Raw genomic sequence first — 102859 nt, forward strand, 5'->3', positions numbered from 1 at the left:
AGAGGCATCACACACCTCCCGCTTCAACAAACATTCATCAACTGTAGAGCCGGACTCCCAATAACCCCAAACAACGATGGGTGTCCATGTTAATTGCCGGTGTCCATGTTAATTCCTCCATCAACTGTAGAGCCGGACGCCCAATAACCCCAAGCAACGATGGGTGTCCATGTTAATTAGATACGCTCGCCTGACACAGCGCGCGACACAGTGGTAGTAAGGCGTATCCGCCAGGCTCACCTGGCTACGACTAGGCAGAGGCATCACACACCTCCCGCTTCAACAAACATTCATCAACTGTAGAGCCGGACTCCCAATAACCCCAAACAACGATGGGTGTCCATGTTAATTTTTCGAGGAATGTTTTTCAACTCTTTCAGAAATAATTCCTGAGATTAGTAATGAAAACGTTTTAAAGCTGCAAAAACCGCACAGCGAAATCACCATAAAAACACCTCTAGTTAATAATGAACATGCTATTGTAATTACATCAGTAATACCAAGAAAAGGCATATGGAAGCTTAAAGGACAGTTACTATCCCTAGACAATGCTGAAGAGTTCACGATTGATTTACCAGACGACAACGTTTTCTCTAATGACGATTTCAGACAGAAGAGTCAATATTCGCTAGCTAACATAATATCACACAATAAAGAACATTCATTTTTTCACAACATTCCAATTAGACAAACAGACACTTTTGAAGGTAGAAAGGACGAAATAAATAAGCTAATAGAGTGGTTTGACGATCGGGATTCAAGATTTTGTCTCGTATATGGTGATGGTGGGTATGGAAAGACAACCTTAGTGTTAGAGTTTCTTAATCAGTATCTCGATAGCCAATTTGATTTTAACGAACCACTCCCCACCCTAGTTATTTACTATACCGCCAAAATGACCAAGTGGTCTGAGAAAGGTCTAGTTCATCTAACTGGCGTTAATCCAATGATGGATGAATGTATAAGAGAGCTTGTTAGGTTTTTCATACCAATATTAAATTCAGAATGGTATACAGCATCAGGGAGAGCTTTAATAGATAAAGCCGTTGGAATAATTAAAGACAATGGTTTGACTAGAGATGACATATTATTAATTCTAGATAACACAGAAACACTGGCTACAACCTCCCAAGAAGTAAAAGAGCTTGGTGATTTCTTTAAATCTGTCGGTAAATTAATAGGAAGAATAATTATAACCTCTCGGAGACGAGAGTTCATTGGCGCCAGCCCGATATTAGTAGAAGGCTTATCTGAAAGTGAAGCTGTAAACTTAATGAAAGCTCTAGCTCATGAGTACCATGCGAAGCCAGTTTCTCAAGCAGGAGATAAAACATTAAGAAAAATCGCAAACTCCCTAAATAACAAACCAATACTACTCGAAGCTTTGGTTAAGTTTATATCAAGATCCAAAATCGGCATCGATGACGCGGTTAACAGTGTTTTCAAAAAAACCAATGAAGATTTACTTAATTTTTTATATGAAGATGCTTGGGCTAGAATTAGCAAACAACAAAGAGAAGTATTCCTAATATCAATAAATCTATCATCCCCTCTTGACCAAATAAGCATAAGCAAAATATGCCAAGAGGTCGAGCTCCCACACACTGAGTTCCATTCAAGTCTAGCTGAAACACACTTCGCCGTATTAACTGACTATGGGAAGGACTATAATATAGAGCTTGTTGAGCTTGCAAAAAGATTCTTCTTTCATCAATTTTCCAAACTTGATAGCAGTGAACAATCTCGTATAAAATCGATTGCATCCTCGACGGATGTTTATTTTACACAAAGAATGGAAATAGAGAATCAATATAGAGCAGATCGAGTCGCTGAAGCATTTAGAACAGAATATGCTAAAGCAGCAAAAGTATATGCGGACAAAGGCGATGTAAACAATGCGGTATCCATGTACGAATTAGCCTTAGAGGATGACCCACTTAACTCTGCCCTTCATGACAGGTATTCTTGGTTTCTACTCAATAAAAACAAAGATCTTCCATATGCGAAAAAGCTTTCTGAAAAAGCAATCGAACTGGACGAGAACAACTGTGATGCTATTGTTGTTCTCGCCATAATTCATTACAGACTGAATGATTTAATCTCAGGTGACAAATTCATTGACCTTGCAAACAAAAAAGGGAGGAGCTTTTCATTTTGTCTTTTAAGAAAAGCCATTGCTAGATATCATAAAGCTCGCGATGACATGGACTTTGACTCTCGGATTGACACCCTAGAAGTAGCCTTAGCTTTACTGGATAAGGCTGAAAAAAACCTCCCATTGAAAGGAGGGTATGATGCAAAGAACAGAAGTGACATAACCGACTACATTGCGAAATGTAAAAAACTTCTAATCACGACAAAAGGACAAAGAACTAAGTTTTTACTTAGCACTTCAAAACAATCTCTATAAACCGATTAAAAATAGTCTTGCATTTACAGTTTTAGTTATAACCAGATTGTACAGATCTAGCTATCACCTGACACCGGCCTCAAACCGGTGTCTTGTTTACGCTACTTTAGAGAACACTTCCTTCGGTATCAATTTCAGACCCTTTTTGAACATGCTGTAGGGACTAGCCCCCCGTCGATGCTCGTCCAACTTTAAAAACAAAAATCCCCCGCCTTTGCAAAAGACGGGGGATTTTTTTATTGGCTTAGTCCACCAAAAACGCCCTTAACCGCTCAAACTCCGCCGGCAGAGTGACCGACAACAGCGGCAGCTCGGCATGCTTGGCCAGCGGCCCCGGCAGGGGCACATCGAGACCCAGGATCTCGTCCACGCTCTCTTTGAACTTGGCCGGGTGGGCGGTGCAGAGGAACACCCCCACTTCGTCCTCTTTCAGCTCGCTTTGCAGGGCGTCCCAGGCGATGGCGCCGTGCGGCTCGCACAGATACCCCTCGGCGTGCAGGCGCTTGAGGGCATCGACCGTCTGCTCGTCGCTGCGCATGGCAGAGCTGAGGGTCTCCAGGGCCCAACCCGTGCGGCGACACAGCTCTTCGACCCGCGGCCAGTTGTTGGGGCGGCTCACGTCCATGGCATTCGACAGGGTCGCCACCGTCTGGTGCGGCTCCCACACGCCGGTCTTGAGATAACGGGGCACGGTATCGTTGGCGTTGGTGGCGGCGATAAAGCGCTTCACCGGCAGCCCCAGCGCCTTGGCAATCAGGCCAGCGGTGAGGTTGCCGAAGTTGCCCGACGGCACGCTCACCACGGCGTTGGCGCGCTCGGCTTTGGGCAGCTGGGCGATGGCCTCGAAGTAGTAGCAGACCTGGGCCAGCAGGCGGCTGATGTTGATGGAGTTGGCCGAGTTGAGGCCAATGGCTTTTTTCAGCGCCTCGTCATCGAAGGATTGCTTGACCAGGGCCTGGCAGGCGTCGAAGTCGCCCTCGATGGCGATGGTGCGGATATTGCCGCCCAGGGTGCAGAAGAGCTTCTCTTGCAGCGGGCTTATCTTGCCCTTGGGATAGAGGATCACCACCTCGATCCCCGCCAGCCCATAGAAGGCGTGGGCCACGGCGGCGCCGGTGTCGCCCGAGGTGGCGGTGAGTATGGTTATCTTATCATCGGTGCGAAACGCAGCCAGACACTGGGCCATGAAGCGGCCGCCGAAGTCCTTGAAGGCCAGGGTCGGGCCGTGGAACAGCTCCAGGGCGTGGATGCGATCGCTGACCTTGGCGAGTGGCGCCGGGAAGGTGAAGGCGGATTCGACCATCTGGCGCAGGGTCGCCTCGCTCACCTCGTCACCAAGCAGATGGCCGAGCAGGCGGATCGAGCGCTCGCGCAGGGGCAGGTCGAGCAGGGCGTCGACGTCCTCCAGGGGCGAGATCACCTCGGGGAAGAAGAGCCCCTGACCGCGTCCCAGCCCCTGGCGCACGGCCTGGGCAAAACTCACCTGTTCGCTGTTGTCCTTGATGTTGTACAGATTCATAGCTCGCTTCCTGTGATCCGTGCCCCTTGCAGGTCGAGTTTGCAGACACGGGCAAAACCATCTTCATTTTTGACGAAATTGAGTTCCAGCCAGCGCTTGAGGCGCTCGGCCTGGGCGGCATCCTTCATGACCGAGAACAGGGTCGGGCCCGAGCCCGAGATGCCGGTCGCCAGGGCTCCGTTCTGGGCGGCGTGATCGCGCACCTCGTTAAAGCCTTCGATCAGTGCCGCGCGGTAGGGCTCGGCAATCACATCCTTGAGCACGCTGGCGGCCAGGGGCTCCTGGCCGGTGTAGCTGGCGTGCACGAAGGCGGCCAGGCGGCGGCCGAAGGTGAGGCAGTCCTGGCGGCGATACTGGGCCGGCAGGATGGCGCGCGCCGCGGCGGTCGACACCACAGTGCCCGGGTAGCAGACCACCCAGTACCACTCGTCGAAGGCCGGAATGCCCTGGCTGATGATGCCCGCCTCCTCGACGATAAGCTGCATGCCACCGAGATAACAGGGGGCGACGTTGTCGTAGTGGACCGAGCCCGAGATGCGCCCCTCCATCTCCCCCATCAGCAGTAGCAGTGCCTCTTCGCCGAGGGGATGGCCGTGAAAGGCGTTGAGCCCTTCCAGCGCCGCCACCACGCTGCAGGCGCTCGAGCCGAGCCCCGAGCCCACCGGCAGGTTTTTCTCCAGCACCATGTGCAGGGGCTTGAGGGCGAGCCCCTGTTTTTGCAGCGCCTCCCCATAGCCGACCCAGCAGTCGTAGAGGATGTTCTTTTTCGGATCATCGGGGAGCTTGTGGGCAAAGCGCCCGACGGCGGCGAGGGAGAAGGGGGCGTCCCCCGCCTCGACCAGCACCCGATCGCCGAGCAGGGAGCCATCGATGGGGGCCAGGGCTGCCCCCAGCACGTCGAAGCCGACGCTCAGGTTGGCGCTCGATGCCGGCGCATAGGCCACCACGCTGTCGCGCATGTCTGCACTCATCATCAGATCTCCTGCTGCCAGTTTTGGGTGCGCAGTATGTCGGCAAACACCCCGGCGGCGGTCACGTCCGCCCCCGCGCCATAGCCGCGCAGCACCAGGGGGATGGGCTGGTAGTAGCTCGAGAAGAAGGCGAGCGCGTTCTCACCGTCCTTGACCTTGAAGAGCGGCTCGTCCGGGCCGACCGCCTTGATGGCGACCTTGCACTTGCCCCCCTCGATGGAGCCCACGTAGCGCAGCACCTTGCCCTCGGTCTGGGCCGCGGCGAACTGGTCGCGGAACCAGCCGTCGGCCTCGGGCAGGCGGGCCATGAAGGAGTCCACATCGCCGCTCACATCGAAGCCGGGCGGCAGGGCCTGCTCGACCTGCACATCGGCAAGCTCGAGGGGCATGCCGGCCTCGCGGGCCAGAATGAGCAGCTTGCGCGCCACGTCCATGCCGTTCAAGTCATCGCGCGGATCCGGCTCGGTGAAGCCGTTGCCACGGGCGATCTTGGTCGCCTCGGAGAAAGCCATGCCCTCGTCGAGCTTGCCGAAGATAAAGGAGAGCGAGCCGGACAGTATGCCGTCGAAGGCACGCAGGCGATCGCCCGCCTTGATGAGGTTTTGCAGGTTCTCGATGACCGGCAGGCCGGCGCCCACGTTGGTCTCGTAGAGGAACTTGCGGCGGGTCTGCTGGGCGGTGCGGCGCAGGGCCTTGTAGTAATCCATGGAGCCGGTGTTGGCCTTCTTGTTCGGGGTCACCACGTGGAACCCGGCGGCCAGGAAGTCGGCGTATTGGGCGGCCACGGCTTCGCTCGAGGTGCAGTCGACGATCACCGGGTTGATGATGTGGCTCTCTTCCACCAGACGCTTGACCTCTTCCAGGGTGAAGCTGCCACGCCCCTCGGCGAGCTGGGCCTTCCAGTTGTCGAGCTTGAGGCCATCGGGGCAGCTCACCATCTGGCGGCTGTTGGCCAGCGCCACGACGCGCAGGCCTATGCCCTGCTCGGCCAGCACCGGCTGCTGGCGGCGGATCTGCTCGACCAGGGCCTCGCCGACGCCGCCCACGCCAACCATGAAGAGATCGATAAACTGCTGGCTGCCGAAGAAGTTCTGGTGGCAAGCCTTGATGGCCTCGGCCACCTTGCCGGCGCGCACCACGGCGGAGATGGAGCGCTCGCTCGAGCCCTGGGCGATCGCGACGATGTTGATGGAGGCCTGGGCCAGGGAGGTAAAGAAGCGCGCCGCCATGCCTTTGCTGGTGCGCATGCCGTCACCGATCAGCGAGATGATGGCCAGGTTGCTCACCACCTCGAGGGGCTCGAGCAGCTGGTTTTTGAACTCCAGCGCGAATTCGCGCTCGAGCACCTTGCGGGTCTTCTCCTCGTCGTAGCTGTGGATACAGAAGCTGACGCTGTACTCGGAGGATGACTGGGTGATGAGCACTATGCTGACCCCGGCGCGCGAGACGGCAGCGAAGATGCGACCGGCCATGCCGACCATGCCCTTCATGCCGGGGCCGGAGACGTTGAACATGCTCATGCCCGAGAGATCCGAGATGGCTTTGACCTTGAGGCCATCGTCACCACTGTCGGGGCCGATCAGGGTGCCGGGGCCCTGGGGGTTGAAGCTGTTTTTAATCAGACACGGGATCTGGAACTGGGCCACCGGGGCGACGGTTTTCGGGTGCAGCACCTTGGCGCCGAAGTAAGAGAGCTCCATCGCCTCCTTGTAGGAGAGGGTTTTCAGCAGGTAGGCGTCCGGCACCAGGCGCGGGTCACAGCTGTAGCAGCCCTCCACGTCGGTCCAGATCTCGCAGCACTCGGCGTCGACACAGGCGGCCAGCACGGCGGCCGAGTAGTCGGAGCCGTTGCGACCGAGCAGCACAGTCTCGCCCTTGTCGTTGCCGCCGGTGAAGCCCGGCATCAGGTAGAAGCGCTGGTTATCGAGCCCGGCCGCGGCAAAGCGCTGGCGGGAGGCCTCGATGTTGACGTGGGCCTCGAGGAAGTTGCCGTCGGTCACCAGCAGCTGCTCGGGGCAGATGAAGCCGGTCTCGATGCCGCGCGCCTGCAAGAGGCCGGTCATGAAGGCGATGGAGAGGTTCTCGCCACGGCTCAGGATGCGGGCCTGGACGTTGTCCGGGCACTGACCGAGCAGGGCGATGCCGCGCATCATGCGCTCGACACTGCCGAGCTCCTCGTCCAGACGGGCCTTGAGGCTGGCGTCATCCAGCGCCGGGCAGGCGCTCTTGAGGCCGGCCAGTACCCGCTCGAAGATGGCGCGGATATCGCTCAGGGTTTGGCTCGCGTCCATGCCGCGGCTGGTCTGCTCGACCAGGGCCACCAGGTGGTTGGTCACCTTGGCCGGGGCCGACAGTACCAGGGCCACCTGGGACTGGCTATGGGTGTTAATGGCGATTTCGGCGGCCCGCAGGAAACGCTCGGGATCCGCCAGACTGGACCCACCAAACTTCAACACTCGCATCTCTTCTCTCCCTGTAATTTGCCTAACAAAAAGGCCCGTACTGGGTGGTACGGGCCTTTTGGTGATGTTTGAACCTGTTTCGTTCGCGTATCAGCCGACCCCAGCGCCACCCATGGTGGTACCGGTAGTAATAATGGTGGTGGTGATACGTTGACGCTGAGCCATGAACGACATCTCTGAATCGAAAGTGCTTTTAGCAATACCCCGAGGGGCCTTGGGCTGTCAACTCAATCTTTCAGACCGAGGCGACGGGCGAGGTCTTTGCACAAGAGGTGGAGCATGTTGAGATCCCGCTGGGGCAGCATGGGAATCCGGTCCATCGCCCATTGATGCAGTTTTTCATCCTGCGAAACACCCAGTTCACCGAGTAACCCGGAGGTGGTCCCCTTGAGCACCCTGACCTGGGCCTCGCTCACCGCCTCGTCGGCGGGCGCCTCGGGGGCGTCGAGCAGGGGGCTGAGCTCCCAGGCATACAGCATGATCGCCTGGCCGAGGTTGAGCGAGGGGTAGCTGACCCTAAGCGGCAGATAGCTGATGAGATCGCAGTGGCCGAGCTGCTCGTTGGAGAGCCCCGACTCCTCACAACCGAACACGATGGCGACTTTTTCCAGCTTTTTCGCGGCAATTTGTTCGCGAATTTGCGCCGGGGTCAGGTAGTGCTGGTAGCGGCCACGCTGGCGGGCCGTGGTGGCAATGGCGAGATCCACGTCGGAGAGGGCCGCCTCCAGGGTGTCGAACGACTCGGCCGAGGCGAGCACCTCCTGGGCGCCGTGGGCCACCCAGCTCGCCTGCTCGGCCTCGTGGGCCTGGCTTGCGACGATGCGCATGGCGTCGAAGCCCATGGTCTTGATGGCGCGGGCGGCGGCGCCGACATTCTCGGGACGGGCCGGCGACACCAGCACAAAATAGAGCTTCATGGGGGATTCCTCTCGGGCAAACAGGGGGCGAAATCTACCGTTTCCGCCACAAAAATGCCACTTGAACAGCCGTTTGAACCTTGCCATAGTGGCCAAAAAAGCCACAAGGAAGGTGATGAATGAAACCGACTCTGGAGCAGGAGGTCGCAAGGACCATACTGCAGCGCTTCGAGGCCTTCTACAGCCGCTTTCTCGAGATCACCCGCGGCGCCAAGAGCCGCTTCGAGCACTGCGACTGGCTCGGGGTGCAGCTCGCCGGGCGTGAGCGGATCCGCCTCTACGACTACCACGTGGGGGCCACCGCCGCCTCTATCCGCCAGATGATGGGGGAGCACCACGTCAATCAGGAGCTGCTCAAGCGGGTCAAGGGGGCCTTTAGCGATCTGCTGCCAGGCTGCGAGAACTTCGAGGTGGCCGAGTCGTTTTTCAACTCCGTCTACCGGCGCATCTTCCGCCATCGCAACATCAAGGACGAGAACCTCTACATTCACCGCTTCCTCTCCCGGGGCGACAATCCGGATCTCTCCCGCCTGCTGCGTCGCTACCAGAGCGATGCCACCGCCCTGCCGGCCACCCTGGACCAGATCTTGAGCGACTTTCGCTTCACCCTCCCCTATGAGGACAGCCGGCGCGACATCATGGATATCTGCCGCCACCTGGCCGAGAGCGGACCGGCCCTGCTGCAGGAGCGCCCCTTCACCCTGGAGTTGCTGCGCGAGCCCTTCTTTCGCAACAAGGCGGCCTATCTGGTGGGACTGGTGCGCTGCGACGGCCAGGTGCTCCCCTTCCTGCTGCCCCTGCTCAACAGCGGCGAGGCGATCAGCGTCGACACCGTCATCTTCGAGCCCGATATCGCCTCCATCGTGTTTGGCTTCGCCCGCGCCTACTTCATGGTCTATGCCCCGGCGCCGGCCCTCTATGTGGCCTTCTTGCGCCAGATCCTCCCCAACAAGGCGGACTACGAGATCTACAACGCCATCGGCTGCCAGAAGCACGGCAAGACCGAGCTCTATCGCCACTACCTGCAACACCTGGCCCAGAGCCGGGAGCAGTTCATCATCGCCCCCGGCATCAAGGGGATGGTGATGAGCGTGTTTACCCTCCCCTCCTACGACGTGGTGTTCAAGGTGATCAAGGATGAGTTCACCCCCCCCAAGGAGGTGAGCCACGAGCAGGTCAAAGAGAAGTACCGGCTGGTCAAGCAGCACGACCGGGTCGGGCGCATGGCCGACACCCAGGAGTTCACCAACTTCGAGTTTCCCCTCGAGCGCATTCACCCGGATCTTCTGGCCGAGCTGCAGAAGGTGGCGCCCTCGGCGCTGACCCTCACCCGCGACAAGCTGGTGATCCGCCACCTCTACACTGAGCGCAAGATGATCCCGCTCAACCTCTACCTGGATCAGGCCGACGAGCAGCAGACCCGGCTGGCCCTGGAGGAGTACGGCAACGCCATCAAGCAGTTGGCGGCGGCCAACATCTTCCCCGGCGACATGCTGTTTAAAAACTTCGGGGTAACCCGTCACGGCCGGGTGGTCTTCTATGACTACGACGAGATCTGCTACATGACCGAGTGCAACTTCCGTCAGATCCCGCCGCCTCGCTACCCCGAGGATGAGCTGTGCGCCGAGCCCTGGTATTCGGTGGGGCCGAGCGACATCTTCCCCGAGGAGTTCGCCACCTTCCTGCTGCAAAAACCCCAGGTGCGCGAGATCATGCTGGCCCTGCACAAGGAGATGTTCGAGGCGAGCTTCTGGCAGGAGCAGCAGCGACGCATCCGCGACGGCCACATCGAGGACGTCTTTCCCTATCGGCGCAAGAAACGCTTCAAGTATCAAAGGGGTGGTTAAAGAGAGTCTCTTTCGATACCCTCGATAACCGATGAGGGGGTGGCCCCTCCCACGCTTGCGAGGGCACCATGGGGATCACCAAAGAGGGGCGTCAACACGCCCCCGTCTCCTTCTCTCTTTTCATCACCCTGACCTTTGCCCTGTTACTGGGCATCCTCATCACCCTGCTCGCCTTTCAGGCCTATCAGGAGGCGATCAGGATGGCCCTCTCCCAGCAGAAGCAGGAGCTGCGCCACGTGCGTGACCGGGTGCAGGGCGCCATGGATGAGGAGAGGGCCAACTCGGCCGCCCTGCTGCGGATGATCGGCAACGACCCGCTGCAGGACAAGCAGAGCTGGGCACAGCGACGCAGCTTTCTGCCCCTGTGGCGCAAGATCCTGATCCTGCGACCCTCCATCGAGGGGCTTTTCATGCAGTGGCAAGACGGGGATCTCTTCACCCTAAGCCGGATAGACAGGCCCGCGCAGCCCCCTCACTGGTTGTTGACCGAGGTCGAGAGCGATGGCGCCACCCAGACCCGCATCCTGTTCGACGATGATCTCAATGAGCTGAGCCGCGAGCAGGGGCCCATCACGACCCCCCGCCTGGGTGCGCGCCTGTTTGCCCGGCTGCAACAGAGCCAGCAGCCCCTCTCCCTGCCCCTCAACAAGCAAAACGACAAGATAGATGCCACCCTGGCCACCCTGATGGCGACCCGAAACGGTGAGGCTGTCATGGGGTTGGGATCCGGCCTGGCCGTGATGCGCCGCGCCCTGGAGCAGGCCTATGGGGATCTCGATGGCAACCTGCTGGTGATAGATACCCGCCAGCTGCGGCTCATCTATGGCAACCACTTGCCTGCAGGGACCCTCAAGGAGGGGGAGGCCCCGCCACTGGCCAGCATCCCCTCGCCGCTGCTGCAGCAACTGGCCCGGGAGCTGGCCAGACCCGGCGCCCTGGGCCACCCGCTCAACCGGGTGACCCTGCCCGACGGCCAGGAGTGGCGTCTTCACGACATCAACACCGAGGATAACGAGGTGAGTGTGCTGCTGGCCTACCCCATGGACAGGCTGGAGCAAAAGGCCAACCGGGTCGCCCTCACCTTCACCCTGCCCCTGCTGCTCTACTTCCTGCTGGCCCTGCCCTGCATCTGGTGGTGCGCCCGCCGCATCAGTCGTCCCCTGCAAGGGCTCACCGCCGAGCTGGGAGCGCTCGGCCAGTTCCGTCTCGATGCCGCCCCCCTGGCGCGCTATCCCATCACAGAGCTCGATGCCCTGAGCGTCACCATCACCCGTCTCAAGGATGCCCTGCGTCACTTCATCAACATCGGCGAGGCGATGGCCAGCCGGCCCAGCTTCGAGGCGCTGTTGCAGCAACTGCTGGACGAGTCGTGCCAGGTGCTGCAGGCCAGAGGAGGCGCCATCGCCCTCCAGGAAGAGAGCGGCTTTCGTATCCTGACCGGACGCTGGGAGGCGCAGATCATCACGGCGCCTGACGAGACCTTCACACTGACCCAGGAGGAGATCCTCTCCTCCAGCGAGGGGCGCCTCCTTCCCCCAAGCGAGGCCCAGTGGCAACGGCTGCGCTTTCTGGTCCCGGATCCGGGTCCCTGCCTGCTGGCCATGGAGCCCCTCAAGGACCACCTGGGCAACTGGGCGGGCGTGATGATCTTCGTCCTGCCCGATACCGACACGGAGCGGTTGCATGCGGGACTCAACTTGCTGCGAGCCCTGGCCGGCAACACCGGCTCGGCCCTCCTGACCCAGCGCCTGATCCACGAGCAGAAGGCCCTGCTCGATGCCCTGGTGCAACTGGTGGCCGGCGCTGTCGACGCCAAGAGCCCCCACACGGGAGGCCACTGTCGCCGCGTCCCCGAGCTGGCCATGGCCCTGGCCCGGGCCGCCAGCGAGAGCCGGCAAGGGGAGCTGGCCACCTTCCGCCCCGGCCCTAGGGAGTGGGAGGCCATCGAGCTGGCCAGCTGGCTGCACGACTGCGGCAAGATAACGACCCCGGAGTATGTGATGGACAAGTCCACCAAGCTCGAGACCCTGCACAACCGGATCCACGAGGTGCGTACCCGCTTCGAGGTGCTCAAGCGCGATGCCCTGATCACCGCCCTGGAGGGGGGGCTCGACGCCTCCCGGACGGCGGCGGCCCGCCGGGAAGTGGCGCAGCAGTGGCGGCAGCTGGATGAGGAGTTTGCCTTCGTCGCCCGCTGCAACCTGGGACAGGAGCGGATGGATGAGACCGCCATCGCCCGCCTCGGGGAGATCGCCGGGCGCAGCTGGCTGCGCACCCTGGACGACCGGCTGGGGCTGTCGGATGAGGAGCTCTCGCGCCATTCCCCGCCCCACCCCCTGCCGGTGCGCGAGCCCCTGCTGGCGGACCGGCCCGAACAGCGCATCCCCTATGAGGTGCCTGCGGTGCGCGATCCTCGCTTCGCCCTGCAGCCACCGCCCTGGCTCTATGACAGGGGGGAGCTGCACAACCTCACCATAGGCGCCGGGACCCTGACCCGGGAGGAGCGCTACAAGATTAACGAGCACATCATCCAGACCATTCGGATGCTCGAGGCCCTCCCCTTCCCGCACCACCTCAAGGGTGTACCCGCCATGGCGGGCGGGCATCACGAACGGATGGATGGCCGCGGTTACCCCTGCGCCGTGCCGGCGGGCGAGCTGGACCTGTGTACCCGTATCATCGCCCTGGCCGATGTGTTCGAGGCGCTCACCGCCAGCGATCGTCCCTACAAGCAACCCAAGAGCCTGAGCCAGGCCCTCACTATCATGCAGGGCATGGTGAAGGGGGGACATTTAGACCCGACCCTGTTTGCCCTCTTCGTGCGAAGCGGCCTGTGGCGGGAATATGGCAGGCGCTACCTCTCTGCGGCGCAGCAGGATGAGGTGGATACGCGGGCCCTGTTGGAGGAGGAGAGTGCGACAGCCAGCGTCGCGTGAGGGGAAAAACGAAGGGCCGCGACGGCGGCCCTTGAGGGTGGCTTACTTGGCTGCGCCCCGGCTTTCGAAGGTGAGCAGCACGGCGCCGTCGGCACTCTTGAGCTCAAGACGATCACCGGCGACGGCATAGCCCTTCACCTGACCCAGCTTGCCGAAGAACTCCCCTTCCCGGGCCGAGAGATCGCCTTCGACGCACATCATGCGAGTCGCCCCGACCGGGCCCAGGGTGAGGGTGCTGGCATCGATCTGCTCGATGGCCCCGAAGTAGCGGTTACAACCGCCACGCCCGGCCAGGCGGTCACCGGCCACCTGCAGGGTGAAGGTATCGCCCTTGGCGCCAGCCAGTTGCCACTGCTGGCTCTTGAACTGCTCCATGCTGTTGCCACTGTTCACGCTGCATCCCCCCAGGACCAGGGCGGCCATCAGAACCAAACGGTTTGTCATCGTCTTCTCTCTCGCTGTGGATGGTGGCCCATTTGAAGCGAAGCTGACTGCCTTGTCAAATTGGCCGAACTGAACAAAAAAGAGACTGATGTAGAGATTAGACCAGTAAAATGCTGTGATTTTTCACGAAATCAATATAATTGCCGAATCTGTGTGCCAGGGCACACTCGATTGAACGAAAAATGGCTAGATTGCTCTCTTGGGATGAGAATCCTGCAAGATCGCAGCAACTTCGCCGAGGATAAGCGAATATGGCCCAAAAACACCGCATTCTCGTGCTCAACGGTCCGAACCTGAATCTGCTGGGCAAGCGGGAGCCGGGTATCTACGGTAGCCAAACCCTGGCCGACATCGTCGCCGATCTGCAGCAGCAGGCCGACACCCTGGGGGTCGAGCTCGAACACCTGCAGTCCAACGCCGAGAGCGAGCTGATCGGGGCCATTCATCAGGCCATGGGCCGGGTCGACTTTATCGTCATCAATCCCGCCGCCTTCACCCACACCAGCGTCGCCCTGCGCGATGCCCTGCTGGGGGTGGCCATCCCCTTTATCGAGGTGCACCTGTCCAATGTCCATGCACGGGAGCCCTTTCGCCACCACTCCTACCTCTCCGATGTCGCCAAGGGCGTCATCTGTGGGCTGGGAGCGGCCGGCTACGAATTTGCCTTAACCGCGGCCGTGCGTCATCTGCGCGCCGCATAATCTTTCACGCACAGACAAAAGAAGAAAGAGAATGCTAATGGATATCCGCAAGATCAAGAAACTGATTGAACTGGTTGAAGAGTCCGGCATCGCTGAGCTGGAGATCTCCGAAGGTGAAGAGTCCGTGCGCATCAGCCGCAACTTCGGCGGCCAGGTGACTGCCGCCCCGCAGATGATGATGCCGCAGATGGCCGCCCCGGTCGCTCAGGTTGCCGCCGCTCCGGTGGCTGCCGCCCCGGCTGCCGACGCCACCCCGAGTGGCCACCTGGTTCGCTCCCCCATGGTCGGCACCTTCTACCGCTCCTCCAGCCCGGAGGCCAAGGCCTTCGTGGAAGTGGGTCAGCAGGTCAATGCCGGCGATACCCTGTGCATCGTCGAAGCCATGAAGATGATGAACCAGATCGAGTCTGACAAGAGCGGCGTGATCAAGGCCATCCTGATCGAGAACGGCCAGCCCGTGGAGTTTGACGAACCGCTGTTCATCATCGAATAAGGGACGTCACATGCTCGATAAAGTCGTCATCGCCAACCGGGGCGAAATCGCCCTGCGCATCCTGCGCGCCTGCAAGGAGCTCGGGATCAAGACGGTCGCCGTGCACTCCACCGCCGACCGCGAGCTCAAGCACGTGCTGCTGGCCGATGAGTCCATCTGCATCGGCAAGCCGGCCAGTACCGACTCCTACCTCAATATCCCGGCCATCATAGCCGCGGCCGAGGTGACCGGTGCCGTCGCCATTCACCCGGGCTACGGCTTTCTCTCCGAGAACGCCGACTTTGCCGAGATGGTGGAAAAATCCGGCTTCATCTTCATCGGTCCGCGCGCCGACACCATCCGTCTGATGGGGGACAAGGTCTCCGCCATCGATGCGATGAAGAAGGCGGGCGTCCCCTGCGTGCCGGGCTCCGACGGCCCGGTCGAGAACGACGCCAAGCGTAACGCCGCCATCGCCAAGCGCATCGGTTACCCGGTGATCATCAAGGCCGCCGGTGGCGGCGGTGGTCGCGGCATGCGTGTGGTACGCAGCGAGGCCGAGCTGGCGGGCGCCATCGCCCTGACCAAGTCCGAGGCCGGTCAGTTCTTCAAGAACGACATGGTCTACATGGAGAAGTTCCTCGAGAACCCGCGCCACATCGAGATCCAGGTGCTGGCCGACGGCCAGGGCAACGCCATCTACCTGGGTGAGCGCGACTGCTCCATGCAGCGCCGTCACCAGAAGGTGGTGGAAGAGGCGCCGGCACCGGGCATCACCGAAGAGATGCGTCGCAACATCGGCGAACGCTGTGTGCGCGCCTGTATCGAGATCGGTTACCGCGGCGCGGGCACCTTCGAGTTCCTCTACGAGAACGGCGAGTTCTACTTCATCGAGATGAACACCCGTATCCAGGTAGAGCACCCGGTCACCGAGCAGATCACCGGTGTGGATCTCATCAAGGAGCAGCTGCGCATCGCCGCCGGCCAGCCCCTGTCGATCACCCAGCAGGACATCCGTATCCGTGGCCACGCCATCGAGTGCCGGATCAATGCCGAGGATCCGGCCACCTTCCTGCCCTCCCCGGGCCTGATCCAGCGCTTCCACGCGCCGGGTGGTCTGGGCGTGCGTTGGGACTCCCACATCTATGCGGGATACAAGGTGCCCCCCTACTACGATTCGATGATCGGCAAGCTTATCTGCTTTGGCGAGAACCGTGACGTCGCCATCTCCCGCATGCGCCAGGCCCTCGACGAGCTGGTGGTGGAGGGGATCAAGACCAACGTCCCGCTGCAAAAAGAGATCATGAAGGACGAGAACTTCCAGCACGGTGGCACCAATATCCACTACCTGCACAAGAAGTTGGGTCTGTAAGGACCCCCTGCAAAAAGGGCCGTGGCGACACGGCCCTTTTTTGTTATCCTCTGCGCCCCCCGTTTTGATGGAGGCCAAGGTGAATCGCTTTGCCCTTGCCCGCCGGGAAGCCCTGCTCTGCCTCGGACTGGCCCTGCTCTATTTCGTCGCCTGGTACGCCAGCGCCTACGCCGTGCCCGAAGCCATCGAGCTGTGGGGCATCCCGCTCTGGTTTCTGCTCAGCTGCATCCTGATGCCCCTGCTGTTTATCGCCCTGTGCGCGCTCATGGTCGATCGCCTCTTCGTCGAGGTGGAACTCAACGACGAGGAGTCCGGTCATGAACCCTGAGTTGCTGCTGCCCCTGCTGGTCTATCTGCTGCTGGTGCTGGCGGTGGGCTTCTGGGCCAGTCGCCACCGCAGCGGTGGCAACTTCATGAGCGAGTACTTCATCGGCAACCGCAGCATGGGGGGGCTGGTGCTCGCCATGACCCTGGTGGCCACCTATACCTCGGCCTCGTCGTTTATCGGGGGGCCGGGGGCTGCCTACAAGGTGGGGCTCGGCTGGGTGCTGCTGGCGATGATCCAGCTGCCCACCGTCTGGCTCACCCTGGGGGTGCTTGGCAAGAAGTTCGCCATCATCGCCCGCCGGGTCAATGCGGTGACCATCAACGACATGCTGTGGGCCCGCTACCACTCCCGCGCCGTGGTGATCGTCGGCTCGCTCACCATCGTGCTCGCCTTTATCGCCACCATGGTGGTGCAGTTTATCGGCGGGGCGCGCCTGCTGGAGACCGCCACCGGCCTCTCCTACCAGCAGGGGCTGCTGCTGTTTGCCGGCTGTGTGCTGCTCTATACGGTGATCGGCGGCTTTCGGGCCGTGGTGATGACCGACGCCCTGCAGGGGCTCATCATGGTGATCGGCACCGCCGCCCTGCTCGGGGGCATCCTGGTGGCGGGGGACGGCCTGCCCAATCTGGTGCACCGACTGAAGGAGATCGATCCCAAGCTGGTGAGCCCCTCCGGGGCCGGCGATCTGCTGACCCAGCCCTTCATGCTGAGCTTCTGGGTGCTGGTCTGCCTCGGGGTGATCGGCCTGCCCCACTCGGCCCTGCGCTGCTTTGGCTATCGGGACAGCAAGGCGCTGCACCGGGGCATCCTCATCGGCACCCTGGTGAGCGCGTTTCTGATGTTCGGCATGCACCTGGCCGGCGCCCTGGGGCGCGCCATCCTGCCGGGCATGGAGAGCCCCGACAAGATCATGCCCTCGCTGATGATGGAGGTGCTCCCTCCCTGGCTCGCCGGGGTCTTCCTCGCCGCCCCCATGGCGGCCATCATGTCGACCATCGACTCCCAGCTCATTCAGGCCTCGGCCACCCTGGTCAAGGATCTCTGGGTCAACTATGTGCGCCCGAGCGAGGAGCGGATGAGGGTCCAGGTGCCGCGCCTCTCCCTGCTGTGCACCCTGATCCTCGGTGCCCTGGTGCTGGTGGCCGCGCTCGAGCCCCCCGAGATGATCATCTGGCTCAACCTGCTCGCCTTCGGCGGCCTGCAGGCGGTCTTCCTCTGGCCCCTGGTGCTCGGCCTCTACTGGTCACGCGCCAACGGCGCCGGGGCGCTTGCCAGCATGCTGACCGGCGCCACCGGTTATGGTCTGCTCACCCAGTTGGCCATCAAGCCCTGGGGGCTACACCCCATAGTGCCGAGTCTGCTGCTGGCCCTGGCCGCCTTCCTGGTAGCCACCTGGCTGACCCCGCCGCCGAAGGCGGAGGTGCGGGCGCTGTTCGAGGCATCCTGACACCCGAGCCGAAAACGCTATCCCCAAATGGGGATGATTAGGGTAAACTGTGCGCCGTATCACATTTCAGATCCTCGGCATGCACCTGACTCGTCCCCTGACCAAGACCCTGCAGCGACTCGGCTACGCCCTGATGCTGCCGGTCTCTCTGCTGCCCCTGGCGGCCCTGCTGATCCGCCTCGGTGATCTGCAGCTCCCCGCCTTGAGCCTCACCGGCCAGGCCCTCTTTAGCCAGATGCCCCTCATCTACGCCATCGCCATCGCCTTTGGTCTGAGCGAGCGGGGCCACGGAGGACAGGCGCTGACCGGAGCCGTAGGCTATCTGCTGCTCTCCAGCGCCATGGACAGCCTGCTCCCCCATCTGCACGCGGACATGATGTGTGGCCTGCTGGCGGGCCTGACGGTGGCCCTCTGCTGGCCCTGGGCCATGACGGTGCGACTCCCCAGGGCCCTGCACCCTCTGCAGGGAGAGCCCCTGGCCATGCTGCTCTCGGCCCTCGCCTGCCTGCTGCTGGTGCTGCCGCTGGCCGGTCTCTGGCCGGCCTTCGAGCAGGGGGTGGTGCTGCTCGCCCAGCGCCTGCTCGACACACCGCTCGGGGCCTTCTGCTACGGGGTGCTCAACCGGTTGCTGATCCCCTTCGGCCTGCATCAGGTGCTGGGTAGCCTGGTTGGGATCGGCACCGGCGATCTGGATGCCCTGGCCCAGGCCCTGCCTCCCCACTCCGAGTTTGTGGCCGGCCTCTATCCCATCATCATGTTTGGCCTGCCGGGGGCGACCCTGGCCATCTGGCTACACCGGCTGCGCCAGCGCAAGGAGGCCCAGGGCGGCATGCTGCTGACCCTGGCCCTCACCTCGGCCCTGCTCGGCATCACTGAGCCCATCGAGTTTCTGTTTGCCTTCACGGCACCGCGCCTGTTTCTGGCCCACGCCCTGCTCACCGGCCTCTCCCTGGCCCTGTGCAAGATGATCGGCATCGAGGTGGGCAGCTACTTCTCGGCCGGACTGCTCGATCTGCTGCTGTGTGCCCCGAGCGGGGTAAACGCCTTCTGGCTCATCCCCATCGGCATCCTCTTCTTCGTGATCTACGCCCTCACCTTCTGGCTGCTGCTGGACGGCGAGAAGCTCAGTCGCCTCACTCCCCTGGGCCACGCCACCGCGGCCTGCGCCCCCTCGGGGGATCCCCAGATGCTGGCGATCCAGTATCTCAAGGCCCTGGGCGGGCTCGATAACCTGCAAGCCATCAGCGTCTGCCTGACCCGTCTCAGCCTGAGGGTCGAGAGCATGGGGCGGGTGGATCAGAGCCGGCTCCCCCAGCTCGGCTGCCTCTCCTGGATGATCATCAACGACCATCAGCTGGTGCTGGTGCTGGGCCCCAATGCCGGGCCCGTCGAGTCCCAGATCCGCATGCTGGCCGAACGACAATCGGTTCCCCTCGGCAACCACCCGGTTCACCCCGCTCAGGAGTAGGCGGGGGCAAAGGGGAGTCGCTGCTGCACCCACTCCATCAGGACGATCAGGGCGGGAGCCAGATACTCCCGGCTCGGGTAGACGAAGTAGAAGGGGTTATCGGGGATCGCCAGATCGGGCAACACCCGGCACAACCGCCCTTCACCCAAGGCGTCGCCACAGAGATGGAGGGGGAGCAGGGCGATGCCGGCCCCCCCCAACGCCATCTGGTGCAAGGCCAGCAGGCTGTTGCTCTGGGTGCGGGAGGGTGGCGTGAAGGGGCGCTCCCCCAGAGGCCACAGGGGCAGGGAGTGGTGCACCAGGCACTCGTGCTGACTGAGCTCGGCCAGGGTATGGGGCTCCCCTCGCCGCGCCAGATAGGCGGGTGAGGCCACCAGGTGGCGGGGCACCGCCCCCACCTTGCGACAGATGAGGCTCGAATCCTTGAGGGGCGCCGCCCGCATCGCCAGATCGAATCCCTCCCCTATCAGATCCCGCTGCTCGTCGGAGAGCACCAGCTCGATGCTGACCCCGGGATAGGCCTGCTGAAACCCGGCCAGCCAACCACCGAGCAAGAGGATACCGGTCGCCTCCGGCGCCGTGATCCGCAGCCGTCCGCTCGCCGTCTCCTGCAACAGACTCATCTCTCTGGCGGCCTGACTCGCCCGCTCCCGTATTGCCCGGCAGTGCTGATAGTAGGCCTCTCCCTGGGGAGTGAGGTGCAAACGCCGGGTGGTACGCTGCAGCAGCCGCACCCCGAGATGCGCCTCCAGACGGGCCAGCTTCTGGCTCACCGAAGACTTGGGCATGCCGAGCAGCTCGGCGGCGGCGGTAAAACTCCCCTGCTCCACCAATACGGCAAACAGACCCATGAGGTCGAGTGGCTGATTGTTCATTTATACGAACACTCTTTCTTAATTACCCACCTTAATCTGGATAATAGCAGGCGCTAGAGTGGCGACCAATCCTGATACATGCCACGGAGCCAACACATGAAAGCCATTGCCCTGACCCACTATCTGCCAAGCGATCATCCGGAGTGCTTCCTCGAGGTCGATCTGCAAGCCCCCGAGCCCGGCCCCCGTGATCTGCTGGTGCGGGTCAATGCCGTCTCGGTCAACCCGGTCGACGTCAAGGTGCGCGCCCCCAAGGCCAAGGTCGAGCCGGCCCCGCGAGTGCTGGGCTGGGATGCGGTGGGTGAGGTGATCGCCATCGGCAGCGACGTGACCGGCTTCAAGCCCGGCGATCGGGTCTGGTACGCCGGCGACATCAGCCGCCCCGGCAGCAATGCCGCACTGCAGACCGTGGATGAGCGCCTCGTCGCCCTCGCCCCCCGCAGCCTCAGCGATGTAGAGGCGGCCGCCCTGCCCCTGACCACCATCACCGCCTGGGAGACCCTGTTCGAGCGTCTGGGCCTCAGTGGCGAGAGCCGGGGCCGCCTGCTCATCATCGGCGGCGCCGGTGGGGTCGCCTCTATCACCATCCAGCTGGCGCGCCGCCTGCTGCCTAACGTGGAGGTGATCGCCACCGCCTCGCGCCCCGAAAGCCACGACTGGGTCTCTGGCCTGGGCGCACACAAGGTGGTCAACCATCACAACCTCACCGCCGCACTGGCCGACGAGGGGATCGACCGGGTCGACTATATCTTCTGCACCAACGCGACCGAGCAACACTGGCAGAGCATGGCGGATCTCATCGCGCCTCTGGGCCAGATCTGCACCATCGCCGAGTCGGACGAGCCCTGGGATCTCTCCCTGCTCAAGGCCAAGAGCGTCACCTTCAGCCAGGAGTTCATGTTCACCCGCTCCCTGTTCAAGACCGCAGATATGCAGCGCCAGGGGGATCTGCTCGCCGACGTGGCCCGCATGGTGGACGAGGGCTCGGTGCGCACCACCCTGACACGGGCCCTGGACCGACTCACCCCGGCCACCCTGGCCGAGGCCCATCGCATCGTGGAGGGGGGCAAGATGATAGGTAAATTGGCCATCGACAGCCGTAACCTGCACAACTAGGACGCAAAGGCGCCCCATCTTGGGGCGCCAGCGAACACACCCTCACACGCATATAAAAAAAACGGACTGGCCGACCGGCCAGTCCAATACCTGAAATGAACACACACATCCTGCGGGCAGGACCCTGAAGGGTTAGCAGCTCCCGTGCCAATATCGCCATACTCACCTGCCACCGGAAAAAATGGCCGCCCGAGGGCAGCCAAACCATGACGGAAGGCGAATCGAGTCGCCAAGAGCAAGGGGGAGTGCCCCCACAGCCCAGAACCACATCAAAATACGTGCCATGACATCGCGACGGCGTCGCCACACACTTGAGTTTTTCTGTCAGGGGCGCAGAATGCTTAGTCCAACCGAGCGACTTCTGCCTTGATACCATGACACCAGCCTATGTCGGGCGCTTTGCCCCCTCCCCCTCCGGCCCTCTTCACTTCGGCTCCCTGGTCGCGGCCCTTGGCAGCTATCTGCAGGCGCGGGCCCAGGGGGGACGCTGGCTGGTGCGCATCGAGGACATAGACCCGCCACGGGAGATGGCGGGCGCGAGCGATCTGATCCTGCGCACCCTGGAGCGCTACGGCCTGACCTGGGATGGGGAGGTGATGTTTCAGAGCCGGCGTCATGGGCGTTACGACGAGATCATCGAGCGCCTCTACCAGAGCGGCGATCTCTACTGGTGTCGCTGCACCCGGCGCGAGATAGCCGCGGCCGGCGGCCTCTATCCCGGCAGCTGCCGGGAGCTGGGGCTCCATCCGGCGGGTTGCGCCGCCCGGCTGCGCCAACGCCACCCGGTTTATCACTTCGACGATGCCCTGCAGGGACGCATCGCAGTGGCGCCGGCCCTGGCCGAAGAGGATTTCATCGTGCGCCGGCGCGACGGCCTCTATGCCTACAACCTGGCCGTGGTGGTCGATGACATGGACAGCGGCATCACCGAGGTGGTGCGCGGGGCCGACTTGCTCGAGCCCACGGTGCGCCAGATAGCCCTCTACCAGCGCCTGGGGGCGACCATCCCCGCCTGGGTTCATCTGCCGCTGGCGGTGCAGCCCGATGGCAGCAAGCTCTCCAAGCAGAACCATGCCCGCGCCCTGCCGGAGGACCCCGCCGCCCCCCTGCTGGCGGCCCTGGCCTTTCTCGGTCATCCGGCCCCCGGCGATCTGCACGGCGCCCCCCCGGAGCCACTGCTCGAATGGGCCATTGCCCACTGGCAACCGGCACGGGTGCCGCATCAGATCAGCCTGCCCTCGCCCGTGGCGGGCTAGATGGTTTTTCATTTGGTCGGGCCTGAGCTATCATAGGCCGCTATTTTTTGGCCTCCCGTCAAACAGAGTTATCGAGGTGTACCATTTTTTCCCAGATCGCAAACTTTTGCCGCAAGGTGCTAGGCAAGGAAGAGGACGGCATGCAGATGGAATCCGAACAGCACGCCCCCGTCATCCATGAACGCCGCATCCTCTCCCGCGACGAGCATTCCATCTCGCGCAAGGAGATCAGCGAGAATGCGCTCAAGGTGCTCTACCGCCTGAACAAGGCCGGCTACGAGGCCTATCTGGTGGGGGGTGGTGTCCGTGACCTGCTGCTCGGGAAGACCCCCAAGGACTTCGACATCGCCACCGAGGCAACCCCGGAGCAGATCAAGGCCCTGTTCGGCAACTGCCGGCTCATCGGCCGTCGCTTCCGCCTGGCGCATATCGTCTTCGGTCGCGACGTGATCGAGGTGGCCACCTTCCGCGGTCACCACCATCAGGTCAACAACAGCCGCCACATCTCGGCCCAGAGCGAAGAGGGGATGCTGCTGCGCGACAACGTCTACGGCACCATCGAAGAGGATGCCGAGCGCCGCGACTTCACCGTTAACGCCCTCTACTACAGCGCCAGAGACTTCACCCTGCACGACTTCGCCGGTGGTCTGGAGGATCTGCAGGCCCGTCGCCTCGAGCTCATCGGTGACCCCGAGACCCGCTACCGGGAAGACCCGGTACGGATGCTGCGCGCCGTGCGCTTCGCCGCCAAGCTCGACATGCAGATTAGCCCGCGCACCGCGGCCCCGATCCGCGAGCTGGCCCCCCTGCTGCAAGATATTCCGGCGGCCCGCCTGTTCGAGGAGACCCTCAAGCTGTTCCTGGCCGGTCACGCCCTGGAGACCTATCGCCAGCTGCGCGACTACAACCTGTTCCAGCAGCTCTTCCCGCAGCTGACCCCGCTGCTGACCCCGAACGGGGACTCGGTCTGCGAGCGCTTCATCGAGTTGGCGCTGATCGATACCGACAAGCGGGTGCAGGATGACAAGCGCGTCACCCCCGCCTTCCTCTATGCCGCCCTGTTGTGGGGTGCGGTCGAGAGTCGTGCCCGGGTACTGGAGAACGAGAGCGGCCTGCCCTGGCACGACGCCTTCATGATGGCGGTCAACGAGGTGCTGGATAGCCAGACCCGGGTCATCGCCGTGCCACGCCGCTTCACCACCGACATCCGCGACATCTGGGCCCTGCAGACCCGTCTGACCCGCCGTCAGGGACGCCACCCGGAGCGCGCCATGGAGCATCCCAAGTTCCGCGCCGCCTACGACTTCCTGCTGCTGCGCAACCGGGTCGAGCGGGGCATCGGCGAGCTGGCCAGCTGGTGGGAGCGCTATGTGGAGTCGGCCCCCGAGTCCCGTCAACAGCTGCAGCGAGATGCCAGCCGTGACGAGCCGCGCGGTGAGAAGAAGCGCAACAACCGTCGGCGCCGTCCGCGCCGCCGCAAGCCGGCCGCCGAGTAATGACCCTCGCCTTCGTCGCCATCGGCTCCAACCTGGACGCCCCCCTCGAGCAGGCGCAGCGCGCCGTCGATGCCCTGCGCGGGGTGCCACAGAGCCGACTGGTGCTGGCGTCATCTTTCTATGCCAGCCGCCCCATGGGGCCCCGGGATCAACCCGACTACGTCAACGCCGTGGTCGGTCTGGAGACTGACCTCGCCCCCCTGGCGCTGCTGGATGCATTGCAACGTATCGAACTGGAACAGGGACGTGTTCGCAAGGAAGAGCGCTGGGGACCTCGCACCCTGGATCTCGATCTGCTGCTCTATGGTGACGCCACCCTGGAGCACGAGCGTCTCACCGTGCCCCACTACGGCATGAAGGTGCGGGAGTTTGTGCTACTCCCCCTGCACGAGATCGCCCCTCACCTGCACCTGCCCTGTGGCTCGCCCCTGTCCGACCTGGTTGCCCAGTGCCCGCGTAACGGCCTGATGGCCGTGGCGCCGGCCCCTGCCGTGTAGGAGCCTTTAATGAGCAAGATCACCACCGCCTCCCTGCTGAAGATGAAGCAGGAGGGGCAGAAGTTCACCGCCATCACCGCCTATGACGCTACCTTCGCCAGACTGTTCGACGACGAAGGTGCCCATGTGCTGCTCATCGGCGACTCCCTCGGCATGGTGCTGCAGGGGGGGAGCGACACCCTCGCCGTCACCATGGACGAGATGGCCTACCACACCCGCTGCGTGGCCAAGGGGGCTGACCAGGCCCTGGTCATCGCCGACATGCCGTTCATGAGCTATGCCACCCCCGAGCAGACCTACCAGAACGCCGCCCGCCTGATGGCCGCCGGTGCGCGCATGGTCAAGATGGAGGGGGGGGAGTGGCTGTGTGACGCCATTCGCCACCTGACCCGTAACGGGGTGCCGGTGTGCGGCCATTTGGGGCTGACCCCCCAGTCGGTGCACGTCTTCGGCGGCTTCAAGGTGCAGGGGCGCGACGAGTTCCAGGCCCAGGAGATCTACCGTCAGGCCCTGGCCCTGCAGGAGGCCGGCATCCAGCTGCTGGTGCTCGAGTGCGTGCCGGTGGCGCTGGCCGAGCGCATCACCAAGGCCCTGCGCATCCCGGTGATCGGCATCGGTGCCGGCCCGGTCACCGATGGCCAGATCCTGGTGATGCACGACGCCTTCGGCGTCACCTCCGGCTATGTGCCCAAATTTACCAAGAACTTCCTGGCCGAGACCGGCGACCTGCGGGGCGCGGTTCGCCTCTATATCAAGGAAGTGGCCGAGGGAACCTTCCCCGGGCCGGAGCACTGCTTCAACTGATGTCAGGGGGCCACAGGCCCCCTTAGCTTAGGAGTTCATCTCATGCTGGTTGTCTCACAGATCGCCGATCTTCGTTCCACCCTGAGCGCCTGGCGCCGCGCCGGCGAGCGCATCGCCTTCGTGCCCACCATGGGCAACCTGCACCAGGGGCACCTGACCCTGGTGGCCGAGGCCCGCGCCCGCGCCGAGCGCGTGGTGGTGAGCATCTTCGTCAACCCGATGCAGTTCGACCGGGCCGAGGATCTGGCCAACTACCCGCGTACCCTGGAGCAGGACTGCGACGCCCTGCGCGCCGCCGGCGCCGATCTGGTGTTCACCCCGACCCCGGAAGTCATGTATCCCAAGGGGCTGGCCAACCAGACCTTCGTCGAGGTACCGGGTCTGTCTGCCCTGCTGGAAGGCGCCCTGCGCCCGGGCCATTTCCGCGGGGTCAGCACGGTCGTCACCAAGCTCTTCAATCTGGTACAGCCCGATGTGGCCTGCTTCGGTCAGAAAGACTTCCAGCAGCTGGCGCTCATTCGCCAGATGGTCGAGGACATGGCCATGCCCATCGAGATCGTCGGCGTGCCCACGGTGCGGGCCGACGATGGCCTGGCCCTGTCGTCACGCAACGGCTACCTCACTGCCGCCGAACGCGCCATCGCCCCCACCCTGGCCCGGGTGATGCACACCCTGGCCGATCGCCTGGCCGGTGGCGAGCGCGACCTCGAGGCCCTGGTTCGCGACGGGGCCCGCGCCCTGGACGAGGCCGGCTTCAAGACCGATGCCATCGACATCGTCGACGCCCACACCCTGCTCCCGCTGAACGAGCAGAGCCGGGAGGCGGTGATCCTGATGGCCGCCTTCCTCGGCAAGGCGCGTCTCATCGACAATCGGAGCCTTGCCCTCTGACTCCCCCGGGCCCGGCACTCGCCGGGCCTCACTCATGCCCCCTTGATTAACATCACAAAAGTGCACTTTATTGACACTTTTGCCATTGCTCACACCTGTTACTTTGATATCGGTCAATAAGCCTCGGTCTCACATGAGGAAAATCACTCATCCATAAATTAGTGATTTTTCAGCATAAAAAACCAAGGAAACCGAATGTCATCTCAGGAAACCACCAAAGAGAGGCGCAGCATAGGGAGCTACCTCGCCCTGGCCTTTGCCGTCGTCTTCTTCTCGGGCCTGCTGCAGTCCAAGCAGTGGTTCGGCGTCTTCGACTTCACCACCCTCAACGGCTCCTTTGGTACCGTCGTCCAGTCGGTCAGCCAGGGCAGCGAGGGGGTCACCACCGCCATGAGCGATCTGCGTGGCAAGGGGGGCAGCGGTGCCCGTGACGGCTTTCTGTTTGCCCTCACCCTGATCCCCACCGTCATGTTTGCCCTCGGCATGATCAATGTGCTCGAGCACTACGGTGCCCTGCGCGCCGCCCGCCAACTGCTGAGCCCGCTGCTCAAGCCCCTGATGGGGATCCCGGGCAGCTCGGGGCTCGCCCTCATCGCCTCTTTGCAGAGCACGGATGCAGGGGCCGCCATGACCCGCCAGCTCAAGGATGAAGGACACCTGACCCAGCGCGAGACCGATGTGTTCACCATGTTCCAGTTCTCCGCCGGGGCCACCATAGTGAACTTCTTCTCCTCCGGAGCCGTCCTCTTCACCCTGACCCTGGCCGACGGCTCTCTGGCCGTGGGCTCCTCCATCGGTCTCGCGGTGGCGGTGATGTTCATCTTCAAGATTGTCGGGGCCAACCTGTTTCGCCTCTACCTCAACCTGACCGATGGCCGGGAAGAGACCTCGCAACCCCAGAAGGAGGCCGCATAAATGAGCCAGAGCCAGATCAAGAAGCCCATGGTGACCGACATCTTCGTCGAGGGGGCCCGCAAGGGATGGACCATCGCCACCACCTCCACCGTACCCAACGTGCTGATGGCCTTTGTCATCATCAAGGTGCTGCAACTCACCGGCGCCCTGGATGCCATGGGCACGATCTTCTCTCCGGTGATGGGGTTGTTCGGCCTGCCCGGTGAGGCCGCTGCCGTACTGATCGGCGCCTGGATGTCCATGGGCGGCGCGGTCGGAGTGGTCATCTCCCTGTTCGATCAGGGGATCCTGACCGGTGGACAGATCGCCATCCTGGCCCCGGCCATCTACCTGATGGGCTCCCAGATCCAGTATCTGGGCCGCATCCTGGGCCCTATCGGCACCGAAGGTCGCCACATCCCGGTGATGATCGCCATCTCTGTCATCAACGCCTTCGGCGCCATGGCGCTGATGAACCTGCTCGTCTGAGGTCCCTATGCACTTCTCATTGAATGACTACCTGGCCGCTCTGCGCTCCCTGGTCAATGTCGATTGCGGCACCCTGAATCGGGAGGGGAACCGCACCGTGGTCGAGCTGATGAAGGGCCACTTCGCCCCCCTGACCGGCTGGCAACTGACCGAAGTGGATTGCGGCGCGGCCGGCGTCGGCCTCGAGATCCGCAACCGACCGGCCGGCGAGCCCATCGATGTGCTGATGATCGGCCATCTCGATACCGTCTTCCCGGTCGGCACCGCCGCCGCACGCCCCCTGCGAGTGGAGGGGAGCCGAGCCTTCGGCCCCGGTGTCTCCGACATGAAGTCGGGACTGCTCAACATCCTCTGGGCAGTACGGGGGCTCGACCCGGCCCTGCTCGCGCGCCTCTCCCTGTGCATCTGCATGAACCCGGACGAGGAGATAGGCTCGCTCCACTCCGAGGACTGGCTCAAGTCGGTCGCCAAAGATGCCCGCCATGTGCTGGTGGCCGAGGCGGCCCGGGCCGATGGCTCACTCGTGAAGGCCCGCAAGGGGATGGCCCGCTATCGCATCGAGGCCCATGGCAAGGCGGCCCACGCGGGTAACGATCCCCGCGCCGGGCGCAGCGCCATCCGCGAGCTGGCCCACTGGACCCTGGCCCTGGACGCGCTCAATGACATCGAGAACGGCACCACCCTCAACCTGGGCGTCATCCAGGGAGGGGCCGTCGCCAACATAGTCCCCGATCAGGCCTGCGCCTGGGTGGATGTGCGCTTCTGGAGCAACCAGGCGTTTCAGACCCTGGAGGATAGCCTGCACACCATGGCCGAGCGCCCCTTCGGTGACGGGATCCGGATCACCCTGACCCGGGAGGCCTACAAGCCCTCCATGACCCCCTCCCCCGAGACCGAGCGACTGATGGCGCTGGTGGAGCGCTGCGGCGAGCAGATCGGACTCCCCATCACCTGGCAGGCGGTGGGCGGAGGCTCGGATGCCAACCTGACCGCGGTCATGGGGATCCCGACCCTGGACGGGCTGGGCCCCGTCGGTGCCGGCTTTCACAGCGATGAGGAGTATCTGGATCTGGACTCCGTCGAGCCACGGATCCGCCTGTTGCAGAGGGTGCTCGCCGAGCTGGCGCCTTGATAACGAAGAGACCCGCCACATGGCGGGTCTCTTGTCTCAGTCGGAGGCGAGGGGATAACCGGCCCCCTTCCACGCGAAGATGCCGCCCGGCACCCGGTAGACCTGGCGATATCCCTGCTGCACCGCCCAGGCGGCGGCGTTATGGCTGCGACCGCACTGCACGAAGCCGCAGTAGATCACCAGGGGGCGCTCCTTGTCCTCACCCAGCAAGGCCAGCAGCTGCGCCTCGCTCCCCTCCCCTTCCACGATGTCGCTCCAGACCGGCGAGCCCTTGGCCTCCTTGACGAAGACGAAGTTCTTGGCCCCCGGGATGTGCCCCTTCTTGTAGGAAGCCTCGAGCGGCATGGTATCGAGGATGACCATCTCCTCCCCCTTGTCCATACGCCCCTTGAGCTCGGCCACCGTCATCAGCCGGTAGTGGCCCTGCGCCGTCTCGTTGGCCAGTTGCACGGCGCTCTGCTCCAGCTTGACCTCCTGCTCGAACTGATTGTCACCGCAACCGCCCAGCATCAGGGAGGCTGCCACCAGCGAGGCGAGCAGGGAGAGGGAACGGGTTTTCATCATGACACTTCCTTGGTTGGGAGAGAGAGGGAAGGCGCGGGCACCAGCAGCGCGGCCACCATGGCCAGCATCAGCAGATCCCGCCCTATGGCCTGGGGCAACGAACCCAGATCGGCCTTGCCCAGGCACCCGCAAGCGATGTCGAGATCGATGGCCACCCCGTAACCGAGCACGGCGATAAACAGCAGCAGCAGCGCCATCATCAACCAGAGACCCCGGCGCCACCCCATCAGCACGGCCCCTCCCGCCACCAGCTCCAGCAGGATGAGCCCCCAGGCCACCAGGGGTTGCAGCGGTGGCCACACCAGACCGAAGGCATCGATCTGTTGCACGAAGAGAGCGGGAGAGAGGCTCTTGATGCCACCCGAGAGGAGAAAAAAGCCCCCCAGAAGCAGACGAGCCAGCAGGCGCCAGACCATAAAACACCTCTTATTAGGTAGTCGCCTAGTCTAGCAATTTATCGTCGTTTGACAATCCTTCCCGCAGGGGGAATCTAGGCGCGCAGGGTATGGGCCAGAGAGACACGCGGCGCCTCGACCCGATCCCGGCGATGGGCCAGCAGATCGTCGGCCAGTTCGAGAGCTCGCTCCAGCAGCGAGGCAAGCCCCTCTACCGTGAGGTGATCGAGCCACTCACGACACCAGAGCAGGGTGCTCCCTTCGGAGCGTCCCAACTGAAACACGGGATAGTTGTCGAGATCCCAGAGCAGGGGTGCGTTGGGCATGCCGTGGTCGGGCAGCAACACATAGAGCACCAGTTGCCCCTCATCCTCGGCCAGGGTTACCACCCGTTCATCGTCGATGGCAAAAGAGGTAACGCTCTGATCAATAGCCGGAGCGGGGAGGCCCAATTGTTCGCACAGGCCGGCGATAAGGGTGTGGTACATAAGCGGTTCCGTCGCAGAGAGGATGACGGAGCACACGCTATGCCTCCGGCGTCGGGACGGGTATCAAAATCGGCCAGATTTTTTTAGACAAGCGACACACCGCAGCAAAAGTGTGATGGTGGCGACAAATTGAGCGGGTTCGCTCAAATCCTTAAATGGCGCGACCACGGCTGATAAAAAGGGGGCTGAATGGGGCGTAATCTGCAGCCATAACAAAACAAAAAGGCACAGCATATGAAGGTAAGCACACAGAGCAATGTCCCCAGCACCCCGCTCATCGAGAATCAGGTCACGACGCCGGCACAGCCGCGGCTGCGCCTGCTCGACGCCGGTAATCGGGAGTTTGACCGCCAGATCCGCCGGGGTCTGGGTCATCGTCAGAGCCAGGAGCTCAAGAGCCTGCGCAAGGCGATCAATCACTACCAGGCCAACCAGACCCCCTCCCTGGCTTGCCTGGAGAAGGTCGAGAAGGCCCTCGACTTCTGGCTCGCCTCCGGCAAGAACCGCTCCCGCCAGCAAGACCCCGTGGTCGCGCGCCTGCGCAGCGACATCGCCTCCCGTCGTCAGCACCTGGCCCAGGGCGGCAAGGAGAGCGACTTTCAGCTCTCCTGGCTCTGCAACGACCAGGGCCGCGTCAATCAACCCATCGCCAGCAACATGCAGATCAAGGAGTGGATGAGCCGGCTGGAAGGGCTGCGCAAGGAGGGGGCGCACGATCTGTTCCAACACGAGCTGCAATCAGCCCTCGACCAGGTGTTTGGCCTGAGTGAAGGGATGACGGCCCTGCGCCTGGGGCGAGCCCCCAACCGGGAAGAGGTGATAGAGAGTCATGAGTGGCACCTCTTTACCGCGACCCTGCGCAGTCGCTTCCCCGACCTGGTCGAGCTCAAGCCCCAGCCGACCGCCGAGGAGCACGCCCGGGACACCCTGCTGACCCACAGCCAACTCATCGAGCTGCAACACCTCAAGGAGGTGCTCGACGTCAGCCTCAAGGATAAGGTCGACAAGCAGGGAGAGATTGGCCTGCTGCGTACCGAGCTGCTGACCGCGCTGGTGGACGGGCTCGATGAGCCTTTCCTTCAACGGGAGAGCGACGAGCAGGCCCTGTGGCAAAAACCGGGCGCCTCTCCCCTCTATCAGACCGGGATCCGGCGCGAGCTCAAGCACCCTCTGGAAACCACCAGCCGCGAGAGGAACAACGGCGACCCGCTGGCCCGCAAGGAGTTCAAGGAGCTGGGATTGATCAACGCCAGCGCCCTGGTCGAAGCCTTCGCCAAGATCGAGATCGGCAAGTGGGAGGGAAAGAAAGAGGGCGCCTTTGGAGAGCTGGCCGCCAAGGTCACCCTGAGCCAGGAGAATAAGGCCACCCTCAAGGCAGAAGCCGTGGTCGGCAAGGCGGAGGGTTCCCTGCAGTTTAATCCGCCCCCCAAGCCGATACAGGAGACCCACGGTGAGCGCTACAAGCCGGGCCCCCATGATTTCACCCTGCTGCGGGTCGGCGCCAGTGCCGAACTGGTGAGCAAGCTGGGTCTGAGCGCCGAAGGGAGCTGGACCATTGGTCAGCTGCTCAGGGCCAAGGTGGCGGGCAAGGCGGAGGCCGGCGTCACCGTCAAGGCCGAGGCGGGGGCCGCCCTCATTGCCACTCCCCAGGGACCGCTCGCCAGCGTGACCGCCAACGCCTCAGCCTTCGCCGGTCTCAAGGCCGAGGGAAGCGCCGAGCTCAATCTGCTCAAGAGCCAGTATGCCGATGCCTATGCCCTCTCGGCCAAGGTGAAGGCGTCGGCCAACCTGGGGGTGGGCGCCAGCGCCGGCGCCACGGCGGCCATCGGCCCGCAGGGAGCCAAATTCCACACCACGGCGGGAGTGACCCTGGGCATCGGCACGGAGGCAAGCTGGGAGGGGGGAGTCAATGCCATGGCTACCCGGGCCTATGCCCTCGAGCTGGCCGCCCGCGCCGCTCGCAACTTCGACCAGAGCAGGGCCGACAGCCTGGATGCCAGGGCGATGCAGGCCGGTACCGAAAACCGCCTCTACGAGCTATCCGAGCGCCTCAACAGCCGGATCCAGACCCTGGAGGGGCAACTTGAGGCACTGCAACTGGCGCCGGAGCAGAACCGGATCCGCAAGCAGGAGAGCCTGATCGAACCCGAGCTGGAGAGAGGGCGCCAGGCGATGGCTCAAGCCATCGATGATGCCATCGGACCGGATCGCCGGGATGCCCAGGGGGAGATAGAGCCCGTCCAACGCGCCCGGGAGCGCAATGACAAGCTGGACCTGACCGCTCGCCTGCTCAAGGATCACAAGATCCAGGCGTAACCAAGACGCCAACAGAGAACAGCCATTGACGCCGACAGGGCGGTGAACGATGCCCCCCGTCGGCCCTCAATGGCGCCGATCTCACGTCCGCAGAGGAGTGTCCAAACGATTCGAGGGTTTCGCCGAGGGGAAGCCTTCTTCCGTCCGCGGCTATGCCCCGAGCGGTAAACCCGTCAATGAACAAAGGCGCCGAGGCGCCTTTTTCATGGACGGCTGCATCAGTGACGCAGGCCGATTCCGCGCGAGACCAGCCACCAGGCCAGGGTATAGAGGGCCAGGATAAAGCCCCCTATGATGAGGTAGGCGGTGGTCAGGGGCACGTCCGAGATGCCGAGAAAGCCGTAACGGAAGGCGTTGACCATGTAGATGATGGGGTTCACCTGGGAGACCCCCTGCCAAAACGCCGGCAACAGGGAGATGGAGTAGAAGACCCCGCCCAGATAGGTCAGTGGCGTCAAGACGAAGGTGGGGATGATGCTAATGTCATCGAAACTCTTGGCGAACACCGCATTGATAAGCCCCCCCAGGGAGAAGACGATGGAGGTGAGCAATACGGTGACACAGACGCTGAAGAGGTGATGGATCTGCAGCGGCACGAAGAAGAGCGACACCAGGGTCACGATAAACCCGACGCAGAGCCCACGTGCCACCCCGCCACCGACGAAGCCGGCGATGATGATGTAGTTGGGCACCGGGGCCACCAGCAGCTCCTCCACGTTGCGTTGAAACTTGGCGCTGTAGAAGGAAGAAGCGACATTGGAGTAGGAGTTGGTGATGACCGACATCATGATGAGGCCGGGCACGATAAACTCCATATAGCTAAAGCCCCCCATCTCGCCGATGCGCGACCCGATGAGGTTGCCGAAGATGACGAAATAGAGGCTCATGGTGATGGCCGGCGGCACCAGAGTCTGCACCCAGATGCGGGTAAAACGGGTGATCTCCTTGGCCAGTATGCTCTGAAAGGCGATCCAGTAGGCCTGCGAACTCATGCTTTTCTCCCCTCTTCCACCAGATGGACAAACAGCTCCTCGAGCCGGTTGGCCTTGTTACGCATGCTCTGCACCCCTATCCCCAGCTCGCTCAGGGCGGCGAAGAGGCCGTTGAGGGTCTGGCTCTTGTCGAGCTCTACCTCCAGGGTACGGGCATCGACACAGCGGCAGTGGTAACCGGGCAACTCGAGGCTGGCCGGGCACTCAGCGGTCAGATCGAGCAGGAAGGTCTCGCGCCCCAGCTTGCCAAGCAGGCTCTTCATGCTGGTGTTCTCGATGAGGCGCCCCTTGTCGATGATGCCGATGTTGCGGCACAGCATCTCGGCCTCTTCCAGATAGTGGGTGGTGAGTATGATGGTCACCCCCTGGCGGTTGAGGTCGCGCAAGAATTGCCACATGGAGCGACGGATCTCGATGTCGACACCGGCGGTCGGCTCATCGAGGATGAGCAGTTTCGGCTCGTGCATCAGGGCACGGGCTATCATCAGGCGCCGTTTCATGCCCCCGGAGAGGGTACGCGCCTGCATATCCCGCTTCTCCCACAGGTCGAGCTGGCGCAGGTACTTCTCGGCACGGATCTTCGCCTCATGACGGGGCACACCGTAGAACCCGGCCTGGTTGGTGACTATCTGTCCCACCTTCTCGAACTGGCTGAAGTTGAACTCCTGGGGCACCAGACCGAGCTGGGCCTTGGCCTTCTCGAGATCCCGGTCGATGTCATGGCCAAACACCTTCACCTGACCGGCGCTCTTGTTCACGAGCGAGCTGATGATGCCGATGGTGGTCGACTTGCCGGCACCATTGGGGCCGAGCAGGGCGAAGAAGTCCCCCTCCTCGACGCAGAGATCGATCCCCTTGAGCGCCTCGACGCCTCCGGGGTAGGTTTTTCTCAGTGCTGTGATTTCCAGTGCTTTCATCATGTCCTCTGCTCACGCATGGCAATCTTGTCGTTGCTTCATACAAAAGAGGCGGCACTGGGCCACCTCTGCTGCAGGGCGTCAGGCGCCTTGGTCTCGCTTACTCCTGGGGGACCACCTTGCCGATGTAGGGCAGGTTGCGATAACGCTGGGCATAATCGATGCCGCAGCCGACCACAAACTCATCGGGGATGGCGAAGCCGACCCATTCGACCGGCACCTGTACCTCACGACGGGAGGGCTTGTCGAGCAGGGTGCTGATGGTCAGCGACTTGGGCTCGCGCAGGGAGAGGATCTCGCGCACCTTGCTCAGGGTATAACCGGTGTCGATGATGTCCTCGACGATCAGCACATCCTTGCCCTTGATGTCGTCATCCAGGTCTTTGAGGATGCGTACATCCCGGCTGCTGTGCATGCTGGAGCCATAGCTGGAGGCGGTCATAAAGTCGAGACTCACCGGCAGTTCGATATGGCGGCAGAGATCGGCCAAAAAGACGCAGGAGCCGCGCAGCAGACCCACCAGCACCAGCTCGTCGGTATCCTGATAGTGTTCGGTGATGGCCTTGCCCAGCTCGACGATACGGGCCTGGACTTCGCTCTCGGGGATCATCACCTCAACGGTATGTTTCATGTTTCACTCCAACCGTGTCATGTCCCTGACATGACGCTTCACGACTCGAAAGTGGGCAATTGTAACATCTGTCGCCAGTCTCGTCAGGCACATCACTCTTTAACCGGATTAATTTAGTTGGTAAAGTGCTCAGTGATCACAGGCTGAGTCGGCAACGACAGATTCACACAACCATAAGTCCAATAAAAGAAACGACAATATGATGGAACCACGCGCAGAAATCAGACGGCGCACCCGGCTTTCGCCGGAGGCTCGCCGTTCCCAACTCATGGAATGTGCCATTGAAGTGTTCTCCCGCCGCGGGATCGGTCGGGCCGGACACGCCGAGATAGCCGAAGAGGCCAAGGTGTCAGTGGCAACCGTCTTTAACTACTTCAATACCCGCGAAGAGCTGGTTGACGAGGTACTCGGCGAGGTCGAGGCCTTCATTCGTCAACTCATGACCGAAGCCTATGGCGACCACCACCCCATCTGCGACAGCATACGTCGCCATGTGGAGCTGTTTGTCAACGTGGCTTACGAGCGCCCCGACCACGCCAACATCTGGCTGGAGTGGAGCTCCTCCGTCCGCGACGAGGTGTGGCCGCGCTATGTCAAGCTGCTGGACGAGATCCTCGAACACATTACTCCCCGTCTGCAGAAGGCCCTCGATCGCGGTGAGATCGAGAGTGAGCTCAGTGCGCTGGCCCTGGCCCGCATCCTGACCAGCTTTGGCTACCTGATGATGCAGATGGTCAACGCCCCCGAGCGCCCCCTGCGCAGTGAGGTCGTTGAAACCGTTTACCAATATGTCACTGCCCCCCTGAAACAGGGCGCAGCCCAGGCCCTTGCCCTGGCCTGAATAAAGCGGTGAATCGCAGGTGATCGGAGTGAAGGCGACCCATGGTCGCCTTCACTCTTTCTGGCCAGACTCACTCCTGCTGAGTCGGCAGTTGATGGGCAATACCGGCATGGCAGTCGATGCAGGACTCGCCACGCTCCGCCATCCCCTGGTGGCGCCTGGCTGCCGATCGGGATTGATTGGCCAGATCCATGCGAGTGGGATCGTGGCAATAGCGGCAGTTGCGCGAGTCGCTCTCCCGAAACTCTGCCGTCGAGATGGCCGCCAACCTGGCCCTGTGCTCCCGCTCGAAGTTGTCCGGGGTGATCTCTCCCCTGAGCCGGAGATAGATGTCCTTGGTAGCACGGATCTTGAGCCACAACTTGGGTAACAGCTCACGCGGCACATGACAGTCACTACAGGTGGCGGCCACCACCCCCTTGGTATTGTGGAAGTGGGGCGAGGCCTGATACTCCGCCACTATGCTATCCATCCCCTGGTGGCAGCGATAACAAAACCCGTTGCTGTTGGTGTAACCCAACACACCGTGAAACCCCGCCAGGGCCGCCCCCCCCAGAACAAACGCCAGCACACCGCCGAGCGGGATGCCCAGGCACCAACGGGCAGCGGGCGTGGCCCACAGACGACGCCACAGGGTCGGTTTGTCGCTCACCACCACCTCCTCATTGCAAGCTGGCGTAGTATTCGGCCAGCGCCTCCAGATCGGCCTCGCTCATGGCGGCGAGCGCCTTGTTCATGCTCTTGTCCACATCGCGCTTGCCCTGCCGGAACTCGTGGAGGGAGTAGAGCATGTACCCCTTCATCTGCCCCCCCAACAGGGAAGACTCATCGGCCGGATTACGCCCTCCTCCCGTGTGGCACTTCTCACATTTGGCCTGATGCAGAGCCTTGCCCACCGCCGCCCTGGCACTATCGAAGGGCTGCTTGGCCGGCATGAAGGGGAGCGCGGCATAATAATCTGCCAGGGCGTCGATCTGTGCCTCGGAGAGGCCCTTCATCACCTCGGTCATATCGCCGCTCTTGCCCGTCTCTCCCGACACATGATTGACCCGCTTGGCCGGCCGCCCCTCCAGATAGGTGCGCATCTGATCGCCGAGGTTAACGGCGGGCAGCCCGGCAATGGTCGGGATTTCCTGGGAGAGGCTCACCCCTTTGGGGCCATGACAGGCATCGCATCCCTTGGCCACATCCTCCACCGAGGCCTGCGCCACGCCCCCGCCTATCGCACCGAGCAATAACACCATTCCAATTGCCTCTTTCATCTGTCGTCACTCCCCAAGAACCGTTTACCCGCTCACAAAATCAGCTTTATTGACATCATTGTGAGCATAGCCGAGCGCAAATCACCTACCTTTCTAATGGGTAAGGTCGTGAGATGGCGCACAGTTAACCGCCATTAAAGAAGCAAGAAAAAAACACTTTTGAGCAGTTTCATAAGGAATGGAGCCGGACTGATACCGGACCTGCATCAAAGGAAAATAATATGAGACTCTGGAATGCAGTGATGGCCACCCTGTTGGTCATGGGAGTGGTGGCGTGCGGTGGTGGCGGTGATAGCGACAAGAATACGCCTCCCCCCACAGGCAAGCCCGGTGTCACTATCTCTTCCCCTCGTTACGATGCCCAAAGCCGCAGCCTGACGGTTGAATTCACCGTCATGGACAGCCAGGGACGCCCCATCACAGGGCTCACCCCCTCCTTCACCCTGGCCCAGCTTATCGAGGAGGAGCAGGGACGCGCCGGCACCATCATTCGCTGGCAGAGCCTGCTGAACCGGAGCCGCAACCGCCCGGCCGACAGCGCCTCCAGCATCCCCTCGGTGATCCAGCCCACCACCAACCCGGCCGCTAACGGGACTCTGACCGACCACGGTGAAGGTCGCTACAGCTACCTCATCAAGCAGGTCCCCTACGGCACCGACACCGATCCGGTCAATGGTCAGCCCCTGCAGTTTGTCACAAGTCGTACCACCCGACTCGGGATCCAGCTCGCCGCCACCGACAGTTCCGATATCAGCAATCCCACCTACGACTGGGTGCCTGACGGTGGCCCCCTGAGCAGCCGCACCATGGTTGAGACCAAGACCTGCAACAACTGCCACGACAAGCTGGCCCTGCACGGCGGCGGCCGGGTCGAAGTCTCCTTCTGCGTCACCTGCCACAATCAGGGCAACACCGGCTATGGCCGCAGCTTCGTCAACAAGGTTGAGCAAAACGAGCTGAGCCTCGATTTTCGGGTCATGCTGCACAAGATCCACCGGGGCAAGGACCTGCCCCAGATCGAAGCCACCGACGGCGGCCAGTACATGGTCTATGGTTTTCGCGACGCCAAGCACCTCTATGGGGCCAATGATGGCGGCACCCTCTCCGGGGTGCATTTCCCGCAAGATCTGCGCAACTGCTCCACCTGTCATGACGACAGCAACAGCAAAACCCCCGAAGCCAACCACTGGTTCAGCGTCCCCAGCACACAGACATGTGGCTCCTGTCATGAGGATCACAGCGCCAACCACTTCAGCTCCACCGAGTTTTACTGCGCCAACTGTCACGGCCCCAACCCGACCTTGCGCCAGGCCTCGGTGAAGGTGATGCACGAGGGACGAGTGGCCTCACTGCAAGCGGGTAGGGATACCCTGCAGATGACCATGGAGAGCGCTCGCTACCAGGCACCGAATGTGCTGGTCGAGGTGCGCCTGCGCCGGGATGGGGTGGGCGTCAACAGCCTGGGCGAATTGTTGCCCTATCTGAACACAGGCAAGGCCTATGTGCTGGTCAACTGGGACAATGGCCAGGGAGATGCCATCAGCTACTCCGAGAACCGTATCGACATGGCCAGTGGCTGTGTCGCCCAGGGCGATGGCCTCTTCCTGTGTCAAAAGAGCATGACCCAGGTGCCGGCAGACAATGCCGTGCTGGTGGTAGCCAATGCCGAGATGGCCCTGTGCGCCGATCGCAAGGCGCTGGAAAATGGCAAGCCGGCCAGCCTGGCCCAGTGCAGCTCCCTGGTGGATCGCTCAGGCAATCCGGAAGATGCCGACCTGCACACCATCGCCGCCAATGTGGCCCATGGGGCCTTCGATCTCGGGGGCAGCCCGGTCTCGTATCAGGAGCCGGTCGGAGTCAACCGTGCCAATTGCAACAGCTGTCACAAGGATCTGACGGTGCACGAGCGCAATCACAACGCCAAAGATTTCGTGCAGTGTTCCAGCTGCCACAACGCCACCCGGGCCGCCTTCTATGCCGGCTTCCCGGCCGACCTCAAGTACCACGTCCACTCCTTCCACGCCATGGGCTCGCACAGGGATGGGGAGTCCCGCTTCCCCGGTGTCATCAACAACTGTGAGAACTGCCACACCCAGGCCCAATACAACCTGCCCAACCAGCAAAACCCCAGACCCTCGCTGGCGACGACCACGGCAGACAACAAGAACCCCAAATACTTCAGTCCCACCCTGGTGGTCTGTGCCAGCTGTCACCTCAAGTCCCCCCTCGGCCTGGTCAATCCGACCACTCCGGCCAGTGGCGATGAGTGGGCGTCGCACATGCGCAGCAACGGTGCCGTCTTTGGTGCCGACAGCGCGGCCGCAGCCAGCGGCACCGAGCAGTGTGCCAGCTGCCATGCGGTCGGCCAGGAGCAGGGGGTCGACAAGGTTCACAAGGTATACGACTACCGCGCTAACTAAAGACCGTGGCGGGGAACCCCGCCCGGTACATTGAGGGAGTCACGAGATGAGAAGGACGACGAGATGGAGCTTGGCCCTCTGTCTGCTGCTCGGAGCGATGGCGGCAGTGCAGGCGGCCGACCCCAGGGAAGAGGTTGAGGCGGTGCTCGACAAGAAGTTCGACGAGGGACACTACTCGACCAAGGGAGCCGATACCTGCCTGCGCTGCCACGATGCCGACTCGGACAAGACAGCCACCGGTATCTTTCACACGGTACACGGCAATCCGGCCAATGCCCGTGGACCCATGGGGGATCGTCAGTGCGAGGCGTGTCACGGACCGGTCGGCAATCACGCCCGCAATCCTCGCAAGGGTGAGCGCAGAGAGCCGATGATCACCTTCGGGCCCGACTCTCCCATTCCGGCCGAGAAGCAAAACAGCGTCTGCCTCTCCTGCCACACCGACACCCGGCGCATGGGATGGCACGCCAGCAGCCACGCCAGTGAGGATCTCACCTGCACCAGTTGCCACCGGCTACACCAGACCAGGGATCCCATGAACGAGAGCGCCAGCCAGACCGCCATCTGCACCGGGTGTCACGCCAAGGAGAAGGCCGATCTGCACAAGCGGTCCAGCCATCCCCTGCAAAACGGGGCCATGGCGTGCGCCAGTTGTCATAACCCGCACCAATCCATCAACCCGGCCGATCTCAAACAGCCCTCACTCAACGAGACCTGCTATGAGTGCCACGCCGAGAAGCGTGGCCCCTTCCTCTGGGAGCACCAGCCGGTCAACGAGGATTGCGCCCTCTGCCACGAGCCTCATGGGGCCATCCAGAGCGCCCTGCTCAAGAAACGGCTGCCACAACTTTGCCAGGAGTGCCACAGCGAGCCCCACGCCAACGTGGCGATCCCGGAGGGGGATCTCAAGGTGCGGGGCGGCAGTTGCCTCAACTGCCATGGACAAGTCCACGGCACCAATCACCCCAACGGCCAGAGCCTGAGACGCTGAGGAGGAGCCATGCGCCACTACACTCTCTGCCTGCCCCTGCTGACGGCCTTCGCCAGTCAGGCTGCCGATGACTACGACCTGCAACGGGCCCGGGCCACCGATACCGAACGCTGGCGCTGCAACGCATGCGAGCCCTATCAGGGCTGGCACGGCGACGTCGGGCTCGGCGTCGGCTACATGAATGATGACGGCGCCAGCCGCTTTCGCAACTGGGTTCCTACCAACTATGACCAGGGGATGCTCGGCACCCTCAACACCGACCTCCACTATCGGGGAGAGGGGAGTGAATACGGTCATATAGAGGCGACCGATCTTGGGCTGAAGCGCTTTTCCGTCGCCACCGAAGCGGGCCGCTACGACGGGCTGAGGGGGCGCCTCGAGTATCGCGAGAGCCCCTACTACTGGAACCGGGGGGTGAGCATCTATCAGGGAGAGGAAGGGGTTCTCTCGGCCGGCCCCCTCACCCCGTTTGACAAGGAGACGCTGCGAAAACAGGTCTCCCTCGGCCTGAAATTCACCCCCAAGAGCCCCTGGCAACCCCACGCCAGCCTGCGCCATGAGACCCGGCGCAGTACCCTCACCGGCTATACCAGCACCCTGCCCGGGATGGGCCCCATGCCAGGCTGGCTGCCCATCCCCCAGGATCAGAAGACGACCCTGATGGATGCGGGGGTGAGTTATCTCGCCAAGGGGTGGCTGGTCGATCTCAGTTACTACGGCACCCTCTACACCAACGAACACCAGGCCCTCTACTACGGCAGCCAGGCCAACCCCTATCTCAACGATCGCGCCTATGAGCCCGACAATGACTACCACCGCCTCACCCTCTCCGGCAGGCGCAGTTGGGATCGCCAGAGCCTCACCGGACGGGTCATGATGAGTCAGGCCACCTCCAGCGGCGGACTCAACCCCTTCGCCAACACACCGGTGACGCAGGATAACTTCAACGGACGGGTAGAGACCTGGCAGGCCGATGCGCGCTGGCTCAACCGGCTATCGCGCTCGCTCACCCTCAAGGCCAACGCCGAGCACCACGACAGGCAGGACAAGTCGGATCGCCAGGTGGTGATCGGCAAGCTGCGCCCCCCGACCGATCGCAGCCACACCAAGGGGGATCTGGGCGCCACCTACCGTCTCTCCCGCGCCATCAAGCTGGAAGGGGGTTACCTCTACCGGGGGGACCGGCGGGAAGAGGCCGATCGGCGCGAAACGGATCTGCACACCCTCTATGTGCGTGGCCGCTACCAACCCGTCGGCCCCTGGAGTGCCGGCACCAGGCTGAGCCTCAGCCGCCGCACCGGCTCCGAGTGGCTGGGGGATAGCGGCGGCACTCCGACCCTGCGCCAATATTATCTGGCCGACAGAGACAGGGCCGAGCTCAGGGGGGATCTCACCTGGCAGGTGAACGATCCCCTGACCCTCACGGCAGAGGCCTGGTGGGCCGAGGACAGTTACCCCGAACCCGATATCGGGCGCAGTCAGGACAGGGACTACGGGGTCGACCTCTCAGCCAGCTGGTCGCTGCCCGAGCAGCTCGATCTCAACCTCTTCCTCAATCAGCAGTGGATAGGATCGGATCAGCAACACGCCTACGCCTATGCCCCCGACTGGGCCCCCTACCAGACCCGGGTGCGCGACGAGATCTCCACCTTAGGGCTCGGACTCACCAAGAGGAAGGCGCTGGAGCGGGATCTCACCCTGGGGCTCGACTACAGCTACAGCTATGGACGGGGGCGCAATGAGGCCGGCGCCGGCTACGACTATCCGGACCTCACCAGTACCCTGCACCGGCTCAGCGGCTATGCCCTCTACCAGCTGGACGAGCGCCAGGCCCTGAGAGTGGATCTGCGCTATGAGCGGGTGAGCGACGAGGACTACCTCTATCTGGGGGAAGAGGCCAATCTGGGCGAATGGAACCAGCACTACGGGGGATATTTCGGCGGGGTCTCCTGGCTCTATCACTTCTGAACACAAACGAAGGGGACCAAACGGTCCCCTTCTCTTGTGGCGTCACTCATCCCGGGAGGGGGCGTAACCCCAGCGCTGGCACAGGGTGTGCGCAACCCCCAGGTGATCGAGGATGCGTGCCACCATGAAGTCCACCAGATCGTCGATGCTGCGCGGCTCATGATAAAAGCCCGGCGCGGCCGGCATGATGGTCACCCCGAGACGCGCCAGACTCAGCATGTTTTCCAGGTGGATGGCCGAAAAGGGCGTCTCGCGCGGCACCAAAATAAGCTGGCCGCGCTCCTTGATGACCACATCCGCCGCCCGCTCGATAAGATTCTCCGACGCCCCGTGGGCGATGGCCGAGACGGTGCCCATGGAGCAGGGGCAGACCACCATCTGTTTCGGCGCCGCCGAGCCGGAGGCCACCGGGGAGAACCACTCCTCCTTGCCGCAGGCGACAATCTGCCCCGTACGGGCACCGAAGTCGGCGCACAAGCGCGCCGAAAGGGCCTGGGGCGAAGCGGGCCAGTCGAGCCCCTGCTCGGTCTTGAGCACCACCCGGGCGGCGCTGCTGGCCAGCAGGTAGACCCGATAGTCGGCCTGCACCAGACACTCGAGCAGGCGCAGGGCATAGGGGGCGCCGGAGGCCCCGGTCAGGGCGAGGGTGATCGCGTTCATGCCAGACCGTGATACTCCTTGAGACGGGTGAGCAGCTTGTCGTGAATGCCACCAAAGCCGCCGTTACTCATGATGAGAATATGGTCCCCGTCGCGGCACTCGGCCACCAGACGGTTGACCAGGGTTTCCAGCTCGTTAAACACCTTGCCCGGTTTGGCCATGTGGCTGGTCACCTCCCCCAGATCCCAGCCGATGTTGGGGGGCTGGAAGAAGAACACCTCGTCGGCATCCCCAAAGCAGCCGGCCAGCTCCTCCTTGTGCACCCCGAGCTTCATGGTGTTGGAGCGCGGCTCCAGCACCGCCAGGATGCGCTCGTCGCCGACCCGGGCGCGCAGGCCGCCGAGGGTGGTGGCGATCGCGGTGGGATGATGGGCAAAGTCGTCATAGACCCGGATGCCGGCCACCTCGCCCTTGAGCTCCATGCGCCGCTTGGGGGAGTGGAACTCACACAGACCGTTGATCGCATGCTCCACCATGACCCCGGCGTGGCGGGCTGCGGCGATGGCCATCAGACCGTTGTTGACGTTGTGCTCGCCGATGCAGGACCAGTGCACCTCGCCCTGCTTCTGTCCGTCCAGCCACACCTCGAAGGCGGAGCCGTCGGCCTTGAGCTTGACCGCGCGCCAGGTGGCGTCGTCGCCCACCAGCTCGAGCTCGCTCCAGCAGCCCATCTTGTGCACGGCGGCCAGGTTCTCGTCGGCCTTGGGATAGAAGACCCGTCCGGTGCCCGGCACGATGCGCAGCAGGTGGTGGAACTGACGCTGGATGGCGGCGAGATCCGGGAAGATGTCGGCGTGGTCAAACTCCAGGTTGTTCATGATGAGGGTGCGCGGACGGTAGTGAACGAACTTGGAGCGCTTGTCGAAGAAGGCGCAGTCGTACTCGTCGGCCTCAATCACGAAGAAGGGGGCGGCGCCGAGCCGTGCCGACACCGGGAAGTTGCCCGGCACGCCACCGATGAGAAAGCCGGGCTCCAGCTTGGCGTATTCGAGCACCCAGGCCAGCATGCTGGCGGTAGTGGTCTTGCCATGGGTACCGGCGACGGCCAGCACCCAGCGATCTTTGAGCACATGCTCGAGCAGCCACTGGGGGCCGGAGACGTAGGGCAGGTTGCGGTTGAGCACATATTCCACACAGGGGTTGCCGCGGCTCATGGCGTTGCCGACCACCACCAGATCCGGCGCCGGGTCGAGCTGGGCGGGGTCATAACCTTCGATGAGCTCGATCCCCTGCTGCTCCAGCTGGGTGCTCATGGGGGGGTAGACGTTGGCGTCCGACCCGGTGACCCGGTATCCAAGCTGCTTGGCCAGCACGGCCAGGCCACCCATGAAGGTGCCGCAGATCCCGAGGATGTGAATGTGCATACCGCTTCCTTTTCGTGTCAGGTAGGGCGCCATTCTAGCAATCAGCACCCCGTTTTGGCACGGGAAGGATGGCGTGAGGCGCCTGATATGGTCATTTGAAGCGAGCTCGCTATAATGTGCCTCTGCACTTTATTTCCGCCTCAACCGTTTTAAGGAAACGTCATGAGCCTGAACCTGGTACCGGCTGGCAAGAGCCTGCCCGAAGACATCTATGTCGTCATCGAAATCCCGCAAAACGCCGACCCGATCAAGTACGAAGTCGACAAAGAGAGCGGCGCCATCTTCGTTGACCGCTTCATGGCTACCCCCATGTTCTACCCGTGCAACTACGGCTACGTAAACGGCACCCTCTCCCTGGACGGTGACCCGGTTGACGTGCTGGTGCCGACCCCCTACCCCCTGCTGGCCGGCTCCGTCATTCGCTGCCGCCCGGTTGGCGTGCTGAAGATGACCGACGAATCCGGTCAGGATGCCAAGGTCGTTGCCGTTCCCCACTCCAAGCTGACCAAGCAGTACGACCACATCCAGGATGTGAACGATCTGCCTGAGCTGCTCAAGGCCCAGATCCAGCACTTCTTCGAGCGCTACAAAGAGCTGGAAGCCGGCAAGTGGGTCAAGGTTGACGGTTGGGGCGACAAGGCCGAAGCCGAGGCCGAGATCCTCTCCTCCGTCGAGCGTTACACCAAGTAATCGCTCCCCGGACAATCACAAGGCGCCTGCGGGCGCCTTGTTGCATTGAGGCGTCAGTGCGCCGGGGGGGCGGCGGGCCGGGGCGATGACGAGCCAGGCTCACCGCGGATATAGAGCTCCTTGCCCTCCAGCTTATACTCCCGATACCACTCCCCGCCGCAGCGATAGCTGCCGTCAGCCTTGCTCACCAACTCACAGTTGACCGGCAACACCTCGAGCCACTTGAGGGCCTCCTGATGGCGCAGCCACTCCTGCCACTCATGCTCCCGGGCCAGTTGATCGCGCAGGGCAAAGGCGTCGACCTTCTCACTCCCCTTGGTCACGGTCACGCTGCCCGCCATGGCCGGCGCCACCACGGCCAACAGCAAGACCCCATATCCCCAGGTTCCCATCTTCCCTCCCGAGCCTCATCTTTTGCGAAAAAAAAGAACAGCCATTTCATCGGCTTGCATATTTTACCGACAGATTGTGTCCCATGGCCGTGCGGATTCACCTAGTAGTTAACTTATTCCCCTTGTGCATGACGTCAAGGGGTCACTACGGAGTGAACAGCCATGAAGTGGTTCCCTGTCCTGTTGACCATGACCCTTGCCCCCCTCGCCCCGGCCGAGCCCCTGACCCTGCAGTGGCAGTGGCACTCCCAGGATGGGAATCGTCATCACATCACCTTCTCCGCCGACGAGGGTGCCCTCGATGCCAGTCGCCGGGAGATGGTCACCCTGGATCGGGCCCTCAACTTTCCCCTCGAGACCCTGTTTGCCCAGATGGGAGAGAAGCTGCAGGGGACCCTGGCCGAGATCAACCGCCTCAGCCCTGAGGGTGCCGTCAAGTTTGACAATCTGGAGCAGGCCTTCGCCCTGCGCGATCAGAGCCCCCAATCGGTCATGTTCTGGCAGGCCTACCACCAATATCAGGAAGATGCCTTCTACGCCCTGCGCATCACCCCCTGCATCCACCCCACCGATCGCCGCCTGCCCTGCGTACGCCCCAACTACTCCCAACTCTTCTATCAGCTCAAGCATGCGTTGCAGCCCCTGGCCAGGCAGTTTGCGCAATCTGACACCGCCAAGACAGTGGCCCTGTTGCAGGAGTGGCTAGACTCCATCCCCAGCCCCAACGAGCAGGTGGATCACTTCGCCCCGCCCCTGCAGGCGCTGCAGCAAAACCGTGCCGACAGCGACGAGAAGGCGCTGTTGATGGCGGCTCTGCTGGCCGAGCTGCTCCCCGACTATGCCCTCTCCATCATCTATCCCGACATCAGCGTCGGCAGCGTCTCCCCCGCCTGGCTTGCCATCACGGCCGACAGCGGCCTTCAGGGGGAGACGGTACAGATCAACAGCCAGCCTCACGTGCTGCTTACCGGCTCACCCGTGCTGGTGCAACAGATGATGCTGTCGAAGATCCCCCTGGTGAGCGAGCCCCTCTACTAACCAAGAGATCCTACCACTCTCGGGGAGCTGGCATTTGCCGCTCCCCGTGGCATGCTGCGCCCCTTGCGTCCCACCGGCACCACTTAACACTTTTTAAACAGGTCGGATCAGATTAGGATACATTCGGCCCATTTCCTCGGTGCCAAAACTGTTATAACATAACAAAAGGAGTGTCATCAGGATGAAATACCTGGCTCTTACCCTGGCGCTGCTGTCGCCCCTGGCCATGGCTCACAACATCAAGGAGTCTGCCCCCGTTCCGGTCGTCAAGATCAACGACAAGGGCGAGCTGATGCTGAGCGGCAAGGATATCGCCTACCAGCCCTGGCAAAGTGGCGTGCTCACCGGCAAGGTCTATCTGATCCAGCACATTGCGGGTCGCTCCAGCGCCAAGGAGCTCAACGCCCCCATGATCGATGCGATCAAGGCGGCCAAGTTGCCCCACGATCAGTACCAGACGGTCACCATCATCAACAGCAATGATGCCATCTGGGGTACCTCTGGCTTCGTCAAGAGCAGCGCCGAGGACTCCAAGAAGGAGTTCCCCTGGTCCAGCATGGTGCTCGACGCCAAGGGGATGGCCCGTAACGCCTGGGCACTCGCCCCGGAGAGCTCGGCCATCATTCTGATTGGCAAAGATGGCAAGGTGCTGTTCGTCAAGGATGGTCAGCTGGCCAAGAACGATATCGACCAGGTCATGGGACTGATCAAGACCCATATCTAACCAAGAGGAGCAGGGGCGATCCCCGTCACGATGTTCAAGTTGCGCGCCCTGCTCTGGATCTGGCTGTCGGGTTGGTTGTGGATGCAACCCGCCCTGGCGGTGCACCAGCTTGACAGCCTGGCCCCCGATCACCCCCATCTGTGCCAACTCTGTGCCGTTCATCTGGACGGCAAGTGGCTGCCCGGTGCGGCGGTGGCTGCGCCGCTTCCGCAGCTCCCCACCTCATACGCACTCCCCGACCGGATTGCCTCTCCCACCCTGGCTGCGCCAGGCGCCTACTCGATCCGGGCCCCTCCTCGTTAAATCGCCGACACGCGTGCCGTTAATGGCACTTATCAATTTGATTTAACAGGAGTAATTATGAAACGTCTCGCCCTGATGATGGCGGCTGTCACCTTTTCTGCTGCCGCCCACCACGATGATCACGCCAACGCCGGCCATGGCGCCCACGAGCATGGCCACGGCCAGCTCAACCTGGTTCTGGACGGCGATCAGCTGATGCTGGAGCTGACCGCCCCCGCGGCAGATCTGATCGGCTTCGAACATGCCCCCAGAAACGACACCGAGAAGGCACGCATGGATCAGGCCCTGGCCCGGCTCAAGAGCGCCGAGGGGCTGTTTGTGCTCACCCCTGCCGCCGGCTGCACCCTGACCGGGCAGCAGGTTCAGGCCGGCCATGAGGAGCACGATCATGATGCCGACGACCACGACCATGACCATGACCATGACCATGACCACGATGCCGCCGATCACCACGAAGGCCATGCGGATATGGGCGCCACCTATACCTTTACCTGCCAGCAGCCGGCGGCCCTCAAGGGGATCGAGGCCAGCCTCTTTACCCTCTACCCGAGTCTGGAGAAGCTGACCGTGCAGGGGCTCATTCCCGGCGGCCAGGTGGCCGGTGAGCTGACCCCCGGCAACCGGATCCTGGGTTGGTAAGCCATGAGCCGTACCGTGGTAACCATTCGTGATCTCGGCTTCGCCTGGCCCGGTCACGCCCCCGTACTCGAGATCCCCGAGCTCACCCTGCTCGAGGGGGAGCGCCTCTTTATCAAGGGGCCCTCGGGGTCGGGCAAGTCGACCCTGCTGGGGCTGCTCGCCGGCATCCAGACCGTCAACCACGGCACGCTCGAGGTGCTGGGCCAGTCACTGGCCCGGCTATCCTCCCGTGCCCGCGACGGATTTCGTGCCGCCGAACTTGGCTACATCTTCCAGCAGTTCAACCTGCTGCCCTATCTCGGCGTGGTGGAGAACGTCACCAGCGCCCTCACCTTCTCGCCCAGGAAGCGCGCGCGCCTGAGTGCCCCGCCTGAGGCCGAGGCCCGTCGCCTGCTGCGCGAACTGCAACTACCCGACGAGCTGCACCGTCGCCCGGTGCACGCCTTGAGCATCGGCCAGCAGCAGCGGGTGGCGGCCGCACGGGCCCTGATCGGAGCACCGCCCCTGGTGATCGCCGACGAGCCCACCTCGGCCCTCGACAGCGACAACCGGGCCGCCTTTATCAAGCTCCTGTTCGAGGAGTGCGACAAGCAGGGCTCGACCCTGATCTTCGTCAGCCACGATCCGGGCCTCGAGCCCCTCTTCCCCCGAGTCGAGGATCTGCGCCAGCTAAACCGGAGGAGCCAATGCTAAGACTCGCCCTGCAGAGCCTGTGGGCCCGCCGCCTCACCGCCGGCCTGACCCTGCTCGCCGTCGCCATCAGCGTGACCCTGCTGCTCGGGGTAGAGCGGGTGCGCACCCAGGCCCGCGACAGCTTCGCCAGCACCGTCTCGGGGACCGATCTCATCGTCGGCGCCCGCTCCGGCCAGGTGAACCTGCTGCTCTACTCCGTGTTTCGCATCGGCAACCCCACCAACAACGTGGGATGGGATGCCTATCAGCGGATCAGCGCACTGCGCGGCATCGCCTGGACCATCCCCCTCTCCCTCGGCGACTCCCACAAGGGATTTCGGGTGCTCGGCACCAACGGGGACTACTTCAAGTACCTGCGCTATGGCCGTCAGCAGCCCCTGACCCTGGCCTCGGGCCGCCCGTTCGAGCGCCCCTTCGAAGCGGTGCTGGGGGCCGAGGTAGCGCGCAAGCTCGGCTACCGGCTCGATCAATCCATCGTCATCGCCCACGGGGCGGGCAACACCTCCTTCACCCAACACGACAACCTGCCGTTCAGGGTGGTGGGGATCCTGGCCCCCACCGGCACCCCCATCGATCGCACCGTGCACGTGCCGCTCGCCGGCATCGAGGCCATCCACCTGGGGTGGGAGACGGGGCGTCACAGCAAGGCGGTCTCCGCCGAGCAGGCGCTGGCCCAGGATCTCACCCCCAAGACCATCACCGCCTTCATGGTGGGACTGAACCAGCGCATCCTCGCCTTCCAGCTGCAGCGCACCATCAACACCTGGCCGAGCGAACCCCTGATGGCGATCCTGCCTGGGGCCGCCTTGCAGGAGCTGTGGGGACTGATGAGCGTGGCCGAGACCGCCCTCTCGGTCATCGCCGGCTTCGTGGTGGTGGCGGGCCTCATTGGCATGCTCACCACCCTGCTGGCCGGGCTTAACGAGCGGCGCCGCGAGCTCGCCATCTTGCGCTCCCTGGGGGCCAGCCCGCGCCATCTGTTTGCCCTGCTCACCCTCGAATCCCTGGCCATCACCAGCCTCGGCATCCTGGCGGGGCTGGGGCTACTCTACGGGGCCCAGGCCCTGGCAGCGCCGCTGCTCTCGAGCCACTATGGCCTGCAGTTCCCCCTTGCCCTGCCCACCTTGCGCGAGTGGCAACTGCTCGGACTGGTGTGGCTGGCCGGCCTCGTCATGGGACTGTTACCCGCCTGGCGCGCCTACCGTTACTCCTTGAGTGACGGCATGAGCATCCGTTTTTAATCTGATGAGAGAAGCCTTGATGAAACGTATCGCCCTGGGGCTGCTGGCCCTGCTCTGGATGGGATCGGCCGGCGCCACCCAGTACAAGACCATCGACTGGGATGCCCTGATCCCTCCTGCGGAGCGCAACGCCCCTCCCCCCGTGGTCAACCACGAGGGGAACCCCATGTCAGCCCCCCAACCGGTCGGGGGAGTGGTCAAGGAGCTCGATCAGAAGCCGGTGCGCCTGCCCGGCTTCGTGGTACCGCTGGAGGGGGATGCCAAGACCATCACCGCCTTCTTGCTGGTACCCTACTTTGGCGCCTGCATCCATGTGCCATCGCCGCCCACCAACCAGGTGATCTATGTGCGCTTCCCCAAGGGGGCGCCGGTGGACGATCTGTGGGACGCCATCTGGGTCAAGGGCACCATGAAGGTGGTCAGCTCGAGCCACGAGATGGCCAACGCCTCCTACGCCATGGAGGCGGTCGAGGTCGCCCCCTACGAGGAGTAAGCGAGGGAAGCCGAAACCACCGCGCATGCGGTGGTTTTTTCATGGCCCATCAGGGAGTAACATCTCCCCATCGCCTCACAGGGAATGTGCCCCATGTCCGAACTCCCCCCACCCAAGCGTGACAGCAACAACATATTGAGCAGCCAGGAGCAGACCCTGCGCCTGGCCCGCAGCCGCCATATCGACGGCATGCTGACCAAAAACAGCGACAGCACCTTCGAGCAGCGCGCCACCTTTCGCCTCGCCGCCGAGCAGGCGACCCGCCAGCGCAACCTCGAGACCATCATGGTGATGGCCCAGCGTCACTGCGGCGAAATAGTGGCCGGCGGCGAGCCGGATCCGGACTGGGTGACCCGCTTCCTGCAACTGGCCGAGGAGATAGGCTCTGTGCCCATGCAGCAGCTGTGGGGACGCATCTTCGCCCTCGAGATAGCGGCCCCGGGCAGCTTCTCCATCCGCGCCCTGACGACCCTCAAGGAGATGACCCAGCGCGACGCCATGCTATTTCAACGCCTGTGCGCCCTCTCCTGCAACTATGTGGGCAGCGAGGAGCGGCGCCTGCTTACCGGCCTCTACCAGGGGGCCCGCCTGCTGACCCGGGCCAAAAGCAGCCATATGGGTCTTGGTAAATACCGCCTCCCCTACAACGCCCTGCTGCAGCTGTTCGAGCTGGGGCTGCTGCACAAGGGGGAGCTGGAGTCCGGGGAGTTGCCCGCCGAGGGGCTGGAGCTGGCCTTCAGCCATCAGCGCTGGCGCCTGCAGGGCAAACAGAGTCACACCAAACTGATCTACTACCGCCTCACCCCGGTCGGCAACGAGCTGGCTCGCCTGCTCGAAGAGCCGAGCCTCGAGGAGTACCTCAAGGATCTCCAGACACTGCTGGCCCAGGGGCTCGTCATCGAGGTGACGGTGACCGCCCCCCCACCCCAGGAGGAGAAGGGGGGATAATCCCCCCAGAAGGAGAAAGGGGGATAATCCCCCTCCCCTCTTCCCGATAGGCGCTCGGCCAGACGTTTTCGCCGATGCCACGCATCCTGATGCGGCCAAGCTGCATAAGGGTAAGGTGCAATAAGCGAGGCGCATTGCTCCGGGTGAATAGAATGCGGCTGCGCCATCACCCCTGATGGCACTCCTTACCTTGCTTCCCCCCGGCGGACTGAAGGGGAGCCAATACCCTGCCCCTCCTTGACCCTATCGGGTCAAGGGAAAAGATGGTCATCCACTCCGCGGGCCAGTTCGGGCCATAGAGCCAACCCCTAGGCCACAAAAGTTGACGACCGTAGCCAGCGAGATGGGCACAGGGCAGCCCGAACCTGAGGCTGCTACACTGGCAATACAGGCTCGTACGGATACGACACAAGGAGATGGAGGATGAGAGCAATTCCCGGCGCCCTCACGACGCAGTTGACCCCCTGCTCGGGGCATCCGCACGCCGATCTCGATGTCTGGCGGCAGGACTTCTTTCGGGCGCTACCCGATGCACGCTGTCTAGAGGCCCTGTTCGATCGAGCCCCGGACATCGTCTTCTCCATCAAGGACAGGGCAGGCCGCTACGTGAGCATCAGCAAGGCCTGTACCGAGCGCTGCGGCCTGACGAGCCGGCGCGACGCCATAGGCAAGACGGCCCAGGAGATCTTCCCGCCCCACATGGCCGTGCGCTATCAGGCCCAGGACGCGTGGCTATTTCGCACCGGCGAGCCCGTGGTGGACAATCTGGATCTGACCCTGTTCAACGACCGCAGCCCGGGCTGGTGCCTGACCAACAAGGAGCCGCTGCGCGACGCCGGCGGCGCCATCCTGGGCCTGGTGTGCATGTCGCGCGATCTGAGTGAACCGAGTCGCACCGGCCTCATCGACGACCGTTTCGCCGACGCGGTCGATCACATCCTCACCCATTATTCCTGCGTTCTGCGCATTGAGGCGCTGGCGCGCCGGGCTGGCATCTCGGTCGCCCAGTTCGAGCGGCGCATGAAGCGGATCTTCCAACTCTCCGCCGGCCAGTTCATCACCAAGACCCGCATCGATGCAGCGGCCAACTGGCTCAAGGGCAGCGACCTGGCCATCGCCGACATCGCCCTGCGCTGCGGATTTTGCGATCAGAGTGCCCTGTCGCGGCAGTTTCGCGCCCTGACCGGCCTGTCGCCACGCCAGTATCGGCAGCTGCTGCGCAGCGGGTGACACGCCGCCAAGGCGGCGCGTCATGCTCGGTTACTGGGCCAACCCCACGCTGAGGGTCAGATCCCGGTAAGGGGCGCCGGCGTCCACCGCTATGTGGTAGTAGCTACCGCCCTCCGGGGCCTGGATGGTGACCGTCTCGTCGTTGCCGCCACCGGCCGATGCCTGGTCATAGCTGCTCCGGTTCGGCCAGCCCCGACGCATGACGTAGAGGTTGGCGTCACCGCTACCGCCTCCGGTCTGCACCGTCAACCGGGTCGTGCCGCGGGGCACGAAGACGTAGAAATAACGGATGTCGTCCGAGCCGATGCCGGCGCGCGCGCAGGTCGCGTCGATGACCTGATCGTTGGGGTAGCCGCAGTCCGGTTCGGGCGGGTTGCCGGCCGTGGTGGCCGTCTTCGCCCAGGCGGCGAAGTCGTCGTCATAGGCCAGATCCTGCATGGCCGACCAATAGCCGTCGTAGTCGCCGGCCCGGAAGCCGGCCACGGCGTCATCCACCCTGTCCCTGTGATGCTCGAACATGTAGCGCACTGCCATATAGCCCCAGCGATAGGCCCGGGTCACATAGTCGTTCATGCCATAGGTGTTGCCGAAGATGGTCGACAGGGAATAGGTTCCAACCTGGGCCGCCTCGATCGCCTTGGCGTTGTCGTTGCCAAGGGAGAGGTACTCAGCCAAACCTTCTATCCACCAGACGGTGGGCAGGCGGGTGGCACGGGCGAAGTCGCCGGCCATGTTGAAGCGACCGTCCAGGTAGTGCACATACTCGTGCTTCAAGTTCCACACCGAGAATTGGGGCCGCAGCCAGGAGGCCTCGTGAGCGATGAAACGCGCCTGATTGCCGGGTTGGCCGGGATCTCCTTCCAGATACATGCCGCCGTTGTTGGTGGCGATGCCGTAGATGACACCGGCGTAGCGGCTGTAGTTGGCGTAGTCGTCGAACACCACCACCTCCAGCGCGTCGTTGACGTCGCCCGGCAGCGGTCGGTTCCGGGTCTTCAGCATGCGATGGAAGTACTGCTCCTCGGTGGCCAGCGCCGCGCAGCTCTCGATCAGTTGCTGCTCTGTCATATCCTGGGCGCGGATGCGCAGGGTCGGGCCGCACTCGTGGCGGATCGGCAGCACGATGTCGGCCAACCGCAGCTCGAAGTCGCAGGTGCCATATTCGGCGCAGCGGGCCCCGTCGTAGTATTTCACGGCACTGGCGGCCGCGAGCCAGAGGTCGGCGCCGGGGCCGTCCAGGCTGGTCTGTGCCAAGACTTGCTCGACCCTGGCCCGGGACGCGGCGTAGTGGGCCGGGTACTGCATGTAGCGCAGGGCCTCGTTCAGGCTGTCGGTGAGCTGATAGGCGTAGCGGGTGCCGAGCAGGGCGGCCTGGTTGCCCTCCACGAAGGCGAACAGGGCCTCGGCGTAGCTGCCGTCACGCTCGGCCAAGGCGCGTCCCTCGTCGCGGTAGTGGGACATGAACAGGACGGTCAGCAGGCCAGTGTAACCCGACCCCACCTCCCAGCGCTTGAGGGCATCGGCGGCATTCGGCTGTCCGTCTCGATTGGTGAAGCGGGCAATGAAGGGCTTGAGGCGCGGCAAGTAATAGGTCTCATCATGGAGATTGGTCATCAGGGTGAAGCTCTCCCCGATCGTGCTGCCCGCGTCCGGATTGGGGATGAACAGGGCCGGGTTGCCCAGCAGCCGATCGAGGCCAACCCGGATCGCGTTACGCACAGTGAGCGGTGGCTCCGGATAGAGATCGCGGGCAATGGCGTTGTAATAGCCGGCGCGCAGATAGAGCACCAGATTGGCGAGGTTACGGCCGCGGCCCTGATAGTTGGTGGCGCGCGCCTGAAATCGTTGGGCTACCGTCAACAGGTTGGCGGTGCCATAGATGCGGGCTCCGTCGTCCGCTGTGAGAGAGAAGAGGCCATAGGTGCACGACACATCGGGCAGGCCCTCCAGGTAGTCGGCCAGTGCAGCACCGGACTTGCCGAGGAAGCCGGCCGGATCGCGACAATCGCCCCCTTCGGGTAGCAGGCTCTGGGCTTGGGCGCGCCAGTCGGGCTCTCGGTCGCGCCGGACGTGGGGATCTTGCGCCAGCTCGAGGGCAGCGGGCGGCGGCAGCAGGCGATGCAGCTTCGGCGCCGGCAGGGTGGCCAGCGGCAGGCCGTGCTCGGCGCCGGCCAGATCCGCGGGCGCCACGGCGGGCGAGGGCAGGGAGACGGGGGCCTCGGCGGCGGCCAGGGCGCTGGCCCAGCCGGCCAGCAACAGACACGCCAGGGGTTTTAGTGCAAGCATAGGACTCTCCATGGTTGGGTTAGATGCCCGTGCCGGTGTAGTCACGCCGCTGGCGCCTCCCTACGCCGGTCCGGGATATCTAACTTGGCAGAGAGTCTGTCTCCCGTATTGGCATATCCCTGCGCCTTCACGGCGCAATCTGCCAAAAACCTCTCGCACGGGCAGACCTTCCCCATCTGGGGGCAAGGTAGCCCCCCATCTTTGAGCTTCACAGATGCGGGAAGATTCCAGGGTCCCTTTCACCATCAGGGATGGAGCGCGTCATGCAAAATGGGCCACGATGAGCCCCCCGACATCTCCCACTCGAGTGCCCCCTCTTGATACGGCTGCTCCGTATGGGGCGAGAAGGTGCTGCTCTTGAAGGGACTTGCCCACCCTGCGGGCGGTGGCGAGTGACTTTTCTGTGCATGGCCAAAGAAAGTGACCCATCGCGCAGCCAACCCCACCGATCCGCTCTCCTTGGTCGAGCCCCCGCGGGGCTATCCAATACCGTGCCCCCTGGCGCTCTTGCGCCTACTGAAGATATTGGCACCACCACACCATGCGGCATTCAAGGGAGCGATCCCACTTTCGTCGCTGCGTTCGCATCTCCCACTGGTATTACCTGTCGGGATGACTACAATGCAGCTCCTCATTTTGTCTGGCCCATGACATGTCTACCCCCGATCCCGTTTTTACTCCCTCGTTCGAGGCCCGCTTTCTGCATCCCCGTTACTGGTTGAGCTGGCTGGCGCTGGCCGTGCTGATGCTGCTGGCCTTCGTGCCGGTGCGACTGCGGGACCGGCTCGCCGCCGCGCTGGCGCCCCTGGTGTTTCGCATCTCGAAGAAACAGCTCTATATCGCCCGCACCAATCTGGCCATCTGCTTCCCGCACAAGAGCCCGGCCGAGCGCGACGCCATCGCGCTCACCTCGATCCGGGTCGGCCTCAAGAGTCTGCTGGGATTTGGCGAGTTCACGATGCGCAGCCCCCGTTACCTGATGAGCCGGATCCAGATGAGCGGTTGGGAGCATCTCGAAGCAGAGCAGGCCGCCGGGCGAGCGGTGATCCTGGTGGTGCCGCACACCTGGCCGGTGGATGCGGCGGGGTATGGCCTCACCCAACGCGGAGTGCCCATGTGCACCATGATGAAACGGGCACGCAACCCTGTGTTTGACTGGCACCTCAACCGGGCGCGCGCCAAGAATGGCTGCCGGGTGTACGAGCGCAGTGCCGGCATCAAGGCGGTGATCAGAACCATCAAGAGCGGCCGCAGCTTCTTCTACCTGCCGGATCAGGACCATGGTCGCGAGAAGAGCCTCTTTGCCCCCTTCTTCGGCTATTCGAAGGCGACCCTGCCCGCCCTGCCCCGTCTGGTGGAGACAAGTGGCGCCAAGGCGGTGCCGCTGCTGGCCTGCTATGACGAGGCCAATCACTGCTATCGGCTGGAGATCGAGGCGCCGTTCGATAACTACCCCAGCGGCGATGTGATGGCGGACACCTGCCGGATGAACGACATGGTGCAGCAGCAACTGACCCGCCATCCCGGTCAGTACATGTGGTTTCTCAAGATCTTCGATACCCGTGAGGATCAGGAGGGGCCAGATGGCCTCTACGAAGCCGGGATCCAGCGGATCAGAAGGGGGCTCTCCCCGCACCCCGACGGGGTCTAGTCTCACGCTTCAGCGCGAGGAGCTCGGGCGAGCTCCTTGCCGATGGCTGGCACTTTGATGCGGCTGCGCCGCATGGGGATTTCGCCCTCCCACCTGGAGGCGCTCGGCCAAGCTCCTTGCCTATGGCCAGCCCTTTGATGCGGCTGCGCCGCATAGGGGTTTCGCCTGCCCTGCGGGCTTTGGCGAGTGACTTTTCTTTGCGTGGCCAAAGAAAAGTCACCAATCGAGCGGCCAACCCCGCCGATTCGCTCTCCTTCGTCGAGTGCCCTCGCCTCAGCCATCAGGCCGACGGTACGCGCCGACGGTCCATCCTTGGACCGCCGCCGCTCGCTCGACATCCCTGTCTCGCGACCTGGCCTGATGGCCTCACCTCGGCGAATCAGAGGGGGAACCAATACCGTGCCCAGTGGTGGCTGAGGGGGTTGGTCTCTGTTTTGTTGGCCGTTACCCGGTACTTAAAATTGTGGGTGACCCAATTTCACGCTACTCACCTTGGCGACTTGCAGGGGGAGCCAATACCCTGCGCTGCAGCTGTTGCTGATCGCTGAAACAGCGAACCGATAAGCCCCTTCGCTATCACGGTGCTACTCCAGCACTCACCAAGCCGATTAATTTATTGATCTTGCTCAGGAAACCATCATCTCCCTCTTCCCTCCCCCGCTTTGCTCGTTAACATAGCCGTTTGGCAACCGTCTCACCGGAGTCACCCATGAGCCAGGCCAGCACCATATCGCAGGTTAACAGCAGCAGACTGGAGGCTGAAATTCAGGGGCGGTAGCCTTGCCGGATGGCATGGATAAGGAAGTGGAGCGATCACTCAACATGGTGACGGCCTCATTTTTATTTCTGACCTGTTCACCCAGGCATGCTTTGACGACTCTTTCCAAAAGCGACTGTGCACTGTTTTTTTCACACAGTAGTAACAGTGGCGCAAAAAAAGGAAGTTAATCGAATACGCACGGACACCAGATGTAATCTGTAATGTTATGATTTAATGATGATTTTTACTTGGCGGCGATTGAAATGTTACGGAGTTAGATGGAATTCTCTGCTAACGGATTAGTACCGCCTTCCATCTAATCACTGTTAGTTTTCTTTCCCGCTCCCAAACAAGCCTTTGAGAATGAACCCAACAAGACCAACTACAACAGTTGTCGCTGTGAACATCCCCAAGATAACTTCTTTAGGGATTTCTTTATTCAAAGACAATTGAGAGGTGAAATAAATCATCACACCTAAGAACATTAACCCGCACCAAATCCACATAAAGAAAAGCACATTGTGGGCTAGATCTTCTTTTAGTTTTGTAAGCGTTTCTTGGTCTGCTGCACTTGCGTTAGTTAGTCTAGTTAAAGCAGCCTTTTCATCAGTAGCTAATTGCTGCTTTATATCGGATTCTGACCTGTCTATTTCTTCAGGCTCTTTTACTGCGTGACTAAACGGTGCTGTCATAGACCATTCACACTGCTAGGGTCGGTAACCACTTTACGGTAGTGGTTTTGGATAACCTTGTTAGGTATCTCTGCAAAATAAGAAAGCTTACCACCACGGTTATTCCAAATTTCATCCCATGGGGTATCTTTCTGATGGGTGATGGTTATTAACGACTCAGGTGTTCTAGACGCATATAAATCCAACACACCGTTCAAACAAGTAATCTCATCTGGAGTAAAAATTGGATCAAACTCCAAAGCGTCAATACCTTCAGTTGGAACCTTGTTACGTCCATTTTCCTTAAAATGGTGATAAACATCTTGTATAACTGGGCCGTACCTCCAAGCTTGAATGGGTTCCTTTATTAACGAATGGCCTTTCCAACCAAGAAGATAACCGTGAGCTATATACACAAGCTTTTGCAACTGTAGGTTGGAAAGTTCAATCCCTTTCTCCTTGGCAAGTTGCAACATTCTGTAGGCAGTATCTATTGCACTATGCACAGTTGACACCTTTCTAATTAATAACCACAATTGTAGCTCCTTATACACTAACACTGTCTAAATGTCCAGTAAAAACTAACAAACCAAGGCTGCCGGACGCTACGCGCCGCAGCTTGGGGCGTTATGTGTCCTAGTGGCTTAAGCAAGAAAATGACAAATTACATTACAATTAACGGATAATAAAAGTGACTGAACTTATAGCAAGAACACAGTTGGTAGACCCAACTTCAGGCAAACATGTTAAAAGAATAGATGAACGAACTATCACTGAATTTTTCCAACTGTTACACGGGAAAAATAATGAAAATGTTGTTTACATTCCTGACTTTTCGCCTCTTATATCAAGCGTTAATAATAATGTCACCCAGCTCTTAGCTAATAATTCTGACAAAGAGCTTAGAGTGATGCATAACACAGTTTATAATATGTGGAACAAGGCAAAGGTGGTATCAGTTCAGTCTGTAAAAGAAAAAATGAATGTCGAAGTATTAACAAAATCAGAAGAGATTTTGAATACAATACATGAAAGATTGCCCAGTTATGAGCGTGCATATACTAATCCAGAGCCAAGTTATAGAGGTGGTCAAGTAACTCATAATGATATTGACCGAGGTCTTGATAACCTCTTAGCTGAGGTTAGAGTGTTTACTGAGGTAGTATTGTGTCACATTCACTCATCGGTCTTGCTAGACCCATTATTGCTTCGAGAACCATCAATCTATCAACATTGCGCTACTATGAAAAAAAAGCTGCGTGAGTGGTTACTTCGAGAGTGTGGTATAAGGCTTAATCATTATAACGCTGGAAAGTACTGGATGGATGATGACTCTCTGATTTACCAACTTTGTGTAGAAGATAAATTTGAATTTAGTGCTGACCTTATGCTTCCTTATTTAGAGTTGAGCGATATGAGTACTAGAGTTGATATCACAAATCGTATCTTCAATAAAATCCAATCGCGTATAGATGAACGGTATGAATATAACTATATTGAATGGCCAAAAGCGGATCAGTCGAAGCTATCTCGTGCAAGTAAAATTTTGGTGTCATTAAGACAGCTCGATAGCATATTAAAATTATTTCATGCAGCTAAAATCAATGATGTGAAGTACGACTCTTCAAAAGATGTTTTTGCAGAGATACAACAGTTAGCCCCCATTCAAGACACATAACAATCTGTTTAAGAGTGATTCGCAACGCTTGGTATTTTTGCTATGCGTTGCGTTTAGTGTTTAAGGTGGTATGCGGTAGCTTCGGTATTGCGTTGCTCACACCTTAACAGGGCGTTATATTTATGGAGTAGTAATGTCAGGATTTCGAGAAAAATTCACACCCGTCTTTCATAAACTTTTAGCCGATATCATGATGTGGGTTATTTTTATGGTTGTATTTATTGGCTTATATATGTTTAAACATGACTTGTCACCTTCAGAAAATGTCCCAGCTAATGAAGCTTACGGTTTAATAAATTGGACTACATTTTGGGCATTGCTAATTTCATCAGCTATTTTGTTCACAATTTTCTCATTTGGTACACACAAGAATAATAAAGTATAAGAAATCGAACGTGGTAAAAATTTTATGGGTATTGCATTAGCAGAATGCTCAGGTGTTTTATTCAACTTCGGCTCTTTAATTACGGCTGCCACAATTTTCACTCAAGATTGGCTGTATTTATTAGCCACGGCAATCATTTATCTGCTAGGTATATTTATTCATCCCCAAAAAATAAAAGAGTGAAATTGGGACACCCACCATTTCAAGCACCGCGTAGCGGCCAACAAAACAGAGCCCCGCTCAGTCACAGCCGGGCACGGTATTGATTCCCCCTCTGATTCGCCGAGACGAGGCCACTGCACCAGGTCGCGAGACAAGGATGTCGAGCGAGCGGCGGCGGGCCATGGAGGGCCCGTCGGCGCGTACCGTCGGTGCTGTGGCTGAGGTGAGGGGACTCGACGAAGGAGAGCGAATCAGCGGGGGGTGGCCTTTCTTTTGGTGACTTTTCTTTGGCCACGCAAAGAAAAGTCACTCGCCACAGCCCGCAGGGCGGGCGAAACCCCGCGTAGCGGCAATCCCGCAGGGATGGTGATTCTTGTCGTAGGTCAGGAGCTCGGCCGAGCTCCCCACCAATCGCCCCCTAGTCGATCAATCCCCTCTGTCTCAGGGCCCCCAGCAGGGCCTCCACCAGCGCCGGTACCGGCGCGCCGTCGTTGTGCAGGTGCACCTCAGGGTTTAGCGGCGCCTCGTAGGCGGCGTCGATGCCGGTGAAATTCGTAATTTCCCCGGCGCGCGCCTTCTTGTAGAGCCCCTTGGGATCGCGCTCTTCGCACACGCTAAGGGGCGCATCCACAAACACCTCGACAAACTCCCCCTCCCCCAAGAGACCGCGCACCAGATCGCGCTCCTCCCGGTAGGGGGAGATAAAGGCGGTCAGCACAATCAGGCCCGCGTCCACCATGAGTTTTGCCACCTCGCCGACCCGGCGGATGTTCTCGCGCCGCGCCCCCTCGTCAAAGCCGAGATCGCCGCACAGGCCGTGGCGCACATTGTCCCCGTCGAGCAGGTAGGTGTGCTTGCCAAGCCCCGCCAGCGCCTCTTCCAGGGCGCCGGCCAGGGTCGATTTGCCCGCCCCCGAGAGGCCGGTGAACCAGATGACCAGGGGGCGCTGCCCCTTGGCGTCGCTTCTGCGCTGCTTGGTCACCGCGTGGGGGTGCCAGACGATATTGTTCATTGATCCTCCGTCGGGCCGGGCCCGAAGCGTGTGGGTGCCCCGCCCTCAGAAGGGGAAGAGCAGGGGCACCATGATGATGACGCCAATGCTGTAGGCCAGTGACACCGGCAGGGCCAGCTTGAGGTAATCCTGCATCCGGTAGTTGCCCGCCGAATAGACCATCAGGTTGGTCTGATAGCCATAGGGCAGGATAAAGCTCGAGCTCGCCCCGAACAGCACCGCCAGGATGAAGGGCATGGTCGAGACATCCATGCTGAGCGCCAGCTGATAGCCCATGGGGAAGGCCAGGGCGGCGGCGGCGTTGTTGCTCATCAGCTCGGTCAGCACCAGGGTGAAGAGATAAATGCCGATAAAGGCGATGAGGGGGCTGGCGCCATTAAACTCCCCCATCAGCCACCGGGCGATGACGTTGGCAAGCCCGGTCTTCTCCAGCTGATCCGACAGGGCCAGGGCCCCGCCCACCACCAGCCAGATCTCGAGCGGGAAGCGGCGGCGGATCTCGTCGAGGGTCAGGATGCGGGTCGCCAGCAGCAGCACCAGCATGATGAGCAGCCCCTTGAACAGCGGCAGCAGCTCGAACACAGAGGCGGCCAGCACGGCGGCAAAGCCCCCCACCACGGCGGCGCTGCGGCGGGTATCGAGCCGGGTCGACGCCTCTATGCCACTGACCACCACAAACTCCCGCGACAGGGACTTGTTGCCGGCAAAGCGCGGACCGGGGGCGAGCAGCAGGGTATCCCCCGCGTGCAGCTCAATCTGCCCCAGGCCGCCGGTGAGCTGGCTCTCGCCACGGCGCACCGCCAGCACCACCGCATCGAAGTGGGTGCGAAACTCGGCGTCGCGGATGGTCTGGCCGACCAGGCGCGAGCTGTGGCTGACGATCACCTCGACCAGATGCTGGCCGTTGAGGCGATGCTCGCCATAGAGCTCGAGGCCGCGCATCTCCTGCAACACCCCCACGCTCTCCACGTCGCCGCAAAACAGCAGCATATCCCCCTCGTGCAGCTCCTGCTCCGGCTGCACCGGGCAGATCACCTGATCCCCCCGGATGATCTCGGCCAGATAGAGGCTTTTGAGGCTACGCAGGCCGTTCTCTTTCACGCTGCGCCCGGCCAGGGGGGAGCCGGCGCTCACCTTGGCCTCGAGAAAATAGCCCTGGCTACGGTCAAACTCGCCCTCTTGCTCCGGCAGGCGGCGGGCGAACAGCATCACGGCTATCCAGCCGGTCAGCAATGTCCCCGCCCCCACCATGAAGAAGTCGAACATGCCAAGGGGCCTGGCCCCCATCTTCTCGAGGAAGCTGTTGACGATGAGGTTGGTGGAGGTGCCAATGAGGGTCAGCACGCCGCCGAAGGTGGCCGCGAAGCACATGGGCAGCAGCAGCCTGCTGGCGCTGTGCTCGGGGTTGCGCTTGACCGCCCCGAGCATGGAGGCGACCACGGCGGTGTTGTTGACAAAGGCCGACAGGAAGGCGGTGGAGAACCACACCTTGGTCAGCACCTGGGTAAAGGAGCCGCGGCCCACGGCCCCGGCAAACCAGCTCATCAGCCGGCTCTTCTCCACCGCGAGCGACACCAGCAAGAGCAGCACCAGGGTGAGCAGGGAGCCGTTGGTATAGCCCGCCACCACCCCCTGAATGTCGGCCAACCCCACCAGATAGGTGACGAGGACGGCGCCGGAGAAGAGCAGGGCCGGCCGCAGCCGGCCCTGGATCAGCAGCACGATCAGGGCAACCAGCAGACCCAGCACCAGGGATTGTTGCCACGTCATGGATTACTCCTTACTGATGTCGAGCGCCTGCCAGTGAGGGAAGTGCTTGCGAATGAGGGCATTGAGCTCGAGTTCAAACTCGCTGGCGCTCCCCTTGGCCGCCACCTCGTCCAGCCCCTGCACTATCATGCCGGCACCGACCGTGACGTTGGTCAGGCGATCGATGAGGATAAAGCTGCCGGTGTCGCGGATCTCGCGATAGGGGTCAAACCCGACCGGCTCGGTGAGGCTCACCTCGCACAGGCCGATCTCGTTGAGCTTGAGCTCATCGGCGCCATGCTCTTCGAGGTTGTTGATGTCGATACGGTGGCGAATGGTCGCCACCTCGCCGCGGGTCTTGCGGGTGGCCAGCTTGATGTCGTAGCTGCGCCCGCTCTTGAGCTCGCTCTCCCCCATCCAGACGATGTGGGCCAGCAGGCGGCGCGACACCGCGCTCTGCTGCTCGGCGGCCACCAGCAGATCGCCACGGCTGATGTCTATCTCGTCGGCCAGGGTGAGGGTGATGGCCTGACCCGGCAGGGCATGGTCGAGATCCCCGTCGAAGGTGACGATGCGCGTCACCCTGCTCTCTTTGCCAGAGGGCAGCACCGCCAGGCGATCGCCGACCCGCAGGATGCCAGAGGCCAGGGTGCCGGCGAAGCCGCGAAAATCCAGGTTGGGGCGGTTCACATACTGCACCGGCAGGCGCACCGGATGGCGGGCCAGGTCTTGCTCTACCTCGGCGCTCTCGAGCAAGGCAAGCAGCGGCTCCCCCTGATACCAGGGCATGTTGGCGCTCTGGTTAACCACGTTGTCCCCATCCAGGGCCGAGACCGGCACCAGCTGGATGCTCTCCACGTCGAGCTGGCTGGCGAAGGCGCGGTAGTCGCGGCTGATCTCGTCGAAGCGCTGCTGGCTGAAATCGACCAGGTCCATCTTGTTGACCGCCACCAGGAACTGCTTGATGCCAAGGAGGCTGGCGATAAAGCTGTGGCGACGGGTCTGATCCAGCACCCCCCTGCGGGCGTCGATGAGGATGATCGCCAGATCGCAGGTCGAGGCGCCGGTGGCCATGTTGCGGGTGTACTGCTCGTGGCCCGGGGTGTCGGCGATGATAAATTTACGCTTGGCGGTGGAGAAGTAGCGGTAGGCCACGTCGATGGTGATCCCCTGCTCGCGCTCGGCCTGCAGGCCGTCGACCAAGAGCGCCAGATCCAGCTTCTCGCCGGTGGTACCAAGCTTTTGGCTGTCGGACTCGAGCGCCTTTAACTGATCTTCATAGATCTGCTGGGAGTCGTGCAGCAGGCGGCCGATGAGGGTGCTCTTGCCATCGTCCACGCTGCCGCAGGTGAGAAAACGCAGCAGGCTCTTGTGCTCCTGGGCCTTGAGGTAGGCCTCGATCCCCTCGCTCTCGAGGGCGCTCTTGACGTAAGAATTCATGGCAACTCCTTAGAAATATCCCTGACGCTTCTTCTGCTCCATCGAACCCGACTGGTCGTGGTCGATGAGGCGTCCCTGCCGCTCGCTCGAGGTGGTCAGCAGCATCTCCTCGATGATCTCGGTCAGCGAGGCGGCGCTCGACTCGATGGCCCCGGTCAGGGGGTAGCAGCCAAGGGTGCGAAAACGCACCAGCTCCTCGCGCACCACGTCATCGGCACTGAGCGGCATGCGCTCGTCATCCACCATGATCTTGATGCCGCCACGCTCCACCACAGGACGGTAGGCCGCGAAGTAGAGGGGAACGATGTCGATGTTCTCGAGGTAGATGTATTGCCAGATGTCGAGCTCGGTCCAGTTGGAGAGGGGGAAGACGCGGATGCTCTCGCCCTTGTTCACCTGGCCGTTGTAGGTGCGCCACAGCTCGGGTCTCTGGTTCTTGGGATCCCAGCGGTGGTGCTTGTCGCGAAACGAGTAGACCCGCTCCTTGGCGCGGGACTTCTCCTCGTCCCGGCGCGCCCCGCCGAAGGCGGCGTCGAAGCCGTATTTATTCAGCGCCTGCTTGAGCCCCTCTGTCTTCATGATGTCGGTGTGCTTGGCGCTGCCGTGATCGAAGGGGTTGATGCCCATGGCGAGCCCCTCGGGGTTCTTGTAGACGATGAGATCCAGCCCGAACTTCTCGGCGGTCTGGTCGCGAAAGCGGATCATCTCTTTAAATTTCCAGTCGGTGTCCACGTGCAGCAGCGGGAAGGGGAGCTTGCCCGGGTAGAAGGCCTTGCGGGCCAGGTGCAGCATGACCGATGAATCCTTGCCGATGGAGTAGAGCATGACGGGGTTGTCAAACTCGGCGGCCACCTCGCGGATGATGTGGATGCTCTCCGCTTCCAGCTGCTTTAAATGGGTCAATCTTTCGCGGTCCATGTCGATTCCTCGGTCATTAAAAACGGGGTCCCCCCCGGACTCAGGCCAGCTTCACCAGCCCGAGGGTTGCCGGCTCGGCGCGCTCGCCAAACCAGGCCAGTTGTTCGTGCAGTTGCACCACCTGCCCCACCACGATCAGCGACGGGCTCTGTGCGCCGGCGGCCAGGGTGGCCAGCTCGTCGAGCCGGCCCACCAGGGTGCGCTGACGGGCCGTGGTGCCGCGCTCTATGATGGCGATGGGGGTCTCTGCGGCGCGGCCGTGTGCCATCAGCTGCTGGGCGATGTGCTCGCTTTTCATCAGCCCCATGTAGATGACCAGGGTTTGGTTGCCGGCGGCCAGGGCCGGCCAGTCGGGCTGGCTCCCCTCGGCCTGGCAGTGGCCGGTGATGAAGGTGGCGCTCTGGGCAAAGTCGCGATGGGTGAGCGGAATGCCGGCGTAGGCGGTGGCCCCGGCGGCGGCCGTGATGCCCGGCACCACGGAGAAGGGGACGCCCGCCTCGGCCAGCACCTGCAGCTCCTCGCCGCCGCGGCCAAACATGAAGGGATCCCCCCCCTTGAGGCGCACCACCCGATGGCCCGCCTTGGCGTATTCCACCAGCAGGCGGTTGGTCTCCTCCTGGGGCACGCTGTGGGCACCGGCCTTCTTGCCGACCGACACCAGGGTGGCGTCCCGGCGCACCAGATTGAGGATCTCGGGGGAGACCAGCTGGTCATAGAGCACCACCTCGGCCTGCTGGATCTGTTGCAGCCCCTTGAGGGTCAGAAGACCCGCATCGCCGGGGCCGGCACCGACCAGCACCACCTCGCCCGCCGCGCGGCCGGACTGGGTGAGCGCGTCATCCAGCCAGGCCTCGGCCTGGTCCCACTCCCCCTTCTCGATGAGGCCACCGAGGGTGTTGGAGGCATAGGCCCGCTCCCAGAAGCGGCGACGGGCCACCAGGGTGGTGAGGGCCTGCTTGGCGCGCTCGCGGATGCGACCGGAGAGCTCGGCGAGACCGCCCAGGTGAGCCGGCAGCAGGCTCTCGAGCCGCTCGCGAAGCAGGCGCACCAGCACGGGGGCCTTGCCACCGCTCGAGACCGCCACCATGACGGGGCTGCGGTCGATGATGGAGGGGAAGATAAAGCTGGAGCGCTTGGGGTCGTCGACCACGTTGACGAACAGGCCGCGCTGGTTGGCGCTCTGATAGACCAGGGCATTGACCGCCAGGTTGTCGGTGGCGGCCACCGCCAGCAGCTGGCCGTCGAGGTGATCGGGGCGAAACGCCTCGGCCAGGTGGGTGAAGCGCCCGGCGAATTCGGCAAACCCGGCGTCGAGCGCGGGGGCGACCAGGGTGAGGCGGCTGCCGGCGGCCAGCAGCAGTCGCGCCTTGCGAAGGGCGACCTCGCCCCCTCCGACCAGCAACACCGCACGGCCATCCAGCTTGGCAAACATCGGCAAATAATCCATTTCACACCTCTCCTACCTGTTGAGGGCACTCTAGTGGGTTGAGTGAGCGCCATAAAATAATAAAGAACGTTTATTTATAGCTTTTGGGAATATCAATTCCCCATGGGGCGGGGAAGAGAGCGCGGCCCCGGGACGGGGCCGCGGCGGGATCAGGGGCGAGAGAGGGGCAACCAGACGCTGCCCCCCCGCACCGCCACCGGCCAGGGGCGCACCCCCAACCCGGCATCGTCGAGACTGCGGCCATCGCGCAGGGAGTAGCGCTGCTTGTAGAGGGGGGCGATCACCATGGGCTCCCCCTGACTGTCTCCCACCAGCCCGAGGGCCAGCACCGGCACGCCGGCCACGGGATCGACCCCGTCCAGGGCGTAGACGGCCCCTTCGCAGCGAAACAGGGCCACCACCTCCCCCTGCCAGATGAGGCTGCGTCCCAGCCCCTCCTCCAGGGCCGCCAGCTCGCACGCAGGCTGCCAGCCACCTTCATCCATGGTCATAGGACCTCCTTGACGGCGATATCGGGCACCCACTGGCCCCGGCTCTCGCGCCGGGGAGGGGTCGCCTCACTGGATTGATTGAGATGCGCCTCGAACAGGCGCAGCTTGTCGGGATCACTCAGGGTGGCGCGCCACTCGCACTCCCAGCTGCCGACCACGGCATCCATGGCAGACTCGAGCTCGGGGGCGATGCCCAGTCGATCGTCGATGATGACCGACTTGAGGTAGTCGAGCCCCCCCTCCATCCCCTCGAGCCAGACCGAGGTGCGCTGCAGGCGATCCCCGGTGCGCACATAGAACATCAGCAGCCGGTCGATGTAGCGGATCAGGGTCTCGTCATCGAGGTCGGTGGCGAAGAGATCCCCGTGGCGCGGCTTCATCCCCCCGTTGCCACAGACATAGAGGTTCCATCCCCGCTCGGTGGCGATCACCCCGATGTCCTTGCTCTGGGCCTCGGCGCACTCCCGGGTGCAGCCCGAGACCGCGAACTTGAGCTTGTGGGGGGCCCGCAGCCCCTTGTAGCGGTGCTCCAGGCGCTGGGTCATGGCCAGCGAGTCCTGCACCCCGTAGCGGCACCAGGTCGACCCCACGCATGACTTCACGGTGCGCACCGACTTGCCATAGGCCTGGCCCGTCTCGAAGCCGGCCGCCACCAGATCGCCCCAGATGGCGGGCAGCTGATCCCGGCGCGCCCCCAGCATGTCGATGCGCTGGCCACCGGTTATCTTGGTGAAGAGGCCATAGCGCTCGGCGATCTCCCCCAGGGTGATGAGGCCACGGGCGGTGATCTCGCCGCCGGCGATGCGCGGCACCACCGAATAGGTGCCATCCCGCTGCACGTTGGCAAGGAAGCGATCGTTGGTGTCTTGCAAGGCCCGGTGTGGCCTCGCCAGCACGTGCTCATTCCACAGGGACGAGAGGATGGAGGCGATCGCCGGCTTGCACACCTCACAGCCGAGCCCTTGCCCATGGCGGGCGAGCAGGCTCTCGAAGTCGCGGATCGCCTCGACCCGGACCAGATGGCAGAGCGCCTGGCGGCTGAAGGGGAAGTGCTCGCACAGGTGGTCGTTGGTCTCGACCCCGAGCTCGACCAGGGTCTCGTCGATCACCTTCTTGAGCAGGTTGGTGCAGCCGCCGCAGCCGGTGCCGGCCCGGGTTACCCCCTTGATCTGGCCAAGCTCCCTGTGCCCCTCGCGCACCGCCGCCACCACGGCCCCCTTGCTCACGTTGTGGCAGGAGCAGAGGGTCGCACTGTCGCTTAAGGTGAGCGGCGCCGCCGCCTCTCCGGTGAGCAGGCCGAGCAGGGGTGAGGGCAGCGCCGCCCCCTGCTGGTAGTAGCCGAGCAGGCGGTCGTAGTCGCTGCCGTCCCCCACCAAGATGGCCCCGAGCAACCGGGTTCCCCCCTCGTCCACCACCAGCTTCTTGTAGACGCCGGCACTGCGGTCGAGCAGTTGCAGGCTCTGGGCCCCGGGGGTGCTTCCCAGGCCGTCGCCGATGGCCCCCACCTCCACCCCCATCAGCTTGAGACGGGTAGACATGTCGGCCCCGCCAAAGCGGCTGGTGCCGCCACACAGGGTCGCCACCGCGGCGCGGGCCATCTGGTAGCCGGGGGCCACCAGCCCGAAGATGCGCCCCTGCCACAGGGCGCACTCGCCGATGGCGAGGATGGCAGGATCCGAACTCTGGCAGCCCTCGTCGATGATGATGCCGCCGCGCTCCCCCACCGCGAGCCCCCCCTCCCGGGCCAGGGCGTCGGCCGGGCGGATCCCGGCGGAGAAGAGCAGCACATCACACTCCAGATGACTGCCGTCGGCAAACGCCAGACGGTGGCGCCCCTGCTCGCCGTCGACGATCTCCCGGGTGCCCTTGCCCAAGTGCACCTCGACCCCCAGGGCCCCAATCTTGTCGGCCAGCAGCTCGCCACCGAGATCGTCGAGCTGCACCGGCATCAGGCGCGGGGCAAACTCCACCACATGGGTCTTGAGGCCGAGCAGGCGCAGGGCGTTGGCCGCCTCGAGCCCGAGCAACCCCCCGCCGATCACGGCACCGCTGCGGGCGTGGGCACAGGCCTCGCGAATGGCGGCCAGATCCTCCAGGGTGCGATAGACGAAGCAGTGGCTGCGCTCGCGCCCCGGGATCGGCGGGACGAAGGGCACAGAGCCCGTGGCCAGCACCAGCCGGTCGTAGTCGACCCGCTCCCCGCCGGCCAACACCACGGCCCTGGCCTCCCTGTCCAGGGCCTGCACGCTGGCCCCGAGGCGCAGATCGATGTCGTGGCCCGCATACCAGGCGGGATCGGCCAGCCGTAACCCCTCGGGGGAGCGGCCGCCGAACACCTCGGAGAGGTGCACCCTGTCATAGGCGGGATCGCACTCCGCCCCCAGCACGGTCAGATCGAAGCGCGCCAGGCCCCCTTCGGCCACCAGCTGCTCCACGAAGTGGTGGCCCACCATGCCGTTGCCCACCACAACCAGTCGCTCTTTTTCCATCCCTACTCCTCCTTGTCAGGCGCGGCGCTTGCCGCTCTGGGTCCGGCTCTCCTCCCCCTTGAGGGGAGTCACCTTGCGCTGTTTCTCATACAGGAAGCGCAGCACCTGCTGGCGCAGCCTGTGGTAGTGGTGATCGTCGGCCAGGGCCACCCGCTCCCGTGGCCGTGCCAGGGGCACCGGCAGCACCTCCCCTATGGTGGCGCTCGGCCCATTGGTGAGCATGACGATGCGATCCGAGAGCAGCACCGCCTCGTCCACGTCGTGGGTCACCATGATGACGGTGGTGCCAAGCTGGGCCTGGATCCCCATCAGGGCATCCTGCAGATGGGCCCGGGTCAGGGCATCGAGGGCCCCGAACGGTTCATCCATCAGCAGCACCTTGGGGCTCAGGGAGAGGGCCCGGGCGATGCCGACCCGCTGCTTCATCCCCCCGGAGATCTCGTGGGGCATCTTGTGAGCCGCATGCTCCATCTGCACCAGGGTGAGAAACTCCATCACCCGCTCGCTCACCCGGGCCCGCCCCCTGGTCACCTGGCGCACCGCCAGGGCCACGTTCTCGAACACGGTGAGCCAGGGGAGCAGGGCATGGTGCTGAAACACCATGGCCCGCTCTGGCCCGGGCCCGGCCACCTCCCGCCCCGCCAGGATGACCCCCCCACGGGTCGGATCGCACAGGCCGGCCACCAGGTTGAGCAGGGTGCTCTTGCCGCAGCCCGAGTGGCCGATGAGGGAGATAAACTCCCCCTGCTCGATGCGCAGGTTGACCTGGGTCAGGGCCTCGAAGAAGCCCCGCTCGGTGGCAAAGCCCACCCCCAGATCGCTCAGTTGTAAGAAGCTGTTCATGGTTGTCTCCTCAGCGCAGGGCCGCGCGCTTGTCCCAGGACCAGCGCTGCTGCAGGGCCAGCATCAGGCGATCGAGGGCGCAGCCGATGAGGCCTATGGTGAGCACGGCCACCATGATGCGGGCCAGGGAGCTGGCGCCGCCGTTTTGAAACTCGTCCCAGACGAACTTGCCGAGCCCGGGGTTCTGGGCCAGCATCTCGGCCGCGATCAGCACCATCCAGGCCACCCCGAGGGAGAGGCGCAGGCCGGTGAAGATCATGGGCAGGGCCCCGGGCAGCACGAGGCGGCGCACATGGGTCCACCAGGAGAGGCGCAGCACCCGGCTGACGTTGTGCAGGTCAGGGTCCAGGGAGCCCACCCCCACCGCCGTGTTGATCAGGGTCGGCCAGAGGGAGCAGAGGGCCACGGTGGCCGCCGAGATGAGAAACGACTTGGAGAAGGCCGGATCCTTGCTCACATAGAGGGCGCTCACCACCAGGGTGATGAGGGGCAGCCAGGCCAGCGGCGAGATGGGCTTGAGCAGCTGTACCAGGGGGTTGACCGCCTGATAGAGGCGCGGGCTCATGCCGAGCACGATGCCAAGGGGCACCGCCATCAGGGTGGCGAGGCCAAAACCGAGCAACACGGTGAGCAGGCTGGTCGCCACCTGGCTGACGAAGGTGGGACGCCCCGTGTAGGGCACCTGGCTCACCCGGGCCGCCGGATCCGCCGCCAGCCGCTCGGCGTTGCGCCGGGCCTGACGCTCGAGGAAGGCCTGCTCGCGCTCGCGCTCGGCCAGGAACTCCTGCCCCAGCTGGCCCGCCTGGGTGAGGGTGGCCACAGGCCCGGGCAGGGTCCCGAGAGAGGTGTGCACCCGGCTCGCCCCCCACTGCCAGATCAGCAGGAAGAGGGTGATGCCGAGCAGGGGCCAGAGCAGCCCCTTGAAGAGGTGATGGTTCATGTGGCGCTCCTTGCTTACTGCACCCGCTCATCGCCCTTGAGGCCGATGGCAAACTGGTTGAGGTAGTCGTTGGGACGACGAGCGTCGAAGGTGTGGCCATCGATAAAGCCCGACTCGGCGGGGCGATAGCCGCTCTCGCTGGCAAAATCCACAAACTCCCCGGCCTTGAACTTGCCCTCGGCCACCAGGGCCTCGGCGGCCTGGCGATAGACCTCGGGGCGGTAGACGGCCCGGGCCACGGCGTCATACCAGGCATCGCTCTGGCCGGTCGGGATCTGCCCCCAGCGACGCATCTGGGTCAGCATCCAGACCGCATCCGAGTAGTAGGGGTAGCTGGCGTGACGGCGAAAGAAGAGGGTGAAGTCGGGGGCCGGGCGCACATCCTCCTTGCCGTAGCGGAAGGTGCCGGTCATGGCGGCGGCGATCACCGGCTGGTCGGCCCCCACGTAGTCGGGACGGGCCAGCAGCGTCACCGCCTCGGAGCGGTTGCGATTCTCCCCCTCGTCGAGCCAGCGGGCGGCCCGCAGCAGCGCCTTGACCAGCCGCACATGGGTGTTGGGGTAGCGCTCGGCGAAGGCGCGGGTCACCCCCAGCACCTTCTCGGGGTTGGAGTCCCAGATCTCCGCATCCGTGATGACCGGCACCCCCAGCCCCTTGGCCAGGGCCTGTTGATTCCACGGCTCACCCACGCAGTAACCCGTGATGGTGCCGGCCTCCAGGGTGGCCGGCATCTGGGGCGGCGGGGTCACCGAGAGCAGCACCTGGGCATCGAGCTGGCCCGTGTTGTCCCCCCGTGCCGGGGCGTAGTAACCCGGATGCAGCCCCCCCGCCGCCAGCCAGTAGCGCAGCTCGTAGTTGTGGGTGGAGACGGGAAACACCATGCCCATGTTGAAGGGCTTGCCCTGGCTGCGATACTGCTCCACCACCGGCTTGAGGGCGGCGGCGCTCACCGGCCCCGTGTGACCGGCCAGCGCCGGCTGCATCTGCTGCCACACCGCGTTGGCCACCGTGATGGCGTTGCCGTTGCGATCGAGCGACAGGGCCGTGACCAGCTCGGCCCGGGTGCCTATCCCCACGTGGGCCGCCAGGGGCTGACCGGCCAGCATCTGGGCGCCATCGAGCTCGCCGCCGATGACCCGGTCGAGCAGCACCTTCCAGTTGGCCTGGGGCTCCAGGGTCACGTAGAGCCCCTCCTCCTCGAAGTAGCCCTTCTCATAGGCCACCGCCAGGGGGGCCATGTCGGTCAGCTTGATAAAGCCAAGTCGCAGCGCCTCCTTCTCCGGCGGTCCCACTTCGGCGTGGGCGACCGCCCCCAGCAACAGGGCACAGAGCGCCCCCCATCTCTTTATGCTCATCCTCGCTCCTCCCTGAGTCCGTCAGGCGGGACGCCGTTGCCCCGGATGACGGCACAAAAAAAGCCCCACCGATGCGGGATCGGTGGGGCGACATTGCCCGGCCTGTGACAGGCCATCGATGGCGGGGCTTGCCCGCCTGAGTAACCGTTATCGACTATTCATTTACCGTGCCAGCTCGGCAATCTGCCCCTGCGAGCCGGCTCCTGACCGGTTGCTTCGCGCCCGCCGCCGCCCCTTGCGCCAAATCGGGTCACGGCTGCACCAAATCGGTTATCCGGCGAGGAGCTGGCGAGCCAGCTCCCCCAGGCTCTTGCTCTGGGCCATGGCGGCCCGGCGCAGCAGCTGGTAGGCCTCCTCCTCTCCCAGCCCATGCTGACGCATCAAGCGCCCCTTGGCCCGCTCCACCAGGCGGCGCTCCTCGAGCCTGCGGGTGAGCCCCTGCTCCCGCTCTGCCCCCTCGGCCAGCAGCAGGGTGAGCTGGCGCGCCAGGGAGAGCCAGGCGGCTATCTTCTCCCGCTCGCCGCAGCCGTGGGGCACCAGCCAGACCCCAACCCCCATCAGGCTCTCCTGCTCACGGGCGGGAATGCGCTCGCAAAAGAGCACCCGTGGCAGGTCGGGGCGCGCCTTCAAGGCCAGGCGCAGCTCGGCGGTGATCTGGCGACAGCTGATCATCAGGCCCGCCGCCTCTCCCTGCGCCTGCTGCAGGGCGTGGCGGTCGAGAATGCGGGGTCGATAGCCATAGTGGCTGCAGAGCCCGGCCAGGCGGTTGGCCTGGCCCGGTTCATCGGCGTGGATCAGCACGCAGGCTGTCTCTTGCTGGGGTGAGTGCATGGTGCCTCCGTCACGGGTTGTGGTCGGAGGACAACGCAACATGGAGACCAACTTATTGAATCTACCCCCTTTTTATATACAAGGGGGTAGTCGGGGCTAGTCGGGCCTGTGACGCTCCACCAGGCGCGCCACCTCGGGCAGGCAGGTGCCGCAGTTGCTACCGCAGCCGAGCAGGGCCTGCAACCCGGCCACCTCCCCGATCCCCTGCTCCTCGATCGCCGCCAGGATCTGCCGCTCGCTCACCCGCAGGCAGGAGCAGATCAACCGGCTCGCCCCGGCCAGGGCCTGATCCAGGGTGGTGATGAGGACATCGGCCTGCAGCGGGGCCCCGAGCAGGCTGGCCAGGGTATCGATGCGCACCGAGCGGGGGGTCGGGGTCACCAGCAGCAGGCTGTTGATGCGCCCCTGGCGCAGCTCGATGGCCAGCCAGCCCCTGGCCTGGGGCAGCCGCAGCCAGTTGCCCGCACGGTTGAGCCGGCCCCAGCTCTGCGCCTCGCTCTCCTGCCAGCTCGCCAGCCACTGGCATAGCGCCCCCCCGTGCGTGCCCAGGGTGCGCCGCGCCCACCACTCTACCGGGTGGGCCCAGGGCTCGCTGCCCAACCAGAGCCCCTGCCAGAGCAGGGGACGGGCGCTGACCCACACCCGACTCTGCTTGAAGGCGGGCTGGCCCGAGAGGGGATCGACCCGGGGCGCCACCAGCCGGTTGACCCCGGCCCCCCGCCCATGGGCCTCGCTCCAGTGCATCGGCATAAAGGCCTCCCCCTCCCGCAGCCCCTCGTCTCGCTCGGCCAGGGCGTGGGCCAGCCCCTGCTCGCTCTCGATGGCCAGCAGATCCCCGGGCTCGGCCCCCAGGGTCCGCAGGCTGGCGGCGCCCAGCCTCAGGGTGGGCCAGGGCTCGGCTTCCTGCAGGCGGGCCACATGGCCGGTGCGGGTCATGGTGTGCCACTGATCCCGCAGCCGCCCCGAGTTGAGCAGCAGCCCCACGCCCGGTGCCGGCGTCTCCCCGCGCTGAGCCGGTGCCAGCGTGACCGGCCCCGGCTCAGCGGGCACCACCAGCCGGGCTCGCCCGTCCGGGGTGGCGAAGCGGCCATCCTCGAAGAGGCGCCGGCATCCTGCCGGGTGCGCCCGGTTGACCGGCCAGGAGAGGGGCTCGAGCCCCTCGTACTGCTCCCGGGTCAGGGTGGCCAGGGCCGAGATGTCGAAGTGGCGCTCCCCCCGGTTCTCGAAGCCCGAGAGGGTCGCGTGCTCGCAGAAGATCTGGTGTTCGTGCTCATAGGGGAAGGCCTGCTCAAAGCCGAGGCGGCGCGCCACCTGGGTCAGGGCCCACCAGTCGGGACGCACCTCGCCGGGAGGGGGGAGAAAAGGGCGCTGGCGACTCAGGGTGCGCTCCGAGTTGGTGATCGTTCCCCCCTTCTCCCCCCAGGCGGCGGCGGGGAGCAGCAGGTGGGCGAAGCCGGCCGTGTCGCTCTGGTCGGTGATCTCCGAGACCACCAGCAGCTCGCAGCGCGCCAGGGCCTCGCGCACCCGCAGGGTGTCGGGCAGGGAGGCGGCCGGATTGGTGCCAAGCACCCAGAGGGCGCGGATCTCGCCCCGGTGCACCGCCTCGAACAGATCCACCGCCTTGTGCCCAGGCCCCGTCACCACCCGGGGCGCCCCCCAGAAGCGGGCGAGGCGATCCCGACTCTCCTGGTCAAAGCCCATGTGGGCGGCGAGCTGGGTCGCCAGCCCCCCCACCTCGCGCCCCCCCATGGCATTGGGCTGGCCGGTCATGGAGAAGGGGGCCGCCCCCGGTTTGCCGATGCGGCCGGTGAGCAGGTGGGCGTTGATGATGGCGCCGGCCTGATCCACCCCCTGCCGGGACTGGTTGATCCCCTGGCAAAACAGGGTCAGGGTGCGCGCGGTGGCACCAAACAGGCGATAGAAGCCGAGCAGATCCGCCAGCGGCAGATCGCAAGCCTCGGCCACCGCCTCCGGCCGCCAGCGGGGATCGTCCAGGGTGGCGGCCAGGGCATCGAAACCGGCCACATGGCGGGCCACATACTCCCGGTCCCACAGCCCTTCGTCGAGCAGATAACGGCCCAATCCGCTCCAGAGGGCGAGATCGCTGCCCGGACGCAGGGGCAGGTGAAGATCCCCCTGGCTCGCCGTCATGGTCTCGCGCGGGTCGATGACCACCAGACGCATGGCCGGGCGCCGCTCCCTGGCCTGTTGCAGGCGACGAAACAGCACGGGGTGGGTCCAGGCCGTGTTGGCGCCGGCCAGCACCACCAGATCCGCCAGCTCCAGATCCTCGTAGCAGGCGGGCACCAGGTCCTCCCCGAAGGCGCGCTGGTGCGCCACCACCGCCGAGGCCATGCACAGGCGCGAGTTGGTGTCCACGTGGGGGGAGCCGATAAATCCCTTCATCAGCTTGTTGGCCACGTAGTAATCCTCACAGGTGAGCTGCCCCGAGAGGTAGAGAGCCACGCTCTCTGGCCCCGACTCGCCGATGATGCGCGTCAGCTCTCCGGCCAGCCGATCCAGGGCCGCCTCCCAGCCTATCCGCTCGCCCCCCCAGCGGGGATAGAGCAGCCGCCTCGGGATATCGAGGCTCTCGATCAGGCTGGCCCCCTTGATGCACAGGGCCCCCCGGTTGGCCGGATGAGCCTCATCCCCCGAGAGGTGCCAGGCCTCCCCCTCCCGCTCGACCCGAACGCCGCAGCCGACGCCGCAGTAGGCACACACACTTCGCATCTCGCCTCTCCCCATAAAAAAAGCGCCCGCCCCCCCGGGGGGCCGACGCCGTTGTCATTGCCACTCTGGTCACAGGCCTGCCGGCCGCGACCCCTTGTCATCAGATCAGCCAGAGCGCAAGCAAGGGGCGCGCCAATCGGGCACGGCGGCAGCGGGACGGCGCGCCGGGGCGAGAGCCCACCACTTTGGTGCAATCCTCCCATCTTGGTGCCCGAATACGGAGTGGTCCTCTCCCCTCTGGCGGTATAAGCTGCCCCTATCAGCCAAAAAGGAGCCAAATGATGAATGAATCCCTGATTGTATTGGCGATTTTCGTGATCCTGGTGATCGCCACCCTGAGCGCCGGCATCAAGATAGTGCCCCAGGGCTACAACTGGACCGTGGAGCGCTTCGGCCGCTACACCCGAACCCTCACCCCTGGCCTCAACCTGCTCCTCCCCTACGTGGATCGGGTCGGCCACAAGATCATCATGATGGAGCAGGTGCTCGACATCCCCTCCCAGGAGGTGATCTCCCGGGATAACGCCAACGTCACCATCGACGCCATCAGCTTCGTGCAGGTGGTCGAGGCGCACCGGGCCGCCTATGAGGTGAATGACCTGATGAGCGCCATCAGAAACCTGACCATGACCAATATCCGTACCGTGCTCGGTGCCATGGAGCTCGACGAGATGCTCTCCCAGCGCGACACCATCAACGAGAAGTTGCTGCGCACCGTGGATGCCGCCACCGCCCCCTGGGGGGTCAAGGTGACCCGTATCGAGATCCGCGACGTGCAGCCGCCCACGGATCTGGTGGCGGCGATGAACGCCCAGATGAAGGCCGAGCGCCAGAAGCGCGCCGAGATCCTGGAGGCCGAAGGGGTGCGCCAGTCGAAGATCCTCAAGGCCGAGGGGGAGAAGCAGTCCCAGATCCTCAAAGCCGAGGGGGAACGCCAGGCCGCCTTTCTCGCCGCCGAGGCGCGCGAACGGGCCGCCGAGGCCGAGGCCCGCGCCACCGAGATGGTCTCCCAGGCGATCGCCAAGGGTGACGTGCAGGCGGTCAACTACTTCGTGGCCCAGAAATACACAGAGGCGCTGACCCGCATCGGCGAGAGCGAGAACAGCAAGATAGTCATGATGCCGCTCGAGGCGAGCCAGCTCATCGGCGCCATCGGCGGCATCGGCGAGCTGATCGGCAAGCGCGGGGAGCAAAAATCATGATGGAGTGGCTCGCCACCCTCTCCCACTGGCACTGGCTGGGACTGGGCTTTGCCCTGCTCGCCATCGAGGTGCTGGGCAGCGTCGGTCTGTTTCTCTGGACCGGCATTGCCGCCCTCGAGGTGGGGCTCCTGCTGCTCATCGTCCCCTTCGGCTGGCAGGGGCAGTGGCTGCTCTTCGCCATCCAGAGCATAGTGACCACCTGGCTCTGGTGGCGCTGGCAGCACGGGCGCGATCGGGCGCCCAAAGACGCAGCCGCCGGGATCAACCAGCGGCTGCAGGGGTATGTGGGACGGGAAGTGGTATTGATCGAGGCAGTCGAACAGGGGCAGAGCCGGGTGCACCTGGACGACACCGTCTGGACGGTGCGCTGCGATCAGAGCCTGCCGGCCGGCAGCCGGGTGCGTATCACGGGAACCGACTCACACCGGCTCACCGTCGAGCCCCTTCAGCCCTGAAAGCAGTCGCTCTCGACGCAGACTTTCAGCATATCCTTCCAGGTGACGATGCCGATCAACTCGGCATTGTCCAGCACCGGCAGGCAGGAGACCCCCTCGCTCAGCATCAGGCTGGCGGCACTTTGCACCGACATGCGCGCCCCGACCGTGATGGGGTGGGCCGTCATGATCTGGGAGGCGATAAGGGGGGCGCCTGTCTCTCCTTGCAGCACCATGGCCCGATAGATGTCGGTGTCCTTGATGACACCGACCAGCTCCCCGCCGGCCAGCACCGGGAAGTGGTGAAAGGTGACCGATTGCAGCAGCTCACTCAACTGGGACAGTGAATCCTCCACCCCGACGGCGATGGGTTTGCCAGACATCATCTCTGCGACTCGCATAGAAGCTTCCTGTTTGTGCTTGTTGTGGGTTCCATTCTACGACTGCCGGCAGGCGACTGACCAAGCGCCGGCTTTCATAATTGTGGGCCAGAGTGCAAAGCGGAGCCATTTCACGTAAGATTCTCGCGTTTTTTCCGACCCCTTTCCGGTACCCAGAAGCCCCATGATAGTTGCCAGTGAAGTCGAACTGATCCGCGGCGGCCGCAAGCTGCTCGATGGCGCCAGCGCCACCATCCACCCCGGCCACAAGGTCGGCCTGGTGGGCAAGAACGGGTGTGGCAAGTCCACCTTCTTCGCCCTGATCCGCGGCGAGCTGACCCTGGACGCCGGCTCCTGCAGCGTGCCCAGTGGCTGGCAGATTGCCGGTGTCGCCCAGGAGACGCCGGCGCTGGAGTGCTCGGCCCTCGACTACGTCATCGACGGGGACAGGGAGTACCGCGCCCTGGAGGCCAGGCTCAAGGCGGCCGAGGCCGCCGACGACGGCATGCAGGTGGCCGAGTTGCACGGCCAGCTCGACACCATAGGTGCCTGGAGCATCCGCGCCCGCGCCGCCGAACTGCTGCACGGCCTGGGCTTTGGCGACGAGCAGCTCGCCTCGCCGGTGCGCAGCTTCTCCGGGGGCTGGCGCATGCGCCTGAACCTGGCCCAGGCCCTGCTGTGCCGCTCCGATCTGCTGCTGCTCGATGAACCGACCAACCACCTGGACTTGGACGCCGTCATCTGGCTGGAGAAGTGGCTCAAGAGCTATCAGGGGACCCTGATCCTCATCTCCCACGACCGGGACTTCCTCGATGCCGTGGTGGGGCGCATCATCCATATCGAGAACGGCAGACTCAACGAATATACCGGCGGCTACTCCGACTTCGAGCTGCAACGGGCCGAGCAGCTGGCCCAGCAGCAATCCATGTTCGAGAAGCAGCAGCGCGAGATCGCCCACATGCAATCTTACGTGGACAGATTCCGCTACAAGGCCTCCAAGGCGCGCCAGGCCCAGAGCCGCCTCAAAGCCATGGAGCGGATGGAGAAGATCCTCCCCGCCCACGCCGACTCCGAGTTCAGCTTCGAGTTTCGCGATCCCGCCGCCCTGCCGACTCCGCTTATCGCCATGGAGAACTTGAGCGCCGGTTACGGCGACAAGGTGATCCTGGAGAAGATCAAACTCAACCTGGTGCCGGGCTCACGCATCGGCCTCCTGGGTCGCAACGGGGCGGGCAAGTCCACCTTTATCAAGATGCTGGCGGGCTCCAACGCGCCGCTGTCGGGCAAGCTCGAGGTGAGCGCCGGGGTGAGCATCGGCTACTTCGCCCAGCACCAGCTCGAGACCCTGCGCCTGGACGACAGCCCCCTCGATCACCTGGTGCGTCTGGCGCCGGACAAGCCCGAGCAGGAGCTGCGCAACTACCTGGGCAGCTTTGGGTTTCACGGCGACAAGGCGCTCGACAAGGTGGCCCCCTTCTCGGGCGGCGAGAAGGCGCGCCTGGTGCTGGCCCTCATCACCTGGCAGCGCCCCAACCTGCTGCTGCTCGATGAACCGACCAACCACCTGGATCTCGAGATGCGCCACGCCCTGACCCTGGCCCTGCAAGGCTTCGAGGGGGCCATGGTGGTGGTCTCCCACGACCGTCACCTGCTGCGCACCACCACCGACGACTTCTACCTGGTCCACGGCGGCCGGGTCGAGGCCTTCGACGGGGATCTCGACGACTACCACAAGTGGCTCGGCGAGCAGGATAAAGAGGCGAGCGCCAGGCCCGCCGACGCCCCGGCCTCGGCCAACTCGGCCCTGGCCCGCAAGGATCAGAAGCGCCGCGAGGCGGAGTTCCGGCAAGCGACCCGGCCGCTGCGCCAAAAACTCGAGAAGCTCGAGGCGAGCATGGAGAAGCTGCAAGGCAAGCTGGGGGAGATAGAGAGCCAGCTGGCCGACCCGGCCATCTATGAGGAGAGCGCCAAGGGCAGACTCTCGGCGCTGCTCAAATCCCAGGGGCCCCTCAAAGAGGAGTTGGAGGGGGTCGAGCTCGAGTGGATGAGCCTCTCGGAAGAGCTCGAGACCATGGAGCAGGCCTTTGCCGCCGAGTAACTGGCCCACGGTGCAGGCCTTCTGGAGCTGGGCGGCCGAGCGTTACGGCCGCGCCCCCGCCAGCTGGCTGGCGCTGCAACAGGCTGGCGGCAGCGTCAACCTGGCCCTGCTGCTCGCCTGGTGTGACGAGGCGGGCGAGGCGGCGCCGCCCCTGGATGTTCTCGAGGCGGCCATCGCCCCCCTCGAGGCCGTGCTCGGCGAGTTTCGCGCCCTGCGCCGGCGCCTCAAGGCGCAGCTTGCCGAGTGCGATTACCGGGCCCTGCTGGACCACGAGCTGGCCCTCGAGCGCGAGCAGCAGACGCGCCTGTTGGCCGCCGCCGGCCTGGCCCCGGCGGGCCAACTCGCCAGCGGCGGCGCCCTTTGCCACTATCTGATGACCCTGGGCCTTGGCCCCCGGCTCGCCGAGTTCGGCGCGACCCGGCCCGGGCACTTGCGCCCGCCCCATTAAGCACCTCAGTGCCCCTGGCACAGGTACCCGTTTTATAGAGAGAGCCCATGCTGAGCTATCGCCACGCCTTTCACGCCGGCAACCACGCCGACGTCCTCAAACACGCCGTGCAGGCCCTGATCCTGGCGAGCCTGAAGAAAAAAGAGAAACCCTTCATCGTGCTCGACACCCACGCCGGCGGCGGTCTCTATGACCTGCGCGGCGAGTGGGCCCAAAAAAAGGCCGAGTATGCGGACGGCATCGGCCGCCTGTGGGACGAGCCGCAGCGCTGGGCGAGCATTGAGGAGTACCTGGGGGCGGTGCGCGCCATGAACGACGACGGCACCCTCACCTACTACCCGGGCTCCCCCGAGCTGTCGCGCCGCCTCACCCGCGAGCAGGACAGGGTGGTGCTGATGGAGCTGCACAACAACGAGGTGGAGTCCCTGCGCGGCAACATGGAAGGGGACGAGCGGGTCACGGTGCACCACAGGGACGGCTTCGAGGGGCTGGTGGGGCTGCTGCCGCCGACCCCGCGCCGGGGCCTGGTGCTGATCGATCCCCCCTATGAGCTGAAAGAGGACTACTTCCGGGTGGTCGACACCCTGAAAAAGGCGCAGAAGCGCTGGGCCACCGGCATCTACGCCGTCTGGTATCCGATCCTCGGGCGCGAGGCGGATCGCTCCCGCGACATGCTCAGCGCCATCGCCAAGGCCGGCTTTGGGGACGTGCTGGTGGCCGAGCTGGAAGTGGCCGGCCAGACCCCGGACTGGGGCATGAACGGCTCCGGCATGGTGATCGTCAGCCCCCCCTGGATGCTGGACGAGCAGATCGAGGCCTTCCTCAACCCCCTGTGCGCCAGGCTGGCCCAGGGCGCCGGCGCCCGGTACCGGGTGGAGTGGCTGAGTCGCCGGGAGGAGTGAGGCGCTCGGGCCAAGCTCCTGGCCTATGGCAAGCATCACAATCCCAGCGGGATTGCCGCTATGCGGGGTTTCGCCCGCCCACTTGGAGGAACTCGGCCAAGCTCCTTGCCTGTGGCTAGCCCTCTGATGCGGCTACGCCGCACGCAGGGGGCGCTCGGCCAAGCTCCTTGCCTATGGCTAGCCCTTTGATGCGGCTGCGCCGCACGCAGGGGGCGCTCGGCCAAGCTCCTTGCCTATGGCTAGCCCTCTGATGCGGCTGCGCCGCATAGCGGTTTCGCCCGCCCACTTGGAGGAGCTCGGCCAAGCTCCTTGCCTATGGCAGGCCCTTTGATGCGGCTACGCCGCATAGGACGCGAGGAGTTCCTCCTCGAAGGGGTTTCGCCCGCCCTGCGGGCTGTGGCGAGTGACTTCTTGCTGGCCCAAGAAGTCACCAAGAAGGCCTTCCCCCCGCCAATCCGACCGCTTTGCGGTTACCCTCGGGTCGGTCGCAAGGTCGGACGGAGCGCCGCAGATGGGGCATCCATGCCCCGCTGCGGCTGCGCCATCATCCCTGATGGCGCTCCTGACCTTGCTCCCTCCCCTCGGCGGATTGCAGGGGGGACCAATACCGTGCCCGACAGTAGCTAAGTGGGCTCGCCACGCGGTGCTCAAAACGGTGGGCAAAACGGTGGGTGTCCCAGAATCTTGCCGTCCCTGGCCTTGCACCCTCACCTCGGAGGATTGAAGGGGGGGGCCAATACCCTGCCGCCCTGATGCTCTTGCTGATAACTGGAACGACGAACTGATTAGCCCCTTCGGTATTGCTGATCTACTCCAACACGACTCAAGCTGATTAATTTATTGATCTTGCTCAGGAAACCATCGTCTCCTGCTTCCCTCCCCCGCTCCACTCGCTAACATAGCCGTTTGACAACCGACTCACCGGAGTCACCCATGAGCCAGGCCTACGCAACATCGCAGGTTAACAGCAGCAGACTGGAGGCTGTCATTCAGGGGCGGTAGCCTTGCCGGATGGCATGGATCAGCAAGAGCTGCCCACAACGACCGACTCAACATGGTGACGACCTCATGTTTATTTCTGAGCTGTTCACGTTGGCGTGGTTTGGCGGCGCTTTCAATGAGCACCCCACGCACTGTTTTTTACACAGTGGGGATGGTGGCGAAAAAAGAGGAAGTCACGCGAATACACCCAGCATAAGAAGAAAACGGATAACATTATGATTTAATGATGATTTTTACTTGGCGGCGATGCAGATGTTGCGGAGTTATATGGAATGCTCTGCTAACGGATTAGTACCGCCTTCCATCTAATCACTGTTAAATGACAAGGAGAACCCAATGGCCAATCACTTTTTTAAATGGAATGGGCAGCACTTAGGTTTTGAAAGAAACGGTAGGCTGTTCGATCCACAAAGCCAGTACCTAGGATGGATTGAGGAAGATGGTAGCGTATGGAGCGCTGAAGGTGTTTATGTGGGCGAAGTTGTTAACGGACAGTATATTCTCCGTAATACAAATAAAATGCAGCCTATGAATAAAATGGCAAAGATGCCACCTATGCCTCCACTTCCACCCTTGCCGCCGCTACCCAAATTGCCAAAACTACCTAAACTTGGCTGGCATGACCCATTTGATGTGTAGGTCATTTAACAAGCGCATGTTGTCACCCTACGGGCTGGGACGGCTTACGCTGCGCTCCAGCCGCCCCAAATGCGGGCGTTAGGGTGCTTGAGGTTACATGAAAAATAGAGTGCTCTTTTCTAAAAAGTTAACTCCAGCTTGGTAGTTATTCGATTATTTTTATTGAAAACAAGGAGATTCCAGTTGGCACTAATTCCCCCATTTTTTCTTGACTGCGTTGTGGCAATTGGAGTTCCACAACAACCTGTCGCGCCTACAGCGCCAATTCTAGAGCCGCATTGGATCGGTACAGGCTTTCTTGTAGGCAGACCAGTCCAAGGTACAAATCCAGCTCACTACACTACATACCTAGTAACCAACAAGCATGTAATTCAGGGACTTAACTCTGTTGTGTTGCGCTTTAATAATGTTAACGGTGCGGGTACGCAAGATATTCCTTTGCTATTGCAGAATCAAGCTTTTCAGCCTATTTGGTTTGGACATCCTAATCCCGATGTAGATGTCGCAGTAGTTTCTATTAACCCTCAATTCCTTCAACAGTTAGGTTCACGGTTCAGCTTTTTTGCATTAGATCAAAACTGCAGAGATACCGCAGGTTTGAGAACAATTGGAGCATCTGAAGGTGACTTTATATACGTGCTTGGTTTTCCAATGGGGCAGGTTACACCGCAAACTAACTATGTTATAGCCAGAACTGGCATTGTTGCTCGTATTCGCGATGTTTTACATGGTAATCATACAAGCTATCTAATTGATGCAAGTGTCTATCCGGGCAATAGTGGTGGCCCCGTAGTCTCGAAGCCAGAAGCGGTTTCAATTCAGGGTACACAGGCAAACAGTAATGCCAGTTTAATTGGCATGGTCAAAGCGTATATACCTTATAAAGATGTAGCTATTAGCCAACAAACTAAACAGCAAAGGGTGATCTTCGAGGAAAATTCAGGGTTAGCACTTGTTGAAACAGTAGACAGTATTCAACAAACTATTCAAATTGCGCATCAAACGCAAAATCCATACGCACCCTAACAAACGCTTCAAGAGGGACAGCCAACGCGCGGCATTTTTGCTATGCGTTGGTTTTTGCGATTACAGCGTTATGCGGAAAGTTAATAGTAGCGTTGGCTGCCCCTTAAGCGGGCGTTAGGCATTTTCATGGAGTTACGAGATTAAATGACCATATTATTCAAAGCAGTTTTATCTCCGACATGGTTTTTAGCTAAACAACTGAAAGCTAAGAAAGTTGGTGATGAACGGAAAACTCTGTTGAAGAATCTGAATAGTTTCTATTTAGTGCTCGCAATTGTATTGATTGTCCCGATTGCGTTTTTCCAGTCAGAGTGGGAGTTACAATCAGGAGAGAGTGTTAGCTCCCTGTATGAGTTATTGCCGTTTGGATATCGTATTTTTTGGGGCTATTTCTTAATTTCGCGCTGTAACGAAATTTTTATTGCATTTTTAGATGATGCTGCAGATAAACTAAAAAGGACTGATAGCACTAGCTCCTTAGAGTTTTTTGAACGCTTAAAGTTATCGTTGCATAGTTACCTAGAGCTAATTATCAATTTTGCTTTTATATATATGTTGACTCCGACCTCATATTGGTGTGATGTTAGCAGTAGCGTTTGTCAATCAGACTTAGTAAGTGTGAGTGATGCGTTATTTTATAGTGCAGCAACAATCACAACTCTCGCGGACGGTAGTGTTTCTCCTAGCTATTGGCTTGTTCAGTTTCTCACCATATACCAGATATTCTGTGGATTTACTCTTTTAATAGTATGCTTCACTGTTTATACCAGCCGAGCTATCAGTGATATTGGTACAGCTTCTCAAGTAGAAAGCGTAACAGATACTGAAACTTACACTGCCACCGTAAAGCCAGAGAAACCAAATGCCTAACAAACAATTTAAGAGTGATTCAGCACGCTTGGCATTTTCGGTTTGGGTCAAGTTTAGTGATTAAGGTGTTTAAATTGAGTTTCGTGGTCGCGTGCTTCACACCTTAATTGGGCGTTAGGCACAGGGTGAAAAGTGGAACTACAACAGTTAAATCAGCGCCAACTTAAATGCTTGCTCGATAAAGTTGGTCTTGACTCAGAATTGGCGTTTTGTGAAGGTGCTGTGCCACCAAAGCATGTTCTGATTCGTTCTTATGAGCAGATCCAAAACTCAAAAGCTGAAATTTGGTCATTACCCTACATGATGTTAGTGGGCAATAATGTCGTTGGTTTTTGTGGCTTCAAAGATGAACCTCAAAATGGTGAAGTTGAAATTGGATACAACGTTTCCCCCCATAAGCAAGGTCGAGGATTTGCAAAGTTGGCAGTCAATCAACTTTGTCAGTTAGCTTTTAATGCAGGTTCAACTGAACGAGTTGTTGCTTTAATTTCATCGACTAACCACGCTTCGTTGAATGTTGTGCGAGCTAACAACTTTGCATTCATGGGCTTTGTTGTTGATAGCGACAATGAAGAACTGGAAAAATGGGTACGGGAAGATTCTGTGACAGCCACCATTTTGACACAACAACTTGCCTGGAGGTAAATAATGCGGTCTGAACATGATATTTATAATGATATTGGTGCGATATTGATGGCTATTGTTCCTAACGATGCATCAAAAGTAATGTTGCAGGCAACTCTATCTCCCGAAGGGGATCATTGTAAGTGTGAGTTTGATTATATTGATAAACACACTGGAGATATTAATTGGTTCTCCGCTGGCATGCAGGCAAATTGTGATTTGATGGATCTTCTTGTGGAATTAAGGAATTTTTTTGCTGATAACACAGGCTCTGATGTAAAATCATTTTGGCATGATTGTAAAATTGTTGTGGATGTTGAATCGCTGAAAATTAGCATTAACTTTAAATATGATGATGAAAAGTAAGACAGATTCTGGGGGGATAAATCCTGTGGAAATTCTGGGACACCCACCATTTTGACAGGGGCGTAGTGGTCTGCTTGACTTGAAGCCTCACTGCCGAGTGTAGTGGCATAGTGAATTTGGCCACCTGATTAGAGGTGATACTCTCACCTCATAAACTGACAGGTGGCATCATAACCGAAATGATGACTGTCCCATTTTCGGCGCTTTATATTACATCATTGATAAAAACCAGCTCACGCTTATAAAAGTTCCGCAAGACAGTTAATAAAATACGAAAGCAATATCTTTATAGCCTCAAACGACAGAATAAATAAACATGAAGAACATCGCCATCATTTCAACTTTATTGTTATGTTTTTCCGCCTCCGCAGAAACAATCTCATCTTATATAGTTGACAGAACAAACATTGACATAAAAAAAGACAACAATTGTTATTATTTATTGGTGGCCGGAAAAGAGAAAGAATCTTTGATGTGTGTTGATGATGAACTGCAATCTGACGTTATCATAAAAGACTTCAACTTTGACGGTTACAAAGATATCGCCATCACTAACTATCTCGGCATGGTAAACACTGCTTTTTATGTTTTTTTGTATGACCATATGAATGCAGCATTTAAAGAGCTAAAAATTGAGAATTATAAAATGCCAGCCTCTGCCTGCGGGGATCTCTATAACCTTGCAGCCCGAACAGACGATCTGTCTTTAGTTAGCTCTTGCCGCGAAGGCCCTGTATGGTATTACGATACTTATCGATATAATACCAGAGGTGAACTCTGGATATATAAAACAACAGAGTATCAGTTACAAAACTCCGCGATTGAGACCTTCCCTCTTTACGAGCACACATTTAGTCAGAAGGGGGATAAGCTGGACACCGTTGCGATTGATTTTGATGGTAATAAGATCTTCTGGTCAGTCACATCTGAAAAAACCTTTCTCTACTCATCACCAGAAAAAACATCAAAGACCAAAGCCTATCTTATTCATAATGATAAAGTAGAAATTCTAGAGCAAAAAAACGACTGGGTTAAAATTCGCTTTGCCTCCAGAAAAGGCACTCTTGTCCGCTGGCTTTATCTTCCAGAAGCAATAGAAAAATAATTAACATGGACACCCACCTTTCTGAGCGCCTTGTCGCGGCCAACACAATCGCAGGTGGACAGGGTATTGGCTCCTCCTTCAATCCGCCGAGGGGTTGTAGCAAGGTCAGCAGGAACGGTGGGTATCCCGATTTCCTCCGCATTTTTACTATGCGTTGCGTTTAGTGTTTAAGGTGGTATGCGGTGGCTTCAGCATTGCGTTGTTCACACCTTAACAGGGCGTTAAACCTACAAACAGACGAGATTATCTAATGAAAAATGGGCTGATGATAGCAACAGTAATAATTCTCGCAGGATGTACTACAGCAAATAAAATTTACAGTAGTGACGGGAAAGAAGCTTTACTAATAGAGTGTGGTGCAGCAGTGTCTTTCTCTGTGTGTCACAATAGGGCCAAAGAGGAGTGTCCGTCTGGTTACACAACCCTTTCTGAAAATGCTGGCTTTAATCGTAAAGAAATTCGAGTACGCTGTAATGGCTAATCCATTTTCAGGTTTAACAAGGCGCTCAAAGCTGGCTTCGCAAGCATGGGACACCCACCTTTCTGAGCGCCTTGTCGCGGCCAACACAATCGCAGGTGGGCAGGGTATTGGCTCCCCCTCCAATCCGCCGAGGGGTGGGAGCAAGGTCAGGAGCGCCATCAGGGATGATGGCGCAGCCGCAGCGGGGCATGGATGCCCCATCTGCGGCGCTCCGCCCGACCTGGCGACCAACCCGAGGGCAACCGCACCGCGGTCGGATTGGCGGGGTTGGCCTTTCTTTTGGTGACTTTTCTTTGGCCACGCAAAGAAAAGTCACTCGCCACAGCCCGAAGGGCAGGCGAAACCCCTTCGAGGGCAAGGCCCTCGTGTTCAAGATCCCCGTCGTAGGCAAGGAGCTAGACTGAGCTCCTCCAAGTGGGCGGGCGAAACCCCTTCGAGGAGGAACTCCTCGCGTCCAATGCGGCGTAGCCGTATCAAAGGGCCTGCCATAAGCAAGGAGCTTGGCCGAGCGCCCCCTGCGTGCGGTGCAGCCGCATCAAAGGGCTGGCCACAGGCAAGGAGCTTGGCCGAGCGCCCCCTGCGTGCGGTGCAGCCGCATCAAAGTGCCAGGCATAGGCCGAGCGCCCCCCTGACACCAATAGACGAAGCCCCTCGCGGGGCTTCGCTCGTTTATGACCAACGATGAGTGTTCCATCCTTACCCCAGCAGCACTCCCAGGCTCAGCAGGGCCATCACCATCAGGGTGAGGAATCCCAGCAATGGGCCGATAAAGCGCAGCCAGTCCCCGTAGGCTACCCGGCCGATGGCCAGACCGCCCATCACCACGCCCGAGGTGGGGGTGACCAGGTTGGGCAGGCCCGAGGCGGACTGGAAGGCGGTCACCACCAGATCCCGCCCTACCCCGGCAAAGTCGGCCAGCGGCGCCAGCACCGGCATGGAGAGCACCGCCAGCCCCGATGAGGAGGGCACCACCAGGCAGAGCACCGCCTCTACCCAGTAGATGGCGTTGATAAAGGCCACCTTGGGCAGGTCCGCCAGCAGCCCCTCGGCGTAGTGCAGTATGGTGTGGGTGATATTGCCGCTGTCCATCACCACCACCAGACCGCGGGCGATGGCGATGATGAGGGCCACCCCCAGCAGATCCCGGGCGCCGCCCACGAAGCTCTCGGTGAGCTCCACCTCACTGAGACGACCCACCAGGCCGGCCACCACGCTCGAGGCGAGGAACAGGGCCGAGAGCTCGGCCATCCACCAGCCCCCCACCGAGACCCCCCAGATCATCACGGCGAAGGTGACGGCGAAGATAAAGAGCACCGCCTGACGGATGGGGGTGAGCTCGGGCGCCTGCTCCTGACGGGAGTGGAGAAAGTGGGCCAGGTTCTCTTCCCGCTGACGGGCGACGATAGAGCGGGAGGGATCCTGCTTGACCCGCTCGGCATAGCGCATCACATAGACGACGCAGGCGAGCCAGCCCAGCAGCAGGATGGCCAGTCGCAGCCAGACCCCCTCCATAAAGTTGATCTCGGCGGCGTTGGAGGCGATGACGGTGGCGAAGGGGTTGATGGTCGACCCCAGGCAGCCGATCCCGGCCCCCACCATGATGATGGCGACCCCCACTATGCTGTCGTAGCCGGCGGCGATCATCACCGGGATGAGCAGGGCATAGAAGGGGATGGTCTCCTCGGCCATGCCATAGACGGTGCCCCCCAGGGCAAACAGCCCCATCAGAATGGGGATCATCCACTTCTCACGCCCCGCCAGGCGCCCCATGGTGGCGCTGATCCCGGCGTCGATGGCGCCGGTACGGGTCACCACGGCGAGAAAGCCGCCGATCACCAGCACGAAGAGGGCCACGTCCACCGCCCGGGCGGTATAGTCGGCGGGATCATAGAAGCCCTGGATGGGGGCCATGATCACCTCAAGCGGCCCCTGGGGGTTGGCCTCGACGGGGGCGTAGGAGCCCACCACGGGGACCATGCGCCCCAGGGTTTCGTTCTTCTCCATCCGGTACTGGCCGGCCGGGATCACCCAGGTGAGGGTGGCCATCAGCACGGTGAGCAGCATCAGGATGGTATAGGCAGAGGGAAACTTGAATCGGGTCATCGTCTTGCTCCTTCGCGGGGGGCCGGGCCCCCCGCCATGCTCAGGCCACCTTGGCCATGATCTCGTTCACCGTCATCCCCCCCAGCCCCATCTTCTCGAGGGTGCGGCCGGCGCGGAAGTAGTCGGTATCGTTATAGGCCCCGTCGATGCGCAGGCAGGACTCCACCAGCGGGGTGGTGATCCCGGTCAGCTGGCCCAGCTCGTAGCAGGGCACCAGCAGGTAGGCGGCATCTTCGGTGATGTAGCGGCTCGCCGAGGAGTCGGGGGCGCTGTTGAGCTTGCCGTGGGTCTCGGAGGTGCGGTTCACCTCATAGACGCTCTGACACTCCATCTGGTAGAGGGCGTTCATCGCCTCGAGCTCGGGCACCAGCCTCAGCCCCAGCGCCTGCCCCACCGCCAGACGCTCCTGCTCCATGGCCGCCGCGGCGCGGGCGGTGGCCGGTGAGCAGCAATCCTTGTAGTAGTTAAAATCGCCGCCAAAGTTCTCGAGCAGCCCCATGTTGAGGGTGGTCAGCAGGGGGTGGCCGCCGAAGTTGATGTTTTCGAGCCCGGCGCTGATGACGTTGGGCAGCGCGGTGAGGGGCAGGGGCATCAGCGGCTGCAGCCGGGCGATCGCCTCGTCGGTGCGGCTTGCCGGCAGGGCGGCGAGGGGCAAGAAGCGCTTCATGCCGAGAATGGCGAGCTCGGCCGGGCCGACGATGCGGGTCGCCCAGGGGATGGAGATGGCATCGACGAAGGTGAGATCGAGATGGCCATACCCCTCCTCCTGCTGAATGCGTTTGAGCACCAAAGAGCCATAGTTGCCCGGCATCAGCAGGATCAGCTGGCCGTCACGCAAGTAAGGGAGCATCTGGCGAAACAGGGGCTCCTGGGCAAAGGAGGGAACCGGCAGGATCAGGATATCCGCGTAATCCACCGCCTCCTCCACCCGGCGGGTGAGGCGCTCGACGGGCTGAAAACCGGCGTAGGTCAGGGCGACCCCGTTATGCTCCGCCAGGGCCCGGATGCCGCCGGCGGCGGCAATCTCGTCCAGGGGGCCGTCAAACCCCTCGGATCCAAACAGGCAGACGCTCGCCCCTTGCAGGGTCAGGTGGTAGGCCGCCGTCAGCCCGGCGTTGCCCGAGCCGAAGATCGATACTCGCATGTGTGCACTCCTCCTCATGGGTGATGGCCCAGAGTAGGAGCGCAGGATCGCCCCCCTCCAATGACGAAGGCGGTGGGCACCATGCAAAAAGCGCATGGTGACCGGGCGGCGCGATACAACCAACTGAAAAACAAGGATAAAAACGTTTACCCATTGAACCTGGCCAGAGCGGCTAACTGTGATCCGGCGCATCCCCCAGCTCGCGGATGGCCCCGATATGGAGCAAGATCCCCAGCTCGTCGGCCAGCAGCCAGAAGCGCTCAACAAACTGCTCGGCGTGGCGATGGATGGGCCTCATCCCCGGATAGAGGATGTCGAATTCGAACGGCAGGGAGAAGCGCAAGGGGCGCATCACCAGGTTCGACTGCTCGCAGGCCAGGGTGGCGGTGAAGGGATCGGTCACCGCCATCCCCACCCCCTCGCGCACCAGGGCCGCGGCCGTGCTGGCGAGCGACACCTCCAGCTGCTGGCGGGTGGTGAGCCCATAGCGATGCAGCAGGGCATCGAGCCGGCGCTGCTGGGGATCCTTTTCGTGGCGGATGAGGGGCTGATCCGCCAGATCGGCCACATCCAGCGCCGTCAGCGCCGCCAGGGGGGAGCTCGCCGGCAGCAGGCAGACGCTCTCGCAACTCACCCGCTGGGCCTGCACCCCGGGCCAGCTCCCCTCCACGAAGGCAACCCCGATGTCGGTGGTCTGGCTCTGGATGCGGCGCAGCACCTCCTCGGAGCGGTAGGTCTTGAGCCCCACTTTGAGCCCCTCGCTACCGCGCAGGAAGCCCGCCACCACCCGGGGCAGGAAGGCGTTGGAGAGCAGCGGCATGGCGGCGATGTTGAGGGAGCCAAAGTGGCGGGTGCGAATGGCGTCGGCCGCGTGATCCAGCCCGGCCACCGCCTCGAACACCCGGGCCACCTCCAGATAGAAGGCCTGCCCCTCGTCGCTGAGCTCGAGGCGATTCTTCTTGCGCACAAACAGGGTGAAGCCGAGGCGCCCCTCGAGGGCGCTCAGCAGTCGGCTGACGGCGGGCTGGCTCAGGTTGAGGCGCTCGGCGGCGGCGGTCACCGTCTGACACTCGACGATGGCGCGAAAGGCGTTGAGTTGAGAGAGTTTCATCATCCCTCCTGGGAGCAAGGCGTGGGCACCCTATCAGAGCCCGCTCCCCGGCGCCACGACCCGCCGTCCACAGTGAGAGGTGACGCCGCCCTTTCAGGTGCGGCTGTCTTTAAGCAATACCAACAGCAGCCCCAATAGCCCCAGCGGTGGCACCAGAGCGAGCAGGCCGATCACCAGCCCCACCAGCAGGGGCGCATCGCAGCGATTTCGCGCCACCCACCACCCCAGCACCGACAACAGCCCCATCGTCAGCAACACCACCTGCCCCAGCAGGGTCGCATTTATATCCACAGGCTCTCCTTTTCCTCGCGTCCATCAGAGATGAGCAGGGTGCCATCCCCGCCCCGGCTCTGCCTCCCCAGGATGGGGGCTGGTCATCGATAGGCGAGACCGAACGAGCCAATAGATGAGAATGGATATCATTTAGTGCCTAATTGGTGGATACTTGCCTGCAAGCAAAGAGGGAGAGACCACCATGAAAAAGACCATCAGCTTCGCCGGACTGCACTTTACCGTCGCCTTTACCCTGGCCTGGCTGCTGACGGGCGAGCTGCTCATCGCCAGCCTGATCGCCCTGATCGAGCCCATGGTCAATACGGTGGCCTTCTACTTTCACGACCTCGGCTGGCACAGGCTCAGGCCTCGCCACAGCCTGCAGGCCAAGACCGCCAGCTTTGCCCTGGTGCACTTCTCGGTCGCCTTCACCGTGGCCTGGCTCTTGAGCGGCGAGCTGCTCACCGGCGGTCTCATGGCCCTGGTCGAGCCCGCCGTCAACACCCTGATCTTCTTCTTCCACGAGCGGGCCTGGCGCTGCCGCCATACCCTGGCCATCGCCTGAAACCAGAGAGGGGCCCATCGGCCCCTCTTGCTGATCAGGCTGCCGAGCGGCGCCCCTGACTCCACCCCTGCATGTCGTGACCTGTGGGCGCCTGATAGAGGCGCAGATGGAATTGATCGATCACCGCCAGCAGGTGGTCGAAGAGATCGGCCTGAATCCCCTCGTACTCGCCCCAGGCCGTGGTGGCGGTGAAACAGTAAATCTCGAGGGGGATCCCCTCCCCCGTGGGCGCCAGCTGGCGCACCATCAGGGTCATGTCCTGACGAATTCGCTCGTTGGCCCTCAGATAGGCCTCCAGATAGGCGCGAAAGGTGCCCAGATTGGTGAGATGGCGCCCGTTGATGGGGTTGGCCAGCGCCTCCGTGAGCTGCTGGTTGTAGTGGCTGAGCTCCTGCTCCTTGCGACTCAGATAGGGGGCCAGCAGGCTCGCCTGGCGCAGGGCCTGGATCTCGTGCTGGCCGAGGAAGCGCACGCTGGTCATGTCGATGTTGATGCTGCGCTTGATGCGCCGCCCCCCCGACTCGGTCATCCCCTGCCAGTTCTTGAAGGAGTCGGAGATGAGGGCATAGGTGGGAATGGTGGTGATGGTCTTGTCCCAGTTGGAGACCTTGACCGTGGTGAGCCCGATATCGGTCACCTCGCCGTCGGCACCGTATTTATCCATCTGCAGCCAGTCCCCCACGCTCAGCATGCGGTTGGCCGAAAGCTGGATCCCCGCCACCAGCCCCAGGATGGGATCCTTGAAGACCAGCATCAGCACCGCCGTCATGGCCCCCAGGCCGCTGAAGAGGAACAGGGGCGACTTGCCGAGCAGCAGGGAGAGCATCAGGATCCCCACCATGATGCTGGCGGCCAGCTTCACCCCCTGAAAGATGCCGCGCAGGGGCAGATCGCTGCCGAGCCGGGTACGCCGGCTGACAAAGAGCAGGCAGTCGAGCAAAGAGAAGAGGGAGAGCAGCAAGGAGAGCAGGATCCAGGCCTGGGTCGAGATGACGATGGTCGCCAGGCTGTCCGAGCCGCGTGGCAGCCAGATCTCCGCCTGTCCCAGCAGCACTATGCCCTGAAACACGAAGGCCAGCCGGTTGAACAGCTTCTGCTGCATCTGCCCCGGCAGCCACACCAGACCAGAGCGCTCGACCAAGCGCAGCAGGCGCACCAGCAAGATCCGGTGCAACAGCAGGTGCAGCAGCAAAGAGGTGAGCAGGATAAAGGCCAGGGCGATCACCACCCCCGCCAGGCCACTGACTTCGAGACCGAGCCCGGTCAGCCAGGAAAAGAGCTTCTCTTTCATCGGGTTCCTCCACACAGTGCGGGCAGGATACCAGCCCGAGCGCCCTCGACCCAAGCCAGCCCGACACCGCCTTTCGCACCATGGGCAGCCGCCCCTGCCCAGCGGGCGCGAATTGGAGTAGCCTGATGCCACCTATCCGATGGAGCCTCTCCCTATGAAATTCCCCCTCGTCGCCCTGCTGTTGCCCCTCTCCTGTACGGCCTTGGCCGCCCCCTCCTTCGACTGCGCCAAGGCAAGCGGCGAGGTGGAGCAGCTTATCTGCAAGGATGACGCCCTCGCCCGCCTCGACAACCGGCTCAGCACCCTCTGGCCCAAGGCCATCGCGCAGATGAGCGACGAGGAGAAGAAGCGGGAGAAGGCGATGCAGCGCGGCTGGATAAAAGGGCGCAACGAGTGCTGGAAGGGAAGCGACATGCGCGCCTGCGTCGAGCAAAACTACCTCACCCGCATCACAGAGCTGCAGATCAAGGGCGGCCAGGTGATGGTGCCCGCCCCGGTCGGCTATCGCTGCGGCGACACCCGGCTCACCGTCTACTTCTACAACGAGACGGCCCAGCGCGCCGCCGTCATCAACCTGAGCGACAAAGGGGCCGCCCCCCTGCAGTTGCTCGCCTTCAACGTGCGCACCGCCAGCGGCGCCAAGTACGAGGGGCAAAACCTCTCCCTCTGGACCAAGGGTAAAGAAGCCCTGCTGGAGCGCTATGGCCAGCCCGATAGCCAGTGCCAGGAGATGGCGGTGTCTGCCGAGTAGAGGCTCGCTGGCGCCTGGCCTATGGCCAGCCCTTTGATGCGGCTGCGCCGCATAGGGGTTTCGCCCGCCCACTTGGAGGCGCTCGGCCAAGCTCCTTGCCTATGGCAAGCATCACAATCCCAGCGGGATTGCCGCTATGCGGGGTTTCGCCCGCCCTGCGGGCTGTGGCGAGTGACTTCCTGCTGGCCCAAGAAGTCACCAAGAAGGCCTTCCCCCGCCCACTTTGAGGAGCTCGGCCAAGCTCCTTGCCTGTGGCTCGCCCTTTGATGCGGCTGTGCCGCACGCAGGGGGCGCTCGGCCAAGCTCCTTGCCTGTGGCCAGCCCTCTGATGCGGCTGCGCCGCATGGGACGCGAGGAGTTCCTCCTCGAAGGGGTTTCGCCCGCCCTTCGGGCTGTGGCGAGTGACTTCTTGCTAGCCCAAGAAGTCACCAAGAAGGCCTTCCCCCGCCAATCCGACCGCTTTGCGGTTGCCCTCGGCTCAGTCGCCAGGTCGGACGGACCGCCGCACACGGCATATCCCTATGCCGCCTGCGGCTGCGCCATCATCCTTGATGGCGCTCCTGACCTTGCTCCCTTACCTCGGCGGATTGCAGGGGGGACCAATACCCTGCCCCTCTGCGGCTATTGCTGATAGCCAACGGAGGAAATCGGGACACCCACCGTTCCTGCTGACCTTGCTACCCCCCCTCGGCGGATTGAAGGGGGAGCCAATCCCCTGCCCCTCTGATGCTTTTGCCGAACTGGCTGCATTCGCAGGCGCCAATAGCGCAGCGTATTCGAGCGTTCGCGGTCCGAGTCTGAAGCCGCGCCTGTGCGTTTAACTGTTCCAATGACGCTCGAAAACATGACGTACTGCGGCTGGCGGAGTCGGTGTCTCTCACTGGGTAGAAGAGGGGGCAAAAAGGCGTAGTTTTGGGCAAAAAACGAAAGCATGACCACGGAGTGTGAATTTAAGATTCAGGGGTTTTATTCATCAGGAGATGCGATCAACGCGTTCGTCTCTCCCCTTGGAGGCTGTATGTTTATTCGAAATCCCTTCAGTGCCAACACCATGACAGGGCAGGAGCGCTTCACCCCGACAGAGCATGCGAGGGAAGGTATTCGGTTGTCAAAAGCCGATGCCATGGCTAAAAGGCAAGAGATCAAAGAACAAACCATTACCCAATTATCAAACGAGCTATGGCTTGGCAGGGACGGCGATACGGTGGTCGCCAAAGCCTGTCAATCCGCTTTTAAGGCTCTGGGGAGCCCGTCAGACAAGCAGGATGCAGCCAAACAGCACCTCCTCTGTTATGCCGCCTTTAAGTTAGACAAGCTAATCGAAAATGGCAGTTATCTTGCCAGCCCAGCGGTCAACAAACCAATACTGAACAATACCGCCATGATGTTGGGGATCGACAGACATAATGCCGGAAAAAGCGCTCTCGAGAGTGCGGCGAGGGTATTGGTCGACAAGGCGGGTCTGGATCGGGTTGACCATGCCGATCGGGACATCAAGTCCGCAGTAAGAGATAAGCTGGTTCAAAAGACACTTCATAGCTTGACCGAAGAGATGAACCATGTGGTCGATGCATTTTTTGAAAAACATGACGTACAAGACGCCGATGGCCATTCCATCAGCGCCGCAAGAATCGATTTTAAAATCTATGACGATCTGCAGGCGCATCACCAGGCCATGCGTGAACAAAATATCAATGCACTGCACAGTGGCCTGGTCTGAATAGAGCAAGCGTATGGAGTGTGCGCTACCACTATGTACCGTCTCCTGACACCGGCCACAAGCCGGTGTCTCGCTCACCACCGCCCCACCTTCGGCATCGATACCCGAGCTTGCCGCAGAGCCACAGACCTTCTCGGGCTCTGATGCACTGACGCCGCTCCGTCCTTGCTACCTCCCCTTGTCATATGGAAAAGCGTGCCCTTTTGGGACTCTTTCAACACCAACACTCACCTTCACATATAAATATTGATTGGTTTATTGATCCGGCTCAATGAATGAGCGCTCCCCGCTCTCGCCTCAGGCTCCAGTTGCTAACATTTTCATTCGGATACCTACTCATTGGAGTCACCTATGAGCCAGGCCAGAGCAACAATACAAACAAAAGCAGCAGACTGGAGGCTGTAATTCAGGGGCGGTAGCCTTGTTAAACGAAAAAATAATAAACTGCCTACTAAGTATCAACCAATATCGTCATCCATGACGTCTCCCTTATACAATCATACGGCGCTTGCTTTCTTTTAATATAAAAAGAGCGAGAAAAATAAGAGGGTTTAGCATGCATTATTCCATAGTTAGAAACATTGCCGTTATATTTCTCTTGTTGTTTATTATACTGAGTATATTCACTAGCAACATAATAAATAGTGATGAACAACCAGCGATAATGATATTGGTATTTATATCTGCAACACTGGGAAGCATCATCAATCAATCTAATTCAACGACAGTATTAGACTCCTCATCTTTTTCTATAAATGAACAGTTGGTTTATTTTGCATGGAAGATACTAGTTGCAATAATATTCTCCTTATTACTATTCTATATTTTCTCTAGTCAACTCATCACGGGGACTATGTTTCCAAAATTCATAGGAATTGAACATCAATACCAAGGAACTATCGACTTCTTAAATCAAATAAAAGTACAAACCAATCAAGACGCCGCCAAGTTACTTGTCTGGTCTTTCATAGCTGGCTATGCAGAGAAATTCGTGCCAAATATTATACGAGAAATAAAAAGCACTGATTAATATCTACAGGTACAGCACACATCTCACCAATATATTAGAACAATAAAGGATTAAACAATGTAAATCAGACTCTAGAAGAGTCATAAATAGGTGAATATTATGAAATCAAAATCGACAATAGGATTTATAATATGTGCACTTTCCGTTATGTCAATGATAATAAGCGGATGCTCTTCAGTTCAACTCACATCTAAATATGATGAAACCATTGATCATCAGACTCAACAACTGCAAAGAAAGCTCGATGGGCATTTTGTTTCGATGCAGAATATGAAACATGAGGATCTTAAATATAAAAATCAACAACATTTTTATGAAGGTGTTCTTTCTGACTTAAATGCTCTAGAGGTTAGAGCAAGCGGAATTTACGACAACCAACAAACCATTGAACAATTAAAACTAATAAAAATAAATTTTGCCTATTTGATTCTACTCAACAAAGAATGTACGACTAACACTTTGTCTGCTCAACAAAAAGAAAGGGTAATATCAAACGGTGCAGACCTGTCAATGAACTGTAGAGTACTCCATGGAGCAGAAGAAGATATAGATAACCGTGGGGAGATTGCTTTAAACAAAATGTTAATTTCACCCATTCAAAAATTATTCAACCAACATCTAGGTGCAATTATGGCACTGGAAATGGAAAAGAAACGCGGCGAACATAAATAACATTGGAGGTTGATATGGAAAAAGTAAATGTTGACATCATTTTATCTGAAATGCTAGAGGCAGCTCGAAGTGTGTTCGATGCTAAATGGCCAAGCATTAAAGACTTTGCTGAAAAAGAATTTGAGAAATTAACTACAACCATTACTCAGATAGAGTTACTAAGAACTAGCAATCAAATAGGAGAGGGCGAAGCCAGTGTTCTATTTGAGATGCAAAAAAACACAGCACGAGCAGTGATGCTTACGTTGGAGGGCATGTCGTTATTATTAGTTGAAGGGGCTATAAACGCAGCATTATCAGTAGTAAGAGATGTGGTTAACAGTGCATTAGGATTCGCTCTATTATAAAAAGGATATTGCCATGACAATATTTAAGCTTGGACAGCATTCCCTTACAGAGCTTGAAGGTGTTCATCCAGATCTGATTCAAGTCGTTAAACGAGCAATAGAAATTACCCCTGTCGATTTTTCAGTTATCGATGGAGTGCGCACCATCGAAGAACAGCGGGCTTATGTCGCCAGCGGCGCGAGTACCACCATGTCCTCCCGTCACTTGGGTGGATATGCCGTTGATTTGGCCGCTTATATAGGAAACAAGGTGCGTTGGGAAACCGAGTTGCTCTGCAAAATAGCTCTCGCTATGCGTGAAGCCGCCCATGAGTACGGAGTACCTATTCGCTGGGGAGGAAACTGGGATGTGTTACTCACAGACTCTGAGATTCCCCCTGATGAATTGATTCAAGCCTATATCCAAAAACGCATCAGCCAAGGCCGCAAGCCATTCGTTGATGCACCGCACTATGAGCTTCCAAAAGACCAATATGCCTAGCCCTTGGAGCTGCGACACCAAACAGAGTGAGGAGATTGGCGCATCTTAGGCTCTGCACGCCAGGTAACGGACAACAGCCCGGCAAGCGATGAGAGGCCCATGCAGCAACAATGAGAGTCCTGTCCCTCTGTTGCATTTGCTGATGTTGAAGCACTGGGATAGCCACCACCAACCACGCTGGCTATCCCAATTTAATGGATCAATTTATTGATCTTGCTCAGGAAACCATCGTCTCCTGCTTCCCTCCCCCGCTCCACTCGCTAACATAGCCGTTTGGAAACCGACTCACCGGAGTCACCCATGCGCCAGGCCAAGGCAAGATCGCAGGTTAACAGCAGCAGACTGGAGGCTGTCATTCAGGGGCGGTAGCCTTGCCGGATGGAATGGATCAGCAAGAGCTGCCCACTGGGTCCACCCAAGGTGATGACGGGCCTTATGTTTATTTCTGAGCTGTTCACGTTGGCGTGGTTTGGCGGCGCTTTCAATGCGCAGCCCATGTACAGTTTTTTACACAGCCGTCATGGTGGTGCAAAAAGAGGACGTCAAGCGAATACGCACGGACACCTGATGTAATCTGTAATATTATGATTTCATAATGATTTTTACTTGGCGGCGATTGAAATGTTACGGAGTTAGATGGAATTCTCTGCTAACGGATTAGTACCGCCTTCCATCTAATCACTGTTATGTTTACTAAGGAGGCACAATGCCAGAACCAATAACAACTGTAGGACTGGGAGCCGTAGCAGCTTATCTGGGGAAAGACGGCCTTAATAAAATGCTTGGTCCTACAGCAGATTATTTGGGCGAAAGTCTTCGAGATTTCGCCCAGAAGCGCGCTCAAAACGTAGGAAAAATATTTGGCAATGCAGAGAAAAAGCTAGGAGATAAAATCGAACAGCCTGGACAAGTTCCTCCAAAGGTTCTTAAGACAATAATTAACGAAGGCTCGTATTCAGATGACGAAATTGCTGTTGAATACTTTGGTGGCATACTTGCCTCATCAAGGACAGAACAAGGGCGAGATGATCGAGGGGCCAGAATAGGAAAAATTTTAGATGGTTTGTCTGTATATCAAATAAGAACGCATTACATTGTGTACACTTTGATACGAAAAATATTCAAGGATAGTGGCTATAAATTTAATCAGGATGATAGGCCACGAATGCAGATATTCATTCCATGGGATTCGTATATTGGCGCAATGGAATTTTCGCAGAGTGAAATGCATCAATTTACATCTATAGTGAATCATTCATTCTTTGGATTGAGTAATGACGATTTAATAGAATCATTTCAATACGGACCGGAAGAGCACATGAAAAAACATTGTGCTGAAATTAAGGGCGGTGGAATTATCGTTTCTCCTAGCGCATTTGGTGCAGAGCTTTACTTATGGGGGTATGGGCAAGGTGACAAGGACCTAGCCTTCATTCTTAACGATGCGGAATTTTCTGATCTGCAAGGACTTCCTGTTATCAGGAATAACGTAATACCGAGCGATAATCAACATAACAAATCAATGCAGTCGACCGCTAACGCGTCGACTGATTGAGGCGTTATGCATCAGTAAGGAGTTGATTTCAGTGGAAGATAAAAAGCCATACTTATATTTAAACGCATTCCTGGCCAAGGATGAACATGCTTCGCTGCAAACAGCCGACTACCTAAAAGGATCATCTCAAGTTAACGCTTATGAACTTGATAGCAAGCATGAACTTGAAGGAAAACTATTCGTAAAAGTCTCTACAGAAAAAAAGCCAAAATGGAGTGGCTTTACGGAGAATATTACAGGCGTTTCACTAGATGAGCTTGCTAATCGCTCTAGCTCAGCAGTTCTTATTATAAAAACAGCCACAGCCACAATGGCTTTTACCTTCGGTTATGGTCGATTTCTGATAGATACAAAATATTTTATTCATGATTTTGGAATAAAAACTGCGCTTAACACACTTAATCATGACAGTTTGCGAAGCGTTGATCTTTTCACACTAGAAGATCAGGCAGTCCAGAAAAAGTCGCAAGCATCTAGAGAGTCTTCTGTCGGTGTATTTGGTATTGATATTTCGAGAGATGTTCTTAGAGCTGTCACTGGTTCACCTAAAAATGGTGTGAATTTGAAAAACATCTCCGGAGGGGATGCTGTTTATTCATTTGGCATAGAAATGGATGTGGGTGAAATATCCCAATTGGTTGATTTGCTCTCTGGTTACTATGCAAATGATTCATATAAAAGTAACTTTTCGTGGGTCGATAATATTAGGAAGATCAAAGAGAAATCCGAAATTGATCACTTAGATGCAAAGTTAATTGATAAGATTAAAGCAAAGAGTACCGAGATAACCATAACTATTCCAGAGATTGTTCAATGGGATAGTATCTATGGGTTCAGCTTCACTCGTACCAAAAATTCCATAAAACCAACAATTGAGCCAAAGGAATACCTTGATAACATAGATGTCGCGACAATTTCGGTTGACTCAATCAAACGAGACAAACTGTTTGTTTACGACGTTCATGAAAATGAGTCTGAGCACCAAATATACAAGTGCATCTATTTTGAGCATAAGGAAACAGATAAAACCTACATATTATTTGCAGGATTATGGTATGAAATCGACAATAGTTTTGTGGCTAGAGTCGACTCTACGCTGGGGAAAATAAATGTATCGTCTTTAGCCTTTCCTAGGGTTTATGTATGGGACGAATTCAAAGACGGAAAAACAAAATCAAAGATTGAATCAGAAGGTGATTACAACGAACGAGCTTCGACTAGTCATAGCTATCATTTACTCGATAAAAAATTGATAAAAAGCAATAGAACCACTACGCCTATCGAACTATGTGACCTAATGACAGATAACAAGCAGTTTATTCATGTTAAACATAGAAAAGGCGGATCAGCCGGTTTAAGTGTAACCGTTCACCGACAGGGGCTTGACGCACACAATTCGGCAGGGATGGGGTAATTCGTTTTCTCGATGCAGGCCCGGACGACGGCGCGCAGCC

Annotated in this window: 92 protein-coding genes and 1 pseudogene; 55 read left to right on the plus strand and 38 right to left on the minus strand. The window is 61.0% G+C overall.

Annotated features, from left to right (window positions below; translation table 11 throughout):
* Nucleotides 1-808 precede the first annotated feature (808 nt).
* A complete protein-coding gene (locus AB5Y48_RS05885) occupies nucleotides 809-2410 on the plus strand; it encodes a tetratricopeptide repeat protein (protein WP_368163989.1) in 1602 nt (533 codons plus the stop codon).
* A 244-nt stretch (nucleotides 2411-2654) separates the two neighbouring features.
* Here AB5Y48_RS05885 and thrC read toward each other — a convergent pair whose 3' ends face one another.
* The 4 genes from thrC to AB5Y48_RS05905 form a co-directional block, all read right to left on the minus strand.
* On the minus strand, nucleotides 2655-3929 hold the full coding sequence (gene thrC, locus AB5Y48_RS05890; RefSeq protein WP_368163990.1) for a threonine synthase: 1275 nt from the start codon (nucleotides 3927-3929) through the stop codon (nucleotides 2655-2657).
* On the minus strand, nucleotides 3926-4900 hold the full coding sequence (gene thrB / locus AB5Y48_RS05895) for a homoserine kinase (protein ID WP_060588312.1): 975 nt from the start codon (nucleotides 4898-4900) through the stop codon (nucleotides 3926-3928). Before thrB ends, thrC begins: the two co-directional genes overlap by 4 nt.
* 2 nt (nucleotides 4901-4902) lie before the next feature.
* A complete protein-coding gene (gene thrA / locus AB5Y48_RS05900; protein ID WP_050667977.1) occupies nucleotides 4903-7362 on the minus strand; it encodes a bifunctional aspartate kinase/homoserine dehydrogenase I in 2460 nt (819 codons plus the stop codon).
* Nucleotides 7363-7589: 227 nt separating this feature from the next.
* Entirely contained in the window at nucleotides 7590-8279 is a 690-nt protein-coding gene (locus tag AB5Y48_RS05905) for a tRNA/rRNA methyltransferase (protein WP_050667978.1), read from the minus strand.
* Between the two features lie 119 nt (nucleotides 8280-8398).
* On the opposite strand from AB5Y48_RS05905, the gene aceK reads away from it, so the two are divergent.
* On the plus strand, nucleotides 8399-10126 hold the full coding sequence (gene aceK / locus AB5Y48_RS05910; RefSeq protein WP_050667979.1) for a bifunctional isocitrate dehydrogenase kinase/phosphatase: 1728 nt from the start codon (nucleotides 8399-8401) through the stop codon (nucleotides 10124-10126).
* 68 nt (nucleotides 10127-10194) lie between these two features.
* Nucleotides 10195-13062 carry an HD domain-containing phosphohydrolase gene (locus AB5Y48_RS05915; protein WP_368163991.1) on the plus strand — a complete coding sequence of 956 codons (2868 nt, stop codon included), beginning with the start codon at nucleotides 10195-10197 and terminating at the stop codon, nucleotides 13060-13062.
* Nucleotides 13063-13104: 42 nt separating this feature from the next.
* Here the strand turns inward: AB5Y48_RS05915 and AB5Y48_RS05920 are convergent, their stop codons facing one another.
* A complete protein-coding gene (locus tag AB5Y48_RS05920) occupies nucleotides 13105-13506 on the minus strand; it encodes an META domain-containing protein (protein WP_368163992.1) in 402 nt (133 codons plus the stop codon).
* 251 nt (nucleotides 13507-13757) lie between these two features.
* Between AB5Y48_RS05920 and aroQ the strand changes: the two genes are divergently transcribed.
* From aroQ to AB5Y48_RS05950, 6 genes are all read left to right on the plus strand, one after another.
* Nucleotides 13758-14207, plus strand: a complete 450-nt coding sequence (aroQ, locus tag AB5Y48_RS05925) for a type II 3-dehydroquinate dehydratase (protein ID WP_050667982.1) — start codon at nucleotides 13758-13760, stop codon at nucleotides 14205-14207.
* 37 nt (nucleotides 14208-14244) lie between these two features.
* Complete coding sequence (accB, locus tag AB5Y48_RS05930) at nucleotides 14245-14700, plus strand: acetyl-CoA carboxylase biotin carboxyl carrier protein (protein ID WP_050667983.1); 456 nt, start codon at nucleotides 14245-14247, stop codon at nucleotides 14698-14700.
* A gap of 10 nt (nucleotides 14701-14710) precedes the next feature.
* On the plus strand, nucleotides 14711-16051 hold the full coding sequence (gene accC, locus AB5Y48_RS05935) for an acetyl-CoA carboxylase biotin carboxylase subunit (protein WP_050667984.1): 1341 nt from the start codon (nucleotides 14711-14713) through the stop codon (nucleotides 16049-16051).
* 79 nt (nucleotides 16052-16130) lie between these two features.
* A complete protein-coding gene (locus AB5Y48_RS05940; protein WP_224161081.1) occupies nucleotides 16131-16379 on the plus strand; it encodes a DUF997 family protein in 249 nt (82 codons plus the stop codon).
* Complete coding sequence (gene panF, locus AB5Y48_RS05945; protein WP_224163513.1) at nucleotides 16369-17826, plus strand: sodium/pantothenate symporter; 1458 nt, start codon at nucleotides 16369-16371, stop codon at nucleotides 17824-17826. Before AB5Y48_RS05940 ends, panF begins: the two co-directional genes overlap by 11 nt.
* A 79-nt stretch (nucleotides 17827-17905) precedes the next feature.
* Nucleotides 17906-19294 (plus strand): PTS transporter subunit EIIC, encoded by a 1389-nt coding sequence (locus tag AB5Y48_RS05950; RefSeq protein ID WP_050667970.1) that lies wholly within the window; start codon nucleotides 17906-17908, stop codon nucleotides 19292-19294.
* Here AB5Y48_RS05950 and AB5Y48_RS05955 read toward each other — a convergent pair.
* The gene (locus AB5Y48_RS05955; protein WP_224163511.1) at nucleotides 19285-20169 is read right to left on the minus strand and encodes a LysR family transcriptional regulator; all 885 of its coding nucleotides are present in this window, start codon (nucleotides 20167-20169) and stop codon (nucleotides 19285-19287) included. The two genes, AB5Y48_RS05950 and AB5Y48_RS05955, sit on opposite strands and share 10 nt — an antisense overlap.
* A 96-nt stretch (nucleotides 20170-20265) precedes the next feature.
* Between AB5Y48_RS05955 and AB5Y48_RS05960 the strand changes: the two genes are divergently transcribed.
* The 9 genes from AB5Y48_RS05960 (at nucleotide 20266) to AB5Y48_RS06000 (ending at nucleotide 28744) form a co-directional block, all read left to right on the plus strand.
* A complete protein-coding gene (locus AB5Y48_RS05960) occupies nucleotides 20266-21285 on the plus strand; it encodes a zinc-binding alcohol dehydrogenase family protein (RefSeq protein WP_050667908.1) in 1020 nt (339 codons plus the stop codon).
* Nucleotides 21286-21659: 374 nt separating this feature from the next.
* Nucleotides 21660-22541, plus strand: a complete 882-nt coding sequence (gluQRS, locus tag AB5Y48_RS05965; RefSeq protein ID WP_368163993.1) for a tRNA glutamyl-Q(34) synthetase GluQRS — start codon at nucleotides 21660-21662, stop codon at nucleotides 22539-22541.
* A 47-nt stretch (nucleotides 22542-22588) separates the two neighbouring features.
* Nucleotides 22589-24037 (plus strand): polynucleotide adenylyltransferase PcnB, encoded by a 1449-nt coding sequence (gene pcnB / locus AB5Y48_RS05970; protein WP_050667910.1) that lies wholly within the window; start codon nucleotides 22589-22591, stop codon nucleotides 24035-24037.
* Nucleotides 24037-24534, plus strand: coding sequence for a 2-amino-4-hydroxy-6-hydroxymethyldihydropteridine diphosphokinase (gene folK, locus AB5Y48_RS05975; RefSeq protein ID WP_050667911.1), 498 nt, complete (start codon nucleotides 24037-24039; stop codon nucleotides 24532-24534). The genes pcnB and folK overlap by 1 nt, the downstream gene beginning before the upstream one ends.
* Before the next feature lie 9 nt (nucleotides 24535-24543).
* Nucleotides 24544-25338, plus strand: coding sequence for a 3-methyl-2-oxobutanoate hydroxymethyltransferase (panB, locus tag AB5Y48_RS05980; protein ID WP_050667912.1), 795 nt, complete (start codon nucleotides 24544-24546; stop codon nucleotides 25336-25338).
* Between the two features lie 42 nt (nucleotides 25339-25380).
* Complete coding sequence (gene panC / locus AB5Y48_RS05985; protein WP_224161075.1) at nucleotides 25381-26229, plus strand: pantoate--beta-alanine ligase; 849 nt, start codon at nucleotides 25381-25383, stop codon at nucleotides 26227-26229.
* Between the two features lie 195 nt (nucleotides 26230-26424).
* Entirely contained in the window at nucleotides 26425-27144 is a 720-nt protein-coding gene (locus AB5Y48_RS05990; protein ID WP_050667914.1) for a nucleoside recognition domain-containing protein, read from the plus strand.
* On the plus strand, nucleotides 27145-27612 hold the full coding sequence (locus AB5Y48_RS05995) for a YjiG family protein (RefSeq protein ID WP_050667915.1): 468 nt from the start codon (nucleotides 27145-27147) through the stop codon (nucleotides 27610-27612).
* A 7-nt stretch (nucleotides 27613-27619) separates the two neighbouring features.
* Nucleotides 27620-28744 carry a M20 family metallopeptidase gene (locus AB5Y48_RS06000; RefSeq protein WP_368163994.1) on the plus strand — a complete coding sequence of 375 codons (1125 nt, stop codon included), beginning with the start codon at nucleotides 27620-27622 and terminating at the stop codon, nucleotides 28742-28744.
* A 36-nt stretch (nucleotides 28745-28780) separates the two neighbouring features.
* On the opposite strand, the gene AB5Y48_RS06005 is transcribed toward AB5Y48_RS06000, so the two are convergent.
* From AB5Y48_RS06005 to AB5Y48_RS06015, 3 genes are all read right to left on the minus strand, one after another.
* Entirely contained in the window at nucleotides 28781-29308 is a 528-nt protein-coding gene (locus AB5Y48_RS06005; RefSeq protein ID WP_050667917.1) for a rhodanese-like domain-containing protein, read from the minus strand.
* Nucleotides 29305-29724: a MauE/DoxX family redox-associated membrane protein gene (locus AB5Y48_RS06010; RefSeq protein ID WP_050667918.1), complete on the minus strand. Its 420-nt coding sequence runs from the start codon at nucleotides 29722-29724 to the stop codon at nucleotides 29305-29307. The genes AB5Y48_RS06005 and AB5Y48_RS06010 overlap by 4 nt, the downstream gene beginning before the upstream one ends.
* A 74-nt stretch (nucleotides 29725-29798) precedes the next feature.
* Nucleotides 29799-30191, minus strand: coding sequence for a CesT family type III secretion system chaperone (locus AB5Y48_RS06015; RefSeq protein ID WP_050667919.1), 393 nt, complete (start codon nucleotides 30189-30191; stop codon nucleotides 29799-29801).
* 234 nt (nucleotides 30192-30425) lie between these two features.
* Here AB5Y48_RS06015 and AB5Y48_RS06020 point away from each other — a divergent pair, with 234 nt between their 5' ends.
* Nucleotides 30426-32507, plus strand: coding sequence for a hypothetical protein (locus AB5Y48_RS06020; protein ID WP_050667920.1), 2082 nt, complete (start codon nucleotides 30426-30428; stop codon nucleotides 32505-32507).
* A 218-nt stretch (nucleotides 32508-32725) separates the two neighbouring features.
* On the opposite strand, the gene AB5Y48_RS06025 is transcribed toward AB5Y48_RS06020, so the two are convergent.
* From AB5Y48_RS06025 to hpt, 3 genes are all read right to left on the minus strand, one after another.
* On the minus strand, nucleotides 32726-33499 hold the full coding sequence (locus tag AB5Y48_RS06025; RefSeq protein WP_050667921.1) for an ABC transporter permease: 774 nt from the start codon (nucleotides 33497-33499) through the stop codon (nucleotides 32726-32728).
* On the minus strand, nucleotides 33496-34419 hold the full coding sequence (locus AB5Y48_RS06030) for an ABC transporter ATP-binding protein (RefSeq protein ID WP_197273685.1): 924 nt from the start codon (nucleotides 34417-34419) through the stop codon (nucleotides 33496-33498). Before AB5Y48_RS06030 ends, AB5Y48_RS06025 begins: the two co-directional genes overlap by 4 nt.
* A 97-nt stretch (nucleotides 34420-34516) precedes the next feature.
* Entirely contained in the window at nucleotides 34517-35047 is a 531-nt protein-coding gene (gene hpt / locus AB5Y48_RS06035; RefSeq protein WP_050667922.1) for a hypoxanthine phosphoribosyltransferase, read from the minus strand.
* A 202-nt stretch (nucleotides 35048-35249) separates the two neighbouring features.
* Here hpt and AB5Y48_RS06040 point away from each other — a divergent pair, with 202 nt between their 5' ends.
* Nucleotides 35250-35888 carry a TetR/AcrR family transcriptional regulator gene (locus AB5Y48_RS06040; RefSeq protein ID WP_050667972.1) on the plus strand — a complete coding sequence of 213 codons (639 nt, stop codon included), beginning with the start codon at nucleotides 35250-35252 and terminating at the stop codon, nucleotides 35886-35888.
* Between the two features lie 70 nt (nucleotides 35889-35958).
* Here AB5Y48_RS06040 and AB5Y48_RS06045 read toward each other — a convergent pair whose 3' ends face one another.
* Nucleotides 35959-36540: a NapC/NirT family cytochrome c gene (locus tag AB5Y48_RS06045; RefSeq protein WP_368163995.1), complete on the minus strand. Its 582-nt coding sequence runs from the start codon at nucleotides 36538-36540 to the stop codon at nucleotides 35959-35961.
* 10 nt (nucleotides 36541-36550) lie between these two features.
* The gene (locus tag AB5Y48_RS06050) at nucleotides 36551-37150 is read right to left on the minus strand and encodes a c-type cytochrome (protein WP_050667923.1); all 600 of its coding nucleotides are present in this window, start codon (nucleotides 37148-37150) and stop codon (nucleotides 36551-36553) included.
* Between the two features lie 221 nt (nucleotides 37151-37371).
* Here AB5Y48_RS06050 and AB5Y48_RS06055 point away from each other — a divergent pair, with 221 nt between their 5' ends.
* Genes AB5Y48_RS06055 through AB5Y48_RS06065 form a run of 3 tightly spaced genes read left to right on the plus strand, consistent with a single transcriptional unit; the run spans nucleotide 37372 to nucleotide 42529 of the window.
* On the plus strand, nucleotides 37372-39570 hold the full coding sequence (locus AB5Y48_RS06055) for an OmcA/MtrC family decaheme c-type cytochrome (protein ID WP_368163996.1): 2199 nt from the start codon (nucleotides 37372-37374) through the stop codon (nucleotides 39568-39570).
* A gap of 46 nt (nucleotides 39571-39616) precedes the next feature.
* Nucleotides 39617-40561: a DmsE family decaheme c-type cytochrome gene (locus AB5Y48_RS06060; RefSeq protein WP_368163997.1), complete on the plus strand. Its 945-nt coding sequence runs from the start codon at nucleotides 39617-39619 to the stop codon at nucleotides 40559-40561.
* Nucleotides 40562-40570: 9 nt separating this feature from the next.
* Nucleotides 40571-42529, plus strand: coding sequence for an MtrB/PioB family decaheme-associated outer membrane protein (locus AB5Y48_RS06065; protein WP_368163998.1), 1959 nt, complete (start codon nucleotides 40571-40573; stop codon nucleotides 42527-42529).
* Between the two features lie 42 nt (nucleotides 42530-42571).
* On the opposite strand, the gene AB5Y48_RS06070 is transcribed toward AB5Y48_RS06065, so the two are convergent.
* Both AB5Y48_RS06070 and mpl read right to left on the minus strand, forming a co-directional pair.
* Complete coding sequence (locus tag AB5Y48_RS06070; protein ID WP_368163999.1) at nucleotides 42572-43189, minus strand: flavin prenyltransferase UbiX; 618 nt, start codon at nucleotides 43187-43189, stop codon at nucleotides 42572-42574.
* On the minus strand, nucleotides 43186-44553 hold the full coding sequence (mpl, locus tag AB5Y48_RS06075) for a UDP-N-acetylmuramate:L-alanyl-gamma-D-glutamyl-meso-diaminopimelate ligase (protein WP_050667928.1): 1368 nt from the start codon (nucleotides 44551-44553) through the stop codon (nucleotides 43186-43188). The genes AB5Y48_RS06070 and mpl overlap by 4 nt, the downstream gene beginning before the upstream one ends.
* A 162-nt stretch (nucleotides 44554-44715) precedes the next feature.
* Here mpl and ppa point away from each other — a divergent pair, with 162 nt between their 5' ends.
* Nucleotides 44716-45243, plus strand: coding sequence for an inorganic diphosphatase (ppa, locus tag AB5Y48_RS06080; RefSeq protein WP_050667929.1), 528 nt, complete (start codon nucleotides 44716-44718; stop codon nucleotides 45241-45243).
* Nucleotides 45244-45296: 53 nt separating this feature from the next.
* Here the strand turns inward: ppa and AB5Y48_RS06085 are convergent, their stop codons facing one another.
* On the minus strand, nucleotides 45297-45635 hold the full coding sequence (locus tag AB5Y48_RS06085; RefSeq protein ID WP_368164000.1) for a hypothetical protein: 339 nt from the start codon (nucleotides 45633-45635) through the stop codon (nucleotides 45297-45299).
* A 162-nt stretch (nucleotides 45636-45797) separates the two neighbouring features.
* Here AB5Y48_RS06085 and AB5Y48_RS06090 point away from each other — a divergent pair, with 162 nt between their 5' ends.
* The 9 genes from AB5Y48_RS06090 (at nucleotide 45798) to AB5Y48_RS06130 (ending at nucleotide 52944) form a co-directional block, all read left to right on the plus strand.
* Entirely contained in the window at nucleotides 45798-46673 is an 876-nt protein-coding gene (locus AB5Y48_RS06090; RefSeq protein WP_050667931.1) for a hypothetical protein, read from the plus strand.
* 181 nt (nucleotides 46674-46854) lie between these two features.
* Complete coding sequence (locus tag AB5Y48_RS06095; RefSeq protein WP_224161067.1) at nucleotides 46855-47397, plus strand: YtfJ family protein; 543 nt, start codon at nucleotides 46855-46857, stop codon at nucleotides 47395-47397.
* Between the two features lie 30 nt (nucleotides 47398-47427).
* Nucleotides 47428-47700, plus strand: a complete 273-nt coding sequence (locus AB5Y48_RS06100; RefSeq protein WP_060587046.1) for a hypothetical protein — start codon at nucleotides 47428-47430, stop codon at nucleotides 47698-47700.
* A gap of 57 nt (nucleotides 47701-47757) precedes the next feature.
* Nucleotides 47758-48339 (plus strand): DUF2796 domain-containing protein, encoded by a 582-nt coding sequence (locus tag AB5Y48_RS06105; protein ID WP_368164001.1) that lies wholly within the window; start codon nucleotides 47758-47760, stop codon nucleotides 48337-48339.
* Nucleotides 48340-48342: 3 nt separating this feature from the next.
* The gene (locus tag AB5Y48_RS06110; RefSeq protein WP_224161065.1) at nucleotides 48343-49032 is read left to right on the plus strand and encodes an ABC transporter ATP-binding protein; all 690 of its coding nucleotides are present in this window, start codon (nucleotides 48343-48345) and stop codon (nucleotides 49030-49032) included.
* A complete protein-coding gene (locus tag AB5Y48_RS06115; RefSeq protein ID WP_050667936.1) occupies nucleotides 49026-50273 on the plus strand; it encodes an ABC transporter permease in 1248 nt (415 codons plus the stop codon). Before AB5Y48_RS06110 ends, AB5Y48_RS06115 begins: the two co-directional genes overlap by 7 nt.
* Before the next feature lie 19 nt (nucleotides 50274-50292).
* Nucleotides 50293-50766, plus strand: a complete 474-nt coding sequence (locus tag AB5Y48_RS06120) for a DUF3299 domain-containing protein (protein WP_082178059.1) — start codon at nucleotides 50293-50295, stop codon at nucleotides 50764-50766.
* Nucleotides 50767-50859: 93 nt separating this feature from the next.
* Nucleotides 50860-51714 carry a TIGR03899 family protein gene (locus tag AB5Y48_RS06125; protein WP_060587056.1) on the plus strand — a complete coding sequence of 285 codons (855 nt, stop codon included), beginning with the start codon at nucleotides 50860-50862 and terminating at the stop codon, nucleotides 51712-51714.
* A gap of 423 nt (nucleotides 51715-52137) precedes the next feature.
* Nucleotides 52138-52944, plus strand: a complete 807-nt coding sequence (locus tag AB5Y48_RS06130) for a helix-turn-helix domain-containing protein (RefSeq protein ID WP_368164002.1) — start codon at nucleotides 52138-52140, stop codon at nucleotides 52942-52944.
* 30 nt (nucleotides 52945-52974) lie between these two features.
* Here the strand turns inward: AB5Y48_RS06130 and AB5Y48_RS06135 are convergent, their stop codons facing one another.
* A complete protein-coding gene (locus AB5Y48_RS06135) occupies nucleotides 52975-55230 on the minus strand; it encodes a collagenase (RefSeq protein ID WP_368164003.1) in 2256 nt (751 codons plus the stop codon).
* A 652-nt stretch (nucleotides 55231-55882) separates the two neighbouring features.
* Between AB5Y48_RS06135 and lpxM the strand changes: the two genes are divergently transcribed.
* Nucleotides 55883-56881: a lauroyl-Kdo(2)-lipid IV(A) myristoyltransferase gene (lpxM, locus tag AB5Y48_RS06140; RefSeq protein WP_368164004.1), complete on the plus strand. Its 999-nt coding sequence runs from the start codon at nucleotides 55883-55885 to the stop codon at nucleotides 56879-56881.
* Between the two features lie 1086 nt (nucleotides 56882-57967).
* Here lpxM and AB5Y48_RS06145 read toward each other — a convergent pair.
* Both AB5Y48_RS06145 and AB5Y48_RS06150 read right to left on the minus strand, forming a co-directional pair.
* Nucleotides 57968-58333 (minus strand): hypothetical protein, encoded by a 366-nt coding sequence (locus tag AB5Y48_RS06145; protein WP_368164005.1) that lies wholly within the window; start codon nucleotides 58331-58333, stop codon nucleotides 57968-57970.
* A complete protein-coding gene (locus AB5Y48_RS06150; RefSeq protein ID WP_368164006.1) occupies nucleotides 58330-58848 on the minus strand; it encodes a Panacea domain-containing protein in 519 nt (172 codons plus the stop codon). The genes AB5Y48_RS06145 and AB5Y48_RS06150 overlap by 4 nt, the downstream gene beginning before the upstream one ends.
* 155 nt (nucleotides 58849-59003) lie before the next feature.
* Between AB5Y48_RS06150 and AB5Y48_RS06155 the strand changes: the two genes are divergently transcribed.
* A complete protein-coding gene (locus tag AB5Y48_RS06155; protein WP_368164007.1) occupies nucleotides 59004-59990 on the plus strand; it encodes a hypothetical protein in 987 nt (328 codons plus the stop codon).
* Between the two features lie 133 nt (nucleotides 59991-60123).
* Nucleotides 60124-60375 carry a hypothetical protein gene (locus AB5Y48_RS06160; RefSeq protein WP_368164008.1) on the plus strand — a complete coding sequence of 84 codons (252 nt, stop codon included), beginning with the start codon at nucleotides 60124-60126 and terminating at the stop codon, nucleotides 60373-60375.
* Between the two features lie 580 nt (nucleotides 60376-60955).
* On the opposite strand, the gene cysC is transcribed toward AB5Y48_RS06160, so the two are convergent.
* The 12 genes from cysC to AB5Y48_RS06220 all read right to left on the minus strand — a co-directional run bounded on the left by cysC (nucleotide 60956) and on the right by AB5Y48_RS06220 (nucleotide 76785).
* Entirely contained in the window at nucleotides 60956-61549 is a 594-nt protein-coding gene (gene cysC, locus AB5Y48_RS06165) for an adenylyl-sulfate kinase (protein ID WP_060587067.1), read from the minus strand.
* A 45-nt stretch (nucleotides 61550-61594) separates the two neighbouring features.
* Nucleotides 61595-63319, minus strand: a complete 1725-nt coding sequence (locus AB5Y48_RS06170; RefSeq protein ID WP_050667945.1) for an SLC13 family permease — start codon at nucleotides 63317-63319, stop codon at nucleotides 61595-61597.
* A gap of 3 nt (nucleotides 63320-63322) precedes the next feature.
* Nucleotides 63323-64738 (minus strand): sulfate adenylyltransferase subunit CysN, encoded by a 1416-nt coding sequence (cysN, locus tag AB5Y48_RS06175; protein ID WP_050667946.1) that lies wholly within the window; start codon nucleotides 64736-64738, stop codon nucleotides 63323-63325.
* Nucleotides 64739-64747: 9 nt separating this feature from the next.
* The gene (cysD, locus tag AB5Y48_RS06180) at nucleotides 64748-65656 is read right to left on the minus strand and encodes a sulfate adenylyltransferase subunit CysD (protein WP_368164009.1); all 909 of its coding nucleotides are present in this window, start codon (nucleotides 65654-65656) and stop codon (nucleotides 64748-64750) included.
* 40 nt (nucleotides 65657-65696) lie between these two features.
* Nucleotides 65697-67103: a siroheme synthase CysG gene (gene cysG / locus AB5Y48_RS06185; protein ID WP_060587071.1), complete on the minus strand. Its 1407-nt coding sequence runs from the start codon at nucleotides 67101-67103 to the stop codon at nucleotides 65697-65699.
* 149 nt (nucleotides 67104-67252) lie between these two features.
* Complete coding sequence (gene nirD / locus AB5Y48_RS06190; protein WP_050667949.1) at nucleotides 67253-67594, minus strand: nitrite reductase small subunit NirD; 342 nt, start codon at nucleotides 67592-67594, stop codon at nucleotides 67253-67255.
* A complete protein-coding gene (gene nirB, locus AB5Y48_RS06195) occupies nucleotides 67591-70083 on the minus strand; it encodes a nitrite reductase large subunit NirB (protein ID WP_368164010.1) in 2493 nt (830 codons plus the stop codon). Before nirB ends, nirD begins: the two co-directional genes overlap by 4 nt.
* A gap of 15 nt (nucleotides 70084-70098) precedes the next feature.
* A complete protein-coding gene (locus AB5Y48_RS06200; RefSeq protein ID WP_060587073.1) occupies nucleotides 70099-70926 on the minus strand; it encodes an ABC transporter ATP-binding protein in 828 nt (275 codons plus the stop codon).
* A gap of 10 nt (nucleotides 70927-70936) precedes the next feature.
* The gene (locus AB5Y48_RS06205; RefSeq protein ID WP_224163537.1) at nucleotides 70937-71866 is read right to left on the minus strand and encodes an ABC transporter permease; all 930 of its coding nucleotides are present in this window, start codon (nucleotides 71864-71866) and stop codon (nucleotides 70937-70939) included.
* Nucleotides 71867-71880: 14 nt separating this feature from the next.
* Complete coding sequence (locus tag AB5Y48_RS06210) at nucleotides 71881-73221, minus strand: CmpA/NrtA family ABC transporter substrate-binding protein (protein WP_368164011.1); 1341 nt, start codon at nucleotides 73219-73221, stop codon at nucleotides 71881-71883.
* A gap of 270 nt (nucleotides 73222-73491) precedes the next feature.
* A complete protein-coding gene (locus tag AB5Y48_RS06215; protein ID WP_224161053.1) occupies nucleotides 73492-74052 on the minus strand; it encodes an ANTAR domain-containing response regulator in 561 nt (186 codons plus the stop codon).
* A gap of 96 nt (nucleotides 74053-74148) precedes the next feature.
* The gene (locus tag AB5Y48_RS06220) at nucleotides 74149-76785 is read right to left on the minus strand and encodes a molybdopterin-dependent oxidoreductase (RefSeq protein WP_368164012.1); all 2637 of its coding nucleotides are present in this window, start codon (nucleotides 76783-76785) and stop codon (nucleotides 74149-74151) included.
* Between the two features lie 281 nt (nucleotides 76786-77066).
* Here AB5Y48_RS06220 and AB5Y48_RS06225 point away from each other — a divergent pair, with 281 nt between their 5' ends.
* Both AB5Y48_RS06225 and AB5Y48_RS06230 read left to right on the plus strand, forming a co-directional pair.
* The gene (locus tag AB5Y48_RS06225; RefSeq protein ID WP_050667956.1) at nucleotides 77067-77987 is read left to right on the plus strand and encodes an SPFH domain-containing protein; all 921 of its coding nucleotides are present in this window, start codon (nucleotides 77067-77069) and stop codon (nucleotides 77985-77987) included.
* Nucleotides 77984-78442, plus strand: coding sequence for an NfeD family protein (locus AB5Y48_RS06230; RefSeq protein WP_050667957.1), 459 nt, complete (start codon nucleotides 77984-77986; stop codon nucleotides 78440-78442). The genes AB5Y48_RS06225 and AB5Y48_RS06230 overlap by 4 nt, the downstream gene beginning before the upstream one ends.
* Here AB5Y48_RS06230 and AB5Y48_RS06235 read toward each other — a convergent pair.
* Entirely contained in the window at nucleotides 78433-78822 is a 390-nt protein-coding gene (locus AB5Y48_RS06235; RefSeq protein WP_060587078.1) for a CBS domain-containing protein, read from the minus strand. The genes AB5Y48_RS06230 and AB5Y48_RS06235 overlap by 10 nt on opposite strands.
* 163 nt (nucleotides 78823-78985) lie before the next feature.
* Here AB5Y48_RS06235 and AB5Y48_RS06240 point away from each other — a divergent pair, with 163 nt between their 5' ends.
* From AB5Y48_RS06240 to AB5Y48_RS06280, 9 genes are all read left to right on the plus strand, one after another.
* Nucleotides 78986-80899 carry an ABC transporter ATP-binding protein gene (locus AB5Y48_RS06240; protein ID WP_136614012.1) on the plus strand — a complete coding sequence of 638 codons (1914 nt, stop codon included), beginning with the start codon at nucleotides 78986-78988 and terminating at the stop codon, nucleotides 80897-80899.
* The gene (locus AB5Y48_RS06245) at nucleotides 80886-81347 is read left to right on the plus strand and encodes a DUF2390 domain-containing protein (protein WP_224161052.1); all 462 of its coding nucleotides are present in this window, start codon (nucleotides 80886-80888) and stop codon (nucleotides 81345-81347) included. Before AB5Y48_RS06240 ends, AB5Y48_RS06245 begins: the two co-directional genes overlap by 14 nt.
* A 47-nt stretch (nucleotides 81348-81394) precedes the next feature.
* Nucleotides 81395-82249 (plus strand): 23S rRNA (adenine(2030)-N(6))-methyltransferase RlmJ, encoded by an 855-nt coding sequence (locus AB5Y48_RS06250; protein WP_224161051.1) that lies wholly within the window; start codon nucleotides 81395-81397, stop codon nucleotides 82247-82249.
* 1338 nt (nucleotides 82250-83587) lie between these two features.
* Complete coding sequence (locus AB5Y48_RS06255) at nucleotides 83588-83890, plus strand: 4-fold beta flower protein (RefSeq protein ID WP_161454681.1); 303 nt, start codon at nucleotides 83588-83590, stop codon at nucleotides 83888-83890.
* Between the two features lie 183 nt (nucleotides 83891-84073).
* Complete coding sequence (locus tag AB5Y48_RS06260) at nucleotides 84074-84916, plus strand: serine protease (RefSeq protein WP_368164013.1); 843 nt, start codon at nucleotides 84074-84076, stop codon at nucleotides 84914-84916.
* Between the two features lie 144 nt (nucleotides 84917-85060).
* Nucleotides 85061-85786: an ion channel gene (locus tag AB5Y48_RS06265; protein ID WP_368164014.1), complete on the plus strand. Its 726-nt coding sequence runs from the start codon at nucleotides 85061-85063 to the stop codon at nucleotides 85784-85786.
* 132 nt (nucleotides 85787-85918) lie between these two features.
* Entirely contained in the window at nucleotides 85919-86431 is a 513-nt protein-coding gene (locus AB5Y48_RS06270) for a GNAT family N-acetyltransferase (RefSeq protein WP_368164015.1), read from the plus strand.
* A gap of 3 nt (nucleotides 86432-86434) precedes the next feature.
* Complete coding sequence (locus tag AB5Y48_RS06275) at nucleotides 86435-86776, plus strand: hypothetical protein (RefSeq protein WP_368164016.1); 342 nt, start codon at nucleotides 86435-86437, stop codon at nucleotides 86774-86776.
* Between the two features lie 316 nt (nucleotides 86777-87092).
* On the plus strand, nucleotides 87093-87881 hold the full coding sequence (locus AB5Y48_RS06280) for a hypothetical protein (protein WP_368164017.1): 789 nt from the start codon (nucleotides 87093-87095) through the stop codon (nucleotides 87879-87881).
* 1177 nt (nucleotides 87882-89058) lie between these two features.
* Here the strand turns inward: AB5Y48_RS06280 and AB5Y48_RS06285 are convergent.
* The 4 genes from AB5Y48_RS06285 to AB5Y48_RS06300 all read right to left on the minus strand — a co-directional run bounded on the left by AB5Y48_RS06285 (nucleotide 89059) and on the right by AB5Y48_RS06300 (nucleotide 93011).
* Nucleotides 89059-90465: a YfcC family protein gene (locus AB5Y48_RS06285; protein ID WP_368164018.1), complete on the minus strand. Its 1407-nt coding sequence runs from the start codon at nucleotides 90463-90465 to the stop codon at nucleotides 89059-89061.
* A 40-nt stretch (nucleotides 90466-90505) separates the two neighbouring features.
* Nucleotides 90506-91609, minus strand: a complete 1104-nt coding sequence (locus AB5Y48_RS06290) for an NAD/NADP octopine/nopaline dehydrogenase family protein (RefSeq protein WP_368164019.1) — start codon at nucleotides 91607-91609, stop codon at nucleotides 90506-90508.
* Nucleotides 91610-91781: 172 nt separating this feature from the next.
* Nucleotides 91782-92720, minus strand: a complete 939-nt coding sequence (locus AB5Y48_RS06295) for a LysR substrate-binding domain-containing protein (RefSeq protein ID WP_368164020.1) — start codon at nucleotides 92718-92720, stop codon at nucleotides 91782-91784.
* A gap of 93 nt (nucleotides 92721-92813) precedes the next feature.
* Nucleotides 92814-93011 (minus strand): hypothetical protein, encoded by a 198-nt coding sequence (locus AB5Y48_RS06300; RefSeq protein WP_050667966.1) that lies wholly within the window; start codon nucleotides 93009-93011, stop codon nucleotides 92814-92816.
* Nucleotides 93012-93195: 184 nt separating this feature from the next.
* Between AB5Y48_RS06300 and AB5Y48_RS06305 the strand changes: the two genes are divergently transcribed.
* Entirely contained in the window at nucleotides 93196-93558 is a 363-nt protein-coding gene (locus AB5Y48_RS06305; RefSeq protein WP_224163526.1) for a DUF2061 domain-containing protein, read from the plus strand.
* A gap of 34 nt (nucleotides 93559-93592) precedes the next feature.
* Here the strand turns inward: AB5Y48_RS06305 and AB5Y48_RS06310 are convergent, their stop codons facing one another.
* Complete coding sequence (locus tag AB5Y48_RS06310) at nucleotides 93593-94849, minus strand: mechanosensitive ion channel family protein (RefSeq protein WP_136614027.1); 1257 nt, start codon at nucleotides 94847-94849, stop codon at nucleotides 93593-93595.
* A gap of 154 nt (nucleotides 94850-95003) precedes the next feature.
* Between AB5Y48_RS06310 and AB5Y48_RS06315 the strand changes: the two genes are divergently transcribed.
* From AB5Y48_RS06315 to AB5Y48_RS06345, 7 genes and pseudogenes are all read left to right on the plus strand, one after another.
* On the plus strand, nucleotides 95004-95600 hold the full coding sequence (locus tag AB5Y48_RS06315) for an MliC family protein (RefSeq protein WP_368164021.1): 597 nt from the start codon (nucleotides 95004-95006) through the stop codon (nucleotides 95598-95600).
* Between the two features lie 1018 nt (nucleotides 95601-96618).
* On the plus strand, nucleotides 96619-97320 hold the full coding sequence (locus AB5Y48_RS06320; RefSeq protein WP_368164022.1) for a hypothetical protein: 702 nt from the start codon (nucleotides 96619-96621) through the stop codon (nucleotides 97318-97320).
* A gap of 1129 nt (nucleotides 97321-98449) precedes the next feature.
* The gene (locus tag AB5Y48_RS06325; RefSeq protein ID WP_368164023.1) at nucleotides 98450-99022 is read left to right on the plus strand and encodes a hypothetical protein; all 573 of its coding nucleotides are present in this window, start codon (nucleotides 98450-98452) and stop codon (nucleotides 99020-99022) included.
* Nucleotides 99023-99036: 14 nt separating this feature from the next.
* The gene (locus tag AB5Y48_RS06330) at nucleotides 99037-99369 is read left to right on the plus strand and encodes a hypothetical protein (RefSeq protein WP_368164024.1); all 333 of its coding nucleotides are present in this window, start codon (nucleotides 99037-99039) and stop codon (nucleotides 99367-99369) included.
* 13 nt (nucleotides 99370-99382) lie between these two features.
* Complete coding sequence (locus AB5Y48_RS06335) at nucleotides 99383-99850, plus strand: M15 family metallopeptidase (RefSeq protein WP_368164025.1); 468 nt, start codon at nucleotides 99383-99385, stop codon at nucleotides 99848-99850.
* A gap of 706 nt (nucleotides 99851-100556) precedes the next feature.
* Entirely contained in the window at nucleotides 100557-101405 is an 849-nt protein-coding gene (locus AB5Y48_RS06340; protein WP_368164026.1) for a hypothetical protein, read from the plus strand.
* Nucleotides 101406-101436: 31 nt separating this feature from the next.
* A pseudogene (locus AB5Y48_RS06345) lies at nucleotides 101437-102753 on the plus strand (TIGR04141 family sporadically distributed protein); the annotation flags it as partial.
* Between the last annotated feature and the right edge of the window lie 106 nt (nucleotides 102754-102859).

Source organism: Aeromonas sp. R6-2 (assembly GCF_040908155.1).
Classification (GTDB): Bacteria; Pseudomonadota; Gammaproteobacteria; order Enterobacterales; family Aeromonadaceae; genus Aeromonas; species Aeromonas schubertii.

What these genes read in the sequence shown, in the direction of transcription:
- thrC (WP_368163990.1), bottom strand. Translation starts at nt 3,929, where the DNA reads ATGAATCTGTACAACATCAAGGACAACAGCGAACAGGTGAGTTTTGCC.
- thrB (WP_060588312.1), bottom strand. Translation starts at nt 4,900, where the DNA reads ATGAGTGCAGACATGCGCGACAGCGTGGTGGCCTATGCGCCGGCATCG.
- thrA (WP_050667977.1), bottom strand. Translation starts at nt 7,362, where the DNA reads ATGCGAGTGTTGAAGTTTGGTGGGTCCAGTCTGGCGGATCCCGAGCGT.
- AB5Y48_RS05905 (WP_050667978.1), bottom strand. Translation starts at nt 8,279, where the DNA reads ATGAAGCTCTATTTTGTGCTGGTGTCGCCGGCCCGTCCCGAGAATGTC.
- aceK (WP_050667979.1), top strand. Translation starts at nt 8,399, where the DNA reads ATGAAACCGACTCTGGAGCAGGAGGTCGCAAGGACCATACTGCAGCGC.
- AB5Y48_RS05915 (WP_368163991.1), top strand. Translation starts at nt 10,195, where the DNA reads ATGGGGATCACCAAAGAGGGGCGTCAACACGCCCCCGTCTCCTTCTCT.
- AB5Y48_RS05920 (WP_368163992.1), bottom strand. Translation starts at nt 13,506, where the DNA reads ATGACAAACCGTTTGGTTCTGATGGCCGCCCTGGTCCTGGGGGGATGC.
- aroQ (WP_050667982.1), top strand. Translation starts at nt 13,758, where the DNA reads ATGGCCCAAAAACACCGCATTCTCGTGCTCAACGGTCCGAACCTGAAT.
- accB (WP_050667983.1), top strand. Translation starts at nt 14,245, where the DNA reads ATGGATATCCGCAAGATCAAGAAACTGATTGAACTGGTTGAAGAGTCC.
- accC (WP_050667984.1), top strand. Translation starts at nt 14,711, where the DNA reads ATGCTCGATAAAGTCGTCATCGCCAACCGGGGCGAAATCGCCCTGCGC.
- panF (WP_224163513.1), top strand. Translation starts at nt 16,369, where the DNA reads ATGAACCCTGAGTTGCTGCTGCCCCTGCTGGTCTATCTGCTGCTGGTG.
- AB5Y48_RS05950 (WP_050667970.1), top strand. Translation starts at nt 17,906, where the DNA reads ATGCACCTGACTCGTCCCCTGACCAAGACCCTGCAGCGACTCGGCTAC.
- AB5Y48_RS05955 (WP_224163511.1), bottom strand. Translation starts at nt 20,169, where the DNA reads ATGAACAATCAGCCACTCGACCTCATGGGTCTGTTTGCCGTATTGGTG.
- AB5Y48_RS05960 (WP_050667908.1), top strand. Translation starts at nt 20,266, where the DNA reads ATGAAAGCCATTGCCCTGACCCACTATCTGCCAAGCGATCATCCGGAG.
- gluQRS (WP_368163993.1), top strand. Translation starts at nt 21,660, where the DNA reads ATGACACCAGCCTATGTCGGGCGCTTTGCCCCCTCCCCCTCCGGCCCT.
- folK (WP_050667911.1), top strand. Translation starts at nt 24,037, where the DNA reads ATGACCCTCGCCTTCGTCGCCATCGGCTCCAACCTGGACGCCCCCCTC.
- panB (WP_050667912.1), top strand. Translation starts at nt 24,544, where the DNA reads ATGAGCAAGATCACCACCGCCTCCCTGCTGAAGATGAAGCAGGAGGGG.
- panC (WP_224161075.1), top strand. Translation starts at nt 25,381, where the DNA reads ATGCTGGTTGTCTCACAGATCGCCGATCTTCGTTCCACCCTGAGCGCC.
- AB5Y48_RS05990 (WP_050667914.1), top strand. Translation starts at nt 26,425, where the DNA reads ATGTCATCTCAGGAAACCACCAAAGAGAGGCGCAGCATAGGGAGCTAC.
- AB5Y48_RS05995 (WP_050667915.1), top strand. Translation starts at nt 27,145, where the DNA reads ATGAGCCAGAGCCAGATCAAGAAGCCCATGGTGACCGACATCTTCGTC.
- AB5Y48_RS06000 (WP_368163994.1), top strand. Translation starts at nt 27,620, where the DNA reads ATGCACTTCTCATTGAATGACTACCTGGCCGCTCTGCGCTCCCTGGTC.
- AB5Y48_RS06005 (WP_050667917.1), bottom strand. Translation starts at nt 29,308, where the DNA reads ATGATGAAAACCCGTTCCCTCTCCCTGCTCGCCTCGCTGGTGGCAGCC.
- AB5Y48_RS06010 (WP_050667918.1), bottom strand. Translation starts at nt 29,724, where the DNA reads ATGGTCTGGCGCCTGCTGGCTCGTCTGCTTCTGGGGGGCTTTTTTCTC.
- AB5Y48_RS06015 (WP_050667919.1), bottom strand. Translation starts at nt 30,191, where the DNA reads ATGTACCACACCCTTATCGCCGGCCTGTGCGAACAATTGGGCCTCCCC.
- AB5Y48_RS06020 (WP_050667920.1), top strand. Translation starts at nt 30,426, where the DNA reads ATGAAGGTAAGCACACAGAGCAATGTCCCCAGCACCCCGCTCATCGAG.
- AB5Y48_RS06025 (WP_050667921.1), bottom strand. Translation starts at nt 33,499, where the DNA reads ATGAGTTCGCAGGCCTACTGGATCGCCTTTCAGAGCATACTGGCCAAG.
- AB5Y48_RS06030 (WP_197273685.1), bottom strand. Translation starts at nt 34,419, where the DNA reads ATGATGAAAGCACTGGAAATCACAGCACTGAGAAAAACCTACCCCGGA.
- hpt (WP_050667922.1), bottom strand. Translation starts at nt 35,047, where the DNA reads ATGAAACATACCGTTGAGGTGATGATCCCCGAGAGCGAAGTCCAGGCC.
- AB5Y48_RS06040 (WP_050667972.1), top strand. Translation starts at nt 35,250, where the DNA reads ATGGAACCACGCGCAGAAATCAGACGGCGCACCCGGCTTTCGCCGGAG.
- AB5Y48_RS06050 (WP_050667923.1), bottom strand. Translation starts at nt 37,150, where the DNA reads ATGAAAGAGGCAATTGGAATGGTGTTATTGCTCGGTGCGATAGGCGGG.
- AB5Y48_RS06055 (WP_368163996.1), top strand. Translation starts at nt 37,372, where the DNA reads ATGAGACTCTGGAATGCAGTGATGGCCACCCTGTTGGTCATGGGAGTG.
- AB5Y48_RS06060 (WP_368163997.1), top strand. Translation starts at nt 39,617, where the DNA reads ATGAGAAGGACGACGAGATGGAGCTTGGCCCTCTGTCTGCTGCTCGGA.
- AB5Y48_RS06065 (WP_368163998.1), top strand. Translation starts at nt 40,571, where the DNA reads ATGCGCCACTACACTCTCTGCCTGCCCCTGCTGACGGCCTTCGCCAGT.
- AB5Y48_RS06070 (WP_368163999.1), bottom strand. Translation starts at nt 43,189, where the DNA reads ATGAACGCGATCACCCTCGCCCTGACCGGGGCCTCCGGCGCCCCCTAT.
- mpl (WP_050667928.1), bottom strand. Translation starts at nt 44,553, where the DNA reads ATGCACATTCACATCCTCGGGATCTGCGGCACCTTCATGGGTGGCCTG.
- ppa (WP_050667929.1), top strand. Translation starts at nt 44,716, where the DNA reads ATGAGCCTGAACCTGGTACCGGCTGGCAAGAGCCTGCCCGAAGACATC.
- AB5Y48_RS06085 (WP_368164000.1), bottom strand. Translation starts at nt 45,635, where the DNA reads ATGGGAACCTGGGGATATGGGGTCTTGCTGTTGGCCGTGGTGGCGCCG.
- AB5Y48_RS06090 (WP_050667931.1), top strand. Translation starts at nt 45,798, where the DNA reads ATGAAGTGGTTCCCTGTCCTGTTGACCATGACCCTTGCCCCCCTCGCC.
- AB5Y48_RS06095 (WP_224161067.1), top strand. Translation starts at nt 46,855, where the DNA reads ATGAAATACCTGGCTCTTACCCTGGCGCTGCTGTCGCCCCTGGCCATG.
- AB5Y48_RS06100 (WP_060587046.1), top strand. Translation starts at nt 47,428, where the DNA reads ATGTTCAAGTTGCGCGCCCTGCTCTGGATCTGGCTGTCGGGTTGGTTG.
- AB5Y48_RS06105 (WP_368164001.1), top strand. Translation starts at nt 47,758, where the DNA reads ATGAAACGTCTCGCCCTGATGATGGCGGCTGTCACCTTTTCTGCTGCC.
- AB5Y48_RS06110 (WP_224161065.1), top strand. Translation starts at nt 48,343, where the DNA reads ATGAGCCGTACCGTGGTAACCATTCGTGATCTCGGCTTCGCCTGGCCC.
- AB5Y48_RS06115 (WP_050667936.1), top strand. Translation starts at nt 49,026, where the DNA reads ATGCTAAGACTCGCCCTGCAGAGCCTGTGGGCCCGCCGCCTCACCGCC.
- AB5Y48_RS06120 (WP_082178059.1), top strand. Translation starts at nt 50,293, where the DNA reads ATGAAACGTATCGCCCTGGGGCTGCTGGCCCTGCTCTGGATGGGATCG.
- AB5Y48_RS06125 (WP_060587056.1), top strand. Translation starts at nt 50,860, where the DNA reads ATGTCCGAACTCCCCCCACCCAAGCGTGACAGCAACAACATATTGAGC.
- AB5Y48_RS06130 (WP_368164002.1), top strand. Translation starts at nt 52,138, where the DNA reads ATGAGAGCAATTCCCGGCGCCCTCACGACGCAGTTGACCCCCTGCTCG.
- AB5Y48_RS06135 (WP_368164003.1), bottom strand. Translation starts at nt 55,230, where the DNA reads ATGCTTGCACTAAAACCCCTGGCGTGTCTGTTGCTGGCCGGCTGGGCC.
- lpxM (WP_368164004.1), top strand. Translation starts at nt 55,883, where the DNA reads ATGTCTACCCCCGATCCCGTTTTTACTCCCTCGTTCGAGGCCCGCTTT.
- AB5Y48_RS06145 (WP_368164005.1), bottom strand. Translation starts at nt 58,333, where the DNA reads ATGACAGCACCGTTTAGTCACGCAGTAAAAGAGCCTGAAGAAATAGAC.
- AB5Y48_RS06160 (WP_368164008.1), top strand. Translation starts at nt 60,124, where the DNA reads ATGTCAGGATTTCGAGAAAAATTCACACCCGTCTTTCATAAACTTTTA.
- cysC (WP_060587067.1), bottom strand. Translation starts at nt 61,549, where the DNA reads ATGAACAATATCGTCTGGCACCCCCACGCGGTGACCAAGCAGCGCAGA.
- AB5Y48_RS06170 (WP_050667945.1), bottom strand. Translation starts at nt 63,319, where the DNA reads ATGACGTGGCAACAATCCCTGGTGCTGGGTCTGCTGGTTGCCCTGATC.
- cysN (WP_050667946.1), bottom strand. Translation starts at nt 64,738, where the DNA reads ATGAATTCTTACGTCAAGAGCGCCCTCGAGAGCGAGGGGATCGAGGCC.
- cysD (WP_368164009.1), bottom strand. Translation starts at nt 65,656, where the DNA reads ATGGACCGCGAAAGATTGACCCATTTAAAGCAGCTGGAAGCGGAGAGC.
- cysG (WP_060587071.1), bottom strand. Translation starts at nt 67,103, where the DNA reads ATGGATTATTTGCCGATGTTTGCCAAGCTGGATGGCCGTGCGGTGTTG.
- nirD (WP_050667949.1), bottom strand. Translation starts at nt 67,594, where the DNA reads ATGACCATGGATGAAGGTGGCTGGCAGCCTGCGTGCGAGCTGGCGGCC.
- nirB (WP_368164010.1), bottom strand. Translation starts at nt 70,083, where the DNA reads ATGGAAAAAGAGCGACTGGTTGTGGTGGGCAACGGCATGGTGGGCCAC.
- AB5Y48_RS06200 (WP_060587073.1), bottom strand. Translation starts at nt 70,926, where the DNA reads ATGAACAGCTTCTTACAACTGAGCGATCTGGGGGTGGGCTTTGCCACC.
- AB5Y48_RS06205 (WP_224163537.1), bottom strand. Translation starts at nt 71,866, where the DNA reads ATGAACCATCACCTCTTCAAGGGGCTGCTCTGGCCCCTGCTCGGCATC.
- AB5Y48_RS06210 (WP_368164011.1), bottom strand. Translation starts at nt 73,221, where the DNA reads ATGAGCATAAAGAGATGGGGGGCGCTCTGTGCCCTGTTGCTGGGGGCG.
- AB5Y48_RS06215 (WP_224161053.1), bottom strand. Translation starts at nt 74,052, where the DNA reads ATGCACTCACCCCAGCAAGAGACAGCCTGCGTGCTGATCCACGCCGAT.
- AB5Y48_RS06220 (WP_368164012.1), bottom strand. Translation starts at nt 76,785, where the DNA reads ATGCGAAGTGTGTGTGCCTACTGCGGCGTCGGCTGCGGCGTTCGGGTC.
- AB5Y48_RS06225 (WP_050667956.1), top strand. Translation starts at nt 77,067, where the DNA reads ATGAATGAATCCCTGATTGTATTGGCGATTTTCGTGATCCTGGTGATC.
- AB5Y48_RS06230 (WP_050667957.1), top strand. Translation starts at nt 77,984, where the DNA reads ATGATGGAGTGGCTCGCCACCCTCTCCCACTGGCACTGGCTGGGACTG.
- AB5Y48_RS06235 (WP_060587078.1), bottom strand. Translation starts at nt 78,822, where the DNA reads ATGCGAGTCGCAGAGATGATGTCTGGCAAACCCATCGCCGTCGGGGTG.
- AB5Y48_RS06240 (WP_136614012.1), top strand. Translation starts at nt 78,986, where the DNA reads ATGATAGTTGCCAGTGAAGTCGAACTGATCCGCGGCGGCCGCAAGCTG.
- AB5Y48_RS06250 (WP_224161051.1), top strand. Translation starts at nt 81,395, where the DNA reads ATGCTGAGCTATCGCCACGCCTTTCACGCCGGCAACCACGCCGACGTC.
- AB5Y48_RS06255 (WP_161454681.1), top strand. Translation starts at nt 83,588, where the DNA reads ATGGCCAATCACTTTTTTAAATGGAATGGGCAGCACTTAGGTTTTGAA.
- AB5Y48_RS06265 (WP_368164014.1), top strand. Translation starts at nt 85,061, where the DNA reads ATGACCATATTATTCAAAGCAGTTTTATCTCCGACATGGTTTTTAGCT.
- AB5Y48_RS06275 (WP_368164016.1), top strand. Translation starts at nt 86,435, where the DNA reads ATGCGGTCTGAACATGATATTTATAATGATATTGGTGCGATATTGATG.
- AB5Y48_RS06280 (WP_368164017.1), top strand. Translation starts at nt 87,093, where the DNA reads ATGAAGAACATCGCCATCATTTCAACTTTATTGTTATGTTTTTCCGCC.
- AB5Y48_RS06285 (WP_368164018.1), bottom strand. Translation starts at nt 90,465, where the DNA reads ATGACCCGATTCAAGTTTCCCTCTGCCTATACCATCCTGATGCTGCTC.
- AB5Y48_RS06290 (WP_368164019.1), bottom strand. Translation starts at nt 91,609, where the DNA reads ATGCGAGTATCGATCTTCGGCTCGGGCAACGCCGGGCTGACGGCGGCC.
- AB5Y48_RS06295 (WP_368164020.1), bottom strand. Translation starts at nt 92,720, where the DNA reads ATGAAACTCTCTCAACTCAACGCCTTTCGCGCCATCGTCGAGTGTCAG.
- AB5Y48_RS06305 (WP_224163526.1), top strand. Translation starts at nt 93,196, where the DNA reads ATGAAAAAGACCATCAGCTTCGCCGGACTGCACTTTACCGTCGCCTTT.
- AB5Y48_RS06310 (WP_136614027.1), bottom strand. Translation starts at nt 94,849, where the DNA reads ATGAAAGAGAAGCTCTTTTCCTGGCTGACCGGGCTCGGTCTCGAAGTC.
- AB5Y48_RS06315 (WP_368164021.1), top strand. Translation starts at nt 95,004, where the DNA reads ATGAAATTCCCCCTCGTCGCCCTGCTGTTGCCCCTCTCCTGTACGGCC.
- AB5Y48_RS06320 (WP_368164022.1), top strand. Translation starts at nt 96,619, where the DNA reads ATGTTTATTCGAAATCCCTTCAGTGCCAACACCATGACAGGGCAGGAG.
- AB5Y48_RS06325 (WP_368164023.1), top strand. Translation starts at nt 98,450, where the DNA reads ATGAAATCAAAATCGACAATAGGATTTATAATATGTGCACTTTCCGTT.
- AB5Y48_RS06330 (WP_368164024.1), top strand. Translation starts at nt 99,037, where the DNA reads ATGGAAAAAGTAAATGTTGACATCATTTTATCTGAAATGCTAGAGGCA.
- AB5Y48_RS06335 (WP_368164025.1), top strand. Translation starts at nt 99,383, where the DNA reads ATGACAATATTTAAGCTTGGACAGCATTCCCTTACAGAGCTTGAAGGT.
- AB5Y48_RS06340 (WP_368164026.1), top strand. Translation starts at nt 100,557, where the DNA reads ATGCCAGAACCAATAACAACTGTAGGACTGGGAGCCGTAGCAGCTTAT.